The sequence below is a fragment of the Azospirillum sp. 11R-A genome (assembly GCF_049472615.1).
Lineage (GTDB): Bacteria > Pseudomonadota > Alphaproteobacteria > Azospirillales > Azospirillaceae > Azospirillum > Azospirillum palustre.
On sequence record NZ_JBCEBL010000003.1, the window covers coordinates 1 to 112,733 of the forward strand.

Annotated in this window: 103 protein-coding genes, 1 tRNA gene and 2 pseudogenes (1 of these 106 running past the window's edge); 58 read left to right on the top strand and 48 right to left on the bottom strand. The window is 66.8% G+C overall.

Annotation, left to right across the window (positions count from 1 at the left end; all coding sequences use genetic code 11):
* Positions 1 to 136: pseudogene (locus VH569_RS05690) on the top strand (erythrose-4-phosphate dehydrogenase); the annotation flags it as partial.
* 69 nt (positions 137 to 205) lie between these two features.
* Here the strand turns inward: VH569_RS05690 and VH569_RS05695 are convergent.
* Complete coding sequence (locus tag VH569_RS05695) at positions 206 to 1,894, bottom strand: methyl-accepting chemotaxis protein (RefSeq protein WP_423314516.1); 1,689 nt, start codon at positions 1,892 to 1,894, stop codon at positions 206 to 208.
* Positions 1,895 to 2,056: 162 nt separating this feature from the next.
* Positions 2,057 to 2,401, bottom strand: coding sequence for a type II toxin-antitoxin system HicB family antitoxin (locus VH569_RS05700; RefSeq protein WP_376958670.1), 345 nt, complete (start codon positions 2,399 to 2,401; stop codon positions 2,057 to 2,059).
* A gap of 219 nt (positions 2,402 to 2,620) precedes the next feature.
* On the opposite strand from VH569_RS05700, the gene VH569_RS05705 reads away from it, so the two are divergent.
* From VH569_RS05705 to VH569_RS05730, 6 genes are all read left to right on the top strand, one after another.
* Positions 2,621 to 3,070 carry a hypothetical protein gene (locus VH569_RS05705; RefSeq protein ID WP_423314517.1) on the top strand — a complete coding sequence of 150 codons (450 nt, stop codon included), beginning with the start codon at positions 2,621 to 2,623 and terminating at the stop codon, positions 3,068 to 3,070.
* Positions 3,071 to 3,180: 110 nt separating this feature from the next.
* Positions 3,181 to 3,417: a hypothetical protein gene (locus VH569_RS05710; protein WP_376958666.1), complete on the top strand. Its 237-nt coding sequence runs from the start codon at positions 3,181 to 3,183 to the stop codon at positions 3,415 to 3,417.
* Positions 3,418 to 3,584: 167 nt separating this feature from the next.
* On the top strand, positions 3,585 to 4,514 hold the full coding sequence (locus VH569_RS05715; protein ID WP_098740259.1) for a class I fructose-bisphosphate aldolase: 930 nt from the start codon (positions 3,585 to 3,587) through the stop codon (positions 4,512 to 4,514).
* 3 nt (positions 4,515 to 4,517) lie between these two features.
* Positions 4,518 to 5,189: a thiamine phosphate synthase gene (gene thiE / locus VH569_RS05720; protein ID WP_423314518.1), complete on the top strand. Its 672-nt coding sequence runs from the start codon at positions 4,518 to 4,520 to the stop codon at positions 5,187 to 5,189.
* Between the two features lie 145 nt (positions 5,190 to 5,334).
* A complete protein-coding gene (locus tag VH569_RS05725; protein WP_423314519.1) occupies positions 5,335 to 6,141 on the top strand; it encodes a TSUP family transporter in 807 nt (268 codons plus the stop codon).
* 257 nt (positions 6,142 to 6,398) lie between these two features.
* Entirely contained in the window at positions 6,399 to 7,727 is a 1,329-nt protein-coding gene (locus VH569_RS05730) for an OmpP1/FadL family transporter (RefSeq protein ID WP_423314520.1), read from the top strand.
* A 65-nt stretch (positions 7,728 to 7,792) separates the two neighbouring features.
* On the opposite strand, the gene epmA is transcribed toward VH569_RS05730, so the two are convergent.
* Positions 7,793 to 8,860 (bottom strand): EF-P lysine aminoacylase EpmA, encoded by a 1,068-nt coding sequence (gene epmA, locus VH569_RS05735; protein WP_423314521.1) that lies wholly within the window; start codon positions 8,858 to 8,860, stop codon positions 7,793 to 7,795.
* 369 nt (positions 8,861 to 9,229) lie between these two features.
* Here epmA and efp point away from each other — a divergent pair, with 369 nt between their 5' ends.
* The 6 genes from efp to VH569_RS05765 all read left to right on the top strand — a co-directional run bounded on the left by efp (position 9,230) and on the right by VH569_RS05765 (position 14,616).
* Positions 9,230 to 9,796 carry an elongation factor P gene (gene efp / locus VH569_RS05740; protein ID WP_109048864.1) on the top strand — a complete coding sequence of 189 codons (567 nt, stop codon included), beginning with the start codon at positions 9,230 to 9,232 and terminating at the stop codon, positions 9,794 to 9,796.
* A 101-nt stretch (positions 9,797 to 9,897) separates the two neighbouring features.
* On the top strand, positions 9,898 to 10,695 hold the full coding sequence (locus tag VH569_RS05745) for an inositol monophosphatase family protein (RefSeq protein ID WP_109048865.1): 798 nt from the start codon (positions 9,898 to 9,900) through the stop codon (positions 10,693 to 10,695).
* A gap of 115 nt (positions 10,696 to 10,810) precedes the next feature.
* Positions 10,811 to 11,602: an OmpA family protein gene (locus VH569_RS05750; protein ID WP_423314522.1), complete on the top strand. Its 792-nt coding sequence runs from the start codon at positions 10,811 to 10,813 to the stop codon at positions 11,600 to 11,602.
* 51 nt (positions 11,603 to 11,653) lie between these two features.
* Positions 11,654 to 12,847, top strand: coding sequence for a flagellar motor protein MotA (locus VH569_RS05755; RefSeq protein WP_376958650.1), 1,194 nt, complete (start codon positions 11,654 to 11,656; stop codon positions 12,845 to 12,847).
* 36 nt (positions 12,848 to 12,883) lie between these two features.
* Entirely contained in the window at positions 12,884 to 14,278 is a 1,395-nt protein-coding gene (locus tag VH569_RS05760; RefSeq protein WP_423314523.1) for a peptidoglycan -binding protein, read from the top strand.
* Positions 14,279 to 14,346: 68 nt separating this feature from the next.
* Positions 14,347 to 14,616 carry a hypothetical protein gene (locus VH569_RS05765; RefSeq protein WP_423314524.1) on the top strand — a complete coding sequence of 90 codons (270 nt, stop codon included), beginning with the start codon at positions 14,347 to 14,349 and terminating at the stop codon, positions 14,614 to 14,616.
* Between the two features lie 37 nt (positions 14,617 to 14,653).
* Here the strand turns inward: VH569_RS05765 and VH569_RS05770 are convergent, their stop codons facing one another.
* The 8 genes and pseudogenes from VH569_RS05770 to recJ all read right to left on the bottom strand — a co-directional run bounded on the left by VH569_RS05770 (position 14,654) and on the right by recJ (position 22,048).
* Positions 14,654 to 15,244 carry a GNAT family N-acetyltransferase gene (locus VH569_RS05770; protein WP_423314525.1) on the bottom strand — a complete coding sequence of 197 codons (591 nt, stop codon included), beginning with the start codon at positions 15,242 to 15,244 and terminating at the stop codon, positions 14,654 to 14,656.
* 178 nt (positions 15,245 to 15,422) lie between these two features.
* On the bottom strand, positions 15,423 to 16,682 hold the full coding sequence (locus tag VH569_RS05775; RefSeq protein ID WP_423314526.1) for a M16 family metallopeptidase: 1,260 nt from the start codon (positions 16,680 to 16,682) through the stop codon (positions 15,423 to 15,425).
* Positions 16,679 to 18,100 carry a threonine synthase gene (thrC, locus tag VH569_RS05780; protein WP_423314527.1) on the bottom strand — a complete coding sequence of 474 codons (1,422 nt, stop codon included), beginning with the start codon at positions 18,098 to 18,100 and terminating at the stop codon, positions 16,679 to 16,681. Before thrC ends, VH569_RS05775 begins: the two co-directional genes overlap by 4 nt.
* Positions 18,101 to 18,285: 185 nt before the next feature.
* On the bottom strand, positions 18,286 to 19,311 hold the full coding sequence (gene dusA, locus VH569_RS05785) for a tRNA dihydrouridine(20/20a) synthase DusA (protein ID WP_423314528.1): 1,026 nt from the start codon (positions 19,309 to 19,311) through the stop codon (positions 18,286 to 18,288).
* Positions 19,312 to 19,365: 54 nt separating this feature from the next.
* Positions 19,366 to 19,650 carry an addiction module antidote protein gene (locus tag VH569_RS05790; protein ID WP_423314529.1) on the bottom strand — a complete coding sequence of 95 codons (285 nt, stop codon included), beginning with the start codon at positions 19,648 to 19,650 and terminating at the stop codon, positions 19,366 to 19,368.
* A 27-nt stretch (positions 19,651 to 19,677) separates the two neighbouring features.
* Positions 19,678 to 19,970: pseudogene (locus VH569_RS05795) on the bottom strand (type II toxin-antitoxin system RelE/ParE family toxin).
* Positions 19,971 to 20,067: 97 nt separating this feature from the next.
* Positions 20,068 to 20,143, bottom strand: a tRNA-Glu gene (locus tag VH569_RS05800).
* A 108-nt stretch (positions 20,144 to 20,251) separates the two neighbouring features.
* On the bottom strand, positions 20,252 to 22,048 hold the full coding sequence (gene recJ / locus VH569_RS05805) for a single-stranded-DNA-specific exonuclease RecJ (RefSeq protein WP_423314530.1): 1,797 nt from the start codon (positions 22,046 to 22,048) through the stop codon (positions 20,252 to 20,254).
* 264 nt (positions 22,049 to 22,312) lie between these two features.
* On the opposite strand from recJ, the gene VH569_RS05810 reads away from it, so the two are divergent.
* The 4 genes from VH569_RS05810 (at position 22,313) to VH569_RS05825 (ending at position 25,231) form a co-directional block, all read left to right on the top strand.
* On the top strand, positions 22,313 to 22,783 hold the full coding sequence (locus tag VH569_RS05810) for a hypothetical protein (protein WP_423314531.1): 471 nt from the start codon (positions 22,313 to 22,315) through the stop codon (positions 22,781 to 22,783).
* A gap of 10 nt (positions 22,784 to 22,793) precedes the next feature.
* Complete coding sequence (locus tag VH569_RS05815) at positions 22,794 to 23,228, top strand: hypothetical protein (protein WP_423314532.1); 435 nt, start codon at positions 22,794 to 22,796, stop codon at positions 23,226 to 23,228.
* A gap of 1,100 nt (positions 23,229 to 24,328) precedes the next feature.
* Positions 24,329 to 24,757 carry a hypothetical protein gene (locus VH569_RS05820; RefSeq protein WP_423314533.1) on the top strand — a complete coding sequence of 143 codons (429 nt, stop codon included), beginning with the start codon at positions 24,329 to 24,331 and terminating at the stop codon, positions 24,755 to 24,757.
* Between the two features lie 33 nt (positions 24,758 to 24,790).
* Entirely contained in the window at positions 24,791 to 25,231 is a 441-nt protein-coding gene (locus VH569_RS05825) for a hypothetical protein (protein ID WP_423314534.1), read from the top strand.
* A gap of 106 nt (positions 25,232 to 25,337) precedes the next feature.
* On the opposite strand, the gene VH569_RS05830 is transcribed toward VH569_RS05825, so the two are convergent.
* The 4 genes from VH569_RS05830 to VH569_RS05845 all read right to left on the bottom strand — a co-directional run bounded on the left by VH569_RS05830 (position 25,338) and on the right by VH569_RS05845 (position 30,685).
* Positions 25,338 to 27,389 carry a molybdopterin oxidoreductase family protein gene (locus tag VH569_RS05830; RefSeq protein WP_423314535.1) on the bottom strand — a complete coding sequence of 684 codons (2,052 nt, stop codon included), beginning with the start codon at positions 27,387 to 27,389 and terminating at the stop codon, positions 25,338 to 25,340.
* 173 nt (positions 27,390 to 27,562) lie between these two features.
* Complete coding sequence (locus VH569_RS05835; RefSeq protein WP_423314536.1) at positions 27,563 to 28,861, bottom strand: TRAP transporter large permease; 1,299 nt, start codon at positions 28,859 to 28,861, stop codon at positions 27,563 to 27,565.
* Entirely contained in the window at positions 28,858 to 29,427 is a 570-nt protein-coding gene (locus tag VH569_RS05840) for a TRAP transporter small permease (protein WP_423314537.1), read from the bottom strand. The genes VH569_RS05835 and VH569_RS05840 overlap by 4 nt, the downstream gene beginning before the upstream one ends.
* 235 nt (positions 29,428 to 29,662) lie before the next feature.
* Entirely contained in the window at positions 29,663 to 30,685 is a 1,023-nt protein-coding gene (locus tag VH569_RS05845; RefSeq protein WP_423314538.1) for a TRAP transporter substrate-binding protein, read from the bottom strand.
* 176 nt (positions 30,686 to 30,861) lie between these two features.
* On the opposite strand from VH569_RS05845, the gene VH569_RS05850 reads away from it, so the two are divergent.
* The 3 genes from VH569_RS05850 to VH569_RS05860 all read left to right on the top strand — a co-directional run bounded on the left by VH569_RS05850 (position 30,862) and on the right by VH569_RS05860 (position 35,473).
* Positions 30,862 to 33,039, top strand: coding sequence for a sensor histidine kinase (locus VH569_RS05850; protein ID WP_423314539.1), 2,178 nt, complete (start codon positions 30,862 to 30,864; stop codon positions 33,037 to 33,039).
* The gene (locus VH569_RS05855) at positions 33,036 to 33,632 is read left to right on the top strand and encodes a response regulator transcription factor (protein WP_423314540.1); all 597 of its coding nucleotides are present in this window, start codon (positions 33,036 to 33,038) and stop codon (positions 33,630 to 33,632) included. The genes VH569_RS05850 and VH569_RS05855 overlap by 4 nt, the downstream gene beginning before the upstream one ends.
* Positions 33,633 to 33,754: 122 nt before the next feature.
* Complete coding sequence (locus tag VH569_RS05860; RefSeq protein ID WP_423314541.1) at positions 33,755 to 35,473, top strand: ATP-binding protein; 1,719 nt, start codon at positions 33,755 to 33,757, stop codon at positions 35,471 to 35,473.
* 39 nt (positions 35,474 to 35,512) lie between these two features.
* Here VH569_RS05860 and VH569_RS05865 read toward each other — a convergent pair whose 3' ends face one another.
* Positions 35,513 to 36,820, bottom strand: coding sequence for a pentapeptide repeat-containing protein (locus tag VH569_RS05865; RefSeq protein ID WP_395458354.1), 1,308 nt, complete (start codon positions 36,818 to 36,820; stop codon positions 35,513 to 35,515).
* 559 nt (positions 36,821 to 37,379) lie between these two features.
* Here VH569_RS05865 and VH569_RS05870 point away from each other — a divergent pair.
* A complete protein-coding gene (locus VH569_RS05870; protein WP_423314542.1) occupies positions 37,380 to 38,030 on the top strand; it encodes a DUF882 domain-containing protein in 651 nt (216 codons plus the stop codon).
* 102 nt (positions 38,031 to 38,132) lie between these two features.
* On the opposite strand, the gene VH569_RS05875 is transcribed toward VH569_RS05870, so the two are convergent.
* The 4 genes from VH569_RS05875 to VH569_RS05890 form a co-directional block, all read right to left on the bottom strand.
* A complete protein-coding gene (locus VH569_RS05875) occupies positions 38,133 to 38,633 on the bottom strand; it encodes a DUF934 domain-containing protein (protein WP_423314543.1) in 501 nt (166 codons plus the stop codon).
* Positions 38,620 to 40,311, bottom strand: a complete 1,692-nt coding sequence (locus VH569_RS05880; RefSeq protein ID WP_423314544.1) for a nitrite/sulfite reductase — start codon at positions 40,309 to 40,311, stop codon at positions 38,620 to 38,622. Before VH569_RS05880 ends, VH569_RS05875 begins: the two co-directional genes overlap by 14 nt.
* A 57-nt stretch (positions 40,312 to 40,368) precedes the next feature.
* On the bottom strand, positions 40,369 to 40,656 hold the full coding sequence (locus VH569_RS05885; RefSeq protein ID WP_109491023.1) for a DUF2849 domain-containing protein: 288 nt from the start codon (positions 40,654 to 40,656) through the stop codon (positions 40,369 to 40,371).
* A 140-nt stretch (positions 40,657 to 40,796) separates the two neighbouring features.
* Positions 40,797 to 41,354 (bottom strand): precorrin-2 dehydrogenase/sirohydrochlorin ferrochelatase family protein, encoded by a 558-nt coding sequence (locus VH569_RS05890; RefSeq protein WP_423314545.1) that lies wholly within the window; start codon positions 41,352 to 41,354, stop codon positions 40,797 to 40,799.
* A 262-nt stretch (positions 41,355 to 41,616) separates the two neighbouring features.
* Here VH569_RS05890 and VH569_RS05895 point away from each other — a divergent pair, with 262 nt between their 5' ends.
* The 3 genes from VH569_RS05895 to cysC are packed head-to-tail and all read left to right on the top strand — an operon-like array spanning position 41,617 to position 44,985.
* Positions 41,617 to 42,321 (top strand): phosphoadenylyl-sulfate reductase, encoded by a 705-nt coding sequence (locus tag VH569_RS05895; protein ID WP_423314546.1) that lies wholly within the window; start codon positions 41,617 to 41,619, stop codon positions 42,319 to 42,321.
* On the top strand, positions 42,318 to 43,115 hold the full coding sequence (cysD, locus tag VH569_RS05900; RefSeq protein WP_098740286.1) for a sulfate adenylyltransferase subunit CysD: 798 nt from the start codon (positions 42,318 to 42,320) through the stop codon (positions 43,113 to 43,115). Before VH569_RS05895 ends, cysD begins: the two co-directional genes overlap by 4 nt.
* Before the next feature lies 1 nt (position 43,116).
* Entirely contained in the window at positions 43,117 to 44,985 is a 1,869-nt protein-coding gene (gene cysC, locus VH569_RS05905; RefSeq protein ID WP_423314547.1) for an adenylyl-sulfate kinase, read from the top strand.
* Positions 44,986 to 45,043: 58 nt separating this feature from the next.
* Here cysC and VH569_RS05910 read toward each other — a convergent pair whose 3' ends face one another.
* Positions 45,044 to 46,273, bottom strand: coding sequence for an MFS transporter (locus tag VH569_RS05910; RefSeq protein WP_423314548.1), 1,230 nt, complete (start codon positions 46,271 to 46,273; stop codon positions 45,044 to 45,046).
* Between the two features lie 107 nt (positions 46,274 to 46,380).
* Here VH569_RS05910 and VH569_RS05915 point away from each other — a divergent pair, with 107 nt between their 5' ends.
* The 3 genes from VH569_RS05915 to VH569_RS05925 all read left to right on the top strand — a co-directional run bounded on the left by VH569_RS05915 (position 46,381) and on the right by VH569_RS05925 (position 50,185).
* Complete coding sequence (locus tag VH569_RS05915; protein ID WP_423314549.1) at positions 46,381 to 47,268, top strand: LysR family transcriptional regulator; 888 nt, start codon at positions 46,381 to 46,383, stop codon at positions 47,266 to 47,268.
* A 102-nt stretch (positions 47,269 to 47,370) separates the two neighbouring features.
* Positions 47,371 to 48,993: an ABC-F family ATP-binding cassette domain-containing protein gene (locus VH569_RS05920; RefSeq protein WP_098740288.1), complete on the top strand. Its 1,623-nt coding sequence runs from the start codon at positions 47,371 to 47,373 to the stop codon at positions 48,991 to 48,993.
* A 112-nt stretch (positions 48,994 to 49,105) separates the two neighbouring features.
* On the top strand, positions 49,106 to 50,185 hold the full coding sequence (locus VH569_RS05925; RefSeq protein WP_423314550.1) for an NAD(P)H-dependent flavin oxidoreductase: 1,080 nt from the start codon (positions 49,106 to 49,108) through the stop codon (positions 50,183 to 50,185).
* A 22-nt stretch (positions 50,186 to 50,207) separates the two neighbouring features.
* Here VH569_RS05925 and VH569_RS05930 read toward each other — a convergent pair whose 3' ends face one another.
* From VH569_RS05930 to VH569_RS05970, 9 genes are all read right to left on the bottom strand, one after another.
* Complete coding sequence (locus VH569_RS05930; RefSeq protein ID WP_423314551.1) at positions 50,208 to 51,236, bottom strand: GGDEF domain-containing protein; 1,029 nt, start codon at positions 51,234 to 51,236, stop codon at positions 50,208 to 50,210.
* Positions 51,237 to 51,356: 120 nt separating this feature from the next.
* Positions 51,357 to 51,893, bottom strand: coding sequence for a pentapeptide repeat-containing protein (locus VH569_RS05935; RefSeq protein WP_423314552.1), 537 nt, complete (start codon positions 51,891 to 51,893; stop codon positions 51,357 to 51,359).
* 65 nt (positions 51,894 to 51,958) lie between these two features.
* Positions 51,959 to 52,462 carry a thioesterase family protein gene (locus VH569_RS05940; RefSeq protein WP_423314553.1) on the bottom strand — a complete coding sequence of 168 codons (504 nt, stop codon included), beginning with the start codon at positions 52,460 to 52,462 and terminating at the stop codon, positions 51,959 to 51,961.
* The gene (locus tag VH569_RS05945) at positions 52,459 to 52,827 is read right to left on the bottom strand and encodes a HEPN domain-containing protein (RefSeq protein ID WP_423314554.1); all 369 of its coding nucleotides are present in this window, start codon (positions 52,825 to 52,827) and stop codon (positions 52,459 to 52,461) included. The genes VH569_RS05940 and VH569_RS05945 overlap by 4 nt, the downstream gene beginning before the upstream one ends.
* Before the next feature lie 25 nt (positions 52,828 to 52,852).
* On the bottom strand, positions 52,853 to 53,185 hold the full coding sequence (locus tag VH569_RS05950) for a nucleotidyltransferase domain-containing protein (RefSeq protein WP_423314555.1): 333 nt from the start codon (positions 53,183 to 53,185) through the stop codon (positions 52,853 to 52,855).
* Between the two features lie 67 nt (positions 53,186 to 53,252).
* The gene (gene metH / locus VH569_RS05955; RefSeq protein ID WP_423314556.1) at positions 53,253 to 56,744 is read right to left on the bottom strand and encodes a methionine synthase; all 3,492 of its coding nucleotides are present in this window, start codon (positions 56,742 to 56,744) and stop codon (positions 53,253 to 53,255) included.
* A 58-nt stretch (positions 56,745 to 56,802) separates the two neighbouring features.
* A complete protein-coding gene (locus VH569_RS05960) occupies positions 56,803 to 57,276 on the bottom strand; it encodes a DUF29 domain-containing protein (RefSeq protein ID WP_423314557.1) in 474 nt (157 codons plus the stop codon).
* Positions 57,277 to 57,339: 63 nt separating this feature from the next.
* A complete protein-coding gene (gene metF, locus VH569_RS05965) occupies positions 57,340 to 58,239 on the bottom strand; it encodes a methylenetetrahydrofolate reductase [NAD(P)H] (RefSeq protein WP_423314558.1) in 900 nt (299 codons plus the stop codon).
* Positions 58,236 to 59,222, bottom strand: coding sequence for an ArsR/SmtB family transcription factor (locus tag VH569_RS05970; protein WP_109050586.1), 987 nt, complete (start codon positions 59,220 to 59,222; stop codon positions 58,236 to 58,238). Before VH569_RS05970 ends, metF begins: the two co-directional genes overlap by 4 nt.
* 455 nt (positions 59,223 to 59,677) lie before the next feature.
* Between VH569_RS05970 and VH569_RS05975 the strand changes: the two genes are divergently transcribed.
* Together VH569_RS05975 and VH569_RS05980 are read left to right on the top strand one after the other, a co-directional pair.
* Entirely contained in the window at positions 59,678 to 60,463 is a 786-nt protein-coding gene (locus tag VH569_RS05975; protein WP_423314559.1) for an MlaA family lipoprotein, read from the top strand.
* Between the two features lie 151 nt (positions 60,464 to 60,614).
* A complete protein-coding gene (locus tag VH569_RS05980; RefSeq protein ID WP_423314560.1) occupies positions 60,615 to 61,289 on the top strand; it encodes an MlaC/ttg2D family ABC transporter substrate-binding protein in 675 nt (224 codons plus the stop codon).
* 66 nt (positions 61,290 to 61,355) lie between these two features.
* On the opposite strand, the gene VH569_RS05985 is transcribed toward VH569_RS05980, so the two are convergent.
* Positions 61,356 to 62,627: an MFS transporter gene (locus tag VH569_RS05985; RefSeq protein ID WP_423314561.1), complete on the bottom strand. Its 1,272-nt coding sequence runs from the start codon at positions 62,625 to 62,627 to the stop codon at positions 61,356 to 61,358.
* Positions 62,628 to 62,789: 162 nt separating this feature from the next.
* Here VH569_RS05985 and VH569_RS05990 point away from each other — a divergent pair, with 162 nt between their 5' ends.
* The 4 genes from VH569_RS05990 (at position 62,790) to VH569_RS06005 (ending at position 66,251) form a co-directional block, all read left to right on the top strand.
* Entirely contained in the window at positions 62,790 to 64,289 is a 1,500-nt protein-coding gene (locus VH569_RS05990; RefSeq protein WP_423314562.1) for a pentapeptide repeat-containing protein, read from the top strand.
* A gap of 156 nt (positions 64,290 to 64,445) precedes the next feature.
* Positions 64,446 to 64,586, top strand: a complete 141-nt coding sequence (locus tag VH569_RS05995; RefSeq protein ID WP_376958576.1) for a hypothetical protein — start codon at positions 64,446 to 64,448, stop codon at positions 64,584 to 64,586.
* 19 nt (positions 64,587 to 64,605) lie between these two features.
* The gene (locus tag VH569_RS06000; RefSeq protein WP_423314563.1) at positions 64,606 to 65,058 is read left to right on the top strand and encodes a YsnF/AvaK domain-containing protein; all 453 of its coding nucleotides are present in this window, start codon (positions 64,606 to 64,608) and stop codon (positions 65,056 to 65,058) included.
* A gap of 5 nt (positions 65,059 to 65,063) precedes the next feature.
* A complete protein-coding gene (locus tag VH569_RS06005; RefSeq protein ID WP_423314564.1) occupies positions 65,064 to 66,251 on the top strand; it encodes a YsnF/AvaK domain-containing protein in 1,188 nt (395 codons plus the stop codon).
* Positions 66,252 to 66,345: 94 nt separating this feature from the next.
* On the opposite strand, the gene ettA is transcribed toward VH569_RS06005, so the two are convergent.
* Positions 66,346 to 68,022, bottom strand: coding sequence for an energy-dependent translational throttle protein EttA (gene ettA / locus VH569_RS06010; protein WP_109050580.1), 1,677 nt, complete (start codon positions 68,020 to 68,022; stop codon positions 66,346 to 66,348).
* 162 nt (positions 68,023 to 68,184) lie between these two features.
* On the opposite strand from ettA, the gene VH569_RS06015 reads away from it, so the two are divergent.
* Positions 68,185 to 68,664, top strand: a complete 480-nt coding sequence (locus VH569_RS06015; RefSeq protein WP_423314565.1) for a YaiI/YqxD family protein — start codon at positions 68,185 to 68,187, stop codon at positions 68,662 to 68,664.
* Between the two features lie 25 nt (positions 68,665 to 68,689).
* On the opposite strand, the gene VH569_RS06020 is transcribed toward VH569_RS06015, so the two are convergent.
* On the bottom strand, positions 68,690 to 70,093 hold the full coding sequence (locus VH569_RS06020) for an FAD-linked oxidase C-terminal domain-containing protein (protein ID WP_423314566.1): 1,404 nt from the start codon (positions 70,091 to 70,093) through the stop codon (positions 68,690 to 68,692).
* A 345-nt stretch (positions 70,094 to 70,438) separates the two neighbouring features.
* Between VH569_RS06020 and VH569_RS06025 the strand changes: the two genes are divergently transcribed.
* The 7 genes from VH569_RS06025 to lipA all read left to right on the top strand — a co-directional run bounded on the left by VH569_RS06025 (position 70,439) and on the right by lipA (position 77,847).
* The gene (locus VH569_RS06025; RefSeq protein ID WP_423314567.1) at positions 70,439 to 71,530 is read left to right on the top strand and encodes an ATP-NAD kinase family protein; all 1,092 of its coding nucleotides are present in this window, start codon (positions 70,439 to 70,441) and stop codon (positions 71,528 to 71,530) included.
* A 32-nt stretch (positions 71,531 to 71,562) separates the two neighbouring features.
* The gene (locus VH569_RS06030; protein WP_423314568.1) at positions 71,563 to 72,546 is read left to right on the top strand and encodes a thiamine pyrophosphate-dependent dehydrogenase E1 component subunit alpha; all 984 of its coding nucleotides are present in this window, start codon (positions 71,563 to 71,565) and stop codon (positions 72,544 to 72,546) included.
* 43 nt (positions 72,547 to 72,589) lie between these two features.
* Positions 72,590 to 73,624, top strand: a complete 1,035-nt coding sequence (locus VH569_RS06035; protein ID WP_423314569.1) for an alpha-ketoacid dehydrogenase subunit beta — start codon at positions 72,590 to 72,592, stop codon at positions 73,622 to 73,624.
* Positions 73,625 to 73,744: 120 nt separating this feature from the next.
* Entirely contained in the window at positions 73,745 to 74,869 is a 1,125-nt protein-coding gene (locus VH569_RS06040; protein ID WP_423314570.1) for an acetoin dehydrogenase dihydrolipoyllysine-residue acetyltransferase subunit, read from the top strand.
* Positions 74,870 to 74,964: 95 nt separating this feature from the next.
* Positions 74,965 to 75,750: an SDR family NAD(P)-dependent oxidoreductase gene (locus tag VH569_RS06045; RefSeq protein WP_423314571.1), complete on the top strand. Its 786-nt coding sequence runs from the start codon at positions 74,965 to 74,967 to the stop codon at positions 75,748 to 75,750.
* 46 nt (positions 75,751 to 75,796) lie between these two features.
* On the top strand, positions 75,797 to 76,927 hold the full coding sequence (locus tag VH569_RS06050; protein WP_423314572.1) for a 2,3-butanediol dehydrogenase: 1,131 nt from the start codon (positions 75,797 to 75,799) through the stop codon (positions 76,925 to 76,927).
* On the top strand, positions 76,927 to 77,847 hold the full coding sequence (gene lipA, locus VH569_RS06055; RefSeq protein ID WP_423314573.1) for a lipoyl synthase: 921 nt from the start codon (positions 76,927 to 76,929) through the stop codon (positions 77,845 to 77,847). The genes VH569_RS06050 and lipA overlap by 1 nt, the downstream gene beginning before the upstream one ends.
* On the opposite strand, the gene VH569_RS06060 is transcribed toward lipA, so the two are convergent.
* From VH569_RS06060 to zapE, 3 genes are all read right to left on the bottom strand, one after another.
* Complete coding sequence (locus VH569_RS06060) at positions 77,831 to 78,292, bottom strand: hypothetical protein (RefSeq protein ID WP_377809806.1); 462 nt, start codon at positions 78,290 to 78,292, stop codon at positions 77,831 to 77,833. The genes lipA and VH569_RS06060 overlap by 17 nt on opposite strands.
* 221 nt (positions 78,293 to 78,513) lie before the next feature.
* On the bottom strand, positions 78,514 to 80,211 hold the full coding sequence (locus VH569_RS06065) for a methyl-accepting chemotaxis protein (RefSeq protein ID WP_423314574.1): 1,698 nt from the start codon (positions 80,209 to 80,211) through the stop codon (positions 78,514 to 78,516).
* A 351-nt stretch (positions 80,212 to 80,562) separates the two neighbouring features.
* Positions 80,563 to 81,735 (bottom strand): cell division protein ZapE, encoded by a 1,173-nt coding sequence (gene zapE, locus VH569_RS06070; protein ID WP_423314575.1) that lies wholly within the window; start codon positions 81,733 to 81,735, stop codon positions 80,563 to 80,565.
* Between the two features lie 358 nt (positions 81,736 to 82,093).
* Here zapE and VH569_RS06075 point away from each other — a divergent pair, with 358 nt between their 5' ends.
* Positions 82,094 to 84,268, top strand: a complete 2,175-nt coding sequence (locus tag VH569_RS06075) for an ATP-binding protein (RefSeq protein ID WP_423314576.1) — start codon at positions 82,094 to 82,096, stop codon at positions 84,266 to 84,268.
* A 31-nt stretch (positions 84,269 to 84,299) separates the two neighbouring features.
* On the opposite strand, the gene pdxY is transcribed toward VH569_RS06075, so the two are convergent.
* On the bottom strand, positions 84,300 to 85,160 hold the full coding sequence (pdxY, locus tag VH569_RS06080; RefSeq protein WP_423314577.1) for a pyridoxal kinase PdxY: 861 nt from the start codon (positions 85,158 to 85,160) through the stop codon (positions 84,300 to 84,302).
* A gap of 219 nt (positions 85,161 to 85,379) precedes the next feature.
* Between pdxY and VH569_RS06085 the strand changes: the two genes are divergently transcribed.
* Positions 85,380 to 86,249, top strand: a complete 870-nt coding sequence (locus tag VH569_RS06085) for an HpcH/HpaI aldolase/citrate lyase family protein (protein ID WP_423314578.1) — start codon at positions 85,380 to 85,382, stop codon at positions 86,247 to 86,249.
* A 28-nt stretch (positions 86,250 to 86,277) separates the two neighbouring features.
* On the opposite strand, the gene VH569_RS06090 is transcribed toward VH569_RS06085, so the two are convergent.
* Positions 86,278 to 87,699, bottom strand: coding sequence for a hypothetical protein (locus VH569_RS06090; protein ID WP_423314800.1), 1,422 nt, complete (start codon positions 87,697 to 87,699; stop codon positions 86,278 to 86,280).
* A 36-nt stretch (positions 87,700 to 87,735) separates the two neighbouring features.
* Complete coding sequence (locus tag VH569_RS06095) at positions 87,736 to 88,131, bottom strand: response regulator (RefSeq protein ID WP_423314579.1); 396 nt, start codon at positions 88,129 to 88,131, stop codon at positions 87,736 to 87,738.
* A gap of 526 nt (positions 88,132 to 88,657) precedes the next feature.
* Between VH569_RS06095 and VH569_RS06100 the strand changes: the two genes are divergently transcribed.
* Entirely contained in the window at positions 88,658 to 88,948 is a 291-nt protein-coding gene (locus VH569_RS06100; RefSeq protein ID WP_098740323.1) for a general stress protein, read from the top strand.
* Positions 88,949 to 89,053: 105 nt separating this feature from the next.
* Here VH569_RS06100 and leuB read toward each other — a convergent pair whose 3' ends face one another.
* Both leuB and leuD read right to left on the bottom strand, forming a co-directional pair.
* A complete protein-coding gene (gene leuB / locus VH569_RS06105; RefSeq protein WP_423314580.1) occupies positions 89,054 to 90,169 on the bottom strand; it encodes a 3-isopropylmalate dehydrogenase in 1,116 nt (371 codons plus the stop codon).
* A gap of 71 nt (positions 90,170 to 90,240) precedes the next feature.
* Positions 90,241 to 90,852: a 3-isopropylmalate dehydratase small subunit gene (gene leuD, locus VH569_RS06110; protein WP_423314581.1), complete on the bottom strand. Its 612-nt coding sequence runs from the start codon at positions 90,850 to 90,852 to the stop codon at positions 90,241 to 90,243.
* A 403-nt stretch (positions 90,853 to 91,255) separates the two neighbouring features.
* On the opposite strand from leuD, the gene VH569_RS06115 reads away from it, so the two are divergent.
* The 9 genes from VH569_RS06115 (at position 91,256) to VH569_RS06155 (ending at position 100,213) form a co-directional block, all read left to right on the top strand.
* Complete coding sequence (locus VH569_RS06115) at positions 91,256 to 92,896, top strand: hypothetical protein (RefSeq protein WP_423314582.1); 1,641 nt, start codon at positions 91,256 to 91,258, stop codon at positions 92,894 to 92,896.
* Between the two features lie 86 nt (positions 92,897 to 92,982).
* Complete coding sequence (locus tag VH569_RS06120) at positions 92,983 to 94,056, top strand: glycosyltransferase family 2 protein (RefSeq protein WP_423314583.1); 1,074 nt, start codon at positions 92,983 to 92,985, stop codon at positions 94,054 to 94,056.
* The gene (locus tag VH569_RS06125) at positions 94,056 to 94,484 is read left to right on the top strand and encodes a GtrA family protein (RefSeq protein ID WP_423314801.1); all 429 of its coding nucleotides are present in this window, start codon (positions 94,056 to 94,058) and stop codon (positions 94,482 to 94,484) included. The genes VH569_RS06120 and VH569_RS06125 overlap by 1 nt, the downstream gene beginning before the upstream one ends.
* 91 nt (positions 94,485 to 94,575) lie before the next feature.
* Positions 94,576 to 95,427, top strand: a complete 852-nt coding sequence (gene dapF / locus VH569_RS06130; protein WP_423314584.1) for a diaminopimelate epimerase — start codon at positions 94,576 to 94,578, stop codon at positions 95,425 to 95,427.
* On the top strand, positions 95,420 to 95,680 hold the full coding sequence (locus tag VH569_RS06135) for a DUF4160 domain-containing protein (protein WP_174471694.1): 261 nt from the start codon (positions 95,420 to 95,422) through the stop codon (positions 95,678 to 95,680). Before dapF ends, VH569_RS06135 begins: the two co-directional genes overlap by 8 nt.
* Before the next feature lie 4 nt (positions 95,681 to 95,684).
* A complete protein-coding gene (locus VH569_RS06140) occupies positions 95,685 to 95,966 on the top strand; it encodes a DUF2442 domain-containing protein (RefSeq protein ID WP_423314585.1) in 282 nt (93 codons plus the stop codon).
* Complete coding sequence (gene mtaB, locus VH569_RS06145) at positions 95,956 to 97,224, top strand: tRNA (N(6)-L-threonylcarbamoyladenosine(37)-C(2))-methylthiotransferase MtaB (protein ID WP_423314586.1); 1,269 nt, start codon at positions 95,956 to 95,958, stop codon at positions 97,222 to 97,224. Before VH569_RS06140 ends, mtaB begins: the two co-directional genes overlap by 11 nt.
* Positions 97,225 to 97,246: 22 nt before the next feature.
* Positions 97,247 to 98,584, top strand: coding sequence for a signal recognition particle-docking protein FtsY (gene ftsY / locus VH569_RS06150; protein ID WP_423314587.1), 1,338 nt, complete (start codon positions 97,247 to 97,249; stop codon positions 98,582 to 98,584).
* 120 nt (positions 98,585 to 98,704) lie between these two features.
* Positions 98,705 to 100,213: an AMP nucleosidase gene (locus VH569_RS06155; protein WP_423314588.1), complete on the top strand. Its 1,509-nt coding sequence runs from the start codon at positions 98,705 to 98,707 to the stop codon at positions 100,211 to 100,213.
* A gap of 53 nt (positions 100,214 to 100,266) precedes the next feature.
* Here VH569_RS06155 and VH569_RS06160 read toward each other — a convergent pair whose 3' ends face one another.
* Positions 100,267 to 100,890: an FMN-dependent NADH-azoreductase gene (locus tag VH569_RS06160; RefSeq protein WP_109050556.1), complete on the bottom strand. Its 624-nt coding sequence runs from the start codon at positions 100,888 to 100,890 to the stop codon at positions 100,267 to 100,269.
* Positions 100,891 to 101,036: 146 nt separating this feature from the next.
* Positions 101,037 to 101,807, bottom strand: a complete 771-nt coding sequence (locus tag VH569_RS06165) for a class II glutamine amidotransferase (RefSeq protein ID WP_423314589.1) — start codon at positions 101,805 to 101,807, stop codon at positions 101,037 to 101,039.
* A 263-nt stretch (positions 101,808 to 102,070) separates the two neighbouring features.
* Between VH569_RS06165 and VH569_RS06170 the strand changes: the two genes are divergently transcribed.
* Positions 102,071 to 102,898 carry a hypothetical protein gene (locus VH569_RS06170; RefSeq protein WP_423314590.1) on the top strand — a complete coding sequence of 276 codons (828 nt, stop codon included), beginning with the start codon at positions 102,071 to 102,073 and terminating at the stop codon, positions 102,896 to 102,898.
* A 97-nt stretch (positions 102,899 to 102,995) separates the two neighbouring features.
* Here the strand turns inward: VH569_RS06170 and VH569_RS06175 are convergent, their stop codons facing one another.
* The 3 genes from VH569_RS06175 to VH569_RS06185 form a co-directional block, all read right to left on the bottom strand.
* Positions 102,996 to 103,427, bottom strand: a complete 432-nt coding sequence (locus VH569_RS06175) for an ArsC/Spx/MgsR family protein (RefSeq protein WP_423314591.1) — start codon at positions 103,425 to 103,427, stop codon at positions 102,996 to 102,998.
* 2 nt (positions 103,428 to 103,429) lie between these two features.
* Complete coding sequence (draG, locus tag VH569_RS06180) at positions 103,430 to 104,323, bottom strand: ADP-ribosyl-[dinitrogen reductase] hydrolase (protein ID WP_423314802.1); 894 nt, start codon at positions 104,321 to 104,323, stop codon at positions 103,430 to 103,432.
* 106 nt (positions 104,324 to 104,429) lie between these two features.
* The gene (locus VH569_RS06185) at positions 104,430 to 105,320 is read right to left on the bottom strand and encodes an NAD(+)--dinitrogen-reductase ADP-D-ribosyltransferase (protein WP_423314592.1); all 891 of its coding nucleotides are present in this window, start codon (positions 105,318 to 105,320) and stop codon (positions 104,430 to 104,432) included.
* 185 nt (positions 105,321 to 105,505) lie between these two features.
* Between VH569_RS06185 and VH569_RS06190 the strand changes: the two genes are divergently transcribed.
* Positions 105,506 to 106,804 carry a hypothetical protein gene (locus tag VH569_RS06190; RefSeq protein ID WP_423314593.1) on the top strand — a complete coding sequence of 433 codons (1,299 nt, stop codon included), beginning with the start codon at positions 105,506 to 105,508 and terminating at the stop codon, positions 106,802 to 106,804.
* 118 nt (positions 106,805 to 106,922) lie between these two features.
* Here the strand turns inward: VH569_RS06190 and VH569_RS06195 are convergent, their stop codons facing one another.
* Positions 106,923 to 107,789 carry a hypothetical protein gene (locus VH569_RS06195; protein WP_423314594.1) on the bottom strand — a complete coding sequence of 289 codons (867 nt, stop codon included), beginning with the start codon at positions 107,787 to 107,789 and terminating at the stop codon, positions 106,923 to 106,925.
* A gap of 482 nt (positions 107,790 to 108,271) precedes the next feature.
* Here VH569_RS06195 and nifH point away from each other — a divergent pair, with 482 nt between their 5' ends.
* The 3 genes from nifH (at position 108,272) to nifK (ending at position 112,383) form a co-directional block, all read left to right on the top strand.
* Complete coding sequence (gene nifH, locus VH569_RS06200) at positions 108,272 to 109,168, top strand: nitrogenase iron protein (protein WP_098740339.1); 897 nt, start codon at positions 108,272 to 108,274, stop codon at positions 109,166 to 109,168.
* 184 nt (positions 109,169 to 109,352) lie between these two features.
* Positions 109,353 to 110,792 carry a nitrogenase molybdenum-iron protein alpha chain gene (nifD, locus tag VH569_RS06205; RefSeq protein WP_098740340.1) on the top strand — a complete coding sequence of 480 codons (1,440 nt, stop codon included), beginning with the start codon at positions 109,353 to 109,355 and terminating at the stop codon, positions 110,790 to 110,792.
* Between the two features lie 31 nt (positions 110,793 to 110,823).
* The gene (gene nifK / locus VH569_RS06210) at positions 110,824 to 112,383 is read left to right on the top strand and encodes a nitrogenase molybdenum-iron protein subunit beta (protein ID WP_423314595.1); all 1,560 of its coding nucleotides are present in this window, start codon (positions 110,824 to 110,826) and stop codon (positions 112,381 to 112,383) included.
* Positions 112,384 to 112,551: 168 nt separating this feature from the next.
* Here the strand turns inward: nifK and VH569_RS06215 are convergent, their stop codons facing one another.
* Positions 112,552 to 112,733 carry the end of a hypothetical protein gene (locus VH569_RS06215; RefSeq protein WP_423314596.1) on the bottom strand. It continues 346 nt past the right edge of the window, so only the last 182 of its 528 coding nucleotides appear in the window; its start codon lies off the right edge, out of view; the stop codon is at positions 112,552 to 112,554.

A 112,733-nucleotide genomic window follows, 5' to 3' on the forward strand; every position in this document is an offset into this window, starting at 1 on the left:
CAGCTCGATCTTCGCGCTGAACGAGACCAAGGTCATCGACGGCAACTTCGTCCGCATCATGACCTGGTACGACAACGAGTGGGGCTTCTCCAACCGCATGAGCGACACCGCCGTCGCCATGGCGAACGCCAAGTAAGCCTCGCTTCGGCAAGAGAAAGGCGCCTTCCTCGCGGAAGGCGCCTTTTTTCTTTGAGGCAACCAGCCCTCAGGCCGCCCGCACCGTCGCCAGGAAGTCGCCGACCTGCGCGTTCAGCCCGGCGGCCTCGCTGGTCAGCTTGCCGAGCGCGTCGACCAGTTCGCGGGCGGTGCGGCCACTCTCGTCGGACGCGGCGGTGACGCCGGAGATGCTGCTCGACACCTCCCCGGTGCCGGCGGCGGCCTGCTGGACCGAACGGGTGATCTCCGCGGTTGCGGCGTTCTGCTGCTCGACCGCGGCGGAAATCGCCGTGGCGATGCCGCTCAGCCGCTCGATCACCGCCGCCACCTTCTGGATCTCCGTCACCGCCTGACCGGTCACCGTCTGGATGCCGCTCATCTGGCCGCCGATCTCGTCGGTGGCCTTGGCCGTCTGGTTGGCCAACGCCTTCACCTCGCTGGCGACGACGGCGAAGCCCTTGCCGGCCTCCCCTGCCCGCGCCGCCTCGATGGTGGCGTTCAGCGCCAGCAGGTTGGTCTGTCCGGCGATGGAGTTGATCAGCCCGACCACGGTGCCGATCCGCTCGACCGCCTCGGCCAGACTGCTGATTCGCCCGGTGGCCTCCTGCGCCATGCCGACCGCCTCGCCGGCGACGCGGCTGGCTTCCGACACCTGCCGGCCGATCTCGACGATGGAGCCGGTCAGCTCCTCCGACGCGGCGGCGACGGTCTGCACATTGGCGGCGGTGTCGTCGCTGGCGCTGGCGACGATGCCGGCCAGCTGGCTGGTCTGCTCCGCCGCCTGCGACATCGCCCGCACCTTCTGCCCCAGCGCCTCGGTGGTGGTGGAGACGGAACGGATCATGCCGCCCACCGTCCCTTCGAAGCGCGCCGCCAGCCGGTCCATCGACTGCCGTTTTTCCGCTTCCGCCTGACGGTTGGCTTCGGCCTGCTCGGCCTCCAAGCGGCGGCTGTCCTCGGCATTGACCCGGAACACCTGCACCGCACGGCCCATGTCACCCAGCTCGTCGCCGCTGTCGGTCTCGGGGATGACGGTGGACAGGTTGCCGTCGGCGAGGCTGCGCATGCTGTCGGACAGACGGCGGATGCGCCGGCTGATCGAGTTGCCGACCAGCGCGATCAGCGCCACCACCGGCAGGGCCAGCCCGCCGACGACGACGGCCATGGTCCACAGGCTGCTGGTGAAACGTGCATCCAGATCGTCGATGTAGACACCGGTGCCGATCAGCAGCTGCCAGGGCTCGAACATCTTGACATAGCTGAGCTTGGGCAGCGGCACCTCGGTGTTCGGCTTGGGATACATGTATTCCACGAAGCCGTCGCCCTTGGTGCGCGCGGTGTCGACCAGCGCCCGGACGAAGAACACACCGTTCGAGTCCTTGTTGTCGCGCTGGTCCTTGCCGATGACGTCGGGCCGAACCGGATGGATGACGGTCTGGTAGTTCAGGTTCTGGACAAAGATGTAGTCTTTGCCATTGTAGAACATGGTGTTGAGATTGGCCTTGAACCGCTCGAACGCCTGTTCGCGCGTCAGGCGCCCGGCTTTGACTTCAGCTTCATATCCGGTGGCCAGTCCATGGGCGGTATGCACGACGGAGCGCAAGGTCTCCTTCCGCTCCTCCAGCATGTTGCGCTGGTCGAGCCAAAGGGCGGCGGCGGCAATCGCGATGGACACGGCGCCGGCCAGCGCCACCAGTGCCCACAGCTTCGCGCGCAAAGTCATCTTCGGTCCGCTCATAAGGCATCCCCCCTAAATCGTTCGAGGGACGTCGAGCAAATACGATGCCAGTTAAGGGTGTGTCGGCACCGAGCGCAGCAAACCGTTCATAAAGCGATCCATCCGTCATTCTGCCAATCAGCCCATGCAGCATGCGCAATCGGCATCGCATTTTGCGAATTCTCACCCGGCCTTGACGTCGGTGACCCCGGCGGCACGGCCCAGGCACTCGGCGATCCAGGCGGACAGGCTCTTGCCCTCCCGCGCGGCGCAGTCGGCGACGGCGCGGTGCAGGATCGGGTTGATGCGGATGGCGAGACGGCCGGAGAAGGGCTGTTCGCCGTCACCGCCCATATCGCAGGACAGGTCGAGATAATCGTCCACCGCCCGCCGGAAAGACTCCCGCAGCTCGTCCACAGACCGGCCGGAAAAGGTGATGCCGTCGTGGGTGTTGATGACTTCGCCGACGAAGACGCCCGCTTCGTTGTCGAAGTCGATCTGGGCCTTGTAACCCTTGTATTCCATCATCGCGGCATTCCCGGGAGAGGTATTCCAATGAAACGGGCGCCGGCGCTCCGGCCCCCACCCTCTGTGACTGACCATACTCCGGGAGGGCGACCGCAGGGTTTGACCTGCCTCAATTCTCTCAACCGGCCGGGAGACGGCTGCGGGCCGGCTGCGGAGTTTGAGCCGTCCGGCAGGCCCGGCTACAGTGGCCGCTTGGCCCTTCCCCCGCTGGCGCGCACCATGACCGCATCGCTATCCGTCCGTCCGGTTCCGGCCCGGCCCATCCTGATCCGCAGCTTCGGCGACGCGCTGGCCGCGGCGCGGGCGGCCGAGTCGGCCGGCACCGGCCTGACCCTGATGGCGCCGCCGGCAGCGGGAGCGCTCTGGCTGCTCGGCGTGCTGGAGCGGGTGCGCCGCTCCCACCCCGGAGTGGCATCGACCGGCCTGCTCGATTGCGGCGACCGCGCCGGCGAGGCGCAGGGAGCACTGGCGGCCGGCGTGCCCGGCCTGCTGTTCACCGGCCATCCGCAGGCGGCGGACCGCCTCGCGGCAATCGCCGCAGCCCGTGGCGCCGTCCTGCTGACCCGATGCCCGCCGTTGCTCGACCTCGCCGCCGAAGGTCGGGGGAGCGACCGCGCCGAAAGGCTGGAGGCCCTATGCCGCGACTGGCTGGCGCGGGCCGAAGGATAGGGCCCGACTACCGCTTTTTCGCACAGCCTCTCCGCGCAAAGGTGGTGTAACGTCACCTTAGGATATTTTTGTGACACGCCGCCCTCCCTCCGATGCCGGATGACCCGCCCATGAGCATCACCTCCCTCACCACGCCGGATCAGACGATTGCGCAACCTCACCGTCCGGGGCAGGCCGCTGGCGGCCGCCACTCCGAACGGATGGGACACAGACCGGCACCCGGGCCGGAGAAGATGCGCGGCCTCAAGCTGGTCGCCGTCTGGGTCGGGCTGACCGTCGGGTCCTGGGCGGTGCTCGGCGGGGCCGGATACGGGCTCTACACGCTGGCAGGATCCCTTCTGCCCTAACCCCTTCGGATGGGTTCCACCCCCTCGCAAGGGCCCTCCCCGACCGCAGGCCCTAGGCCGTTCAGGCGTGGCAAATGGCCGCTTTATGCCCCTCCCGCCGTTGCAAAGCGGCCCAATACGGGCTAAGACGGCGCCATTTCCAAGAATGCCCCAGGGGAAGAGCCACAATGAAGCTCACGCGCCGCGTCAAAGACATTCTCGCCAACTACGAGAGCGACAATCCCGGCACCAAGGCGAACCTCGCCCGCATCCTGATGGAAGGCAAGCTCGGCGGTACGGGCAAGCTGGTGATCCTGCCGGTCGACCAGGGCTTCGAGCACGGGCCCGCCCGCAGCTTCGGCCCGAACGATGCCGGCTATGACCCGCACTACCATTACCAGCTGGCCATCGACGCGGGCTGCAACGCCTACGCCGCCCCCCTGGGCTCGCTGGAAGCCGGCGCCGGCACCTTTGCCGGTTCGATCCCGCTGATCCTGAAGATGAACAGCGCCAACTCGCTGTCCACCCAGAAGGAAGCCGCCGACCAGGCCGTGACCGCCTCGGTCCAGGATGCGCTGCGCATCGGCGCGTCGGCCATCGGCTTCACCATCTATCCCGGCTCCGACTGCATGTACGACCAGTACGAGGAGTTCCGCGAGCTGTCGAAGGAGGCCAAGTCCTACGGCCTCGCCACCGTGCTGTGGTCCTACCCGCGCGGCGGCGCCGTCACCAAGGACGGCGAGCTGGCCATCGACGTGATCGGCTACGCCGCCCACATGGCCGCTCTGCTTGGCGCCCACATCATCAAGGTCAAGCTGCCGTCGGCCACGCTGGAGCAGCCGGAAGCCAAGAAGATCTACGAGTCGAAGAACATCCCCATCGCCACCCAGGCGGAGCGGGTGAAGCACATCATGCAGTGCGCCTTCAACGGCCGCCGCATCGTGGTCTTCTCCGGCGGCGCCACCAAGGGCGAGGATGCGGTGTTCGAGGACGCCCGCGCCATCCGTGATGGCGGCGGCAACGGCTCGATCATCGGCCGCAACGCCTTCCAGCGCCCGCGCGAGGACGCCCTCAAGCTGCTCGACCGGATCATGAAGATCTACCAGGGCCGGGAGTAACACTTGGCCAAGGGAAAGCCGACGCAGGCGGAACCTGCCTGCCGACTGTACCTCGTGACGCCGCCGGCCCTGGAGCCGGCGGCGTTCGCGCCGATTCTGGCGGAAGCGCTGGATGCGGGCGACGTCGCCTGCGTGCAGCTTCGCCTGAAGGACTGCTCCGAGGACGACATCCGCCGCGCCTGCGACGTGCTGCGCCCCATCGTGCAGGAGCGTGACGTCGCCTTCATCCTGAACGACCATCCGCGCCTGGCGCGGGAAGCTGGCTGCGACGGCGTGCATGTCGGCCAGACCGACACGCCCTATCGCGACGCCCGCAAGATCATGGGCAACGACGCCATCGTCGGCGTCACCTGCCACGACAGCCGCCATCTCGCCATGATCGCCGGCGAGGAAGGGGCGGATTACGTCGCCTTCGGTGCCTTCTTCCCCACCGCCACCAAGACGGCCGAATACAAGGCCGAGCCGGAACTGCTGAACTGGTGGTCGGAGCTGATGGAGGTTCCCTGCGTCGCCATCGGCGGCATCACCGCCGAAAACTGCGCGCCGCTGGTCACCGCGGGCGCCGATTTCCTGGCCGTGGTCAACGCCGTCTGGGGCCATCCCCAGGGTCCCGGCGCCGGGGTCCGGGCGCTGAACGCCGCCATCGAGGCCGCCCTCGCCGGTCCGGCCGGCTGACATCGAGAGGCCGGCAGGGTGTGTGTGTACCGGCCATGCTGAAACACAGCATGCAGGCTCTGCCGAATCATAGTATGCCGGCTCCGCCGATTTACGGACAGGCCGGCTCCGCCGGCGGTGCATCTACGCGGGTTTCCACACAATCATGGACCTTTTGACGCCCGAGTCGCTGGGCATCCTGTTCGCCGTCGGCCTGCTGGCCGGCTTCGTCGATTCCATTGCCGGCGGCGGCGGCCTGCTGACCATTCCGGCCCTGCTGGCCGCCGGCCTGTCCCCGGCGGAGGCGCTGGCGACCGGCAAACTGCAATCCAGCTTCGGATCGCTGTCCGCCACCATCAAGTTCGTCCGCCGCGGCGAGGTCCATCCGGCGTCGATGCGGACGATGATCCTCTGCACCTTCGTCGGCGCAGGCGCCGGCGCGACGCTGGTGCAGCTGCTCGATCCCAGCTTCCTGCGCGACGTCATCCCGATCCTGCTGATCGGCATCGCCCTCTATCTGCTGCTGTCGCCCAAGGCCGGCGACGTGGATGCCCACCAGCGCATCGGCGAGCATGCCTTCGCGCTCAGCATCGGCACCGGCATCGGCTTCTACGACGGCTTCTTCGGGCCGGGTACCGGCACCTTCTTCGCCATCGCCTTCGTCTCCCTGCTCGGCTACAACCTGCGCAAGGCGACCGCCCACACCAAGGTGCTGAACCTGACCAGCAACCTCGCGTCGCTGCTGTTCTTCATCGCCGGCGGGCATGTGCTGTGGACGGTCGGGCTGGTGATGGGCGTCGCGCAATATATCGGCGCCCAGGCCGGCGCTCATATGGTGATCCGCAACGGCGCCCGAGTCGTGCGCCCGATGCTGGTCGTCGCCTCCATCGTCATCACCGCCAAGCTGGTCTGGACCGACGAGCACAACATCCTGCGCGAGCTGTTCAGCGCCGCAGCCGCCTGGGTCGCTTGACCGTCGCCTGATGGGCGACCTCCGCCGGCCTTAAGTCTGCGTATCTCCACCGATATTCGACCGTCTTGCGAACGCCGCCGTAGGGGTTAACCCCCATCCGGCGGCGTTCGCGTATGCGCGTTCGTCTTTTCCCCTTCCGATTTCCATCGGGCTCCGCAAATCTGTTCGTAGGGCCAACAAAAAGTGGTGGGAGACCCTTTACGTAAGCGTCAGTTCGTGTATCATTGCGTCAATAACACAATTGGGGGAAGGAACGAATGTCTCCGACGACGCTCAAGACACGCCTGCTGACCGCCGCCGCCGCCATTACGGTCACCGCGGCGACCGCCTCCACGGCCTTCGCCGCTGGCTTTGCGTTGAAGGAGCAGAGCGTATCGGGTCAGGGCACCGCCTATGCCGGCGTGACCGCCGGCGGCAACGGCGACGCCAGCTCGATGTTCTACAATCCGGCCACCATGGGGCTGGTGACCGGGATCGAGGCGGTGCAGACCGCCACCGGCGTCATCGTGAAGTCAAAGGTCGACAGCGCCAGCGCCAACCGCGCCCGGCGGCTGGGCGGCACCTCGATCGGCGGCAACGCCTCGCCCGGCGACATCGCCCAGGACGCGTTGGTTCCCGCCGGCTACTTCGTCTATTCGATCGATGACGATCTGAAGGTCGGCATCTCGGCCAACGGCCCGTGGGGTCTGGTCACCGATTACGGCGACAGCTGGATCGGCCGCTATCACGGCATCCGTTCCGACCTGCGCACCTACAATTTCGCGCCGTCGGTGTCCTACCGCATCAACCCGATGATCACGCTGGGCGGCGGCGTCCAGATCCAGTACGCGAAGGCCAAGCTGTCGCAGTCGTCCGACTTCGGCGCCAGCCGCCTCGGCCGTCCCGGCTCGCTCGACGTGAAGAGCGACGTGACCGGCGACGACTGGGGCTGGGGCTTCACGCTCGGCGCCCTGATCGAGCCGGTGAAGGGCACCCGCGTCGGCCTCGCCTACCGCTCGGCGGTGAAGCACACGCTGACCGGCAGCATCTCCTTCACCGGCCTGCCGGCGCCGCTTGCCGGTGCCCTGCCCGCCCAGAGCGCCAGCGCCGACCTGACCACGCCGGACATCGCCTCCATCGGCCTGTACCACGAGGTCAACGACCGCTGGGCGGTGATGGCCGACGTGCAGTGGACCAACTGGTCGCGCTTCCGCGAGTTGCGCGTGAACATCGCCAACCCGGCGCTCAACTCCGTGACGGAGGAGCACTGGAAGGACACCTGGTATTACGCGCTCGGCACCTCCTACAAGGTGACCGACAAGCTGACGCTGCGCGCCGGCGTCGCCTTCGACCAGGGGTCGGTCGACGTCGAATACCGCACGCCGCGCATTCCGGAACAGAACCGCTACTGGCTGTCGGCCGGTGCCGGCTATCAGGTCACCGACAATCTGCGCGTCGATGCCGCCTATTCGCACGTCTTCATCCCGAAGACGTCGGTCGCCCTCACCGACGACCTGACCGGCCCCGAGGCCGGCCGCGGCAACCTGAATGTGGACTACAAGAGCAGCATCGACCTGATCGGCCTGCAGGCGAAGTTCACGTTCTAAACGGCCCAGACGTCCCGCTTGCTCGCAAAGCCCCTCTCCTGTCACCGGAGAGGGGTTTTGTCATTTTACACTCCTGCGACCGGCAGCCACAGCACCTGCTCGATGCTCTCGGCGCCGCTGCACAGCATCGCCAGCCGGTCGAAGCCCATGGCGATCCCGCTGCTCTGCGGCATGCCATGCTCCAGCGCCGCCAGGAAATCCTCGTCCACCGGGAAGCGCTCGCCATAGAGCCGTTCCTTCAGCGCCATGTCCGCCTCGAAGCGGGCGCGCTGCACCGCCGGATCGGTCAGTTCCCCGAAGGCGTTCGCCAGTTCCAGCCCGCAGGCATACAGCTCGAAGCGCTCCGCCAGCCGCGGGTCCTCCGGCTTCGGCCGCGACAGCGCCGCCATGCACAGCGGATAGTCGGTCAGCACGCAGGGGACGCCCTCGCCCAGATGCGGCTCGATCCGGTCGAACATGATGCGGAAGACGATGTCCTCCCAGCGGTCGCCATGATGCGGCGCGATGCCGATGCGCTCCGCCTCCGCCGCCAGGGCGGCCGGGTCGGGATCGTGGCTGCCGTCATAGGTCGCCATCAGGTCGATGCAGGCATACTCGTGAAACGCCTCGGGCACGGTCAGAACACGCCACGGCGCGAAGGGATCGCAGGTCATGCCGCGGAAGTCGAAGCTCCGCCGCCCGCCGGCCTCGGCCCCGGCGCACAGCAGGTCCCGGCAATCGTCGATCAGCGTGCGATAGCCCTCGCCTGCGCGATACCATTCCAGCATCGAGAATTCAGGTGCGTGCGTCACCGACCGTTCGCCGTTGCGGTAGACATGCGCCAGCTGCCACAGCCGCGGCAGGCCCGCGACCAGCAGCTTCTTCATGGCGAATTCCGGGCTGGTGTGCAGGTAGAGCGGCCGGCTGTCGTCAGGGTGCGGTCCCCGCAGTTCGGTGGCGAAGGCCTGGAGATGCGGCTCCATCCCCGGCGACACCTGAAGGGCCGGCGTGTCGACCTCGATGAAGGCCAGCTCCTCGAACACGCGGCGGACGGCGTTCAGCACCCGGCCGCGCGCCGCCAGATAGGGCCGGCGGCGGGCCAGCGCCTCGGGATGCCAGGGGGGGAGTTCGGCGGATCGGATGGAGGCGGACATGTCGGCGCGCTCTTGATGGACGGTCGAAAAGGGTGCGGCCGCATCAGAGCACCCACGGCCGGCGTACTCAAGCCGGCTTGGGATTGGTCACAGCCGCTGCCTGTGATAAACTCCGCCCATCCTCGTCGAACCGCAGGGCCGGGCCGCCGGGTCGCGACGGATGGAACACTGAACAGGGTCGGCAAAAGCGTTTCAAACGTTCCAAACGTCCCATTGCTGGAGCCGTTCTAAACCCGGCGGGCCGGTTTGGCGAAGAATCGCCCATCAACCGGCCGGATTGCGTGCCGTTATCGTTCCGCGCCGTTGCCTACCGGCGGTCAAGCTGGTAGGGTCCGCGCCGCCCATATTTCCGGAAGTCATGAGTAAGCCATGAAGGTCAATGCCAACACGATGCGCCCCGGCCATGTGCTGGAGCACAACGGTAAGCTCTGGGTCATCACCAAAACCGCCATCGTGCAGCCTGGCAAGGGCGGCGCCTTCATCCAGCTGGAAATGAAGGACGTTCGCACCGGCAACAAGTCGATCGAGCGGTTCCGCACCCAGGAGACCGTTGAGCGCGCTCGCCTGGACGAGCATGAGATGACCTTCCTCTTCGCCGAAGGTGACAGCTTCACCTTCATGGACAAGGAAAGCTTCGAGCAGGTCGCCATCCCGCGCGACATCATCGGCGAACCGGCCGTCTTCCTCCAGGACGGCATGGAAGTCACCGTGCAGAGCCACGAAGGCTCGCCGCTGGGCGTCGAGATCCCCGGCAAGGTCACTCTGCTGATCACCGAGTCCGACCCGGTGGTGAAGGGCCAGACGGCCTCTTCGTCCTACAAGCCGGCCAAGCTGGAGAACGGCGTGTCGATCCTGGTTCCGCCGCACATCGAGGCCGGGACCCGCGTCGTCGTCGATACCGCCAGCGGCGAATACGTCGAGCGCGCCAAGGACTGATCCTTTCCAAGGTCCGTCCTGCCATCACCGGTCTTCGCCATGCGCGGAGGCCGGTGTATTGTTTTCTGGTTCCTGCTGCACGAAACGGTACACCAACACCCATGGCCACCCGCTCCGCTCTCATCAACGTCATGGTCCGCGCCGCCGAAAAGGCCGCGCGCGGTCTCGTCCGCGACTTCGGCGAGGTCGAACACCTCCAGGTGTCGCGCAAGGGGCCCGCGGACTTCGTGTCCGCCGCCGACCTGAAGGCCGAACGCACCCTGCGCGAGGAATTGCAGAAGGCGCGGCCCGAATTCGGCTTCCTGATGGAGGAGAGCGGCGCGTCCAAGGGCAGCGATGCCGAGGCGCGCTGGATCGTCGATCCGCTCGACGGCACCACCAACTTCCTGCACGGCCTGCCGCACTGGGCGATCTCCATCGGCGCCGAGCGCAACGGCGAGATCGTCGCCGGGGTGATCTACGCCCCCATCGGCGACCAGCTGTTCTGGGCCGAAAAGGGCGTCGGCGCATACGTCAACCACACCCGCCTGCGCGTGTCCGAACGCCGCCGGCTGGAGGATTGCGTGATTGCCACCGGCATCCCGTTCAAGGGCCGCGGCGACCACGCCACCTTCCTGAAGGAACAGGAAGCGGTGATGAAGGAGGTCGCGGGCATCCGCCGCTTCGGCGCCGCCTCGCTCGACCTAGCCTACACCGCCGCCGGCCGATTCGACGCCTATTGGGAACGCGGCCTGGCTCCCTGGGACTGCGCGGCCGGCGTGCTGATGGTCACCGAGGCCGGAGGTTTCGTCGGCGAGATCGAGGGCGGCCGCAACCCGGTCTTCACCGGCAACGTGCTCGCCGCCAACAGCCACCTCCAGGTCCCGGTCGCCCGCCTGCTGAAGGGCGCCAAGGGCTGACCTCCGGCCCGCTCGTCCGCCGCCTTCCCGAACGGAGACGGCGGATGAGCGGTTGTGGCTGGAGCGATCGATAGGCTATGGTTTGCGGGACAAAGGTTTAACGGGACATATCGTTTTGCGCCGCTGGGGACACGCCGACCGCAAGCACCTTGCCGCCGCCGCTCTGTGCGCGGTCTGGACGCTCTCTCCGGCTGCCCTGTCGGCGGCTGCTCCGGCCACCGCCCCGGCCACCAACGCCGCCGCGACGCCTGCCGGCCTGACGCTGGAGAATGCGGTTCCCCTGTCGGTTCCGCCGCGCCCCAGCCTGCGCACGCCGCCGCCGGTCAAGGCGCCGCCGCGCCTCACCCTGCCGCAGCCGCTCGAAGCCCCGCCGCCGCCGGCATTGACCGAAGGCCCGGCCCAGCCGACTCCGCGGACCACCACCGCCAAGACCCAGCCTCCGGCCACGGCTCCCGCCCAGCCGCAGCAGCCCGCTGCACAAGGGATGCCCGCCGCTCCGACGCCCGCCGCTCCGGTTCCGGTCACGCCGCGGACCGACACGGCGGCACTACCCCCTCCCCCGGAGGCGGCACCTCCTGCGGCTAGCCTGCCACCTTCGAGCGTTTTGAGCCTTGTGTTCCCGGCCGATGCCACCAATCTGCCGGATGCGGCGGACGCCGTGGTCGACCGGATCGTCGAGCGGTTGCGCGCCAGCGGCACCGCAAGGCTCCAGCTTCGCTCCTACGCCAGCGGCACGCCGGATACGGCGCGCGAGGCGCGGCAGCGGGCGTTGGCCCGGGCGCTGGCATTGCGCGAGCGGCTGACCGCCTTCGGGATCCGCAGCACCCGCGTCGATGTCCGTGCGTTGGGCATGGACGAGGGCGGTGGGGTTGCCGACCGCATCGACGCCGTCTTTCTGAACGAGTAGCAGCGCCCACACCGTGCGCGAGGTCTGATCGGAACACCCCTTCGGAGCATCATGACCGCCATAATCCCGACGACCCGACCGCAGGAGGTATCCGCCCTCATGACACGCCCGGAGCGGTTCCTGACCCGGATGATCCTGTTCCTGGTCGTGGTCTGCGCGGTGACCGGCCTGCTGTTCCCCGCCTTGCGCTCGGCCTTCCTCAACAACGCACCGCTGAACGGCGTGATCCTGGCGACCTTGCTGGCCGGCATCGCCTTCATCTTCCGGCAGGTCCTGATGCTCCGCCCCGAAGTGGCGTGGCTGGAGCAGTACCAGAGCGGCGTCGCCCCGGCCACCCTGCAGGAGCCGGTGCTGCTGGCGCCGATGGCGCGCATGCTGGGCGAGCGGCGCGGCCGGCTGACCCTGTCGGCCCTGTCGATGCGCTCGATGCTGGACGGCATCGCCTCCCGCCTCGACGAATCGCGGGAGCTGTCGCGCTATCTGATCGGCCTGCTGATCTTCCTCGGCCTGCTCGGCACCTTCTGGGGTCTGCTGCACACCGTGCAATCGGTCGGCGGCGTCATCGGCAGCCTGTCGGTGCAGGGCGGCGACGTCGGCAGCATGTTCTCGCGGCTGCAACAGGGGCTGGAAGCGCCGCTGGTCGGCATGGGCACCGCCTTCTCCTCCTCGCTGTTCGGTCTGGCCGGATCGCTGGTGCTGGGCTTCCTCGAACTCCAGGCCAGCCAGGCCCACAACCGCTTCTTCCAGGATCTTGAGGACTGGCTGTCCAGCGCCACCCGCCTGTCGAGCGGGGCCGCCGGCGGGCTCGAGTCGGGCGACCATGCCGCGTCGGCCTATCTGACCGCCCTGCTGGAGCAGACCGCCGAGAACCTCGATTCGCTCCAGCGCACCGTCGCCACCGCCGAAGAGGGCCGGCGCGCCGCCAACGCCAATTTGATGGCGCTGACCGAGCGTCTGTCGAGCCTGACCGACCATATGCGGGCCGAACAGCAGCTTCTCCTGCGCCTTGGCGAGAACCAACTGGAGGTGAAGGGGCTGCTCGACCGGCTGGCGGAGAATTCCGGCGCCGGCTTTGACGACGCCTCGCGCCAGCATCTGCGCAACATGGACATCTACCTCGCCCGCATCGTCGAGGAATCCTCTAACGGCCGGGTCCAGGCGGTGCAGGAGATCCGCAGCGAAATCAAGCTGCTGGCCCGCACCATCGCCGCGCTTGCCGAAGAAGCCGACCAGCAGCCGCGCTGATACCCAGATCACCACAGGCCAACGCCGGGAGCACCCATGGCCAGCATCAGCCGCCGCAACGGCCACCGCGACGCCAGCGCATGGCCCGGCTGGGTCGACGCCCTGTCGTCGCTGGTGATGGTCGTCATCTTCCTGCTGATGGTCTTCGTGGTGGCGCAGTTCTACCTCGCCACCGCCCTGACCGGCCGCGACGAGCAGCTGACCGCCCTCAACCACAAGATCGCGGAGATGAACGACCTGCTGGCGATGGAGCGCGACGCCAACGCCGACCTGCGCGTAAACATCACCCAGCTGTCGACTGAGTTGCAGACCTCGGTCACCACCCGCGACGACATGACCCTGAAGCTGAGCCAGGTTCAGGAGGACCGCGACCGCACGACCCGCACGCTGGAGGAACTCCAGCGCAACGTCCGCGTCGACCGGGAGACGCTGGACCTCAAGCTGAAGGAGATCCTCAGCCTCCAGGCCGACATCAAGGCCCTGCGCGATGCCCGGCAGAAGCTGGAAGGCGAACTGGCCGCCGCCATGGCCGCCACCAAGCTGACCGAACAGCAGCGCCAAGCCCTGCTGGCCGAACTCGGCACCACCCGCGACCGGGCCAAGGCCCTGGAATCGGAGCTGGCATCGGCCACAGAGAAGACGATGCTGGCGCAGAAGGAGATCGACCAGCGCGACATCCGCCTGAAGGGGCTGGAGTCGCAACTGGCCGGCAGCCGCACCCAGGCGCAAAAGGACCTGGAACAGCGCGATCTGCGCATCCGCGACCTGATGGCTTCCCTGACTGGGGAGCAGGCCGAAGGCACCAAGAGCAAGCAGCAGATCGACCTGCTGAACCAGCAGCTGCTGGCGCTCCGCGACCAGCTCGGCCGCATCGGTGCGGCATTGGAGACGTCGGAGAAGGCGTCGGCGGAGCAGAAGGTGCAGATCGCCGAGCTGGGCGCCCGGCTCAATCAGGCACTCGCCGCCAAGGTCCAGGACCTCGCCCGCTACAAGTCGGAGTTCTTTGGCCGCGTCCGCGAGGCGCTGGGCAGCCGGCCGGATGTGCGGATCGTCGGCGACCGCTTCGTCTTCCAGTCCGAACTGCTGTTCCCGTCCGGGTCCGCCACGCTGGAGGAGGCCGGCAAGCAGCGCTTGGCCGACCTCGCCCGCACCCTGATCGAGATCGGCAAGGCGATCCCCTCCGACATCAACTGGGTGCTGCGGGTGGACGGCCATACCGACATCAAGCCGGTGCGCTTCCAGTTCGCTTCCAACTGGGAACTCTCTTCGGCCCGTGCGCTGTCGGTGGTCAAGTTCCTGATCGACCAGGGCATTCCGGCGGAGCGGCTGGCTGCCGCCGCCTTCGGCGAGTTCCAGCCCATCGACCCCGGCACCTCGGACGAGGCGCTGGCGAAGAATCGCCGCATCGAGATCAAGCTGGACCAGCGCTGAGCGGAACCCCGCCGCGCGGATGGCTGTTTTCCTTCCATCGACGCTCGTGTCGACATGAGGAACCAGCCATGATGAAGACTGTCTTTGCCGCCTTGTCGGTCGCGGTCCTGGCCGGCGGCATCGCCGCCCTGCCCCACCCGGCCGAGGCGAAGGGATGCGTGAAAGGTGCGGCCGTCGGCGGCGTCGCCGGCCATATGGTCGGATCGGGCCACGGGGTGGCCGGCGCCGCACTCGGCTGCGCGGTCGGCCATCACGAAGCCAAGAAGAAGGATGAGGCGGCCAAGAAGCAGGCCGAGCAGCAGCAGGACCAGCACGGCAACAACCAGCCGTCGAAGTGAGCGCTGCCGAGCGGGATGGAGCGGCTACGGGCCTGATCTAGGCCTGCCACTCCTCCCGCAGGATGGCGTAGAGGACATGGTCGCGCCATGCGCCGTCGATGCGCAGGTAACCGCGGGCATAACCTTCGTGGGAAAAACCGACCTTTTCCAACAGGCCGCGGCTCGGCAGGTTGGTCGGCAGGCAGGCGGCCTCCACCCGGTGCAGGCCGAGCTGGCCGAAGGCGAATTCCAGGGCCAGCCGGGTGCCGCCGGAGACATAGCCGTTGCGGGCATAGGGCTGCCCGGCCCAATAGCCGAGCGTCCCCATCTGCGCCACGCCGCGTCGGATGTTGGTGAGGCCGAGCCCGCCGACCAGCGCGTCGGTCCCCCGGTCGAAGATCAGGAAGCTGTAGCCGAGGTCGTCCCGCCATTCCTGCGCCTGCCGCCGCAGCCGCCGGGCGAAGGCGGTGCGCGTCAGGGCATCGGCCGGCCATGTGGGCTCCCACGGCGTCAGGAATCCGCGCGAGGTCGCACGAAGATCGGCCCATTCCCGCCAGTCGCGGGGCAGCGGCGGCCGGATGTAGCAACGCGGCCCGTCGAGCCGGATCGCGGGAGGGCCGATGAGGCCGCTGCCGAGAAGGCGGATCATGAGCGCGGCGCCCTCCCCACCTTTCCATCCCCTCTCCCCCCCAGGGAGAGGGTTAGCGCGAGGGGGATTCGCCAGCCGGACGATCCACGCAGTGCATCCCCCTCACCCCTACCCTCTCCCCGGGAGGGAGAGGGGGAAAACTGCGGGGGGAGAGGTTTGGCCGCCGCCGTCTTCATCGTCAGGCGAGACGCTCCGCGATGCGGTCGTAGCTTTCCAGCTTGGCGATGGGGCCGAGGGCGGCCACGGTCGGACGGCTGGCACGCAGGCGGGACGCCGCCTTGACCACGGACTCGCGGTCGACGCCGTCGATCTTCGCCACGATCTCGTCCACCGGAACCGGACGGTCATAGATCAGGATCTGCTGACCCAGCTGCTCGCAACGCGACATGGTGCTTTCCAGCGCCATCAGCGTCCCGGCCTTCAACTGGGCGCGGGCACGGGCAACCTCGTCCTCGGTGACGTCGGCGCCGACCTTGGCGATCTCGTCGCAGACGACGGGGACCAGCTCCGCCACCTCGTCCTCGCCGGTGCCGGCATAGACGCCGAACAGGCCGCCGTCATGGTAGCCGCCGGTGAAGGTGTAGATGGAATAGACCAGCCCGCGCTTCTCCCGCACCTCCTGGAACAGGCGGGACGACATGCCGCCGCCGAGCAGGGTGGAGAGCACAGAGTGGGCGTAGAAGTCGGGGTCGTGCACCCCCACCCCGTCGAAGCCGAGCACCAGGTGCATCTGCTCCAGATCGCGGTCCTCGCGGAAGTCGCCGCCGATGTAGCGGGCGGTCTCCGGCTTGGGCGGAGCGCCGCTCGGCAGGTCGCCAAACGCCTTGAACGCAAGGTCGACCATCCGGTCATGCTCGATCCGGCCGGCGGCGCTCAGCACCATGCCGGGGGCGCCGTAATGGCCGGCGATGTAGTCGACCAGCGCCTCGCGCGGCAGGGATCCTACGATCTCCGCCGAGCCCAGCACCGGACGGCCGATGGCCTGACCCGGATAGGCGGTGGACTGGAAATGGTCGAAGATGATGTCGTCGGGCGTGTCGGCGCTCTGGCCGATCTCCTGCAACACCACCGTGCGCTCGCGCACCAGCTCCTCGGCGTCCAGCGTGGAGTGCTGGATCATGTCGGACAGGATGTCGAGCGCCAGCGGCGCATCCTCGTGCAGGACCTTGGCGTAATAGGCGGTCTGCTCGCGGGTGGTGTAGGCGTTCAGCTGGCCGCCGACATTCTCGATCTCCTCGGAGATGCGGAAGGCCGAACGGCGGCTGGTGCCCTTGAACAGCATATGCTCGACGAGGTGGGCGACGCCGTTGACGCTCGCCGCCTCGTTGCGGGTACCAACCCCGACCCAGCAGCCGAGCGAAACGGACTGCACGTCGGGCATTGTGTCGGTCGCGACGCGAAGCCCGTTGGGCAACGTCGTCACACGAATGGAACTCATGCGGCCTCCTGGGCGGCGCGGGCGCGCTTGGTGACGAAGTCCTGGACCGCCGCCAGATCGTTCGGCAGGTCGGACAGGCGCTCCTCGCGCACATAAAGATCGGACAGGCGCGGCGGCAGGTCCGGCCGGCGGCCGGTCGCCTTTTCCACCGCGTCGGGGAACTTGGCGGGATGGGCGGTGGCGAGAACCACCATAGGAACGGTCGGATCGACCCGGCCGGCGGCAACCGCCGCCTTCGCCGCCCCGATGCCGACCGCCGTGTGCGGATCGAGCAGATAGAGGCTGTCCTTCCACACCTCGGCGATGGTCGCCATGGTGGCGGCCTCGTCCACCCGATGGCCGGAGAAGATGGCCAGCGCGCGGGCGAGCTGCGCGTCGGTCACCGCGAACTTGCCCTCGGTGCGGAAGCGGTTCAGCGCCTCCGTCACCGCGGTGCCGTCGCGGTCGAGCAGGTCGAACAGCAGCCGTTCGAAGTTGGAAGAGATCTGGATGTCCATGCTGGGAGACAAGGTAGGCACGACGGGCGCCGCGACCATGCTCCCACTGGCGAAAAAGCGCGCGAGGATGTCGTTGCTGTTGGATCCCACCACCAGCGTCTCCATCGGCAGCCCCATGGAGCGGGCGCCGTAGGCGGCATAGACATTGCCGAAATTGCCGGTCGGCACGGTGAAGGCGAGCTTGCGGTCCGGCGCGCCCAGCGCCACCGCAGCGGTGAAATAATAGACGATCTGGGCCATGATGCGGGCCCAGTTGATCGAGTTCACCGCCGACAGCCCCATCCGGTCGCGGAAGGCGCCGTCGTTGAACATCGCCTTCACGAGGTCCTGGCAATCGTCGAAGGTGCCGTCCAGCGCGATGTTGTGGACATTGGACGACAGCACGCTGGTCATCTGCCGGCGCTGCACCTCGGACGTGCGGCCCTTGGGGTGCAGAATGAAGATGTCGACGTTCTGGCGGTCGCGGCAGGCCTCGATGGCGGCCGAGCCGGTGTCGCCGGAGGTGGCGCCGACGATGGTCACCCGCTGCCCGCGCTTGGTCAGCACATGGTCGAACAGGCGGCCGAGCAGTTGCAGCGCCACGTCCTTGAAGGCGAGCGTGGGCCCGTGGAACAGCTCCAGCACCCAGGTGGTCGGATCGACCTGCACCAGCGGGGTCACCGCGGCATGGTCGAAGCTGGCATAGGCGTCACGGACGATGGCGCGGAACTCGTCCTCGGCGATGGAGCCGCCCAGGAAGGGCAGCATCACCCGGACGGCGATCTCGCTATAGGGCAGCCCGCGCATGGCGCGGATGTCGTCGGCCGTGAACTGCGGCCAGGTCTCCGGCACATAGAGGCCGCCGTCGCGCGCCAACCCGGCCAAAAGGACGTCTTCGAAACCCAAGACCGGGGCCGCGCCCCGCGTGCTGACGTACCGCACCGCTTACACTCCGTCCGATGAAGTGGGCATAGTTAGCGAGGACCCCGCCCGCACGCAAGCGGTGCGGGACGCACGGCGCATATTCCATCCGGTTGGGGCGGCTCCGCGGCCTTGGGTGGAACGCCTGAAACACCATGAAACGGTTTTTCGGGGTGTGTTCACTGTTCAATCCGGGCCGGAGCCAATCACGCGGCCTCCCCCACCGCCTCGTCGGCGCTCTCGTCGGCGCCCTCGTCCGCACCCCGGCGGCGAACCAGCGAGGCGGCACGCTGCAGCACCTCCGGACCGGCACCGGGGCGGTGGGCGTTCTCGGCGATGTGGCGACGGTAGGCACGGGCGCCGGGCAGCCCCTGGAACAGGCCCAGCATGTGGCGGGTGATGGAGGACAGCGGGGTGCCGCGTGTCATCCGCGCCTCGATGTAGGGCAGCATCGCCTCGATCACCGCATGGCGGTCGGGTCCGGGCTCGCCCCCCATCAGGCGGCGGTCGGCGTCGGCCAGCAGATAGGGCGTTTCGTAGGCGGCGCGGCCGATCATCACGCTGTCGAGCGTGCCGAGATGCCCCGAAGCCTCGTCCAGCGTCCTGATGCCGCCATTGATGGCGATGGTGAGATGCGGGTATTCCGCCTTCAGCCGGTGGACGAGGTCGTAGCGCAGCGGCGGGATGTCCCGGTTCTCCTTGGGACTGAGGCCCTTCAGCCAAGCCTTGCGGGCATGGACGATGAAATGGGTGCAGCCGGTGGCGGAGACGGTGCGGATGAAATGGTCGAGCGTCGGCCATTCCTCCATCTCGTCGATGGCGATGCGCGACTTGACGGTGACGGGGATCGATACCGCCTCGCGCATGGCGCCGACCAGCCGGGCCACCAGATCGGGCTCCGCCATCAGGCAGGCGCCGAAGCGGCCGGACTGCACCCGGTCGCTCGGGCAGCCGACGTTCAGGTTGACCTCGTCATAGCCCCACTCTTCCGCGATGCGGGCACAGGCGGCAAGGTCCGCCGGGTCCGATCCGCCGAGCTGGAGCGCCACCGGATGTTCCGCCGCATCGAAGCCCAGCAGCCGCTCGCGGTCGCCATGCAGCACGGCGCCCGTGGTCACCATCTCGGTGTAGAGCAGGGTCGAGCGCGACAGCAGACGGTGGAAGTACCGGCAATGCCGGTCGGTCCAGTCCATCATCGGCGCGACGCTGAGGGGGATGGTGGAGGTGGTCATGTCGAGTGGAGCCGGTACAGTGGAACAGGAAAGCGGTAAGCAGCGGGCAAGGCGCTATGGGCTGACGGTCAGGCGGAGGCCGAAAGACTTGATGACCTTCAAAACCGTCGCAAATTCCGGATTTCCGTCCGGCGACAATGCCTTGTAGAGGCTCTGGCGGCCAAGGCCGGCATTACGGGCGACCTCCGTCATTCCCTTGGCGCGGGCGATGTCGCCGAGTGCCGCGACGATCAATTGTGGATCGCCGTCTTCCAACACCGCATCCAGGTAAGCGGCGATGCGCTCGTCGCTGTCCAGGCTGTCGACGATATCCCAGGGACGGGTTTCGGTTCGGTCCATGCTCCCCTCCTTTGTCGGGCTGCACGTCTAAAGATCCCGTGCCATCGCAATGGCGGTGGCGATGTCGCGGTCCTGGGACCGCTTGTCTCCACCGGCCAGCAGCACGATCAGTGTGTCGCCACGCTGGATGAAATAGACGCGGTAGCCCCGGGGCCGTGGTCGATGCGCAGTTCACTGACACCTTCCCCCACCGGCTTGGTATCGCCAGGATTGCCAAGCTGAAGGCGGCGGATACGCACCTCGATCCGCATGCGAGCCCGAACGTCCCGCAAGCTCTCTATCCAAGCGGCGAAACGGTCGGTCTGACGGATCTCGATCATCCAACAATGTCTTCCGCAGGAGACAACTTGTCAAGCCATCGGCCCAAAAACGACTAAGCCCCGCACAAGGCGGGGCTTAAGTCATGAACCGAGAAGATGGCGTCCCCGACGGGAGTCGAACCCGTGTCGCCGCCGTGAAAGGGCGGTGTCCTAGGCCTCTAGACGACGGGGACGTCGTTCGCGGTGACGCGCTTTCTAAAGATCGGAGCCGCGCAGCGCAAGCGCTTTTTTGCATCCTCCGATACTTTTTGCGCCCCGCCCGTACGACGCCACGCCAACGCTCAGGCCGAGCGCGCCGGTGCCGCGTCGTCGATCAGCAGCTGGACCCCTTCCGAACCGTTCCAGCGGTCGATGCGCAGCACGCCGGCAAGGTGGAACGGCGTGCCGCGGCCGGTCAGCAGGGCCTGGCCCATGTCGCTGTCGAGCGCGCGGAAGGCGATGGCCTTCAGCCGGGCACCGTCGTTGCCTTGCAGGATGCAGCGCACATGGTTGGCGCCCACCACGTCGGCGCGCACGACACGGGCGTCGGCGATGGCGAAGCGCGGTTCGGCGTTGCCGGTGCCGTAGGGGCCGAGCTTGTCGAGCGTCGTCACCAGTCCGACGCTGGCGCCACCGACCGACAGGGCGCCGTCCAGTTCCAGCGTCGGCACCAGCGGGGCGGATGCCACCTGTTCGGAGATGCGGCTGTGCAGGAAGTCGCGCAGCGCGTCGATCCTGTCGCCGGCCACGGTGAAGCCCGCCGCCATGCGGTGGCCGCCGCCGGCCAGCAGCAGCCCTTCCTGCCGGGCGGCGATCACCGCCGCACCGAGATCGACGCCGCGCACCGAACGGCCCGACGCCTTGCCGATGACGGTGCCGTCGGCGGTTTCCTCCAGAGCGACGACGCAGGCCGGGCGACTGTAGCGCTCCTTCAGCCGGGCGGCGACGATGCCGATGACGCCGGGGTGCCAGCCGAGACCGGTGACGAAAACCAGATCGGTCGTGCGCCCGGCCTCGGCGGCGACGCGCTCCAGCGCCTCGTCGAGGACCGCCTGCTCGATGGTCCGGCGCTCGGCGTTGTGGCCCTCCAGCCGCTGGGCCAGTTCCATCGCCTCGATGGGATCGTCGGTGGAGAGCAGCCGGGCGCCGAGGTCGGACGCGCCCACCCGGCCGCCGGCATTCACGCGCGGCCCGAGGACGTAGCCGGCATGGTAGGCATCCGGCTTCTCCTTCACCCCCGCCACGTCGGACAGGGCGGCGAGGCCGGGGTTGGCACGCCGCGCCATCACCTTCAGCCCCTGCGCCACCAGCGCGCGGTTCAGCCCGGTCAGCGGCACCACGTCGCACACCGTGCCGAGCGCCACGATGTCAAGCCATTCCATCAGGTTGGGTTCCGCCCGGTCGCGGTAGAAGCCGGCTGTCCGCAGCACGCGGTTGATCGCGACGATGGTGATGAAGGTGACGCCGGCGGCGCAAAGCGTGCGGTAGGCGCCATCCTCGTCCAGCCGGTTGGGGTTGACCAGCGCGACGGCGGGGGGCAGGCGCGGTTCGGCGGCATGGTGGTCGAGCACGACGACATCCAGCCCGGCCTCGGCGGCGGCCTCCAGGGCGGCGAAGGCGGAAATGCCGCAATCGACCGTCACCACCAGCCGCACCCCCTCCCCTTTCAGGCGAAGCAGCGCCGGAGCGTTGGGGCCGTAGCCCTCGGTGATGCGGTCGGGGACATAGACGCGGATGTCGGCGCCGAGCGAACGGAAGAAGCGGCGCAGCAGCGCGGCGGAGGTGGCGCCATCGACGTCGTAGTCGCCGAAGACGGCCACCGGCTCGCCGTCGCGGATGGCCCGCGCGATGCGCTCGGCCGCCGGGTCCATGTCGCGGAAGCGCGAGGGATCGGGCAGCAGGGCCTTCAGCGTCGGGTTGAGGAAGGTTTCGCAGCTGTCCTCGGTGACGCCACGGGCGGCCAGCACCCGGCCGACGATCTCCGGCAGCCCGCGCCCCTGGGTGAGGGCCTGCGCCTGCCGCTCGTCGCAGGGCCGCGCCTGCCAGCGCTTGCCGGACAGGGAGTTGGCGACGTTGAGGAAGGCGGCGGGCTCGGTCATGGCGGTGCTGCTGTCCGGTGAGGGGAACGGGTGCACAGCCATAGCAGACATGAGCGCGCGACGCACGATGGACAGGGTTGGCGGGTTCAAACGGGTGGTGTTCGAGCAACCCAATGCTCTCGCGCTCTTCGGACCGCTCACGCCGGATCCCGATACAAAGCGGATCTCCAGATCTTTCGACCGAAGACGCGAAATTCAAGCATTGCTGATAAGACAGATTATATACTCATGTAATTAGAATTCAACCGTATGGATTTATAATCGTTGATTATCTCTCGTTTGATCTGTGATATTTTCAAAGGGATTACCTCTGGAGATTTAGAGATGCATAAAAGATCGTTTCAAGTCTATATTGTTTCCGCCGGGGCCATGCTGCTCTCGGCTTGCGCCGGCCCCGCCTCTACCTATGAACGCTCAGCGAGTCATTTCGCCTATCCGAACAGCAATGTGGTGCCAATCGCACTGGCCGAAGGAAAAGCGACGTCAACTTCGTTTCTTCTTCCTGATCTAGCCAATCCCGATCTTGAGCAGGAAGCCGTCCGCAACGCCCTTGCGGAAAGCAAAGGCGATCTTCTCGTAAACGGCGTCTACAACTGGACAACGACGCAGTTTCCGCTTTTGCCAATTTATAACACCACCCTGAATGTGAAGGGTGTTTCTGCAAAAATGGTTTCTGGAAACCAAGTCAGAAACGACAAGAGCACGAATGAATTTATCAAGAACTACAAGAAATAAGGATAATATTATGAAAATTTCACACGCCCTACTCCTCCCGTTTATTTTGTCTTGTACCGCCTGCAGTGTCACGAGCGGCAGCATCGAGACACAGGATCTTTTCACATTCCCAAACAGTGACGTCACCAACTACGAAGATGGCACAATCACGCTAAGCGAATCAAAGACGGTTTTTGCCTGGGACGACTCTGCAATCTATGACCTTCGGAAATTGCTTGTCGATAAAGCCAAGGAGGCAGCGAAGTCCAGGCAGTTAGCTGAAAATTCGCGAAAGGCAAACATCAACACCAAAATCAAGGATATGGATATTCCAGATGTAATCCTTATAAACAGCAAATGGAAAACGACAACCAACATAACGCCGATCATTCCTATCGTAACTTATAAGCTTGAACTCACAACGACACTGGCCCATGCAGACGTATACATAAAACGGATTGATTGACGCCGTCAGGATGTCGCCAAATACTACGAGGATATGCATAGTGAGAAAACATAATCTTGTTTGGCGGCATCCTGCCCTCCTGTTGGCGACACTGGTTGCTTCGTGCGCTACAGATGGGATCGGCGATAAAATGAAAATTCTTGATAAAAGGTCCTACAAGATATTTCTGTCCTCAGACAGAGACGACGTTATCTATAAGATCGACAACGTCGAGATCGGACGGGGACGAAAATTTTTCTTCACTCCGGAAAACACCTCCTCTTTCCAAATCGTGGCGATAGCCTCCAGATGCACCGACCCGGTGAAGAACAGACACCACCAGACGGTCGCCATGCCTCTTGTGTCCGACCAGGAGTATCGCTTCGTCTTCCCAGAGTCGAAATGCAGAAATGAAGAAAAATCAAGAAACTTATACTAAAACGTAAAATTCTTAAATCGCAGCGCATAAGAAAATTGGCCAAAATGAATCACAGTAGTTATATCAGCCGGAGAGTGTTTTTCTCTGCCTTAAGTCCCATTATATTAAATTCTAACAAGTCATCTCGCAACATAAATATTTTATTCCCCAATGAGGAAAATGGAGAAGAAATCATTAAATCGATAAATAAATCAGTTAACAGATATTTTAATATCAATTCGCTAATTAAAATTGAAAGAGGCGAACATTCAGATACCGCCTTTACCGAAATGAGGAGTGGCGTCGGAATAATACACTTTGGTATCGACTGCTACATTGATATAGTTAGATCGTTTTCCAGTAGCATTCAAATACTATTCGGGATAATGGCTCACGAATGCTGGCATGTTTATCAGTTTTCGGAAAACCACAAAAGGGTCCCTCCATTTTTTGAATTGGAAGCCTATCTCGCTTGCGGATATTACCTTGGAATCTTAAAAAGAGAAGAAGACTTCCCCATAGGCGGGATCATAGAGTATTTAGCAGAACGCAACATCGAGGCAATATCAAAGAGTGACCACGGAACGCCCCAAGACGTCGAGAGATGCATAATTTCCGGGTTCAGATACGCAATCGTCAACGGCCCGACATCAAAAAAAGATCTTAACGCATATTTCAAATCAGAATCGAGGAGAAGCTAGCCGTGAACTCTTTTGATATCAATACCAGCCAAAGCACGGGAACGGTCGTCGCATTTGAAACATCCATCACTCAATTCTTTACGTCACGGGAATGGGCCGCCCAAGTTTTCGCATTACTGAGCTTCGCTCTCGTCGCAATCATCGTTATAAAATACTACAAATCTCTCGCCGCCGGCGACGTGATCAAGCTGTTTGGTCTTCTGATGATCATCAACGCAAGCTTGCTGATTGTCGTATTCGGATACAGCGATAAACAGATCGTCGGCCCGATCAGCCTGCTAAGCACCATTTCAGGCTATCTTCTTGGGCAAGCGACATCAAAGAACACCTCAAACAACTCCGGACCGGCAACTGGCACTGGCACTGGCACTGGCACTGGCACTGGCACTGGCACTGGCACTGGCACTGGCACTGGCACTGGCAACAATTGATCAGAAATTTTTGGTGAAGGGAGAAATTCAGTGATGTCCGACAGATTTTTCCACCGGAAGAGAACCGTTATTGCAGCAGCACTCCTCTCGCTTTTCGCTCCCGTGCTTTACGATCCCCCTTTGTCGGAATCACAGGCGGCACCCATCGATATATCTCCCACGTCGCCAGGAATAGCGCCCATCAATCCGGATGCAATACCGGTCAATGTTTTCAACTGTGCAGAAAAAAGCATTGAGGTCGAGTTTAAAAGAACCAGCGGAACATACGGAACGAAAAGAATAGTCGGCTCCCACGTCTCCATCGAATACAAGGGATGCACTGAATATTGTGAAATTGAAATTCAGACATCAGGAGCAAGCCCATTCACGATGGATGTAAGCGGCGGTGATAAAATCATAATTGTTAGAGACAACGACAGAAGACAGTTTGTCGCAAGAAAGATCAACCCGCTGTCTCAAGCCGTTTGCAGATAGTCCGCCTCCTCTTTCCACTATGAAACTCCACCTCCCGCCCTTTCCAGCCGAACGATATGGCCAAGCCGATCGGCACGAGGCCGGAAAGGATGGGAGGTGGAGTTTCCTACGCCGCCCGCATCCACACCGCCGTGTCGTGGAACGCCGCACCGCCGGCCGGCGGCACCGGTTCCGGCGAGGTCAGGCTGTTGATGCCCATGCCCTCGACGAAGGCGCTATTGGGCCAGATGCCCTCGACGATCACCACGCCGCGCGGCACACCGGCGAAGGACTTCGCATGGACCACCACGCTGCCCTGCGGGTTGCCCAGCCGCACCGCGTCGCCGTCGGCCAGAGCCAGCCCGGCGGCATCCTCCGGGTGGATCAGTGCGGTGGGTCGGCCTTCGCGCTTCTGGGCGGTCAGCGTCTCGGTGAAGGAGGTGTTGAGGAACTGGCGCGCCGGGGCGGTGACGAGTCGGAACGGATGCTCCGCATCGGCATCGCGGGCGGGGGGCATGTGGTCGGGCAGCTCCGGCATGCCGCCATAGGGGCCGAGCGCCGCCCAGTCGGGGGCGAAGCGGAACTTGGCATCGGGGTGCGCGAAGCCGTTGAGGAAATGCGAGGTCTCGAAATCGGGCTGGGCGTCGATCCAGCGGTCGGCGGTCAGGGTCGCCGCGTCGCCGAGGTCGGACGCCTTCAGCATGGCGTCGATGATCTCCAGCGCAGTCATGCCGAATCCCGGATGCTCTGCGCCGACGCGGCGGGCGAGTTCGCTGATGACCCAATGATTCTCGCGCGCCTCGAACTGCGGCTCGATCACCTTGCGGCCGATCAGGATGTGCATCTGGCCGCCGCCGCGGTAGATGTCGTCATGCTCCAGGAAGGTGGTGGCGGGGATCACCAGATCGGCCAGCCTGGCCGTGTCGGTCATGAACTGCTCGTGCACCGCCACGAACAGGTCCTCGCGCAGGAAGCCCTGGCGGACGCGGTTGGAATCCGGGCAGATCGTCACCGGGTTGGTGTTCTGGATCAGCATCGCCGTCACCGGCGGGCCGCTGGTCAGGTCGCGCGGGTCGCCGGTCAGCACCGCGCCGATGCGCGACTGGTCGAAGCTGCGCACCGACTTGTCGAGGCGGTCCAGCCCCTCCGACAAGGTCTTGTCCAGCTTGTAGATGCCGGACGAGCAGTAGAGCGCGCCGCCGCCCTTGTGCTGCCAGGCGCCGGTGACCACCGGCAGGCAGGACACGGCATGGACCTGCGCCGCCCCGTTGTGGGCGCGCGACAGGCCGTAGCCGACACGCAGGTAGGACCGCTTGGTGGTGCCGTAGAGGCGGGCGAATTCCTCGATCTCCGCCACGGTCAGGCCGGTGATGGATGCTGCCCATTCAGGGGTGCGGGTGGCGAGATGCGCCTCCAGCGCCGCGGTGTCGCCGGCCAGCCGGGCCAGATAGGCGCGGTCGGCGTGGCCGTCGCGGAACAGCACATGCATCACCGCGCAGGCCAGCGCCCCGTCGGTGCCCGGCCGCAGCATCAGGTGCAGGTCGGAGACCTCCGCCGTGCCGGTGCGGTAGGGGTCGATGGTGACCAGCTTGGCGCCGCGGCCTTTGCGGGCGCGGCTGACATGGGTCATCACGTTGACCTGGGTCGCCACCGGGTTGCCGCCCCAGTTGACGATCAGGTCGCTGTCCGCCATCTCGCGCGGGTCGGCGCCGCGGATGTCGCCATAGCCGGCGAGCCAGCCCATGTTGGCCGGCGTGTCGCACACCGTGCTGGTCTGGCGCGAATAGCCCTTGGCGTGGCGCAGGCGCTGGATGCCGCCGCGCTGCACCAGACCCATGGTGCCGGCGTAGAAATAGGGCCAGACCGCTTCCGGGCCGTGAGCGCGTTCGGCGGTCAGGAAGGCATCGGCGATGCGGTCCAGCGCCTCGTCCCAGCCGATTTCCCTCCACTGGCCGGAGCCCTTGGGGCCGCTGCGCAGCAGCGGGGTCTTCAGCCGGTCCGGCGCATGCACGCGCTCGGCATAGCGGCTGACCTTCGCGCAGATGACGCCGGCGGTGTAGCTGTTCTCCGCCGCACCGCGCACCTTGCCGATGCGGTCGGGGGCGAGGCGTTCCACCTCCAGCGCGCAGGTGCTGGGGCAATCGTGCGGACAGGCGGTGGGCAGGAACTGGGCCGACAAGGCTAACCTCTGGTCTGGCTGGCGGCGGGGAAGGCCAAAGTTTAGGCCCTGCCCCGCGCCCGCTTCAATGCGCAACAATGTATGGGTACAAAAAAGCGGGGCCGCGAAATCCCTTGTTCGGACTTCGCGGCCCCTGCCGATTCAGCGGGAGAGTCCCCTGACGACTTGCGGCTTTACATGAAGCCGAGCAGGCGCGGGAACCACAGCGTGATCGCCGGGACATAGGTGATGAGGCCGAGGAAGATCAGCATCGTCAGCAGCCACGGCCACACCGCCACCGTCAGCTCGGTAATGCCCATCTTGGTGATGCCCGAGGCGACGTAGAGGTTCAGGCCGACCGGCGGATGGCACATGCCGACTTCCATGTTCACGATGATCAGGATGCCGAAATGCACCGGGTCGATGCCCAGCTTCATGGCGACCGGGAACAGGATCGGCGCCATGATCAGGACGATGGACGACGGCTCCATGAAGTTGCCGGCGGCCAGCAGGATGATGTTCACCACCAGCAGGAAGACCCACACGCCCATGTTCTGGTCGAGGATCCAGGCCGCCATGTTCTGCGGAATCTGCTCCGACGTCATCAGGAAGGAGAAGAGCACCGCGTTGGTGATGATGTAGAGCAGCATCGCCGACATGCTGGCGCTGTCCAGCAGCACCTTCGGCACGCGGCGCAGCGGCATGTCCTTGTAGACGAAGACCGCGACGACGAAGGCATAGACCGCGGCCATCGCCGCCGCCTCGGTCGGGGTGAAGATGCCGCTGTAGATGCCGCCCATGACGACGATGATCAGCAGCAGGCCCCAGAAGCTCTCGCGCAGGGCATGCATGCGCTGGGCAAAGCTGGCCTTGGGCAGGCGCGGATAGCCGAACTTGCGGGCGCGGAACCAGGTGGTGAAGCCGAGGAAGCAGGCCAGCAGGATGCCCGGCACCACGCCGGCGATGAACATCTGGCCGATGGAGGCGGCCTGCGGGTGGCCGGTGGTGGCGACGCAATACATCACCATCACGATGGATGGCGGGATCAGGATGCCGAGCGCGCCCGAGGTGGTGACGATGCCGGCGCCGAAATTCTTCGGGAAGCCCTGCGCCACCATGGCCGGCAGGATGATCGAGCCGATGGCGACCACGGTGGCCGGGCTGGAGCCCGACACCGCCGCGAACAGCGCGCAGGCCATCACGCCGGCAAGGCCGAGGCCGCCATGCCAATGGCCGACCATCGAGGTGGCGAAGTTGATCATGCGGCGGGCAACACCGCCATGGGTCAGGAAGTTGCCGGCCAGGATGAAGAACGGGATCGCCATGATCTCGAACTTCTCGATGCCGGTGAACAGCTTCAGGGCCACGGCGTCGATCGGCACGTCGGTCATGAAGAACAGGAAGGACAGAACCGTCAGGCCGAGCGAGATGGAGATCGGCATGCCGGTGAGCATGAGGGCCAGCAGAAGCCCGAAGATAATGGCGGCGTTCATGCCGGGCCTCCTTCCTTGGCGGCTTCGACCGGGTCGATGCCGTCGACCTGGGCATGGTCGTGGTGGGGCAGTTCACCGGTGCGGATGAAGGTCCAGGCGACCTGGAGGAAGCGGAAGCACATCAGGTAGGAGCCGAGCGGCACCGCCAGATAGATGATCCACATCGGCCATTCCAGATCGGCCGACACCTGCTCGGTCTCGGAGATGTGGTAGACGAAGCGCGCGCCGAGCGACCCGACGATGAGGGTGAACAGTGCACCGGCACCCAGCCCGAAAAGCACGAACTTGGCACGCAGGTGCGGCTCCATCCGGTTGATGATGACGTCGACGCCCACATGGATGCCGGTGCGCACGCCATAGGCGGCACCGAACTTCGCCATCCACACGAACATGTAGATGCACAGTTCCTGCGCCCAGGCGAGGTTCCAGTGCAGCACATAGTCCTGGATGTAGGGAACGCCGGAGAAATAGCGGTGGACGACGGACGCGAAGATGACGAGCGTCGCCCCGGCCATGAGCGACGCGATCAGCGTCTCCTCAAGCCGGTCGAGAATTTTCATAAGCATGTCGGGGGGATCTCCCGGTCGGCGGAGACGGTCTTAAAGGCTGGATAGCCGCAGCACGACCCTTAGCGCTTCAATCGACCGTCATCCCCGCGTAGGCGGGGATCCAGGCGGCTGCCGGAGCGAATGGATCATCGAAGCTGGATTCCCGCCTTCGCGGGAATGACGGCCGAACAGTGTGGATGCCGGTTTGGAGTGGACGACGCCTTCCAGTGGAGTGGCGTCGCCCGCCCTCAAATCACATCTTGAAGCCAGCCGCGGCCGATTCCTTGTAGATCGCTTCGATCAGGTCCTTGCCAACGCGGGCTTCGGCGTCCTTGTGGACCGGCTTCAGGGCCTTGACCCAGGCCTCGCGCTCTTCCTTGGTCTGGGTGTGGAACTCGGTCTTGCCGGAGGCCTTCATCTGGGCCAGCGCCACGTCGTTCTCGTTCTGGGCGATGTCGTTGGCGTAGTCGGTCGCCTCCTTCATCGCCTCTTCCAGCTTGCCGCGGACGTCTGCGGGCAGGCCTTCCCAGAACTTCTTGTTCACGATGACCGCGTAGCCGAGATAGCCGTGGTCGGTCAGGGTCGCGTTCTTCTGAACCTCGTGCATCTTCTGGGTGTACATGTTGGACGGCGGGTTCTCCGTGCCGTCGACGACGCCGGTTTGCAGCGCCTGGTACACTTCGGAGAAGGCCATCACCTGCGGCAGGGCGCCGAGCGCCCGCATCTGGGCGTCCAGAACCTTGGACGACTGGATGCGCATCTTCAGGCCCTTCACGTCCTCCGGCTTGATGAGCGGCTTGTTGGCGCTCATGATCTTGAAGCCGTTGTCCCAATAGGCCAGCCCGATGATGCCCTTGGACTCCAGCTTCTGGAACAGCTTCTTGCCGATCTCGCCCTTGGTGACGCGCTGGAGAACTTCCTTGCTCGGGAAGATGTAGGGCAGGTCGAAGACCTCGAATTCCTTGGCGCCCAGCGGGCCGAACTTGGCCAGCGACGGGGCCAGCATCTGCACGGCGCCCAGCTGAAGCGCCTCAAGCTCTTCCTTGTCCTTGTAGAGCTGGCTGTTCGGGTAGACCTCGATCTTCACCTTGCCGGCGGTCAGCTTCTCGGCCAGTTCCTTGAACTTCTCGGCACCCTTGCCCTTCGGCGTCTCCGGCGCGACGACGTGGCTGAACTTGATCACGATCTGGTCCTGGGCCCAGGCCGTCGAGATCGCCATCGGCGCCGACATCATGCAGCCGACCGCCGCCGCGCACAGGAGCTTCACGAGTTTCATAGGTGCGTCCCCCTCTGGTATTCATTGTAGACGAGACTGACTGTTCGGCCCCGTACTTGTTGCGCATTGTTCATGATCGGACGAATTGCGGCTATTGTGGATATCCGCAGAGTCGGCCTATTCCACTTTCGTACGGTCCCGCGATCCCCTGTCCCCACACTTTCGTGTCCACCCCGATGCCGAAGCCATCCCATAAATCCAGTCCTGCCGTCCGCATCGGGCGGGCGGTGCCGCATGCCATGCCGGTGGTGGCGATGGCGCTGGTCGTGGTGCTGCTGGGCGCCTTCCTGTGGCTGTTGCAGCGCAACGAGCGGGAGGAGGAGGCGCTGGCGCTGATCAAGGACGCGCTGTGGGTGGAGCAGAACCTGCACTTCCAGCTCGCATCCGACGAGGACAAGCTGGAGAGGCTGGCGGAAACGCTGGGCCGGGTTGAGGTGGACCTGCGGCAGTTCGCCGCAATGGCCCGGCTGGTGGTGAACACCAATCCGGCGATCGAGCGGGTGCTGTGGCTCGACGCCCAGGGCCGCACCCTGCTGGCCGAGCCGCCGCTGCCGGGGAACGGCGGAACGGATGCACCTTCGGAACCGGCCGGCGCGGAGGGGATGGCCCGCGACGACGCGGTGCGGATCGCCCGGTCCTCCGGCCTGCGGGCCTATGGCGCACCCTACCGGATCGACGCCACCGACCGCGGCTTCGACGCCGCCTTCCCGCTGTTCCGCGACGGCGCCTTCGCCGGCACGCTGGTCGGCGTCTTCTCCTTCGAAGCGATGCTGACCCACCATGTCCCCTGGTGGTTCGCCCAGCGCTACCAGCTGGAGGTGGTCGACGCCACCGGCACGGTGCTGGGATCGAAGTCGCGCATGTCGGTGCCGGGATCCATGGCAGGACCGGCGCCCGACCCCGCGCGCAGCCACCTCATCCCGTTCGATCCGCCCGGCCATGGGATGGCCCTGGTCGCCACCGCCTACCCCAGCGACTCCAACGTCACCCGCACCGTTCTGGTCGCGGCGATCTTCGCGCTGACCGGGTCGGCATTGTGGAGCCTGTGGTCGCTGCGCCGGCACATCGCCGGCCGCCTGCGCGCCGAGGAGGCGCTGCGCGAGGAACATGCCTTCCGCAAGGCGATGGAGGACAGCCTGACCGTGGGCATGCGCGCCCGCGACCTGGAGGGGCGCATCACCTACGTCAACCCGGCCTTCTGCCGGATGGTCGGGCTGGACGCGGACGATCTGATCGGGCGCGGCCCGCCGGCGCCCTATTGGCTGCCGGAGGAGATCGACCGGGCCGAGGCCGCCTTCCAGGACGTGCTGGCCGGCCGGGCGCCGGAAAGCGGGCTGGAGATGCGCTTCCAGCGTCCCGACGGCGAGCGGTTCGAGGCGCTGATCTACGAGGCGCCGCTGATCGACGCCAACGGGCGGCAGACCGGCTGGATGGGCTCCGTCCTCGACATCACCGAACGCAAGCGCGCCGAGGAGCTGGCGCGCCAGCAGCAGGAGCGGCTGCAACAGACCTCCCGCCTGATCACCATGGGCGAAATGGCCTCCACCCTGGCGCATGAGCTGAACCAGCCGCTGTCGGCCATCGCCAGCTACTGCACCGGCTGCCTGAATCGGCTGCGCTCCGACCGCTGCGACACGCAGGAGGTGGCGGCGGCGCTGGAGAAGCTGGCCGCCCAGGCCAAGCGCGCCGGGCTGGTGGTGCGCCGCATCCACGACTTCGTGCGCAAGCGCGACCCCAGGGTCGCCCCCTGTTCGCTGGCCGAGGTGCTGGAGGACTGCGTCGGGCTGGCCGGCAGCGACGCCGCAAGGCTGGGCGTGCGGGTGGAGCTGGATGCCCCGGCCGATCTGCCGCCGGTCACCGGCGACCGCATCCTGCTGCAACAGGTGGTGCTGAACCTGATGCGCAACGGGATCGAGGCGATGGCCCGCACCCCGCGCGCCGACCGCCGCCTGACCGTCACCGTCCGCCAGACCGATTGCGATGGCGGCGAGGAGGCCGGCAAGGACGGGGGCAAGGATGGCGCCCGCCTGCTGCTGACCGAGATCCGCGACCATGGCTGCGGCGTCGCTCCCGACGTGGCCGACCGGCTGTTTTCCCCTTTCTTCACCACCAAGCGCGAAGGTATGGGCATGGGCCTGAACATCTGCCGGTCCATCGTCGAACACCACCGCGGCCGGCTGTGGTTCGAGACGGTGACGCCGGAGGGAGATGGCAACGGGGACGCAACGGGAGCCGACGCCGCCGGCACGCGCTTCCTGTTCACCCTGCCCGTCCATGCCCGCACGCCGGACCGGACAACCGGCCCATATCCCGCCGGCCCGTTTCCCGATCACACCGCCGAGGCTGCCGAATGACCACGCTCCACATCGTCGACGACGACGAGGCCATCCGCGACGCGCTCGGCTGGCTGTTCCAGTCGCGCAACGTCCCGGTTGCGGGCTGGCCGTCGGCCGAATCCTTCCTGGAGTCGTGGCGGCCGGACACCGCCGGTTGCCTCCTGCTGGACATCCGCATGGAGGGGATGAGCGGGCTGGAGCTGTTCGACCGGCTGCTGTCCAAGGGTTGCCGCATGCCGGTAATCTTCCTGACCGGCCATGGCGACGTGCCCATCGCCGTCGGCGCCCTGAAGAAGGGGGCCCGCGATTTCGTGGAGAAGCCCTTCAACGACAACGAGCTGGTCGACCGGGTGATCGACGCGCTGGCCTTCGACGCCGAACAGCGCGAGCGCGAAGCCGGTCAGGCCGGGCTGACAGCCCGTCTCGCCACCCTGACCCAGCGCGAACGGCAGGTGATGGAGCTGGTCGTCGCTGGCCGCCTGAACAAGGTGATCGCCGACGAGCTGGGCATCAGCATGCGCACGGTGGAGGTCCACCGCAGCCATGTGTTCGAGAAGATGCGGGTGAAGACGGCGGTGGAGCTGACGCGGCTGCTGACGGGTGCCGCATGATTGCCCCTTCCGATACGGGAAAACCCAGGGTACGACGGAGGCGCCTGGAGTCCCCACCGGTCCCGTACTAGTCTGTTCGCACCACTCCGGTGGTCGTCCCCGACGGTCTGGAGCATCAACGGTTGAGGTTTCGCTTACCCAGCTCCATCCTCGCCATCGGTCTGGCCGTGACAGCACCGCTGCTGCTGTTCGGCGCCGTGATGGTCTGGCAGCTCGACGCCCGCGACCGGGCGGAGACGGAGGACGCGCTGCAATCGGTGGCGCAGTCGCTGTCGCTGGCGGTCGACCGTGAACTGGCGAGCCAGCTGCGGCCGCTGGAACTGCTGGCATCGCTGCTCCAGCCCAATGCCGACGATCTGCGCACCCTGTACCAGGAGACCACCACCGCCACCCACAGCCAGCCCGGCTGGCTGGCGATGGGGATGGTCGACGCCGACACCGGCCGCTTCGTCTTCCACACCCACTACCCGCTGGGCGTCCAGCCGCTGCCGCCGCCCCGGCTGGACGAAATCACCCGCCATGTCATCGAAAGCCGCCGCGCGACCATCGGCGGCGTGCTGCCGCCCGGCGGACCGCCGGGCCGGCCGTCGCTGATCCTGCGGGCACCGATCCTCCAGTTCGACCCGGACCGCCAGAACGACCGGGTGCGCTACATCCTGTCGCTGGCGCTTGGGCTGGAAGGGCTGTCCAGCGCCCTGCGGACGCGCGACACCCCGCCGGAATGGACGGTCACCGTCATCGATCCGACCATGCTGATCGCCGCCCGCTCGCGCGATGCGGCGGCCTATCTGGGCCAGAAGGTCTACGCGTCGCTGGAGGCGCGGATCCGCACCGGCAGCAACCGCATGTTCGTCGCCCAGACCCGGGACGGGATCGAGGTCCACTCCGTCATTCACCGCTCATCCGAAACCGGTTGGGCAGTGGTGCTGGGCGTGCCGTCGGCCCTCGTGCAGGAAAAGCTGAACGCCACCCGCATGACGGTGGTCGGCGGTGCCGCGGTGGCCTGTGCGGCGACGCTGATGCTGGCGCTGCTGGTGTCGCGCGCCTACCGCCGCCGCCGCAGCGCCGAGGAGGAGGTGCGGCGCGCCCGCGAGGCGGTGCTGATCGAGCAGCGCCGCCGGCTGCAATCGGAAAAGGACCATGCCGAGGCGGCGAACCGGGCCAAGAGCGATTTCCTGGCGAACATGAGCCACGAGCTGCGCACCCCGCTGAATGCGATCATCGGCTTCGCCGAGGCCTTGATGTCCGGCATCTTCGGCCCTTCCCCGCCCAAGCATGTCGAATATCTGACCGCCATCCACCAGTCCGGCCGTCATCTGCTGGATCTGGTGAACGAGCTTCTGGACATGGCGAAGATCGAGGCCGGACGGCTGGAGCTGTTCCCCGCCTGCGTCGCGCTGGGCGAGCTGCTGGAGGATTGCCTGTCGCTGATGGAGGCGCTGGCCCTGCGCAAGGGGGTGGCACTGACCAGCGGCGCCATCGCGTCCGATCTTCAGGTCACCGTGGATGGGGTCCGCATGCGGCAGGCGGTGCTGAACGTCCTGTCCAATGCCATCAAATTCACTCCGTCGGGCGGTGCCGTGCGGGTGGAGGCCAAGCCCGGGCCCGGCGGGACCGGTGCCGTCATCGTGATCGCCGACACCGGCGTCGGCATGAGCGCGGACGAGCTGGTGATCGCGATGGAGCCGTTCCGTCAGGTCCACAATTATCTGACCAAGGCGGAGGCCGGCACCGGCCTGGGCCTGCCGCTGGCCCGCCGCTTCGTCGAGGCCCATGGCGGCACCCTGACCCTGGACAGCACGCCGGGCACCGGCACCACGGTGACGATCATCCTGCCGTAAGGAAGGCAGAGGGACGTTGAGTTGGGATGTGGAGTCGCCTCAACCCCGGCGGGGCGGACGGCCGGGGAGCGTGGCGCGCTGAAGCTTGGCGCCGGCCATGTCGGCACCGTCCATGTCGGCGCTGTCGAGATTGGCGTCGGACAGGTTCGCCTGCACCAGACAGGTGCCGACCAGCAGGGCGCCGCGCATGTCGGCTCCCATCAGGTTGGCGGCCCAGGAGCGGCCGGTGGGGCGGCCAGACGGATCCTTGATCGCCGCCGGGCCAAGCCGCACCCGCGTCAGGTCGGCGCCGGTCAGCACGGCGTAGCTGAGGTTGGCGCCCGACAGGTCGGCGCCCATCAGGTTGGCGCCCTCCAGATTGGCGCCCGACAGATCGGTCATCATCAGCCGCGCGCCGGTCAGCGCCGCCGCCGACAGGTTGGCCCCCCGCAAGCTTGCGGCGCTGAGGTTGACGTTGCGCAAATCGGCACGGCTGAGGTCGGCGCCGTCCAGATCGGCCCGCTGGCCGCGCTGGCCGAAGCTGTCGATCCAGCGCTCGTGATCGAAGATGGCGCGCTGGATTTCCGACCCCATGCTGTCGATGGGGCGGGTCATCTGCGCCGTGGCGATGCGGGTGGAGGACAGGTCGCAGTCGGCCATGCGCGTGCCGACCATGTCGGCCTTGTCGAAGCGGGTGCCGTCCAGCGCCGCCCCCGACAGGTTGGCGCCGTTCAGCCGGGCGCCGGTCAGGTCCGCCCCGGTGAGCACCGCCCCCGACAGATCGGCGTTCTGCAACATGGCGCCGCTGAGGTCGGCGTCGGACAGGTTGGCGCCGCGCAGCACCGCGCCGGTGAGGTCGGTGGGAATGCCGCCCTCCGCCGTCATGCCGTTCTGGAGGCGGGCAAGTGCCGCCTTGTGGATCTGGCGGGCGCTTTCGGCGTCCTGCGCATCGGGGCCGGTGCCGCGGCGGGCGGTGCCGCCCGGTTCCAGCGTGCCGGCGCGCAGGTCGGCGCCCTTCAAATTGGCGTTCGAGAAGTCGGCCGCGCGCAGCCGGGCGCCGCGCAGGTCGGTCTGCATCAGGTTGGCGCGGCTGATGTCGGCATCGCGCAGATCGACGCCGAACAGGTCGGCGCCGGCCAGATTGGTGCCGTTCAGCCGCCCGCGCGCCAGCCGCGCCCCGACCAGGCGGGCGCCGCGCAGGTCGCGCTGCGACAGGTCCACCCCTTCCAGATCGGCCATGGCGAGGTTGGCGCGGGCGCCGCCCGGCTGGCCCTTGATCCAGCGGGCGTGCCGCTCCAGCACTTCGGCCAGCTGGTCGGGCCGAAAGAAGGAGACGGACTGAGCGGTCGGGGTGGTGGCGGTTGGCACGGACAACTCGACGCCGTGAAATGGTTACATCGCGACAATCATGCGGTTCATTCCTTACCGAAGGCTGAATGAATCCCCCTTTTGCGCACCCTCTTTCGGAGGATGCGGTTCGGCGACCCGCCGGCATGGCGCATCGGCGGGAAAACGGGGATTCCAGCCGGGATGGATAGGAAAAACGGAAGCTTGGCCATAGCAACGGCCATAGGCCCCGGCACCTCCATCGCCGTGACATTACCGCGGCAGTCCCGAGTCGCGCACGTTACGGTTCTGTAATCGAACCGCTTGCGAACGGGTCGCGAACAGCCGCGACTCGGCTTCCCGCCCCTGTTCCGGGCGAGGCCGCGGAATCCCTCGACTCCCCCAAAAAACAGCATCGGTTAAGCAATGGTTTCTTGACAGAAAAGGCCACGGGCATCCTAAAAGTGTCCCACCTTTCGGATAAACGCACCGCAGCACGCCTTGACCTTAGCCAGGGTGTGACTTTGGCCGTAACCGGGACGGCGGGGTCCAGACGATGGATTCCGGCTGCCGGAGCGGAAAAACGGGATATGAAGGAAGAATGATGAAGGATGCGGACGCCCGGTCGATCACGACCGCACGCCCGAGCGTCGGCGAGAGCCACGCCACCGAACGCCATCATCTTGATCGCTGCCATCTCGATCGCCGCCATCTTCTGCGCGCCGGCCTCGGCCTGGCGGCGGTCGCCTCAGCCGGCGGGACCCTGCTCACCAGCGAAGAGGCGGAAGCTGCGGCGCTCCGCGCTCCGCCGCGGGTGCTGTCCCTGGTGAACCTGCACACCGGCGAGCGCATCAGCGCCGAATACTGGTCGCGGGGCAAATATGTCCGCGACGCGATGCGGGCGCTGAACCGCGTTCTGCGCGACCACCACAACAATTCGGTCCATGCGATGGATCCGAAGCTGATCGATCTGGTCCACTCGCTGAGCCGCAAGATCAACCGCCGCGGCCCTATCGAGATCGTCTCGGGCTACCGCTCGCCGGAGACCAACGCAATGCTGCGGGAAGCCGACGGCAGCGGCGTGGCGCAGAATAGCTATCACATGCGCGGCATGGCAATCGACCTGCGGGTCCAGGGCCTGTCGACCCGCCAGCTCCAGCGCGCGGCGCTCAGCCTGCGCGGCGGCGGGGTCGGCTATTACCCGGACAGCAACTTCGTCCATGTCGACGTCGGCCCGCTCCGCCACTGGTGAGCGGCCGGCAACGGACCACGAAAAAGGCGCCACCCCAAGCCGGGACGGCGCCTTTTTCGTATCTGACGTGAGAGGGCGGCGACCGCCATCCCCCGCTTCCGTTCAGCCCACCTTCAGCTTGCGGCGCAGCAGCGACAGCGGTGCGGTGTCGTCCAGGCTGGGCTGGAAGGCGATGGTGACCTCCGTCAGCGCGTTCGCCCAGCTGTCCTGGTTGGTGCCTTCCGGCGCCTCGACCGAGGTGAAGCCGGTGCGGACCAGGAACAGGTACTGGTCGGGGATGACATGGCCGACCGCGCGGATCTCGCCGGTGTAGCCATAACGCTCCCGCAGCTCGCGCGCGGTGGAGAAGCCGCGGCCGTCGCGGAACTTCGGAAACTCCAGCGCCACCAGGGAGAAACGGTCGAGGTCGGCGGCGATGGATCCTGCCAGCGTGCCGCTCTTCAACCGCACGCCCAGCCGGGCGTTGCGGCCTTCGAAGCTGTCACGCTCCGCCTGCCAGCGCTCGAAGCTGATGATGACCGGGCGGTCGTTGGGGACCGGCTCGCCATCGGGGATGAAGCTCCAGGCATCCTCGCCGATGCGCCCATTCTCAATCAGCGGCATAGATTCTCTCCTTGAACGGGGCATGGCCAACGCGCTTGAGCGTGTCGATGAAGCGCTCGCCCTCGCCCGTGCGGTTGGCGAGATAGACGTCGACGATGGCCTCGATGGCGTCCACCGCCTCGGTCTCGGTCACCGCCGGGCCGAGGATGTCGCCGATCTCCGTGGTCAGCGTCGGGTCGCCGCCGACGGTGATCTGGTAATATTCGGTGCCCTTCTTGTCGACGCCGAGGATGCCGATGGCGCCGACATGGTGATGGCCGCAGGCGTTGATGCAGCCGCTGATCTTGATCCCCAGCTCACCGATGGTGCGCTGGCGGACCGGATCGGCGAAGCGGGCGGAGATCGCCTGGGCCAGCGGGATCGCGCGGGCATTTGCCAGCGCGCAATAGTCAAGACCCGGGCAGGCGATGATGTCGCCGATCAGCCCGGCATTGGCGCTGCCGAGGCCGGCGGCGTCGAGCTGCTTCCACAGGTCGTACAGCTCGTCCTTCTTCACATGGGCAAGGACGAGGTTCTGGACGTGGGTGACGCGCAGCTCGCCGAAGCTGTGCCGCTCGGCCAGATCGGCGACGAGGTCCATCTGGTCGCAGGTGGCGTCGCCGGGGATGCCGCCGGCCGGCTTCAGCGAGATGGTGGCGATGGCATAGCCCGGCGCCTTGTGCTCCGCGACATTCACCTCAAGCCAGTTGGCGAAGGCCGGATCGGACGCCTTGGCGCGCTCCAGCGCTTCGGAATGGTCGGGCAGCTCCTCGAAGGGCGGCGGGGCGAAATGCTGGCGGACGCCCTCGACGATCTCCGGATCCAGGCGGTACTTCGGCCCGCGCAGCCGCGCGAACTCCTCCTCGACCTCCTGGGTGAACTTCTCCAGACCCAGCTCATGCACCAGGATCTTGATGCGCGCCTTGTAGATGTTGTCGCGGCGGCCGTACTGGTTGTAGACGCGCAGGATGGCTTCGAGATAGGCGACGAAGTCCTCCTCGGCCACCCACTCGCGCACCAGCTTGCCGACGAAGGGCGAACGGCCGAGACCGCCGCCGACATAGAAGGAGAAGCCGGCCTCGCCCTTGTCGTTGCGCCGCGCCAGCAGGCCGACGTCGTGGATGCGCACCGCGGCGCGGTCGCTCTCGGCGCCGGAGATGGCGATCTTGAACTTGCGCGGCAGATAGGTGAACTCGGGGTGCATCGTCGTCCACTGCCGCAGGATCTCGGCATAGACGCGGCCGTCCACCACCTCGTCCCTGGCGGCGCCGACAAAGGGGTCGGTGGTGACGTTGCGCACGCAGTTGCCGCTGGTCTGCAGCGCGTGCATGTCGACCTCGGCCAGCTCATGCAGGATGGCCGGGGTGTCCTCCAGCTTGATCCAGTTGTATTGCAGGTTCTGGCGGGTGGTGAAATGGCCGTAGCCGCGGTCGTACCTGCGCCCGATCTCCGCCAGCTTGCGCAGCTGGGTGGCCGACATCACGCCATAGGGCACGGCGATGCGCAGCATGTAGGCGTGAAGCTGGAGATAGAGGCCGTTCATCAGCCGGACCGGCTTGAACTCCTCCTCCGTCAGCTCGCCGGACAGCCGGCGCTCGACCTGTTTGCGGAACTGCTCGACGCGCTCGGCGACGAACTGCCGGTCGATCTCGTCATAGTGATAGATGCCGGCACGGGCGCCGGGCGCGATGTGGTTCATGTCGATCAACCCTCAGGGCCGCCGGAACGGCCGACGTTCATTCACTCGAACAGCCACTCAGGCGGCCTGCTTGCCCAGATCCAGACGGACGGTCGGGCCGGCGGTGCGGATACGCTCGCGCATCGTCGCCGGGACCGGGACGCCATCCTCCTCCACCACCTCGAAGGCGTAGATGTCGACGCCGAACTGCTCCCGCTCCGCCGTCGCCTTGGCGTCGGCCAGCACGGCATCCGCCTCGGAGCGCTGGAACAGCGCAGCCTCGGCGAAGGACTCGACCCACCGGCCGCCCTCGCCCAGGAACACGACTTCCCCGTCGCGCAGGCGGTTGGCGGTGATGGCTTTCATCGATCCTTCCTTCGATCGATCCTTGGCCGACATCTGGCTCTCCTGGCTGGTCGTTCTCGAACGCGTTTGGTGTCTTAACCCGAACCGTCGGCGGTCCGGCAGTGAATTCGCCACAGATTGGTTTCGCGGAAGGCGGGCCGTTACGGCAGCCATTTCTCCCGGTCGATCAGGTCGCGGCTTTCGCGGGCGACCTCGGACATCGACGCGCCCTCCGCCCGGCGGCGGTTACGAAGCTCGGCGATGGTGCGCAGCCGCTCCGCCCAGTCGTCCGGGAACAGGGCCTCAAGCCGCTGGCGCAGCAGGCTGGCGAGCGTCGGGCTGCGGCCGCCGGTGGAGACCGTCATCACCAGATCGCCACGCCGCACCACGGAGGGCGAGTGGAAATCGCACAAGGGAATGACGTCCTCGACATTCACCAACACCCGGCGCTGCCGCGCCAGTTCCGCCAGCGCCGTCTCGATCGAAGGCCCCAGCCCCATGACATACAGCACGCCGACCTTGTCGAGATCGGATGCCTCCGGCAGAGCCCGCACCAGACGGTCGCCGGCAAGAGCCGCCAATTCCCCATCCGGTTCCGGTGAAAAGACCTGCGGATCCGCCCCGCCCTCGCGCAGCTGAGTCAGACGGCGCACCGCGAGCGGGCCGTTGCCGGCGAGCGCAATCGTCACCCGCGCCGGGTCGAGCGCCAGCGGAATCATGCCTGCCTCACCGAAACGGGCGAAATCGGGCTGGCGACTGCGGCGCCTATGACCGGGATGCTGTGCATGGCGGTATTTAGCCCGGCTGCCGCACGACAATCAACATATTTCACACAACGATTTGCAGCGCAGCACAAACCTATTAAACAAGTAGAGAATGTATTTACGTTGCACGGGTTTTCCGCCGGTGTTAATGTGCAAACACAGTCATTAAACCTACTTGTTTAGTATACTTAAAGGCCACCGCGAAAGGCAGCCGACGATGGACGCGGAAACACGGGTGAAGCATCTGACCGACAGCCACGGCAGGCTGGAAGGCGCGCCGCTGCTGGCCGCCATGCACGAGCTGTTCGGCGGGCGAATCGCGCTGATGTCGTCCTTCGGGGCCGAATCCGCGGTGCTGCTGGCGCTCGCCGCCGAAGCGACGCCGGATTTCCCGGTTCTGTTTGTGAATACCGGCAAGCTGTTCGGCGAGACCCTGCGTTACCGCGACGAGTTGGTGAAGCGGCTGGGCCTCAGGGATGTGCGGGAGATCGGGCCGACCGCCGACGACCTCGCCGCCGGCGACAAGGACGGCATGCTGTTCACCCGCGATTACGACGCCTGCTGCCATCTGCGCAAGACGGTGCCGCTGGACCGCGCGCTGGCCACCGCCGGGCTGGAGGCCTGGGTGACGGGACGCAAGCGCTTCCAGTCCTCGACCCGCGCCGCCCTGCCCCTGTTCGAGGCGGAGGGCGGCCGCGTGAAGGTCAACCCACTGGCCAACTGGGACAAGGACCGGCTGGAGGAAGAGTTCACCCGGCGCAACCTGCCGCGCCACCCGCTCGAAGCCGACGGGTACCTGTCGATCGGCTGTTACACCTGCACCGAGCGAGTGGCGCCCGGTGCCGACCCGCGTTCCGGCCGCTGGGCCGGCAGCGCCAAGACCGAATGCGGCATACACACCATGATTGGAACCGCCCGATGAGCGCCGATCTCGACCAGCTCGAAAACCAGAGCATCTATATTCTGCGCGAAGCCTACAACCGCATCGACAAGCTGGCGATGCTCTGGTCGATCGGCAAGGACAGCAACGCGCTGCTGTGGCTCTGCCGCAAGGCGTTCTTCGGCCGCATTCCCTTCCCCGTCGTGCAGCTCGACACCGCCATGGAGCTGCCGGAAGTCTACGAGTTCCGCGACCGCATCACCAAGGAATGGGATCTCGACCTCAAGGTGGAGCAGTGCCCGCCCGAGGAGGAGATGGACCAGACCCTGCCGCCGCTGACCCGTGCCGCCGCGCGCAAGACGGAAGGTCTGAAGAACCTGCTGCGCGACCATGCGTACCAGGGCGTGATGGTCGGCATCCGCCGCGACGAGCAGGCGACCCGCGCCAAGGAGCGCGTGTTCTCGCCGCGCTCGCTGGAAGGCGACTGGGACGTGAAGGACCAGCCGGCGGAATTCTGGGACCATTACAAGACGCGCTTCCCCGAAGGCGTCCATGTCCGCATCCACCCGCTGCTGGCCTGGACCGAACTGGACATCTGGCGCTATTCGCAGCGCGAGGGAATTCCTATCGTCCCGCTGTACTTCGCCCGCGACGGCAAGCGTTACCGCTCGCTGGGCGAGAAGAACATCACCTTCCCGGTCGACAGCACCGCGTCCACCATCGACGAGATCATCGCCGAACTTCAGGTGACCCGCGTGCCGGAACGCGCCGGCCGCGCGATGGACAACGAATCCGAAGACAGCTTCGAACGCCTGCGCAGCGTGGGGTACATGTAAGATGCCGCATTCTCAACTCCGCATCGTCATCGTCGGCCATGTCGACCATGGCAAGTCCACGCTGATCGGCCGCCTGCTGAACGACACCGGCAGCCTGCCCGACGGCAAGGTCGAGCAGGTCCGCGAGATGAGCCGCAAGCGCGGCATGCCGTTCGAGTGGGCCTTCGTGATGGACGCGCTCCAGGCCGAGCGCGACCAGGGCATCACCATCGACACCACGCAGATCCACTTCAAGACGAAGCAGCGCCCCTACGTCATCATCGACGCGCCGGGCCACACCGAGTTCCTGAAGAACATGGTGACCGGCGCCTCCCAGGCCGACGCCGCGCTGCTGGTGATCGACGCCGACGAGGGCGCGCTGGAACAGTCGCGCCGCCACGCCTTCCTGCTGCATCTGCTGGGCGTGCGTCAGGTCGCGGTGGTCGTCAACAAGATGGACAAGGTCGAGTTCTCCAGCCACCGCTATGAGGTGGTGGCACAGGAGATCAAGGACTATCTGGCCGAGCTGGGCCTCCAGCCCAAGGCGGTGATCCCGGTCTCCGCCCGCAACGGTGACAACATCGTCAGCCGCAGCGAGCAGTCGGACTGGTATCTGGGGCCGACGGTGATCGAGCAGCTCGACGCCTTCCGTCCGCAGCAGACCTCGCCCGACCAGCCGCTGCGCCTGCCCCTGCAGGACGTCTACAAGCCGGACGACCGCCGCATCCTGGCCGGCCGCATCGAGAGCGGGCGCCTGCGCGTCGGCGACACCCTGCACTTCTCGCCCACCGGCGCCAGCGCCAAGGTGGTCAGCATCGAGGCGTGGAACCATCCGGAGACGGTGCTGTCGGCCCAGGCCGGGCAGAGCATCGGCATCACGCTGGACAAGCGCATCTTCGCCGAGCGCGGCCACATCGCCCACCACCAGTCCGACGCCCCGACCCTGGCCCACCGGCTGAGCGTGCGGCTGTTCTGGCTGGTGTCGGATCCGCTGGTGGTCGGCAAGACCTACACGCTGAAGATCGCCACCGGAGAGCACCGGGTGACGGTGGAGCAGGTGACGGCGGTCATCAATGTCGAGGATCTGTCCAGCACCCCCGGCAAGGCAGTCCGCCGCAACGAGGTGGCGGAGGTCGTCCTGCGCTCCCGCTCGCCCATTGCGCTCGATCTGGCGTCGGACCTGCCGCGCACCGGCCGCGGCGCGCTGATCGACGGCAACGACGTGGTCGGCGGCTGTCTGGTGGTGGAGATCGAGGACGCTGCCGCGGCCAACATCACCGAGGTGTCGCACACCGTCTCGCTGGAGGAGCGCGCCCAGTCCAACGGCCACAAGGGCGGCGTCATCTGGCTGACCGGCCTGTCGGGTGCCGGCAAGTCGACGCTGGCGATGGCGCTGGAACGCGCGCTGTTCGACCGCGGCTGGCAGACCTTCGTGCTAGACGGCGACAATGTCCGCAACGGGCTGAACGCCGGGCTGGGCTTCTCGTCGGATGACCGGGCGGAGAACATCCGCCGGGTGGCCGAGACGGCGAAGCTGTTCGCCGACGCCGGCATGGTGGTGATCGCCTCGCTGATCTCGCCACTGAAGGCCGACCGGGCGCGGGCACGGGTGATCGGCGGCGAGCGCTTCCACGAGGTGCATGTCGCCGCCAACCTCGCCACCTGCGAGGAGCGCGATCCGAAGGGTCTCTACAAGAAGGCACGGGCCGGCGAGATCGCCGAGTTTACCGGCATCTCGGCCCCCTACGAAGCGCCGGACCAGCCCGAACTGGTGATCGACACCGACGCGCTGAGCCGCAGCGAGGCGCTGGCCCAGCTGCTGGACTATGTCGACGAGACCTTGGGCAAAAACAGCCTGAAGTCGGAGAAAGAGCTGACCTATGTGATCTGAGGGTTGGCGTTTTAGGGTGAGCGTCGGGCGCGGGGGAAAGACCGCGCCCGACGTGTTTTCAGGCTGCCGTCCTGTCGCTGCGATACAGCGCCGTCACGATCAGCGCCGCAGTCGCCAGCGCCAGCGGGACAAAGGAGATGCTCAGCACGGCATCCCAGCCGTAGCTGGTCAGCAGGCTGCCCGAGGCGAAGGAGCCGCAGGCCATGGTGCCGAAGACGATGAAGTCGTTCAGCGACTGCACCCGCGTCTTCTCCTCCGGCCGATGGCAATCGAGCACCAGGGCGGAGGCGCCGAGGAAGCCGAAGTTCCACCCCACCCCCAGCAGGATCAGGCCGATCCAGAAATGCGCGATGTCCTGCCCGGCCAGCCCGACCGCGGAGGATGCGGCGATCAGGGCCAGACCGGCGGCGACGATCCGCGGCGCGCCGAAGCGGCCGATCAGCCGCCCGGTGAAGAAGCTGGGGGCGTACATGGCGATGACGTGCCATTGCAGGCCCAGATTGGACGATTCCTGCGGCAGTCCGCACAGCCGCATCGCCAGCGGGGCGGCGGTCATGACGAAGTTCATCAGCAGATAGGACACCACCCCGCAGATGACCGCGGTGATGAAGCGGGGCTGGCGCAGGATGACGGCCAGCGGGCGTCCGCCGCCAAGCTCCGACACTGTCGGCTTGGGCAGGCGGACGCCGAGCAGGACCAGCGCCGACAGCGCGGCGACGGCGGCCTGCGCCAGATAGGTCGCGGCGAACAGGTGCGGCGGCCACAAATTCATGGTGTGGGTGACCAGCTGCGGCCCGACGATGCCGGCGACCACGCCCCCCGCCATCACGGCGGACATGGCGCGCGGCCGGCGCTCCGGACCGGTGCAGTCGGCAGCGGCGAAGCGGAAGGACAGCACCACCGCGGCATAGGCTCCGCCGGGGATCATCGCCGCGCAGAACAGCCAGAACGAGCCGAGCAGGAGAGCCAGCGAGGACAGCAGACCCACGAGGACGCCGCATGCGGTCCCGCCCAGGAACGCCGCGCGCCGGCCGAAACGCCGGGCGATGCTGCCGGCCGGCAGGGTGCAGATCGCCATGCCGACCACGAAGATGGAGATCGGCAGGGTCGCCAGCGCCGGGCTGGGGGCCAGCGTGTTGCCGACGATGGCGCCGGTGGCATAGACGACCACCGCATTGGCGCCGGCCAGCGCCTGCGCGATGACCAGCCGGGCGACGTTGCTCAGCTCATGCGCATGGGAGGCCGCGGACGCCGGTTCGGTCCTGGCAGTGGCTTCGGCTTGCGGCATGGGACTCCCCGGGGCGATTTGAAGGCGAATGGTTGAGCAAGGCTTAGCGACCCGGCACTATGAGCGGAAATGGTTTGTTCTCATGGTTCGATGAACAGGAGTCATGGATGCTCGATCGCCAGATCCTCGCGATCCTGCGCGAGGTCGACCGGACGGGCAGCGTCACCGCCGCCGCTGGCCGGCTGAACCTGAGCCAGTCGGCGCTGAGCCACACCATCGCCAGGTTCGAGGAGCGCCACGGCATCGAGATCTGGATGAAGAAGGGGCGCAGCCTCCGCTTCACCCAGGCGGGGAACCATCTGCTAGCGCTGGCCCAGCGGGTGCTGCCGCAGTTCGAGCATGCGGAGCGGGTGCTGGCCGACTTCGCGTCGGGCCGGCGCGGCACCTTGCGGGTCGGGATGGAATGCCACCCCTGCGAACGCTGGCTGATGCGGATGACGGGGGTGTATCTGACGCGCTGGCCCGAGGTGGATTTCGACCTGCGCACCGACTTCCGCTTCGACGGCGTCGCGGCGCTGGCGGACAACGAGATCGATCTTCTGATCACCCCCGACCCGGTCGACCGGCCGGACATCCTGTTCACCCCGGTCTTCGATTACGACCTCGTGCTGGTGGTGCATGAGGCTCATCCGCTGGCCGCGCGCGGGATCGTGCAGCCGCAGAACCTGCTGGACGAGGAACTGATCGCCGTTCCGGTCAGCCTGGACCGGCTGGACATCTACACCCGCTTCCTGGTGCCCGCCCAGTGCCGGCCGCGCAGCCACCGGACGGCGGAGACCACCGACCTGATGCTGCAACTGGTCGCCGCCGGGCGCGGGGTCGCCGTCCTGCCCGACTGGCTGGTGCGGGAGGACGGGGCCGGCCTGCCCGTCCGCACCCTGCGGCTCGGCGACGACGGGATCGGCAAGAGCATCCATCTCGGCGTCCGCCACGGCGAGGAGACGGTCGATTACATCGCCGGCTTCCTGGATCTCGCGCGGGAGAGCGGACGGTAGGAGAGGTTGGATCGATCAGGACTCTGCTGCGGCGCACATCCTGTGGCATAAGGGGCCGCCATCACGCTTTCGCGCATCACGCCCTAAGGACCCCTGCCGCCCATGATCCGCTTCGATAACGTCAGCAAGCAGAACGGCCACCGCATCCTGTTCCTGGAGGCCTCCGCGGCGCTCAACCGGGGCGAAAAGATCGGGCTGGTCGGTCCGAATGGTGCCGGCAAGACCACCCTGTTCCGCATGATCACCGGCGAGGAGCAGCCGGACGGCGGTCAGGTGGCGATCGAGAAGCAGGTCAGCATCGGCTATTTCAACCAGGATGTCGGCGAGATGTCCGGCCGCAGCGCGGTGGCGGAGGTGATGGACGGCGCCGGGCCGGTCAGCGTCGTCGCCGCCGAACTGGCGGAACTGGAAGCCGCCATGGCCGACCCCGACCGCGCCGACGAGATGGACGCCATCATCGAACGCTACGGCGAGGTGCAGGCCCGTTTCGACGAGCTGGGCGGCTATGAGCTGGAGGGCAAGGCGCGCGAGGTGCTGGCCGGCCTCAGCTTCAGCCAGGAGATGATGGACGGCGACGTCGGCGGCCTGTCGGGCGGCTGGAAGATGCGCGTGGCGCTGGCCCGCATCCTGCTGATGCGCCCCGACGCCATGCTGCTCGACGAGCCGAGCAACCATCTGGACATCGAAAGCCTGATCTGGCTGGAAGGCTTCCTGAAGGGCTATGAGGGCGCCCTGCTGATGACCTCGCACGACCGCGAGTTCATGAACCGCATCGTCACCAAGATCATCGAGATCGATGGCGGAACGCTGACCAGCTACTCCGGCGACTACGGCTTCTACGAGAAGCAGCGGGCGCTGAAGGAGAAGCAGCAGGAGGCGCAGTTCGAGCGCCAGCAGGCGATGCTGGCGAAGGAAATTAAGTTCATCGAGCGCTTCAAGGCCCGCGCCTCGCACGCCTCGCAGGTGCAGAGCCGGGTGAAGAAGCTGGACAAGATCGAACGCTTCGAGCCGCCCAAGCGCCGCCAGGTCGTGACCTTCGATTTCCCGCCGGCCCCGCGCTCCGGCGACGACGTGGCGGTGCTGAAGAACGTCCACAAGGGCTATGGCAGCCGGTCCATCTATGAGGGGCTGGACCTGACCATCCGCCGCAAGGAGCGCTGGTGCGTGATGGGCGTCAACGGCGCCGGCAAATCGACCCTGCTGAAGCTGATCGCCGGCACGACCGACCCCGACAGTGGCACCGTCACCGTCGGCGGCAGCGTCAAGATGGGCTATTTCTCCCAGCATGCGATGGAGCTGCTGGACGGCGACCAGACCATCTTCGAAGCGCTGGAGGCGCATTTCCCGCAGGCCAGCCAGGGCTCGCTGCGGGCGCTGGCCGGCTGCTTCGGCTTCTCCGGCGACGATGTGGAGAAGCGGTGCCGCGTGCTGTCGGGCGGCGAGAAGGCGCGGCTGGTGATGGCGATCATGCTGTTCAACCCGCCCAACTTCCTGGTGCTCGACGAGCCGACCAACCACCTGGACCTCGACACCAAGCAGATGCTGATCCAGGCGCTGGCGGCCTATGAAGGCACCATGCTGTTCGTGTCGCACGACCGGCATTTCCTGGCAGCATTGTCCAACCGCGTGCTGGAGTTGACGCCGGAGGGGATCCACCAGTATGGCGGCGGCTACACCGAGTATGTCGAGCGCACCGGCCAGGAGGCGCCGGGGCTGCACAGCTGATCCCCTGCCCCTCCCATCACCCAGAGTGAACGGACCCTTCGGAACAAGTCATTGGTCGTGAAGTCCGCCGGGGCGTAGCATCGCCTGCGTTGTCGAGACAGCGGAGGCGGACATGCCCTCTCTCACGGATTCCCTTGAATTGTTGGGGCTGCGGTCGCCGGTGATCCAGGCGCCGATGGCGGGGGGCGGCGACACGCCGGCCCTGGTCGCCGCGGTCAACGAGGCCGGCGGGCTCGGCTTCGTCGGCGCCGCCTACCTGACCGGGGAGCAGATCGCCGAGCGAGCGCTCGCCATCCGTCAGCGCACCGCCCTGCCCTTCGGAATCAACCTGTTCGCGCCGACGCCGGCCCCCGGACCGGCGCCGATGATGGCCGAGGCGATGGCCCGCCTGAGGCCCTTCCATGCCGAGCTTGGCCTGCCGGAAGCGGAGGAGCCCGCCTATGGCGGCGACGCGTTCGACCGGCAGGTCGCCGCCCTGCTGGACAGCGGAGCCGCCTTCTACAGCGTCACCTTCGGACTGCCGCCGGCCGACAGCGTGGCGGCGGCCAAGGCACGCGGCATGCGGGTGCTGGGCACCGCGACCACGGTGGCGGAGGCGGTGGCCCTGGAGCGGGCCGGCGTCGATGCGGTGATCGCCCAGGGCAGCGAGGCCGGCGGGCATCGCGGCAGCTTCATCGGCGATCCGGCAGCCAATCTGGTCGGCACGATGGCGCTGGTGCCGCAGGTGGCCGATGCGGTGGGCGTGCCGGTGATCGCGTCGGGCGGCATCATGGACGGGCGCGGCATCGCCGCGGCGCTGGCCCTGGGCGCGACCGCGGTGCAGATGGGCACGGTGTTCCTGACCACCGGCGAGGCCGGCATCCCCGAGGCGCACAAGGCCGCCATCCTGGCGGCGCGCGAGGACCAGACCCGCATCACCCGCGCCTTCTCCGGCCGGCCGGCACGCGGGATCGTCAACCGCTTCATGGAAACGGTGGAGAACCCGCAGGCGCCCGAGGCGGTGCTGCCCTTCCCCTTGCAGAATACACTGACCCGCCCGCTGCGCACCGCCGCCGGCAAGGCCGGCCGGGCGGAGTTCCTGTCGCTGTGGGCCGGACAGGGGCTGACACTGGCGCAGCGGCGCCCGGCGGGGGAACTGGTGGCGGAGCTGCTGCGCGGGACGGAGGAGGTCCGGCGCAGGCTTGCCGTCTGACCGGATAAGCGGGCCGACCTGCTCAGACGGCCTCGGCCGTCACCCGGTTGCGGCCGCTGCGCTTGGCGGCGTAGAGCGCCTGGTCGGCACGGCGGACCAGCGTCAGGGCCGGTTCGCCGGGGCGGAACTGGGCGACGCCGACCGACAGCGCGACGGTGCCGTAATTGGCATTGCGCGCCTTGTTCACGATCTGGCGGCCACCGACGAAGACCCGCACCTGCTCCGCCAGCTTGGTGGCGTTCTCCAGGCTGGTGCGCGGCAGGATGATCGCGAACTCTTCCCCGCCATAGCGGGTAGCGGTGTCGCGGCCCTTGATGCATTCGGTCAGCATGCGGGCGACCAGCTTCAGCACATGGTCGCCGACCAGATGGCCGTGGGTGTCGTTGAAGCTCTTGAAATGGTCGATGTCGACCATCAGCAGCGACAGCGGCTGCTCGTCGCGCACCGACGCCTCCATCGCCTCCTCCAGCATCAGGTCGAAGGCCTTGCGGTTGCCGATGCCGGTCAGCCCGTCGGTCAGCGCCTCGCGCCGCGCGCTGTCCAGGCTGACCCGCATCTCCGCCAGTTGCTGGCTCGATTCCTGTAGTTGCAGCTGGAGCGCCGTCTGGCGGTCGACGATCTCCTTGGTCTCCGCGGCGATGGCGGCGACCATGGCGCGCAGTTCCAACAGGCTGAGCGGCTGGTCCAGTTCCTCCCGGAAGCCGGACAGGGCATTGCCGTAGCGCTCCGTCTCCGACCCGACATTGCCCAGCTGCTCCAATATGCGCCCCAGGGCATAACGAGCCTTGTCGGAGGTCTCACGGATCGCCTGGGCTTCGGCGTCCATGGTGAAGAAGCGCTTGTACAGCTCGTCGCACAGAGTCTGCGAGGCGGCCAGCCCATCGCGGCGCGCCAGATCGATGGCGCGGGTCAGGTCCGGGTTGTTGCCGCTGTAATAGACGTACCAAAGCGTGAAGTTTTCCGGGGTGGCCGGCAGCCGGTCGGACAGCATCCGCTCCATGGCCTTCGCGGCAAGGCCGCTGGAACGCTCGAAATCCTCCGCAGTTGCCACGACCGCCGTCCGTCCAAAAATCATTCGGTTTCGAACGGTACGCGGCGCAAGCCCTTACGGCAAGAAGGTTTTTGGGAACAGGACGAGATGTTACAACCGCTCTGGTTGTGCCCTATCCGATTAATTGCATTGTCCGACGGAACTCTCGGCGCAGATATGCTTGCCGTCGGTCCAGCGTGCCCCCGACAGGTCGGCATGGCGCAGGTCGGTGCCGGACAGCTTCGCTCCCGTCAGGTCGGCACGCGCCAGCGACGCCCCCACCATCTTGGCATTGCGCAGGTCGGCCTCGCGGAAACTGGCGCCGGTCAGGTCGGCGCGGGTGAAGTCCGCCTCGATCAGGCGGGCCTTGTCGAAGACCGCGCCGGGGGCGGTGGCGCTGATGAACTTGGCACGGTAGCCGTCGGCATCGGTCAGCTTCGCCTCGCCCAGGCTGGCGCGCTGAAAGGTCGCATCGCGCAGCATGGCGCCGCTGAGATCGACACCGGTCAGCGTCTGCCCCTCCAGCGAGCAGCGCCGCCAATTGACCTTCGGCTGCGCCGCCTCGGTGCAATCGGCCAGCGCCGGGCCCACGGAAAGGACGGTCAGCACGGCCGCGGCGGCGGCGAGACTGCTGGAACGGATGCGCAAGCGAAGCGGCGGGACGGGTGCGGTTCTCATCCCTCGATAGATGGGGGCACCGCCGCTCAACTCAACCACCGAGCCGCCGCAAGCAGCGCTTGCGGTTATCCGGCGGTTCGGGAACCGTCCAACCGGGCAACCGCACGCCCCGCCTGCGGCGGTCGGGGAAGGACGGCATGGGCAGCAGCCTGCCCGGCCAGCGCCGCCGCGACGGCCGGTGGGAATGGGCCGGTCTTCCGCGTGCCGAGATCGACGTGCAGCAGCATGACCTCGGCCGTCGCCGCCAGCCAGCCCTCTTCGGCATGCCGCATCTCGTGGAACAGGTGCAGCCGCTTGGCGTCGGCGCCGAGCAGCAGCGAGTCGAAGCGCAGCGGCGTCCCCTCCGTCACCTCGCGGGCGTAGGTCAGGTGAGCATCGACGACGAAGACCGACCGGTTCTCCGCCGCGACATACGCCTTGCCGATCCCGAAGCGGTCCAGCACCGCGTCCGTCGCGTGGTCGAAGGCCAGCAGGTAATAGGCGACGTTCATGTGCCCGTTGTAGTCGATCCACTCCGGACGCACGGTTTCGCGGTGGAGGGTCAGGGGGGCGGGGGCATCGGCGGTCATGGCATTCCAAGAAAGTGGATGATGTCGGTTCGCAGCGCCTCGATCTCCGCCAGCCAACCGGCGACCTCCGAAACCGGCAGGTCAGGGAGAGGGTCGTCGAAGATACCGGCTCCCGGATAACGCGGCGCACTGACGAAAGCGGTGAGATGAGCCAACGCGGCGATGCGCAGCGCCATCGGATGCCCGGTTGGAAGCCGGGCAACCAGACTGTCGATGTCGTGGGACTTGGGTGGCATCGTGCCGGCTGCCACGAGCAGGGTCTTGGCGAGCTTCTCGACCGCCTGCTGGCAGTGATAGGCCGCCATATTTGGCTCCGGTTCGGGACCATAGAGGTTGTTGCGGACCGCCTTCACGTCGCGCTCCACAACAACCAGCCATCCCTGGATCTCCCTACGTTCCATAGACCCTGAGCCCCCGGCGCTTGACCTCATAGCTCAAGGTGCCCACGACGTCCTTGGACGCTTCGTAATTGGTGCGTGTGCAAGGAATGATGTCGGCGGGAATGCCGGTGCCGATCTTGGACGCATAGGCATAATGGATCGACCGCCGTTCCTTCGGCGCATCGTCCGGGACGATCACCAGCAGGTCGTAATCGCTGTCCTCGTGGAAGTCACCGCGCGCCCGGCTGCCGAACAGATAGACGGCTTCCGGCTCCAGGGCCGGGACGATCCGGTCGAGCAGGATTTGCAGCTTCTCGTCGTTCCGCGTGTCGACCGCAGCCATGGGATGCCTCCGCCGCCCATCCTAACATGGAACGGGCGACGGAGAATCATCCCATGGACCGGGGGCCTTACACCGAAAAGTACTTGGCCCGCGGGTGGTGCAGGACGATGGCCGAGGTGCTCTGCTCCGGATGGAGCTGGTCCTCGTCCGACATCTCGATGCCGATGCGACCGGCGTCCAGCAGCTTCAGCAGCTGTTCCTGGTCCTTCAGGTTCGGGCAGGCCGGATAGCCGAAGCTGTAGCGGCTGCCGCGGTAGGACTGCTGCAACAGCTTCTCCTTGTCGCGGCTGTCCTCGGCGCCATAGCCCAGCTCCGCACGGATGCGGGCATGGACATATTCCGCCATCGCCTCGGTCATCTCCACCGACAGGCCGTGCAGGTAGAGATAGTCCTGATAGCGGTTCTCGGCGAACCACTCTCGCGCCACCTCGGCGCAATGCTGGCCCATGGTGACGACCTGGAGGCCGAGCACGTCACGCTCCGGATCGGTCACGTCACGCAGGAAGTCAGCGATGCACTCGCCGTCTTGCCTGCCCTGGCGCGGCAGCGAGAAACGCGCGGCCTCGGTGGTGCCGTCCTCCTCGAACAGGATGACGTCGTTGCCGTCGGCCGCGGCCTTCCAATAGCCGTAGACGGCGGTCGGGCGCAGGATTTCCTCCTTCGCCGCAATCTGGAGAATGCGGTCGAGTACCGGCCGCAACTCCTTCTTCGCCCACTCCTTGAACTCCTCGAAGGACTTGCCGTCCTTCCGGTAGCCCCATTGCAGCTGATAGAGCATCCGCTCGTTCAGGTAGGTGACCAGAGTCTTCAGCGGCACATGGTCGATCAGCTTCGGCCCCCAGAAGGGCGGGGTCGGCACCGGAACGCCCTCGGCCAGCCGGTGGCGGCGGGCGCGGACGGCGTCCTTGTCGACCGGGCCGGTGGCGGCGCTGGTCGCCTGCCCCAGCACGCGGCGGCGGTTGGTCGCCTTGCCGGCGCGCTTGGCCTGCTGGATGGCGAGCTGCTGGTCGAAGCTGCCCTCCACCACCTTGTCCATCAGGGTCAGCCCGTCGAAGGCGTCGCCGGCGTAAGCCACTCGGCCGGAACCGTAGGACGCCACGCAGTCGCCCTCGACATAGGCGCGGGTCAGCGCCGCACCGCCGAGCAGGACCGGAACCTCCAGCCCCTCGCGGGTCATCTCCTCAAGGTTCTCGCGCATCACCACGGTGGACTTCACCAGCAGGCCTGACATGCCGATGGCGGTGGCCTTGTGCTCCTTGGCGGCCTGGATGATGGCGGTCACCGGCTGCTTGATGCCGAGATTGACCACCTTGTAGCCGTTGTTGGTCAGGATGATGTCGACGAGGTTCTTGCCGATGTCGTGGACGTCGCCCTTGACGGTGGCGAGAACCAGCGTGCCCTTCTGCTGGCCCTCGATCTTCTCCATGTGCGGCTCCAGCCACGCCACGGCGGCCTTCATCGTCTCGGCCGACTGGAGAACGAAGGGCAACTGCATCTTGCCGGCGCCGAACAGCTCGCCCACCACCTTCATGCCGTCGAGCAGGTAGGTGTTGATGATCTCCAGCGGCGGATGGCTCTTCATCGCCTCGGCGAGGTCGTCCTCCAGCCCGGTGCGGTCGCCGTCGACGATGCGCTCCTTCAGCCGCTCCTCGACCGTCTCGGCACGGGCCTTCTTCTTGGCGTCCGCCGCCTTGCGCCCCTCGAACAGGGCGATGAAGGCCTGGAGCGGGTCGTACCCTTCCGCACGGCGGTCGAAGATCAGATCCTCGGCGGTCTTGACCTCCGTCTCGGGGATCTGGTGCAGCGGCAGGATCTTGGAGACATGGACGATGGCGCCCGTCATCCCCCTCTTCACCGCATGGTCGAGGAAGACCGAGTTCAGCACATGGCGCGCCGCGGCGTTCAGGCCGAAGGAGACGTTGGACAGGCCGAGGATGATCTGGCAGCCGGGCATCTCGCGGGCGATGGCCTCGATGCCTTCCAGCGTCCAGATGGCGAGCTTGCGGTCGTCCTCGTTGCCGGTGGCGATGGTGAAGGTGAGCGGGTCGAACAGCAGGTCCGACGGGGCGAGGCCGTACTCGTTCACCGCCAGATCGTAGAGCCGCTTGGCGATCTCCAGCTTGCGGTCCGGCGTCTTCGCCATGCCCTCTTCATCGATGGTCAGCGCGATGACGGCGGCGCCGAACTTCTTGGCCAGCGCCAGACGCAGCCTTGCCGGCTCCTCGCCGTCCTCGAAGTTGATCGAGTTGAGGATCGCCTTGCCGCCATAGAGCGCCAGCGCCTGTTCCAGCACCTTGTACTCGGTGGAATCGATGACCAGCGGCGCCGTCACCGAGCCGGAGAAGCGGGAGATCACCGCGTTCATCTCCGCCACCTCGTCACGGCCGACGAAGGCGGTGCAGACGTCCAGCGAGTGGCTGCCTTCCTTGACCTGCTCGCGCGCCATCTCGACGCAGCCGTCCCAGTCGTTCTTCTCCTGCAACTCGCGCCACTTCTTGGAGCCGTTGGCGTTGCAGCGCTCGCCGATGGCGAAGAAGGCGTTCTCCTGGCGCAGCGTCACCTGGGAGTAGAGCGAGGCCACCGCCGGCACCCAATGGACGGTGCGGCCCTTCGGCGCCGGGCGGTGCGAGCCGGCCGGGGCCAGCTTGCGCAGCATCTGGTTCGCCGCCGCGATGTGCGGGACGTTGGTGCCGCAGCAGCCACCGACGAGGTTGACCCCGTCCTCGCCGACGAAGCGCTCCAGCCAATGGGCGAAGTCGTCGGCGCGCAGCGGGTAGTGGGTCTTGCCGTCGACCAGTTCGGGCAGGCCGGCGTTCGGCTGGACCGAGATCAGGCCCGGCCAGTTCTGCGACAGCCAGCGGACATGCTCGCTCATCTCCAGCGGGCCGGTGGCGCAGTTCAGCCCCATCAGCGGCACGTCCAGCGCCTGGATGACGGTGGCCGCCGCGGCGATGTCGGTGCCGACCAGCAGCGTGCCGGTGGTCTCCACCGTCACCTGGACGAAGACGGGGGTGTCGGACTTCGCTTCCAGCCGGGCCCGCTTGATGCCGTTGACGGCGGCCTTGATCTGCAAGGGGTCCTGGCAGGTCTCGACCAGGATGGCGTCGGCCCCGCCGGCGATCAGCCCGGCGGCCTGGACATAGAAGCTGTCCTCCGCCGGCTGATAGGCGATGTGGCCCAGGCTGGGCAGCTTGGTGCCCGGCCCGATCGAGCCGATGACGAAGCGCGGCTGGCCGTCCTTGAAGCTTTCCGCCGCCTCGCGCGCCAGTTCGACCGCGCGCTGGTTGATCTCGAAGGCCTTCTCCGAGATGCCGAACTCGCCCAGCGTCACCGGCGAGGCGCCGAAGGTGTCGGTCTCCACCATGTCCGCCCCGGCTTCGAAATAGCCGCGGTGGATGTCGCGGACGATGTCCGGGCGCGACAGGGGCAGGATGTCGGTGCAGTTCTCGTGCCCCCAGTAATCCTTCTCGACGTCGAGGTCGAGCGCCTGGATGCGGCTGCCGAACCCGCCGTCGCAAAGCAGAACACGGTCACGCAGGGTGTCGAGGATGTGGGCCATGGGAATGCGTCTTGTCCGTTATTTGGCGGGTTCGGGGCAGAAAAGGCGGGGTCAGGTCTCAGGTCAGGCCGTGGCGGTTCAACGGCCACCAGTCCTCGTCGAGAATCTGGTCCAGGGAATAGGGGCAATCGGGCGGCAAGTCGCTTAGACGAAGGCCGTCGCGCTCCAGACCGAGAGCGGCGATCTTGCGACCGGACTTGTAGATGTCGGCGGTGTCGATCCGTCCGCGAAGGCTGGGACTGGCCGACAAGTCGCGGGCAACGCGGTCACGGTGTTCGAGGACGGAAACCTTCCAATCGCCGCGCGGATCGGCGGCAGGCGAGTATTCCAGCTTCAGGAGATGCTCGATCACACGGACCAGCGCGCTTTCGACCGCGCGCAATTCGGACCGGCCCATGCTTTCGATCTCCTCCGCGACATTCTCCCAGTCGATGGGCGTGTTGATGCGCTCACGCGACGCCTCGCGAAGCAGGCGTGCCTGCTCCTCGGTCCAGGCGAGGAAGTCGGTGTCGTATCCGATCCGGCTGTCCATAACGCGATGCCCCCTTCCGCGGATGTGCGGCCAGTCTAGCATGAAACCGTGGCTGCCGGCGCCCTACCCCGCCACCGCCGCCGGAGCGGCCTTCGCCTTCACGCCCAGCATGCGGCAGATGGCGATGGTCAAATCCGACCGGTTGAGCGTGTAGAAGTGGAAGTCGTTCACGCCCTGCGCCTGCAAGGCCTGGCACTGCTCCGCCGCCACCGTCGCGGCGACGAGCTGGCGGGTTTCCGGATCGTCGTCCAACCCCTCGAAGGTCTCGGCCAGCTTCGCCGGCATGGAGGCACCGCACTTGCCGGCGAATTCCACCGCGCGGGCGAAATTGGTGATCGGCAGGATGCCGGGGACGATCGGCACATGGATGCCGGCCGCCGCGCAGCGGTCGAGGAAGCGGAAATAGGCGTCGTTGTCGAAGAAGAACTGGGTGATGGCCCGGGTGGCGCCGGCATCGACCTTGCGCTTCAGGTTGTCCAGGTCGAACTGGGCGTTGGGCGCCTCCGGATGGCTTTCCGGATAGGCCGCCACCGAGATCTCGAAGTCGGCGATGCGCTTCATCCCCGCCACCAGATCGGCGGCATAGGCGTAGCCGCCGGGGAACGGCTCGTACCGTCCGCCGACACCGCCCGCGGTCTCCGGCGGGTCGCCGCGCAGCGCCACCAGATGGCGGATGCCGGCATCCCAATAGGTGCGGGCGATGGCGTCGATCTCGTCGCGGGTGGCGCCGACGCAGGTGAAGTGGGCGGCGGCCGGGATGCCGGTCTCGTCCTGGATGCGGCAGACGGTGGCGTGGGTGCGCTCGCGCGTCGATCCGCCGGCACCGTAGGTCACCGACACGAAGCTGGGCGACAGCGGGGCCAGCCGCCGGATCGACTGCCACAGGCTCTGCTCCATCTTCTCCGACTTGGGCGGGAAGAACTCGAAGCTGATGGACGGCAGCGCAGAGGTGGGCGCGGTCATGACGGAACTCCGCTGAGCGAGTGGGCGGTCTTCGGGAAGGAAATGGCGGCGCCGGCCGCGAGGCGGGTGGCCGGCCAGACGGAAACGGTCAGCGGGTCGCCCGGCAGCTGCACCACCGGGCCGCAGTCGAGGCCGGACTGGCGGCACCAGCCGGCGACCTCGGCATCGGAAAAGCCCAGGCGGCGGTGCGCATGCTCCTCGCGCAGGGCTTCCAGATGGTGCGGGGCGAAATCGACGATCAGCAGCAGCCCGCCGGGGCGCAGGACCCGCGCCGCCTCGGCCAGCACGCCTGCCGGCGATTCGGTGTAGTGCAGCACCTGATGGATCACCGCGGCGTCGAAGGAGCCGGACGGGAACGGCAGCTGGTACATGTCGGCCTGACGGACATGGCAGTGGCGCAGGCCAGCCTCCTCCAGCCGGTTGCGGGCGACGGCCAGCATCTCGCGCGACTGGTCTACCCCGATCGCGCGATGGACGCGCCCGGCGAGCACCTCCAGCATCCGTCCGGTGCCGGTGCCGATATCCAGCAGCTCCTCCACCCCCTCTTCCGGGAACAGGCGCAGCAGAGCGGCCTCGACCTCGCCTTCCGCAACGTGAAGGGAGCGGATTTCGTGCCAGCGCGCGGCATTCTCACGGAAATAGGCGGCGGCGCTTTCCGAGCGGGACCGCTTGATGGCGTCCAACCGCTCCAGATCGAGGATGAGGGTGGCGTCGTCCGCGGGGATGGCGTCGACCAGGACGCGCGCCAGCTCGGCCGACTGCCCTTTCTCGGCCAGCCGGTAGAAGGCGAAGGTCCCCTCGCGGAAACGGTCGAGCAGGCCGGCGTCGCACAGAAGCTTCAGGTGGCGCGAGACGCGCGGCTGGCTCTGGCCCAGGATCTGGGTCAGTTCGGTCACCGTCAGCTCGCCATGCGCGCAGAGTGCCAGCAGCCGCAGTCGCGTCGTTTCGGCCGCCGCCTTCAGCGTCGCAAGCAGATCGTCCATCGCCTCACGTCCGATTCGGGCCAGGAAAGGGGCCGGCCGGCCGGGACACCCCGCCCCGCCTGCCTGGATACAGATATAAAGATATCTTTATGCGTCGTAAACCGCTTTTCGCAGCCGGCTGTGCGGACACGCCCGACAGCCCCACCCCGGCCCGGATCGACGCCGTCAGTCCGAGGCGGAAAGCGGCAGGATGCAAGCTCTCCCGCCGCATTGCGGCAAAGCCGACACAGTCGCCGCGGCCTCTCCGGCGCCATGCAGGCGCATGCTGGTCAAAAGGCAAAGCCTGTGTTAGGTCAGGAAACGGTGGAAATTCTGCGATATCTCGCCCAATCTTCCTCCCGACCGCGTAGCCACCTTGCCAGGGTTGAGGACTCCAGTCATCGGGGTCTTCGGTTGTGGACAGGAGATGCGGCGACCCGCACCGAGTCGAGCCCACAGATAAAGAGCCGTCGCACATGAAGCTGGCCAGCCTTTCCCGCTCCCTCCTCCGTACGGCCACCGTGGTGGCCTTCGCCCTGACGGCCACAGCCTGCGCGACCAACCCGGGCGACTCGGGCGCGAAGGACGGGGCCTATCAGGTCAACGATCCGCTGGAAGGTGCGAACCGCGTCGTCTTCGCGGTGAACGACGCCGTAGACACCGTGGCCCTGCGCCCGGCTGCCGAAGTGTATGTTGCCGTGGTGCCCGACCCGATCCGCGACGCCATCCACAACTTCATCGACAACCTGATGTCGCCGCTCTACATCGCCAACAACCTGCTTCAGGGCAATTTCGAAGGCGCCACCGACGCCACCGGCCGCTTCCTGACCAACACCATCCTGGGCGCCGGCGGCATCGCCGACGTCGCGTCGCAGGCTGGCATCCCGCACGCGCCGGAGGATTTCGGCCAGACGCTGGCGGTGTGGGGCGTGGACGACGGGCCGTATCTGGTCCTGCCGCTGCTGGGTCCGTCGAACCTGCGCGACACGGTCGGCTACGGCGTCGACACCGTCGGCGACCCGGTCCGCATCTGGGCCTATGCCCACAACGGCCAGGGCCTGATGTACACCCGCGCCGGCGTCAGCGCCGTCGACCGCCGATCCGAGGTGCTGAAGTCGGTGGACGATCTGCGCCGCAACTCGCTGGACTTCTACGCCACCGTGCGCAGCCTTTACCAGCAGCAGCGCCAGGCGGCGATCAGCAACAACAAGGCCGGTACGACTCCGGAATTCCCGGACTTCACCACCGCGCCGAAGCCCTGATCCGTCTCTGACGCCTTTGCGGCCCTGCCTATCGTGTCCTCCGCCCGCCGCCCTCCGGGTCCGCGGGCGGCGGGCCGATGGGCGGTGAGGGATGCCTTGGGCAGGACCGAAAGTCTCCTCCAAAAGCATCCGGCGGCAACCCAAAGGCCAGATGACCGTTGACAAAGCCCCAGCAACAGCCACCTTTCGCCCCATCATGCTGACACGCCGCCAGTTTGTCGCGTCCGCTGCCCTGCTCGCGGTGAGCGGTTGGGCCGGGCACTCTCTCATCTCTCCCGCAGCCGCGCAAACCGCGGACCAGGGGGCAAGCGCGTTCATCCAGAAGCTGGGGAACGACGCCATCGCAACCTTCTCGGACAAGAGCCTGTCGCGCGATCAGGCGATCCAGCGCTTCCGCACGCTGCTGTACGCCGGCTTCGACGTGCCGTACATCGGCCGCTGGGTGCTGGGCCGCTACTGGAACAGCGCCAACGAGGCGCAGCGGGCCGAATACCAGAAGCTGTTCGAACAGCTGATCGTCAACACCTATGCCGAGCGTTTCGTCGAGTATTCCGGCGAGACGTTCAAGATCGCCGGCGTCGGCCCGGCCGGCGAGGCGGACAGCATGGTGACGACGCAGATCGTCCGGCCCAACGGCCCGCCGGTGAATGTCAGCTGGCGTGTCCGCAAGGCCGGCGCCGACTACAAGATCATCGACGTGGTGGTGGAGAATGTCAGCATGGGCGTGACCCAGCGGCAGGAATTCGCCTCCGTCATCGAACAGAATGGCGGCCGCGTCGACGGGTTGATCCAGGCGCTGCGCCAGAAGGTCGGCCGCACCGGCTGACCGGTCCACAGCAGTCTCTTCCCTACCGCGAAGCCCGGCCCCGTCATGGAGCCGGGCTTCGTCGTTTCAGGCTTCCGACGCGGCTTTTGCGGCGTCGCCCGGTGCCATGTCGTCCTCCCCGGTCTCCGCAGCGCCGACATTGCGGGTTTCCGGCAGGAGCAGCGCCGCGAGCAGCAGGGCCACGCCCGCAGCCGCGGCCAGCATCAGGAAGGCGGCGCTGTACCCCTCCCGCACCACCATCTGTCCGGCGGCGGCGGTGCTGAGCGCGGCGCCGATGCCCTGGAGGGTGGCGATGGCGCCCTGGCTGACATTGAAGCGCCCGGTCCCTTCGGTCAGGTCGGCGACCACCAGCGGGAACAGCGCGCCGAACAGCCCGGCGCCGACCCCGTCCAACAGTTGGACGCCGACCAGCCAGGCGGAGTTGTCCGACAGGGTGTAGAGGACACCGCGCACGGGCAGGACCAGGAAGGCGGCCAGCAGCAGCGGCTTGCGCCCCCAGCGGTCGGCCCTGGCGCCCACCAGCATCGCCATCGGCACCATGACCAGCTGTGCGGCGACGATGCAGAACGACATCAGGCTGGTGCCCAGCGCCGGATCCTTCATCGCCAGCTTCTGGCCGACCAGCGGCAGCATCGCCGCATTGGCGAAATGGAAGAGGGCGGCGCATCCGCCGAAGATCAGCAGCGGACGGCAGCCCAGGATGACGCGCAGACCGGACGGCGTCTCGCGGTCCCCGCCATGGTTGCCGCCATGCAGCCCGCGGGCGACCGCATGGTCGATGGCGTTGGCGGGGATGCCGGCCGTCGCGGCGATGCTGCACAGCGCCATCGCGGTCATCAGCCAGAACACCGCGACGGGTCCGAAGGCATAGGCCGCCAGACCGGCCAGCAGAGCCGCCACCGCGTTTCCGGCATGGTTGAAGGACTCGTTGCGCCCGACCCGGCGGACGAAGGCGCGCGGCCCCAGCATCCCCAACGTGATCGCCGCGATGGCCGGCGGGAAGACCGCCCCGGCGGCCCCCACCGCCGATTGCAGAACGGCGACGACGGTGAAGCTGTTCAGCCAGGGCAGGGTCAGCGACCCCACCGTCACCAGAAGCGCTGCGACGACGATTACCGCGCGCTTGTAGCGGGTGCCGTCGACCAGCGCCCCGGCCGGCACCTGTGCGGCGATCCCCGCCAGCCCGGCGAGCGTCATCACCAGCCCGATGTCCGCCTCGTTCCAATGCTGGACGGTCAGCAGATAGATTGCCAGATACGGGCCGAGCCCATCCCGCACGTCGGCGAGGAAAAAGTTCAGCAGATCGAGAGAACGGTTCGGTCCGGCCACGTAGGTCATCCTGCAGGGATTTCGCCCCGGATGGAGCTGCGGCAACAGAACGTCCATTGGAGCGATTTGGTCCAGAGCATTCAGAACCCGTGACGCGCCTGTCCGAACGGGCTATCGTTGCAACGACAGTGCTGTCTTTCGTCATACGGTTGGACCCGGGAACCCGACGCCATGGCCGAACGCGATCCGAAAGAGATCGACGAACTCCGGACGATCATCCAGGCGCATCAGGCATGGCTGAAGCGGCCGTCCAGCGGTCGGCGCGCCGATCTCAGCTTCCGCGACCTCTCGCGGCTGAATCTGGAGCGCGTGTCGCTGGCCGGCGCCAAGCTGGCCGGGGCCAACCTCAGCAACACCCGCATGGTGAAGGCAAACCTGTCGCAGGCCGACCTGTTCGGCGCCGACATGGAGGCGGTGAACCTGACCGGCGCCGTCGTCACCGGCGCCGACCTGCGCGGCGCCAACCTGCACCGCGCCCTGCTGACCGATGCCAACCTGCGCGGCGCCGATTTCCGCGCGGGCGAGCTGGTGGACAGCGGCGGCCAGGACGGCGGCCAGACCTCCACCCGCGGCACCGGCACCACCCGGCTGACCGAAGCAAAGATGGAGCGGTCGATCCTGGCCGGCGCCAACTTCTCCGGCTGCGACCTGACCGGTGCCGATCTGAACGACGCCGACCTGACGGGCGCGGAGTTGACCTCCGCCGTGCTGATGGGCACCGATTTCTGCGGCGCCAACCTGGACGGGGCGGTGTTCGGCAACACGGTGATGGACCACGCCACCCTGACCCGCACCTTCATCCCCTTCGCCCTGCCGCCCGACGCCATCGTCCGCCCCAGCTACAGCGCGATGTCGGTCGCCGAGTTCCTGGAGCTGGTGGACCGGCACGAGCGCTGGGTCGACAGCGGCGGGGCGGAGGGGGCCCGGCTCGACCTCGACCTCGTGTCGGTGGCGGGGGCGGATCTGCATGGACGGACGCTGGCGGCGGCCCGCCTGCGCCGCTGCCGCCTGCCAGGCGCCCGCCTGACCAAGGCAAGCCTGGAGATGGCGGAGCTGTCCTACATCGACCTCGACGAGGCCGACCTGCGCGACGCCGTGCTGCGCGGGGCCACCCTGCGCCGCGCCTATCTGGCCCACACGCTGATGAGCGGGGTCGATGCCCGGCCGGTGCCGCTGGCCGGCGGCCGCGACTGGCCGGCCAATTTCGAGGGCGCCGACTTCTCCGACGCCGACCTGCGCGATTCCACCATGGGACCGGCAATCGTGCGCGGTGCCGTGTTCACCAAGGCGCTGACCGACCGCTCCGGCATCGACATCGCCGGCGCCTCCAGCCCCTTCCCCCCGCCCCCGCCGGAAGAGCGGCGGCGGCAGAAGCGCTTCGTTCGCCCCGGCATGGTCGTCCACACCGACCATGGCAGCTTCCCCGCCCGCAACTGGTCGGTCGGCGGATTGTGCCTGCTGGCGGTCAACCAGCCCTATCAGCGCGGCCAGACCTTCCAGGCCCGCGTCGTGCTGGCCGACCGGCAGGAGGTGGCGGCCGTCGCCAACCTCGTCGTCCTGCACCGCGACGAGGAGCGCGGACAGCTGTCCGTCCGCTTCCACCAGTATGGCGACGATCTGAAGGCGCTGCTGAAGACCGCCTTCCTGGAACACCAGAAGATGGCGGGCTGACCCCGGAAGCCTTTCGACTTTCTGCAAAACCGTTTGATTGCAGAGGATCGTTGAATCCTCGAAACGTTCGCGGAACGATCCAACGGACCTCCTGTTTGAAGGGAGCACACCGGACGGGGACGCAACCCTCCGGTCCATCCCCGGAAGGAGGCTCCCATGGCCGACGAGCAGAAGCCCAGGAAAGTTGGCGTGTATGACGGCGCCGACGGCGGGGCCGGCAGTTCCGGCATGAACTGGATGTGGATCATCATCGGACTGATCGTGGTCGCGATCGTCCTCTATCTCCTGTTCCGCTGACCCGGCGGCACCCGCCGCCATGACGGCCGACAACGGACCGCCTCCCGCCCGGAGCAGCGACGGCGGCGATGCGGTCATTCCCCTGCACGACGAGTCGGTGACCGTCGAAACGCAGCGGGTGGAGCGAAGCCGCGTCCGCGTCACCACCCGCGTGTCCGAACGCGAGCAGATCGTCCGCGAAGCGCTGGAGCATGAGGAGGCCACCGTCACCCGCGTCCCCATCGACCGCGAGATCGACGCCCATCCCGGCATCCGCCAGGAGGGAGACGTCACGGTGATCCCGCTGGTGGAGGAGGTGCTGGTGGTGGAGCGGCGCCTGGTGCTCCGCGAGGAGCTGCACATCCGCAAGAGCCGGCGGACCGTCGAGGTCGAGCAGCCCGTCACCCTGCGTTCCGAAGACGCGGTGGTGGAGCGTGTGACCACCCCGCCCGCCCCCGTCCGATCCCCCAATCAGACTTCGCCCGAGGAGTGAGACCGATGACCAAGACCATCGTTGCCCTCTACGACCACCGATCCGACGCGGAAACGGCGTCCCGCGATCTGCAGGCTGCCGGGTTCGAATCCAGCGTCATCGAAATCCTGTCGCACAGCGACCTGTCCAGCGGCGGCTGGGGTGACAGGGATCTGAGCGGTTCCCCTACCGGGACCGCCGCCGGCTCCCTGACCGGCGACAGCTCCATCGGCGCGGCGAGCGGCATGGCCCGCACCGACCTGTCCACCGGCTATGTCGCCTCGCCCAATACGGTGCCCGGTACCGGGCTCGGCATGGAAAGCGGCCTGGGCGCCGGAGCGGGCATGGGCACGATGGGGTCAGGCGGCCTCATGACCGGCGGCGGCACCGGCGGCATGCTGACCCGGCTGACCGGCTGGGGCATCCCGAACCAGGATGCGCAGGTCTATGCCGAAGGCGTCCGCCGCGGCGGATCGCTGCTGAAGCTGCGGCTGGAAGAGGAGGATGTCGACCGCGCCATGGACGTGCTGGAGCGCGGCAATGTGGTGGATGTCGAGGAACGCGGCAGCGCCTACCGCGACTCCGGCTGGGCCGGCTACGACGAGACCGCCGCTTACTATGACGAGCAGTCGGCGGAGGAGGAGCGCGTGCGCTACTCGCCGGGCCGCGCCGCCATCGACACCAGCGGCAGCACGACGGCCGGACTGACCGGCGCCGCCGCCGCCATGCGCGACGTCAACACCGATAGCACCCGGACCACCCGGACCGGCACCGCCGAGCGGGAAGAGCAGATCCCGATCGTCGAGGAGCAGGTCAACATCGGCAAGCGCAGCGTCGAGCGCGGCGGCATCCGCGTCCGCAGCTATGTCGTCGAGACGCCGGTCGAGGAACAGGTCCGCCTGCGCGACGAGACCGTCACCGTCGAACGCCGCCCCGGCGGCATGGTCGGGGGCAGCAGCGAGGTTCCGGCCGACGCCTTCCGCGAGCGCACCATCGAGGTGACGGAGACCGACGAGGAAGCGGTGGTCAGCAAGACCGCCCATGTCCGCGAAACCGTCGTGGTCCGCAAGGATGTCGAGGAACGCGCCCAGAGCGTCCGCGACACCGTCCGCCGCACCGAGGTGGAGATCGAGGACACGCGGGACAAGAACGCCCGCAATCCGCTGTCGGACCGGCCGCTCTCCGACCGGACGGATGACGACGTCACCCGCTGACCGGCCCGGCTGAAGGGCCCTGCCCGTTCGCAGGCATGAAAAAGGCCGCCCCCTCCGGCTGGAAGGGGCGGCCTTTTCCGTTCAGCCTACAGGATCAGCTGCGCACCAGCGGCTTGTACTTGATGCGGTGCGGCTGGTCGGCGTCGGCGCCCAGGCGGCGCTTCTTGTCGACCTCGTAATCCTGGAAGTTGCCTTCGAACCATTCGACGTGGCTTTCGCCTTCGAAGGCCAGGATGTGGGTGGCGATGCGGTCGAGGAACCAGCGGTCGTGGCTGATGACCACGGCGCAGCCGGCGAAGCTCTGCAACGCGTCTTCCAGCGCCCGCAGCGTATCGACGTCCAGATCGTTGGTCGGTTCGTCGAGCAGCAGGACGTTGGCGCCGGACTTCAGCATCTTGGCGAGGTGGACGCGGTTGCGCTCACCGCCCGACAACTGGCCGACCTTCTTCTGCTGGTCGGGACCGCGGAAGTTGAAGCTGGAGACATAGGCGCGGCTGGGCATGGTCTTCTTGCCCAGCTCGACCAGATCCAGCCCGTCGGAGATCTCCTCCCACACCGTCTTCTTGGCGTCGAGGCTGTCGCGGCTCTGGTCGACATAGCCGAGCTTCACCGTGTCGCCGACGCGGAAGGTGCCGGCATCCGGCCCGTCCTGCCCGGTGATCATGCGGAACAGCGTGGTCTTGCCGGCGCCGTTCGGGCCGATGACGCCGACGATGCCGCCCGGCGGCAGCCGGAAGGACAGGCCGTCGATCAGCAGCCGGTCGCCGAAGCCCTTGGCGATGCTCTCCGCCTCGATGACGACGTTGCCGAGACGCGGCGGCACCGGGATGACGATCCGGGTCTCGCCGGACTGTTCCTTGCCGCTTTCGGCCAGCAAGGTCTCGTAGGCGGTGATACGGGCCTTGCTCTTGGCCTGACGGGCGCGCGGGGACTGCCGGATCCACTCCAGTTCGGTGGCCAGCTGCTTCTGGCGCGACTCTTCCTGGCGGCCTTCCTGCTCCAGACGCTTCTGCTTCTGCTCCAGCCAGGACGAGTAGTTGCCTTCCCACGGAATCCCCGACCCGCGGTCGAGTTCGAGGATCCAGCCGGTGACGCTGTCGAGGAAGTAGCGGTCGTGGGTGACCAGCACGACGGTGCCCTTGTAGTCCTCCAGATGCTTCTGGAGCCAGGCGACCGATTCGGCGTCGAGATGGTTGGTCGGCTCGTCGAGCAGCAGCAGGTCGGGCTTTTCCAGCAGCAGCTTGCACAGCGCGATGCGGCGCTTCTCGCCGCCCGACAGCTTGGTCACGTCGGCGTCGCCCGGCGGGCAGCGCAGCGCGTCCATGGCGATCTCGACCGTGCGGTCGATGTCCCAGGCGTCGGCGGCGTCGATCTTCTCCTGCAACTCGCCCTGTTCGGCCAGCAGCGCGTCGAAGTCGGCGTCCGGATCGGCCATCAGGTTCGACACTTCGTTGAAGCGGTCGAGCAGCGCCTTGGTCTCGCCCAGCGCTTCCATGACGTTCTCATGGACGCTCTTGGTCGGGTCGAGCTGCGGCTCCTGCGGCAGGTAGCCGACCTTGGCGCCCTCGGCCACCCAGGCCTCGCCGGAGTAGTCCTTGTCCAGCCCGGCCATGATCTTCATCAGGGTCGACTTACCGGAACCGTTGACGCCGAGCACGCCGATCTTCACACCCGGCAGGAACGAGAGCCAGACGTTGTCGAGAACCTTCTTGCCGCCAGGATAGACCTTGGTCAGGCCCTTCATGACATAGACATACTGGTAGGACGCCATGCGCCGCTCCGACCTTCCGAAAAAATGTGAGAATTGGCGCCGCCCCATCCCGATGGTTCTACGGCACCCTGTCGCTAGGGACTGGTTTTAGCGCATAAGGGCCTTGCATGAAACCTTGTTGAGCCACCCGGCGGGGGTCGGGCGGCGACAGGAGGAACAGGATTGGTCAGTCCCAAGGTCGAAATCTACGTCGATGCCGACGCCTGCCCGGTCAAGGCCGAGGTCTACAAGGTCGCCGGCCGCACCGGCTCCAAGGTCTGGCTGGTCGCCAACGCGCCGCTGCGCCTGCCGACGGAGTGCATGGCGGAACTGGTGGTGGTCAGCGACGGCTTCGACGCCGCCGACAACTGGATCGCCGACCATGCCGGCCCGACCGACGTCGTGGTGACGGCGGACATCCAGCTGGCCGACCGCTGCGTGAAGCGCGACGCGGTGGTGATCGGCCCGACCGGACGCCCCTTCACGCCCGACAGCGTCGGTTCGGCGCTGGCGACCCGTGCGCTGATGCAGGATTTGCGCGACATGGGCGTGGTCGGCGGCGGCAACGCTCCGATGAGCCAGCGCGACAAGTCCCAGTTCCTCCAGACGCTGGACCAGGCGGTCCAGGCGCTGAAGGCGGGGCGGCGGCCGAAGTTCCGGTGAGGGGAAGGAGGGGGCCGAAGCCCCCTTACACCCGAACCACCTTGCCCGGATTCAGCAGATTGTCCGGGTCGAAGGCGCGTTTCAGGTCGCCCATGACGTTGAAGGCTTCGCCGGTCTCCTGCTCCAGGAAGGCCATCTTGCCATAGCCGATGCCGTGCTCGCCGGTGCAGGTGCCGCCCATCTCCAGCGCACGGGTCACCATCTTGTCGGCAAGGCGCTGCGCCTCGGCCAGTTCGGCCGGGTTCTCCGGGTCGAGGACATAGACGAGGTGGAAGTTGCCGTCGCCGACATGGCCGACCATCGGTGCCAGCATGTTGGACTCCGCCAGATCCTGCTTGGTCTCCAGGATGCAGTCGGCAAGCCGCGAGATCGGCACGCAGACGTCGGTCGGCCAGCCCTTCGACCCCGGACGCAGGGCCAGCGCCGCGTAATAGGCGTCGTGCCGGGCCTGCCACAGCTTCGAGCGGTCCTCCGGCCGGGTGGCCCAGGCGAACTCCATCCCGCCATGCTCGGCAGCGATGGCGGCCACCATCTCCGCCTGCTCCTTCACCCCGGCCTCGGTGCCGTGGAACTCGAAGAACAGGGTCGGGGCGACGGCGTAGTCGAGCTTGGAGTATTTGTTGACGGCGTCGATCTGCACCTCGTCCAGCAGTTCGATGCGGGCGACCGGAACGCCGACCTGGATGGTCTGGATCACCGTGTCGACGGCGCCCTTGATGGTCGAAAAGGCGCAGACGGCGGACGAGATCGCTTCCGGGATGCCGTAGAGCTTCAGCGTCACCTCGGTGATGATGCCGAGCGTGCCTTCGGAGCCGACGAACAGCCGGGTCAGGTCATAGCCGGCCGCCGACTTGCGCGCCCGCCCGCCGGTCTTGATGACGCGGCCGTCGGCCAGCACCACGGTCAGGCCCAGGACGTTCTCGCGCATGGTGCCGTAGCGCACGGCGTTGGTGCCGCTGGCCCTGGTCGCCGACATGCCGCCCAGCGAGGCGTTGGCGCCGGGATCGATGGGGAAGAACAGGCCGGTGTCGCGCAGATGCTCGTTCAACTGCTTGCGGGTCACGCCGGCCTGGACGGTCACGTCCAGATCCTCCGGGCTGACGCGCAGGATCTGCTGCATGCCCGACAGGTCGATGGTGATGCCGCCGGCCAGCGCCGCGATGCCGCCCTCAAGCGAGGTGCCGGTGCCGAAGGGGATGATCGGCAGCTTGTGCTTGGCGCAGATCTTTACAATCGCGCTGACCTCTTCGGTCGAATTGGCGAAGGCGACGCCGTCCGGCGGGAAGGGCGTGTGATAGGACTCGTCCTTGCCGTGATGCTCGCGCACCGGCAGGGAGGTGGTGAACCGGTCGCCCAGCAGAGCCGACAGCTCGGCCCGGGCCTCCTCGGTCAGGGCCGCGCGCGGCTGGGTGGTGGCGATGACGGTCATGGGTGTTGTCCTCCCCGGTCGAAGAATCATTCGGATGGTTCATTGGTATGACCAAGGGAGGCTAAAGCGGCAGGCAAGCCCTTGGCAAGACGGGCGCCGCGCAGGGGTGGAATGCCGGGGCGCCACAGGTTGGCCCCGACCCGATACATGAGGCGCCACACCTGTTGCACCGGCGGCGCAACAGTCCGTGCAACAGGTGTTGCAACGCCTCACCCCGCCGCACCACCCCGAACCGTTGAAAATCAAGAAAATCCGCCAAGCTGACCATCTGGCACGGCGGTTGCTCTTACCCCCTCGAACCGCGCGTCGATCAACGGCGCGCATCAGCGAGGGGGAGGCGCCATCTTGGCTCCGGTCGTCGGCATCGTCGCCAATCCGGTTTCAGCCCGCGATATCCGCCGGGTCGTCGCCAACGCCACCAGCCTGCAGATCGCCGACCGGGCGAACATCCTGCTGCGGGTGCTGGCGGCGCTGCATGCCTGCGGCGTCCGCGACGTGCTGATGATGCCGGAGAATGGCGGCATCCGCGCCCATGTCGAGCGCGGCCTGATGCGGGCCAGAGGGAATGGCGCCTCGCGCGGCGAGGACATCTACCCTGCCCTCCACACCGTCTCCATGCCGGTCACCGGCACCGTCGCCGACACCCACCGCGCCACCGCGGAGATGCGGCGGGCCGGCGTGTCGGCCCTGGTGGTGCTGGGCGGCGACGGCACCCACCGGGCGGTGGCGGCGGAATGCGGGACGGTGCCCATCGCCGGCATCTCGACCGGCACCAACAACGCCTTCCCCGAACACCGCGAGCCGACGATCACCGGGCTCGCCACCGGGCTGGCGGTCACCGGCCGGGTGCCGCCGCACATCGCCTTCGCTGCCAACAAGCGCATCGACGTGTCCCTCGCCAGCGGGGCGACTGGCGCCACCGTCACCGAGATGGCGCTGGTCGATGTCGCCCTGGTGACGGAGCGCTACATCGGCGCCCGCGCCCTGTGGCGGACCGAGAATTTCCGCGAACTCTACGTCACCTTCGCCGACCCGGAGGTGATCGGCATGTCGGCCATCGCCGGCCTGCTGGAACCCGTCGGCCGCGACGAGAGCGGCGGCCTGATGGTGCGGCTGTCGCCCAATGGAGACGGCACCGGCGATTGCCGCAAGGGCGTCACCACCCTCAACGCCCCCATCGCGCCGGGAATGATGGCCCGGGTCGGCGTCACCGACTGGCGCCGCATGCCGGCCGGCGTGGCCTTCGTGCCGGAGGTCACCGCCGGCTCGGTCGCGCTGGATGGCGAGCGCGAGCTGTCCTTCACCGAACGCGACCGTCTGTCCCTGACGCTCCGGGACGACGCCTTCCGCACGGTCAACGTCGCCGCAGTGATGCGGCACGCCGGCCAGAACCGGCTGCTGACCGGCACCCCGGTGCCCGTCGCCGCCGTCTTTTAAACATCAAACACACTCCAGGGAGAAAACACCTCATGGCCCAGAATCCCTTCCCCCTCGGCAAGGACGAGCTGCTGAAGGCCTACCGCACCATGCGGACGATCCGCGAGTTCGAGGAGCGGCTGCACGTCGATTTCGCCAAGGGCGACATCCCCGGCTTCGTCCACCTCTATGCCGGCGAGGAGGCCTGCGCCACCGGCATCATGATGCACCTGAACGACAACGACCGCATCGCCTCCACCCACCGCGGCCACGGCCACTGCATCGCCAAGGGCGTCGATGTCCACGCGATGATGGCGGAGATCTACGGCCGCAGCACCGGCGCCTGCCGGGGCAAGGGCGGGTCGATGCACATCGCCGACCTGTCCAAGGGCATGATGGGCGCCAACGGCATCCTCGGCGCCGGGGCACCGCTGATCTGCGGCGCGGCGCTGGCGGCCAAGGTGCGTGGCGACCGCGGCGTCGGCATCACCTTCGTCGGCGACGGCGCGTCGAACCAGGGCACCTTCCTGGAAAGCCTGAATCTCGCCGCGGTGTGGAACCTGCCGGTGGTCTTCGTGGTGGAGAACAACGGCTATGCCGAATCCACCGCGATGGAATGGGCGGTGTCCTGCGACAGCTATGTCGACCGCGCCACCGGCTTCGGCATGCCGGGCGTCACGGTGGACGGCACCGACTTCTTCGCGGTGTACGAGGCGGCCGGCGAGATCATCCGCCGCGCCCGCGACGGCGGCGGCCCGGCCCTGCTGGAATGCAACATGGTCCGCTTCTACGGCCATTTCGAAGGCGACGCCCAGACCTACCGCGCCAAGGGCGAGCTGGAAGCGATCCGCGCGTCCCGCGACTGCCTGACCATCCTGTCGGAACGGGTGGTCGAGGCCGGGGTGATCGGCCGCGACGAGCTGCAGGCCATCGACCGCGAGGTGAACGCGCTGATCGAGGACGCCACGCGCGCCGCCAAGGCCGCCCCGCTGCCGACGCCGGACGACCTGCTGCGCGACGTCTACGTCACCTACTGAGCCAACCCCAATCCAATAGACGCGAAACGCGCGGAGGAAACACATGTCCCGCAAGATCAGCATGAAGCAGGCGATCAACGAGGCCCTGGATCTGGAGATGCGCCGCGATCCCACCGTCATCGTCATGGGCGAGGACATCGTCGGCGGCACCGGCGCCCAGGGCGAGGACGACGCCTGGGGCGGCGTGCTGGGCGTCACCAAGGGGCTGTACGCCAAGCATGGCGACCGGCTGATGGACACGCCGCTGTCGGAATCCGCCTATATCGGTGCCGCCGTCGGCGCCGCCGCCTGCGGGCTGCGCCCGGTGGCCGAGCTGATGTTCCTCGACTTCATGGGCGTCTGCTTCGACCAGATCTTCAACCAGGCCGCCAAGTTCCGCTACATGTTCGGCGGCAAGGCCGAGACGCCGGTGGTGATCCGCGGCATGGTCGGCGCCGGCTTCCGTGCCGCCGCCCAGCATTCGCAGATGCTCACCCCGCTGTTCACCCACATTCCCGGCCTGAAGGTGGTCTGCCCCAGCAACGCCTATGACGCCAAGGGGCTGCTGATCCAGTCGATCCGCGACAACGATCCGGTCATCTTCTGCGAGCACAAGAACCTCTACGGCCTGGAATGCGAGGTTCCGGCCGAGAGCTACGCCATCCCCTTCGGCGAGGCGAACGTGCTGCGCGACGGCGACGACGTGACCATCGTCAGCTACGGCCTGACCGTCCACCGCGCGATGGAAGCCGCGGCGACGCTGGCGAAGGACGGCACCGAGGCCGAGGTGATCGACCTGCGCACCCTGTCGCCCATCGACTGGGACACCATCGTCGAGAGCGTCGAGCGCACCGGCCGGCTGGTGGTGGTGGACGAGGCGCACCCGCGCTGCAACCTCGCCACCGACATCGCCGCCTTCGTCGGGCAGAACGCCTTCGGCGCGCTGAAGGCCGGCATCCAGATGGTGACGGCGCCGCACACCCCGGTGCCCTTCGCACCCTCGCTGGAGGATCTGTACGTCCCCAGCGCCGACAGCATCGCCAGCGCCGTGAGGCGCACCCTGTCGCCTAAGGGCGCGTCGCCGCGCATCGCGGCGTAACAGACCGGCCTCACGCCACACAGCACGCACGAGCCGCCCCGCCCCCTCATTCCCGCCTGCGCGGGAGTGACGGGAGGGGTGCGCGCCAAGCAAAAAAGCATTCCCAGGAGACCGAGGTCCATGTTGAACGAGCGCATCAAGCCCATCGTCATGCCGAAATGGGGCCTGTCCATGTCGGAGGGCAAGGTCACCGGCTGGCTGAAGCAGCCGGGATCCACCATCTCCATCGGCGATGAGCTGCTGGAGGTCGAGACCGACAAGATCACCAACGTGGTCGAGGCGGGCGAGACCGGCGTGCTGCGCCGGGTGCTGGGCGAAGCCGGCACCGTCTATCCGGTCAAGGCGCTGATCGCCGTGCTGGCCGAACCCGATGTGCCCGACGACGACATCGACGCCTTCATCAGCGCCTATGCCGTCCCCGCCAGCGAAGACGACGGCGAGGCCGAGGCGGGTCCGCAATACCACATCGCGGAAACCCCGGCCGGCACCATCCGCTATGCCAAACGGGGCGAGGCCGGGCCGACCGTCCTGCTCGTCCACGGCTTCGGCGGCGATCTCGACAACTGGCTGTTCACCATCGACGCGCTGGCGGAGAAGGCCACCGTCTATGCGCTCGACCTGCCCGGCCACGGCCAGTCGAACAAGCAGATCGCCGACCCCAGCCTGTCCGGCCTGTCGAAGGCCGTGCTGGGCTTCCTCGATGCGGTCGGGGTGGAGCGCGCCCATTTCGTCGGCCACTCGATGGGCGGCGCGGTGTCGATGCGCACCGCGCTCGACGCGCCGGGCCGGGTGGCGTCGCTGTCGCTGATCGCGTCGGCCGGCCTGGGCGAGCAGATCGACCACGGCTACATCCAGGGTTTCGTCGGTGCGACATCGCGCCGCGACCTGAAACCGGTCCTGGAGACGCTGTTCGCCGACCGTGGCCTTGTCAGCCGCCAGATGGTTGACGACCTCCTGAAGTACAAGCGGCTGGACGGCGTGGACGAGGCGCTGCGGGCGCTGTCGGCCTCGCTGTTCGCCGAGGGCCGGCAGGCCAGCGTGCTCGCCGCCGGCATCGCGGATGCCAGGACTCCCACGCTGGTGGTGTGGGGCGAGGAGGACCGCGTCATTCCCGCCGACCACGCCCAGGCACTGGCGAACACGGCCCAGGTCGCCGTCCTCCCCGGCGCCGGCCACATGGTGCAGATGGAGGCGGCCGGCAAAGTGAACGCGCTGCTGAAGGACCACATCGCCAAGGCGGATTGAGGAGGCCAGCCCCCTTCCCGCCCCTTTCCCGGTTCCCGAACCCCTCGCCACCGGCGCGCAAGGCTGTCCGCCAGCGCGCCGGCAGGAGACCGTTCATGCCCGATCTCAAGGACAAGTGCATCATCGTCACCGGCGCCGGCCGCGGCATCGGCGCCACCATCGCCCGCGCGCTGGCCGCCGACGGTGCCAAGCTGACCATCGCCGACCGCAACGCGGCCGACGCCCAGCAGGTCGCCGAAGCCATCCGTGCGGCCGGCGGCAGCGCCATCGCCGTGACCGTCGATGTCCGCGACCGAACCGCCGTCCGCCGCATGATCGACGAGACGGTGAAGGCCCATGGCCGGCTCGACGTTCTCTTCAACAATGCCGGCATCGCCCAGACCAAGCCCTTCCTCGACATCACCGAGGACGACTGGCACACGGTCAACGACGTCAACGCGCTGGGCGTGCTGATCGGCATGCAGGAGGCGATCAAGACCTTCCGCAAACAGGGCGGCGGCGGCAAGATCGTCAACACCGCCTCCATCGCCGGCAAGCAGGGCTACGAGCCGCTGGCCCATTACTCCGCCAGCAAGTTCGCCGTCGTGGCCCTGACCCAGGCCGCCGCCCGCGGCTTCGGCAAGGACGGCATCACCGCCAACGCCATCTGCCCCGGCGTGGTGGCGACCGAGATGTGGAAGATCATCGACCAGGGCTTCCGCGACACCGGCATCACCAAGTCGGAGAACGAGGCCTTCGACATGTTCGCCGCCGGCGCCGTGCTGGGGCGGCCGTCGCGGCCCGACGATCTGGTCGGCGTCGCCCGCTTCCTCGCCTCGTCCGACAGCGACTTCATGACCGGCCAGTCCCTGCTGGTCGATGGCGGGATGGTGTTCGCCTGACCGCAGCAGACACTCGCCGACAACGATAAAACCGGAGGACAACACCATGAATGCCATAAACAAGGATTTGGCGACCACGATGAAGGCCGCCGTCTGGCATGGCCGCAAGGACATCCGGGTCGAGGACGTGCCGCTGCCGGGCGCGCCGCCCGCCGGCTGGGTGCAGATCAAGGTGCATTGGTGCGGCATCTGCGGGTCCGACCTGCATGAGTATGTCGCCGGCCCGGTCTTCATCCCGGTCGACACCCCCCACCCGCTGACCGGCCTGAAGGGCCAGTGCATCCTCGGCCACGAGTTCAGCGGCGAGATCGCGACGCTCGGCGAGGGCGTCACCGGCTTTGCCGTCGGCGACCGGGTGGCGGCTGACGCCTGCCAGCATTGCGGCGAGTGCTATTACTGCAAGCACGGCATGTACAACATCTGCGAGAAGCTGGCCTTCACCGGCCTGATGAACAACGGCGCCTTCGCCAGCCTCGTCAACGTCCCGGCCGAGCTGCTCTACAAGCTGCCCGACGGCTTCCCGACCGAGGCCGGCGCCCTGATCGAGCCGCTGGCGGTCGGCATGCATGCGGTGAAGAAGGCCGGCAGCATCGTCGGCGAGACGGTGGTGGTGGTCGGCGCCGGGACCATCGGCCTCTGCACCATCATGTGCGCGAAGGCGGCGGGGGCCGGACGGATCATCGTCCTGGAGATGTCGGCCGCCCGCAAGGCCAAGGCGCTGGAGGTCGGCGCCACCCTCGTGCTCGACCCCAAGGAATGCGACGCGGTGGCGGAGGTCAAGGCGCTGACCGGCGGCTACGGCGCCGACGTGTCGTTCGAGTGCATCGGCCACCGTGACACCGCGAAGCTCGCCATCGACGTGATCCGCAAGGCCGGCAAGACGGTTCTGGTCGGCATCTTCGAGGAACCCAGCGCCTTCAACTTCTTCGAGATCGTCGCCACCGAGAAGCAGATCATCGGCTCGCTGGCCTACAATGGCGAGTTCGCCGACGTCATCCGCTTCATCGCCGACGGCCGCATCGACGTGCAGCCGCTGATCACCGGCCGCATCACGCTGAGCGACATCGTCAGCGGCGGCTTCGAGGAGCTGGTCGCCCACAAGGACCGCAACGTGAAGATCATCGTGCAGCCGCAAGCCGTGACCGCGGCAGCCGACCAGCCGGAGCTTGTCCACTGATGGCCCTGCCCGCGCTGCATGCACCCCGCCCGGAACACCGGGCCGAAAAGCCGGTCTGGCTCCGTGCCCGCGCGCCCGCCGGTGCGGCGTTCGAGGACACCCGGTCGCTCGTCCGCCGCCACGGCCTGAACACGGTCTGCGAGGAGGCCGCCTGCCCCAACATCGGCGAGTGCTGGAGCAAGCGGCACGCCACGGTGATGATCCTGGGCAGCGTGTGCACGCGGGCCTGCGCCTTCTGCAACGTCGCCACCGGCCGGCCGGACGCGCTCGATCCCCACGAGCCGGACCGGCTGGCCGAGGCGGTGGGCGAACTGGGCCTCGCCCATGTCGTCATCACCTCGGTCGACCGCGACGATCTGCCGGACGGCGGGGCCGCGCATTTCGCCCGCTGCATCCGCCGCCTGCGCGAGACCGCCCCCGCCACGACGGTGGAGGTGCTGACCCCCGATTTCCGCAACAAGCCGGGGGCGGTGGAGGCGGTCGCCGATGCCCGCCCCGACGTCTACAACCACAATCTTGAGACCGTGCCGCGGCTCTATGCCGATGTGCGGCCGGGGGCCCGCTATTACGGCTCGCTCCGCCTGCTGGAGCGGGTGAAGGAGCGCGACCCGACCATCTTCACCAAGTCCGGCATCATGGTCGGGCTTGGCGAGGAGCCGACGGAGGTGTTGCAGGTGATGGACGATCTGCGGGCGGCGGGTGTCGATTTCCTGACCATCGGCCAGTATCTCCGCCCCACCCCCACCCACCACCCGGTCGCCCGCCACGTCACGCCCGACGAGTTCGAGCGCTACGCGACGGTGGCGCGGGCGAAGGGGTTCCTGATGGTGTCGGCGACGCCGCTGACCCGCTCCTCCCACCATGCCGGCCGCGACTTCGAAGAGCTGCGGCGGCGGGCGGCGACTACTGCACCACCCTGACCGGCCCCACCTTGGACCCATCCGACTGCGGCGGCTTCATCAGCTTGCAATTGCTGACACAATAGGTCTGCATTTCCATGCGGCCGCCGCAGCTCACAAAACACTCATCGTAATCCTGGGAACAGCTGCTCAATCGGTAGCAATGAATTTCACTTTCAAAGTCCCCAATTCGCCTTTCATGCTTCGCGCCTTTGGGAAGATGTTTCTTGTACTCGTAATATGCAGCATGCGCACGGGTCAGCCCTTCGGCCATGCAGGTCTGGTACCCCAATTCGACCGCGGCGTTGCACAGCTGTTTCGTCTGCTGGCACTGGGCGACGCAGCGTTTTCCGGCGTCGCTTGCCGGCATGAATGTGGTCGTCCTCGTCTGTAAATTCGGAGTTGGGGTGCAGCCAGCCATCGCGGCCGCCAGCAGGCAGCCGAGCACAACTAAACGCGTCTTCATCGTGGATGCCCCGCCCTGGAATGACGTTACCTGGCATGAACAGCCAAGCCAGAGGGAGTCATCCATCCCCAGCGCAGGATTCGCAAAAAAAGCCGCTGGGACGCAACGGCCACAATCCGGAGACGAAGAAAATCCGCCCGCCGGACCGGGCCGACAATGATGCCGGGCCGGTTCGACGGGAGGGTTGAGGACGACGAACGCGGGTGCGGATGCGGGTACGGTCAGGCGGCACGGACGGTGGCGATGAAGTTGCCGACCTCCGCCTTCAGCCGATCCGCCTCCTTCGCCAGCCCGTTGGCGGTGCTCAGAACCTGATCGGCGGCGGCACGGGTTTCGGTGGCGGCCCTGGTCACGCCGACGATGTTGGTGGACACCTGCTCGCTGCCGCGTGCCGCCTGGGCGACATTGTTGGAAATCTCGGCGGTCGCCGCATTCTGCTCTTCGATGGCGGCGGCGATGGCCGAAGAGATTTCGCTCATCCGGCCGATGATCCCGGCGATGCCGGCCACCGCTTCCCGCGCACCGGTGGTGGCGCCCTGGATCTGCTTCACCTTCGTCTGGATTTCGTCGGTGGCCTTCGCCGTCTGGCTGGCCAGAGCCTTCACCTCGCTGGCGACCACGGCAAAGCCCTTGCCGGCCTCCCCTGCCCGCGCCGCCTCGATGGTGGCGTTCAGTGCCAGCAGGTTGGTCTGTCCGGCGATGGAGTTGATGAGATCGACCACGGCACCGATCTGGTTGGCGGTTTCGACCAGAAGCTGCATGCTGGCGTTGGTGCGGTCGGCTTCCTGCACTGCGGTTGCCGAAATGGCGCTCTGGTTCGACACTTGGCGCCCGATCTCCAGGATCGAGGCGGCCAGTTCCTCGGTCGCCGCGGCGACCGTCTGCACGTTGGCGCTGGACTGCTCCGATGCCGCCGCGACGGCGGTCGCCTGCGCGGTCGACTGGGTCGCGGTCGAGGACAGGGTTCCGGCAGCCCCTTGCATCTGGGTGGCGGACGAAGACACATTCTGGACGATGGCGCTGACGCTGCCTTCGAACCGGTCGGCAAGCTGGCGCATCTCCGCCTTGCGTTCCGCGTCCGCGCGCGCCTTTTGGGCCTCCTGCTCGGCGGTCAGCCGCCGCACTTCGAGCGCGCCGCTCTTGAAGACGTCCAGGGTGCGGGCCAGCGTGCCGACCTCGTCGCGGCGTTCCGTCCCATCGATGGCGAAATCCAGTTCGCCCTGCGACACGCGGGTCATCGACGCGACGATGCGCGTCATCGGACGGGCGATCATCAGCACCACGATGGCCAAGGACAGCCCCAGCCCCAGCAGGATGCCGGCGACGGAAAGCACCAGGACGACGGTCCGGGTCTGCTCTGCGGCGGCACTGGCTTCCTGCATGGCCTTCTCGACACCCTTGCGGTTCGCTTCGACCCGCTCGTCGATCAGTTCGGATGCCGCGCGACGCGCCTTAGCACCTTCGCCGGAACTGAGGGCGAACGCCTCGTCATCCTTGCCCTGAAGGGTCAGGTCGATGACCTTGAGGGCATTCTGCCGATAGACGTCGACCACCGACTTGATCTTCACGCCGGTTTGGCGGCGGATGTCGCTGTCGGCGGTGAGGGCGAGGTCGGCGATGGCCTTGTCGGCCAGCGCCATCGCTTCGTTGAACATGACGGAGAAGCGCCGCATTTCATCGACGTTCTTTTCGATGATGGCGTTCTTTTCAGCCACGGTCGCCGCATTGAGATGACGGCCGACGTCGAGAATGGTCGCGCGCCGCGCCGCTTCGACGGTCAGCGCATATTCCGAGACCCGCTGGACCAAATCCATCCGCTGGAGCGCCGTCACCGCAATCGCCGTCATGAAGATCAGCAGCAGAGTCACCGGCGCGAGGATCTTGACGATCATCTTCTGGTTGCTGAACCACCCCAACATCCACCACCCCCAAAGGCCATAATTCCGGACATAAACAAGTTAAATGCTCCGGATTAACGGTAGGCCTTTGATCGCACCAATCAATAGGGGTTAGCCCAGATAATAGTTACAATAATGAAATTTTTATTATTAAGAGTTAACTTATCAATTTTGAGGCGGCCCTTACCCAACCCTCATCTCGCTTACAATAAGATTTCCTGCATCAATTTATTGAATGGCCGTGTTTATATTTTCCTTGATGGGGAATTCTTTCATTTTCTCCGGCAAGAAAGATATCGCCGCGTTATCCAGCCCTGGACAGCCCGGACAAGGCGGCGGAACCCGGCCGAGAGAACCGATCCGGTGTCGCAATCAGGTCAAATGCTGGCGCTGAAGGTAGTCCTCGCTCTGCATCTCCATCAGGCGGCTGACCGTGCGCTCGAATTCGAAGGCGTGGGTGCCTTCCGGGTAGAGGCGCTCGGGCGGTCCCTCCGCGGCGATGACGACGTTGACCTTGTGCTCGTACAGCGCGTCGATCAGCGTCATGAAGCGCTTGGCCTCGTTGCGCAGCTCGTCCTTCATCGTGGGCACATGGTCGATCAGCACCGTGTGGAAATGGGTGGCGATCGCCAGATAGTCGGCCGCCCCCAGCGGCTTGCCGCACAGGTCCCAGAAATCGACCCAAGCCACGCATTTGGCGGCACGCGCGACGTCCACCCGCCGTCCCTGAACCGTGAGGCTGCAAGGCTCGCCCGCCGCACCGCCGGTCAGGTCGGAGAAGGCTTTCGCAAGGGCGGCGTCCGAGGCCGGCCCCAGCGGGTGATGGTAGATCGGCACGCCCTTCAGCCGGTCCAGCCGGTAGTCGGTCGGGCCGTCCAGCGACAGGATGTCGAGCTTATCCTTCAGCAGGGCGATGAAGGGCAGGAACAGCTCGCGCTGGAGACCGTCCTTGTACAGCATGTCCGGCGGCCAGTTGGAGGTCGCCACCACCACCACGCCCAGGTCGAACAGGTTGGTGAACAACCGGCCCAGGATCATCGCGTCGACGATGTTGGTGACGTGGAACTCGTCGAAACAGAGCAGCCACGCCTCGTCTGCCAGCGCGCGGGCCAGTTCGGGCAGCGCCTCGTCCGGGCCGTCGCCCTTGCCTTTGCCGGATTGACGGTGATCGTGGATGCGCTGGTGAATCTCCAGCATGAATTCGTGGAAATGGACGCGCCGCTTCTTGTCGACCGGGGCGGTCTCGTAGAACAGGTCCATCAGCATCGACTTGCCGCGGCCGACGCTGCCGTAGATGTACAGCCCCTGCGGTGCGGTGGAGGCGATGTCCGGCGGCGGCGGCGCGGCGCGGCGGCGGCCCAGACCGAAGCGCTCCAGCCAGCCCCCCCCTGCCGGCTTGTCGTCGCCGACGGGCTGCGGCCGATAGCCCTTCAACGCCTGATACAGGCTTTGGAACTTCTCCGCCGCCAGTTCCTGGTCGGGATCGGGGCGAAGAGTGCCGCTGCCGCGGCGGGCGCGGTAGAGCGAAAGCGGTCCGTCGGTCATGGGGATATGCGCGATCCGGCTGCCAAGATGGCTCCTTACCTAACGGATGGCGCCGGTTACGGCAACCGCCGACGGGAGGGCGAGCGGGGCATGGCAGAGCGGCGTCCACGCTCAAAGCATGGGGCATGAACGGCGCGGCATCTGCGCGCAGTGGAAAGCCCCGCATTTCCGTCCGGTTACACTTTCTTTAAGGTGCCGGCGCGATTAGAGTGTGATCGTTTCGAGCGGCATCGCTTGAAGCGTGAATCACACGGAAAATCAAAAGCTTAGAGTCTGTCTGGTGCTTCAATGGACACCAGCCGGACTCTAAACGGGGCAGGCCGCCCGACCGCAACCGCCACAGGAAATCACGACGCCGATGCCTGTTCCCGGGCCCGCCTCCCCGCCGCTTCCCCGCTCCACCGCCGGTCTGGCGGGAGCGTTGCGTGGCCGGCTGGGATCGGTGCGCTTCCTGATGACCGCGTCCGGCCTCGCCTTCATCCTGGTGGTGAACACGCTGATCGGCTACGGCATCCTCCAGGGCCGGCGCGAGGCGCTGGACGCCGGAGAGCGGGCGACCCGCGATCTTGCCCGCATGCTGGAATCGCAGACACTGCGGACGGCCTTCGCGGTGGACCAGCTGCTGCGCGACCTGTCCTTTGCGCTCGACACGCTTCCCGACGGTCCCCGCCGCGGCAGCACGGCGATCCACAACCATTTGCGCCAGCGGCGCGATAATTTCGCCGAACTGGCCGATCTGGTGGTGGTCGACGGCGACGGCCTCGCCCTCCATCATTCGGCCGAACTACCGCTGCCGACGGTTCTGTTGTCCGACCGCGCCTATTTCACTGGGCCGCGTGACGGCGGCCAGGATCTGCATGTCAGCGCCGCCATCACCAGCCGGGTGCGGCCCGGCACGCAGATCATCCCGTTCAGCAGGCGCTGGCTGGATACCGACGGCGGCTTCCGCGGCGTGCTGGTCGCCATGGTCGATCCGACACGTCTGGCGGCGACGTTGGAATCGCGCGACATCGACCGCAAGGGCAGCGTAATCCTGGCGCTGGGGGATGGCACCATCCTGCTGGAGCGGCCGCAGGGGCATGGTGGAAATAACGGCGGACCGGGCCGGCTGACCGACTGGCCGGGGGTGTGGAATGCGCTTGCCACCCATGACGAGGCCACCATACGCGACGCGGCGCCCGGACCTGGGGGCAGCACCGACAGTCTGGTCAGCGTGCGGCGGGTGCAGGGCTATCCCTTCGTGATCGTCGCGACCCTGCCGGTGGCGGCGGCGCTGGCCGAATGGCGGCGCGACACGGCGGCCTGGACCTCCATCGGCACGGTGATGACCATCGCCATCGCCCTGCTGACCGCCTTCGTCATCCGCCAGCATGCCCGGCGGGACGAGGATCAGGCCCGGCTGGCCCGCGCCTCGCGCCGGATCCGCGGCATCCTCGATTCCATGCTGGATGCGGTGGTGACCTTCGACACCGCCGGGCGCATCGTCACCTTTAACCGCGCGGCGGAGATGATGTTCGGCGTGCCGGAGCGCGAGATGATCGGCCAGCCGATCGAGGCGCTGATCCCCGACGCGCGCGGCGGCGCCAACGACCGCGACCTGACCGCCCTGCGCCGTGACGGCCATGCCTTTCCGGTCGGCTTCACCGTCAGCGACCTGCGGCTGGGCGGCGGGACCGGCGCGGTGCGTCCAGACGAACCGCGCATCCATGTCGGCGTCATCCGCGACATGACGCGCCGCAAGCAGCAGGAGGCGGAGCTGATCGCCTCCAAGACCCAGGCGGACCTGGCTAACCGGGCGAAGAGCGAATTCCTGGCCAACATGAGCCACGAGCTGCGCACCCCGCTGAACGCCATCATCGGCTTCGCCGAGGTGCTGGACAGCGAATTCTTCGGCACCGTCAACGAGCGGCAGAAGTCCTGCATCACCGACATCCACGACAGCGGCCGGCACCTGCTGGACATCGTCAACGCCGTGCTGGACATGTCGAAGCTGGAAGCCGGCCAGTTCGAGCTGTGCGAGGAGGCGGTGGAGGTGCATGAGGCGGTCGGCCAATGCCTGATAATGGTGCGCGACCGCGCCGCCTCCGGCGGAGTCGCCATCCACAACGAGGTGACGGCCGCCATCGCCACCCTGTGGGTCGACCGCCGTGCCTTCAAGCAGGTGATCCTGAACCTGCTGTCCAACGCGGTGAAATTCACGCCCGGCGGCGGCAGCATCACCATAACGGCCGGGATGGAGCAGGATCGCGGCTTCGCGCTGGCGGTCGCCGACACCGGGATCGGCATCCCGCCCGACTTCATGGCCGACCTGTTCCAGCCCTTCCGTCAAGCGGAGAATGCCGCCAACCGCCGGTACGAGGGCACCGGGCTGGGCCTGTCGATCTCGAAGAATTTCGTCGACCTGCATGGCGGCACGCTGACCTGCCGCAGCACGCCGGACGCCGGCACCACGATGACGGTGCGGCTGCCGGCCGGACGGGTGATCGAACAGCCCAGCCGCATCGGCAGCCACGACCCGGTTCCGGCGGCCTGAGGCGTTTTCCCGCGGGCGGCCCGAGGCCGCTTCACCGCAAACGCGTTGCGGAGAAGCGCCGGGGCGGGTTGACGAAGTCGTCCTGCGCGGCGATCAGCTGAAGCTCGCGCGTGCCTATCCGCTGCGTCGTCTCGAAGATGGCGAAGATCGCCGCCGCCGCCTTTTCCAGCGCATCGGCCGGGTCGAAGGCGGTCAGGTAATGGGCAAGAAACAGGGCCGCCACCGCGTCGCCCGACCCGTTGGGCGGCGGGTCGAAGGTCAGCCGCGGCGTCGACACCAGCCAGGCGCCGTCGGCGCCGTCCACCAGCATCTCGATGCTGTCGGGATCGGCATCGCTGCGGGTCAGGCTGGTGACCAGGACCAGCCGCGGCCCGCGCGCCCGCAGCGCCGCAATGGCGGCCAGCGCATCGTCCAGCGTCGCCACCTTGCGGTCAGTCAGATATTCCAGCTCGAACTGGTTCGGCGTCATCAGGTCGGCGGCGGGAACTGCATGGTCGCGGATGAACTCCGGCAGGCCGGGACGCACGAAGAAACCGCGGCCGACATCGCCCATCACCGGATCGCAGCAGTAGATCGCCTTGGGATTGACGGCCTTCACCCGCGCCGCCGTCTCGACGATGACCTGCCCCAGCTCGACCGCGCCCATATAGCCGGACAGCACCGCATCCTGCGCCGGCAGCACACCGCGGGCGGCGATGCCGTCGACGATGTCGGCGATATGCTCGGCCGTGAAGACCTGCCCGGTCCAGGCGCCGTAGCCGGTGTGGTTGGAAAACTGGACGGTGTTCACCGCCGTGGCGTCGATCCCCAGCCGCTGCAGCGGAAACACCGCGGCGCGGTTGCCGACATAGCCATAGGCGACGTGCGATTGGATGGTGAGGACGCTTTTCATGGCCGCAAGCGTAAGCGACGCTCCGCCGGGCGTAAAGCCGCCGACTCCGCGGCGACGGGCGGGGAGCGCGGCATGGCTGCCATGCGCCAATCCCGGCGAACGCGGATGCTGCGGCCGTGTGGCACACGGGTGTCGCCCCATGGACAGGACTCATGGACAGGATCAGGGCGCGCGGCTAAAGCTGGCCCCTTCCATCATCCGCAGTTCCGGGACACCGCCATGGCCACCACAATCCGCCCCCGCCGCAGCGTGCTCTACATGCCGGGCTCGAACGCCCGCGCCCTGGAGAAGGGACGCAGCCTGCCGGCGGACGGGCTGATCCTGGATCTGGAGGATGCGGTCGCCCCGGATGCCAAGGCGGCGGCGCGCGACACCATCGCCGGCGCGCTGGCCGCCGGCGGCTATGGCGGGCGGGAACTGATCGTCCGGGTCAACGGGCTGAACACGCCCTGGGGCTATGACGATCTGCGCATGGCGGCGGCCAGCGGCGCCGATGCCGTGCTGCTGCCGAAGGTGGAGAGCGCCGACGCGGTGCGGCAGGCCGAGGCGGTGCTGCGTGCAGCCGGGGCGCCGGCCGGACAGACCATCTGGTGCATGATGGAAACGCCGCTCGGCATCCTGAACGCCAAGGAGATCGCCGGTGCCTCCCCCGCTGTCGGCGGGCTTGTGCTCGGCACCTCGGACCTCGCCAAGGACCTGCACGCCGCCCACACGGCGCAGCGGCTGCCGATGATCACCAGCCTGGGGCTGTGCCTGCTGGCGGCACGGGCCTATGGGCTGGCGGTGCTGGACGGCGTGCATCTGGACCTGAACGACGAAGACGGCTTCGCCGCCTCCTGCCGGCAGGGGCGCGAGCTGGGCTTCGACGGCAAGACGCTGATCCACCCCAAGACGATTGCCGCCTGCAACGCCGCCTTCGCTCCCGACGCCGATGAGATCGCCCAGGCCCACCGCATCATCGCCGCCCATGCGGAGGCGGCGGCCGCCGGCAAAGGTGTGGTGCTGGTCGACGGCAAGCTGGTGGAGAACCTGCATGTCGAGAACGCCCGCCGACTGGTGACGCTGGCCGAGGCGATCGACGCGCTCTGAGGTGGGCCAAACCGTCTGACGGACAGTTTCACCCTTCCTCCCCATCGCGGTACAGGTCGGGCCAGTCGAAGCGGATCATCGACCGCGGCCGGTCTTGCGGCGGGCCGATGCGGTTTCCGGCGACCAGCCTGACCCCCGATGCCCGCGCCGCCACCACCATGCTGGTGGTCGACAGCCCGGCGACGCAGATCATCAGGCCGGCGCGTTCCGCCGCGGTGACGATGCCGTTCATCTCCTCCATCAACCGGGCTTCGGCCGAGCGGTCTGCAGGCATCGCCATGGTGATCCCGCTCAGGCCGTTGCCGGAAAGTCCGGAAAGGCTCTGCGACTTGAACTCGATCCGCATGAAGGTCCAACGGCAATAGGGCCTGACCTCATGCAACAGTTCGTTGAGCCGCCCGGTCGGCACCCCAGGCGGGAAGCGCAGGAGCTCGAAGATGAGAAAGCGGCGCAGATAGTCGGGAATCGACTGGCAGATCTCCAGGAAGGGAAGCCGGGTGCGGCGGGCCGCCAGCGTCTCGAAGCAGACAGGCACCGACATCATCAGCCGCGACCTGTTGCGGAACAGCCCGTTCAGGATTTCCACGGATTCGACCAGCGCGTCCGCATCGAGCCGCAGGATTTCCATGGGATCCGTCAGGGAATTCAGCGCCGCCGTTCCTTCCAGGAAGGAACCGTCGGGAAAGATGCGTACCGGCGTGCCCATATAGGTCGAGATGACCAGTTTGCCGATGTCCCAGACCGGCCGGTAACGAATGCCGAACTGGCCGGCATCCTCGGGGGAGAGCTGCAACTGACGCAGGACAGGCCGAACCTTGCCGCCACCGTCGTCAGCGTGAATGCCTGGGCCGGACATCGCCGGAGAACCGTCGGCCGACCGAACGGCTGCAGAGTCCGGCCGCGCTTGCGCCAGCAGAACCTTGGCAAGAGCATGCTCGAACTGAATTTGCCCATCCGCCACACCAACGGCGGTCGAGATCCGCAGGTCGGCCGACCGGTCGTCACCGAGAAAAAGCTGCAACAGCTCCTGTGCGATCCTTGCGCAGACCAGATCGGCAGCGTGCCGGTCGAGCGTCGCGAATACCAGGATGAAATCGTCGCTTTCTGTTTTGAAGCGGATGTCGTTGCGGGTGAGACAACGGTCGATGATCGCATCCGCGGCAACCAGAACCCGCGGGCGCAGAGCAGGCCAGCCGGTTCCCAGGCGATCCCGCATCAAGCCGAGATTGAGCAGGTGAACCCGGCCAGTCGAGGCGACCGCCGGTTGCATCAGCAGCCGCCACAGCCGCTGTTCCAAGGCGCGCAGTTCCTCTCCGTTCTCCGGCGGCGATGCCGGTGGCGGTTTGCCGGCACCGCTGGGTAGGCCGGCAGCGTTCGGCGAAGAACCGGCTGCTCCGGTCTGGCTGAACCACCGGCGCAGCAGACGCCCCATGGAGGAGATCGTCCGCATCACGATACCGCAACTCCTCCCGCCACTCCCGGCGCGTCAGGGGGTGCGCGGCGCGGGACCACCGGATCCGCGGCCGCAGAAATCGACGATAAGATCGATGTGGCTGCGTTCAATCGGCTTCGCCAACACATGATCGGCGCCCATTTGCCGGGCGACCGCCAGCAGGTCCATTGCCTTGCTGCGTCCGCCATTGGAAATGGCGATGATCTTGACCGCAGGCGCCAACCGCCGCATGCGCATGATGGTCTGGAGACCATCGGCAAACGGCATCACCAGATCGCAGATCACCAGATCCGGCCGGTTTGCCCGGAACAGCCGCATGGCCTCCTGGCCATCCTCGGCTTCGACAACCTCCACCCCGGCTTTTTCAAGGAGGCGACGCAGCGTCAAACGCAGAGTGAGATCATCGTCAACCACAAGCACGGTTGGCATTTTCCCCTCCTGTCCACATGGAGCCGGCCCGGCATGGAATCCGTCGCATCCGCAATCAGGCTCCGGCATGCATTGCCACTTTCTTAATATAACCATCGATAATCCAAAAAATACTTTGGATTTTTAGATATCCCAAATAATTGCGGTGTAAGATATTGGAATTTCTTCACCAAACATACGCGTCATCCACGATAAAAAGCAATTCAATGCCACAGAGTTGCTTCTATAATTCAAAGTTATCTTTTTAAGACCAAGAAATAATTTCTCCCGTCTTTTCTTGGCGTCCGCATCATCTGTGCCCGCATTAATTCACTTCATATCACCTCAGGCGCGATAAATTCCTTGGACCACCCCCATAGGTGAAAATGAAATAGCTTAGCACAATTTTTCCGTAGATCGAAAAACAGGTTCCGGCAAACCGGCGCCTCACTCCACAGGCCATAAGGACAGTTTTTATAAGTCGAAGTGGGAACCACCCTCCGGCCGATTGGTTGTCGATTCAGCAAGGCACAGTCGGAGGTTGGTTATGGCCTCGAAAGAGAGCAATCGTACGTCGGGCCGCGGCTTCGCGTCGATGGACCCGGATCGGCAACGCCAGATCGCCAGCAAAGGCGGTGAAAGCGTACCCGCCGACAAACGCAGCTTTTCAAAGAATCCGGAACTCGCGGCAGAGGCGGGACGCAAGGGCGGGCGCAGCGTGCCCGCATCCTCGCGCAGCTTCTCCAAGAACCCGTCCCTGGCAGCCGAAGCCGGCCGCAAGGGCGGGCAGGCAAGCCATGGCGGCCGCACGGCCGACCGGCCGACCGGAGGCGATTGACCGGGGAGAGTGAAGAGTTGAGTATCGTGCAGACGAAAAAGCCCCCGTCCTTGCGGACGGGGGCTTTTTCTTTCAGCGCAATCGGCAGTGCTGCCGGGTGACCGGTCAGGAGGCCAGCTTGTCCAGCTCGCGCAGGATCGAGTCGCCCATCACGGTGGTGGAGCAGCGCGCCATGCCCGGAGCCATGATGTCGGACGTGCGCATGCCGCCGCCCAGCACGTTCTGGATGGCCCGCTCGATCAGCTTGGCGTCCTCGTCCAGGTTGAACGAGTAGCGCAGGCACATCGCGAAGGACAGCAGCGTGGCACACGGGTTGGCCAGATCGCGGCCGGCGATGTCCGGGGCGGACCCGTGCACCGGTTCGTAGAGCGCCTTGCGGTTGCCCTCGGCATCCGGAGCACCCAGCGAGGCCGACGGCAGCATGCCGAGCGAGCCGGTCATCATCGCCGCCTCGTCCGACAGGATGTCGCCGAACAGGTTGTCGGTGACGATCACGTCGAACTGCTTCGGGTTCTTCAGCAGCTGCATGGCGCCGTTGTCGGCGTACATGTGGCTCAGCTCGACGTCCTGGAACTCTTCCCCGTGCAGCCTGGTCACTTCCTGCCGCCACAGCAGGCCGGACTCCATGACGTTCGCCTTTTCCATCGAGCAGAGCTTGTTGCCGCGCTTGCGGGCCAGCTCGAACGCGACGCGGGCGACGCGGCGGATTTCCGAGGTGGTGTAGACCTGGGTGTTCACGCCGCGGCGCTCGCCGTCGCCGATGTCGGTGATGCCGCGCGGCTCACCGAAATAGACGCCGCCGGTCAGTTCGCGCACGATCAGGATGTCCAGCCCGCGGATGACGTCGGCCTTCAGGGTCGAGGCATCGACCAGCGCGTCGAACACCACCGCCGGGCGCAGGTTGGCGAACAGGCCCAGTTCCTTGCGCAGGGTCAGCAGGCCGGCTTCCGGACGCTTGGTGTAGTCGGTCGGGTTGTCCCACTTCGGGCCGCCGACGGCGCCCAGCATCACCGCGTCCACCGCCAGCGCCTCGGCCAGGGTGGCGTCGGACAGCGGAACGCCATGGGCGTCGATGGCCGCGCCGCCGACCAGCCCTTCGGACACGTCGAAGGTGATCTTGCGCTTGCGGTCCATCCAGTCGACGACCCGGCGAACCTGGCGCATCACCTCCGGGCCGATACCGTCGCCGGGGAGGAACAGAAGCTTCTTATTGGCGGCCATGGCGGGCGCACTCCCAAATGTCAGACGTCAAGAAGACAGAAGTTGAAGAGGATCGGGGGAGGATGGGGCGGTCAGCCCCACATCCACGGCTGGCCCGCGCGCTGCTTGCCCTCATACCCGTCGATATGGGACGCCTGCTGCAGGGTCAGGCCGATGTCGTCCAGGCCGTTCAGCAGGCAATGCTTGCGGAAGGGGTCCAGCTCGAAGGAGATGGTGCCGCCATCCGGGCCGGTGATGGTCTGCTTCTCAAGGTCGACCGTGATGACGGCGTTCGACCCGCGCGACGCGTCGTCGAGCAGCAGGTCGACCTGCTCCTTCGGCAACTTGATCGGCAGGATGCCGTTCTTGAAACAGTTGTTGTAGAAGATGTCGGCGAAGCTGGGGGCGATGATGCAGCGGATGCCGAAATCGGCCAACGCCCACGGCGCATGCTCGCGCGACGAGCCGCAGCCGAAATTGTCGCCCGCCACCATGATGCTGGACTTGCGGTAGGCCGGCTTGTTCAGGACGAAGTCCGGGATCTCCTGCCCGTCCGGGGTGTAACGCATCTCGTCGAACAGATGCTTGCCAAGCCCCGTCCGCTTGATGGTCTTCAGGAACTGCTTCGGGATGATCATGTCGGTATCGACGTTGATCATCGGCAGCGGCGCCGCAACGCCGGTGAGAACCGTGAACTTTTCCATCGCCAGAAATCCTGTCGCGCAAGAAAGCGCAAGCGTGCGCATGCAGAGCGTGGTGAATAGCAGACCGAACAAGCCATTGCCAGAGGAAGCTTGCCCTTTTCCCGGCACGCAATGAGCGAACAGGCATGCGCGAATGCACCGGCGCGCATTATTGTTGCGCATTGGGTTGCGGATCGTCGCAGTCAGGCCCGATTGCGAGTGCCGGAACGCAGCACCGGAACCGGCGTCCGGATCGCGGGGGAATCGCGGGGCGGGAATAGCGCCGAGGTTCCTGCTGTTCATCGGGCGGCGGACGGGCGACCACCCCTTGCGGCGGACGCCCCGCCCGCCTACCAAGTCGCCCAGCAAGCCGACATGCCCACGCGAACGGCCCACCCGAACCAAAGAAGGCCCGCCCGATCCGATGCCGACACATGACGACGACCGCAGCGCCCGCCTGATCGGCATCGCCTTCCTGCTGCTGGCGCCGCCGGCCTATGGGCTGCTGACGCTGGCCTTCGGGATGGATGCGAACTGGGACCTGCGGAATTACCACTGGTACAACGGCTACGCGATGCTGACCGGGCGGATCGGGCGCGATCTGCTGGCCGCCCAGATGCCGACCTTCTACAGCCCCTTCCTGGACGTGCCCTTCTATTGGCTGGCGACCCATCTGCCGGCGCGAGCGGCCGGATTCCTGTGGGGGACGCTTCAGGGCATCAACCTGTTGCTGCTGTATCTGCTGGTATCATTTTCCCTCCGGAACGTTCCGGCCCTGAAACGGACGCTGATCGCCATGGCGTTGGCCGTCGCAGGCGGGCTGGGTGGCGGAACGCTGGGTCTGATCGGCACCACCTTCCAGGACAATGTGGTCAGCCTGGGCGTGCTGGGCGCTGCGGCGGTCATTGCCGGCAGCCTTCCCGGCATCCTCGACGGCCGGCCGCTGCCCAGCTTCGCGCGGGTCGCGGCAGCCGGGCTGCTGGCCGGGGCGGCGATGGGGCTGAAGAACCCGACGGTGATCTATGCGGTCGGGCTGTGCCTGGGATTCCTGGCATTGCCAGCCCGGCCGTGGCGCCGGCTGTGGCTGGCCTTCTTCTTCGGCATCGGCGTGCTGGCCGGGCTGGGGCTGGGCGGCGGCATCTGGATGGCGCATCTGTGGCACGATTACGGGAACCCGGTCTTCCCGCACATGAACCACATCTTCAAGTCGCCCTTCGCCGCGCTGTCCGATTACGTCAATGTCAGCTTCTTCCCGCCCGGCCTGTGGCAGCGGCTGTTCTTCCCCTTCGTCTTCACCTTTTCCCCCCTGACGGTGGGCGAGGTGCCGTTCTTCGACCTGCGGGTGCTGGCTCTGTTCGTTCTGGTGCCGGTCGGAGTCGTCTGCGCGGCCGTCACGGGAATGTTGGGAAAGCGGAACGAGTGGCTGACCGCCGTGCCGGCGACGCGGTTCCTGCTGGCGGCGATGACCGTCACCTACGCGCTGTGGGTGGCGATGTTCTGCATCTACCGCTATCTGGTGCCGCTGGAGATGCTGGCGCCGCTGGCGCTGGTGATGGCGGTCGGGCTGCTGCCGCTGGCGCGCCGGCTGCGCATCGGGCTGGTGGTGGTGGTGCTGGCCGTGGTGCAGCTGACGGTGCAGCCGGCCGACTGGGGGCGGGTCGCCTGGCCAACGGGCGCCGATGATCGCTGGGTCGAGGCCGAGGTGCCGGCCATCGCGGATGCGGACGACACCATGGTGCTGATGGCCGGCTACTGGGCCATTTCGCACGTCATCCCGTCCTTCCCGGCGCGGGTCACCTTCGTGCGCATCCAGTCCAACTTCCTGCAACCGGATTCGGTCGGCAACGGCTATCTCGCCATCCTGAAGGACAAAGTGGCCTCCCACCGCGGCCCCTTCCTGATGCTGAGCACGATTCCCGACACGCCCGGAGCGGCGAAGGCCGCGGAGCTGCTCGGCCTGCGGCTCGACCCGCAGCGCTGCCGGCCGATCCCCAACAATCTGGGGGAGACCCTGAACCTATGCGCCGTTGACCGCGAGGGCGGCAAAAGGGAGACAGTGGAATAATCGCGGCGTTTGTGCTGTTTATCGCCGCAGACAGCCCGATCTGACGACAGCCCGATCTGTCCCGTCTCCAGCCAGAAGCCAGCGCCATGACCGTATCGACCCTCGGCCGCCCTGCCGACCACCCCGCCTTCACCCCGGATGCCGGCGCTTCCGGAACGCCTTCGGCGGCCGCGGCGGTCGGCCCGGCTCCCACCATTGCGGTGCTGATCCCCTGCTATAACGAGGAGGCGGCGATCGGCAAGGTGGTGCAGGACTTCCGCGCGGCCCTGCCCGACGCCATCGTCTATGTCTACGACAACAACTCGAAGGACAGGACGGTGGAGGTCGCGCGTGCCGCGGGCGCCGTGGTCCGGAGCGAGCCGTTGCAGGGCAAGGGCAACGTCATGCGCCGCATGTTCGCCGACATCGAGGCGGACGTGTATGTGCTGGTCGATGGCGACGACACCTATCACGCCGCCAGCGCGCCGGAACTGGTCAGTCGCCTGTGGGACGAGCAGCTGGACATGGTCAACGGCGCGCGGGTGACGGAGATCGTCGCCGCCTACCGCCCCGGCCACCGCTTCGGCAACCTCGTGCTGACCGGCATGGTCGCCAAGATCTTCGGCAGCCGCATCGGCGACATGCTGTCCGGCTACCGCGTCTTCTCCCGCCGCTTCGTGAAGTCCTTCCCGGCGCTGGCCAGCGGTTTCGAGACCGAAACGGAGCTGACCGTCCATGCGCTGGAGCTGCGCATGCCGATTGCCGAGGTGAAGACCCCCTACAAGGACCGTCCGCCGGGGTCGCACAGCAAGCTGAACACCATCCGCGACGGCATCCGCATCCTGCGCACCATCATCATCCTGGTGAAGGAGGAGCGGCCCCTGCCCTTCTTCTCCGCCGCCTTCGGGCTGCTGGCGCTGCTGTCGGTGATCCTGGGCGTGCCGGTGATCGCGACATATTTCCAGACCGGGCTGGTTCCACGCTTCCCCACCGCCCTGCTCGCCACCGGGCTGATGCTGCTGGCCTTCCTCAGCCTGACCTGCGGCCTGATCCTCGACACCGTCACCCATGGCCGCCGCGAGGCCAAGCGCATGAGCTACCTGTCGCTGCGCGCACCGGGCCACCACCGGCCGCTGGCGGCGGAGCGCGGGGCCGGCACCTGCGAGGACGGGCGCCGGTGATGGCATCGGTCGCGAGATTGCTGGACAGCCGGCTCGGCCGGCTGGGGGTGCAGTTCGCCAAGTTCGGCGCGGTCGGCATCGTCGGGCTGGTGGTGGACACGGTCGTGCTCTACGCCGGCCTGGCGCTGGGCCTCCAGTTCTTCGCCGCCCGCATCCCGTCCTTCTTCGCGGCGGCGACGGCGACCTGGGCGCTGAACCGCGCCTTCACCTTCCGTGGTGCTGTGAACGAACCGCTGCACCGCCAGTGGGCCAAGTTCATCGCCGCCAACGCCATCGGCGGCGTGGTGAATTACGGCGTGTCGGTCGGGCTGGAATCGAGCGTGCAGATGGTCGCCGATCACCCGTTCCTGGCGGTGGCCGCCGGCTCCATCGCCGGCATGTTCTTCAACTTCGCGGCGTCGAAGCATCTGGTGTTCAAGGGGGCGTAGCAAAGGGCCGCGCCCTGTGGCGGCGCCCGCGAATCTGCCTTGCGCGGCGCCTTATGGACTTATCCCCGCGGCTCGCCATATAACGGCGGCCATGACCCGCGAATTCCTGAAGATGCACGGCCTCGGCAACGACTTCGTCGTGATCGACGCCCGTTCCGAATCCTACCGCCCCTCGGGCGCGGAGGTGCGCGCCATCGCCGACCGCCGGATGGGCGTCGGGTGCGACCAGTTCATCGTGCTGGAGAAGACCGACGCGCCGGGCGCCGACGCCTTCATGCGCATCCGCAACGCCGACGGCAGCGAAGCCGCCGCCTGCGGCAACGCGTCGCGCTGCGTCGGCTGGCTGCTGATGGAGGAAAGCGGGCGCGACCGTGCCAGCTTCCAGACCGCCGCGGGTCTGCTGCATGCAAGCCGCGCCGACAATGGCCGCATCACCGTCGACATGGGCGCGCCCCGCCTCGATTGGGCGGCGATTCCGCTGGCCGCGCCCAGCGACACGCTGCGGGTCGAGACGGTCGAGCATGGCGGTTTCGCCGCCCCGGTCGCGGTGAACATGGGCAATCCGCACGCCGTCTTCTTCGTCGACGATGCCGAAGCGGTGCCGCTGGACGAAGTCGGTCCGGTTTTCGAGAACCACCCGGCCTTCCCCGAGCGGGCCAACATCGAATTCGCCCAGGTGCTGTCGCCCACCGCCATCCGCATGCGGGTGTGGGAGCGGGGCGCCGGCATCACCCAGGCCTGCGGGTCGGGCTCCTGCGCCACGCTGGTCGCCGCGGTGCGGCGCGGCCTGATCGACCGCAAGGCCGACATCATCCTGGACGGCGGCACCCTGACCATCGAATGGACCGAGGATGACCGCGTCCTGATGACCGGCCCGGTGGCGCTCGCCTTCAGCGGCCGCCTGTCGGCCGAACTGGTTTCCGGCGGACAGGTCGATGCCTGAAATCTGCCGATTTTTCGGCATCATCATAGCCATGTATTACAACGATCACGCGCCTCCGCATTTCCATGTGCGGTATGGCAACCAGAAAGCCGCGATCGACATCACAACGCTTGGGATCATGGAAGGCGAACTTTCCCCGAGAGCCTTGGGGCTTGTCATGGAGTGGGCTGCCCTACATAGGGAAGAGTTGAAGAACGACTGGGAACTGGCACGCCTGCATGCGCCTCTGACTCAGATTGCTCCGCTGGAATGAACCGATGCTGAAGGATATTGTCGCCGCCAAGCCGCTCGACGGCTACCGCCTGCACCTCCGATTCGAGGATGGTGTGGAGGGTAGCGTCGACGTGTCCGCCCTGGTTCCTTTCACCGGAGTGTTTGCCGTGCTGCGCGAACCCGAGACCTTCGCTGCGGTTCGCGTCGACCCGGAGCTTGGGACTGTGGTCTGGCCAAACGGGGCCGATCTCGATCCTGCCGTTCTATATTCGTCGGTTACCGGTGCGCCGCTGCCCGGTGTAGGAGGGGCTCAGCATGCCCGATGATGTCGTCCTGAAGACCGACGGCCCCGAGATCGTCACCTTCGGCTGCCGCCTGAACACCTACGAGTCCGAGGTGATGCGCAACCATGTGCGCAGCGCCGGGCTGGACGACGTCGTGATCGTCAACACCTGCGCCGTGACGTCGGAAGCCGAACGGCAGGCACGCCAGACCATCCGCAAGCTGCGCCGCGAGCGGCCGGACGCCCGCATCGTCGTCACCGGCTGCGCGGCGCAGATCGACCCGCAGCGCTTCGCGGCGATGCCGGAGGTCGATCAGGTCTTGGGCAACCAGGAAAAGCTCCAGCCGGAAAGCTGGGGCCTGCCGCCGGCCGAGAAGGTGCTGGTCAACGACATCATGTCGGTCAAGGAGACCGCCGGTCACCTGATCGGCGGGTTCGAGGACCGCGCCCGCGCCTTCGTGCAGGTCCAGCAGGGCTGCGACCACCGCTGCACCTTCTGCATCATCCCCTATGGCCGCGGTCCGTCGCGCTCGGTTCCCATCGGCGGCATCGTCGAGCAGGTCCAGGCTCTGGTGAAGGCCGGCTACAACGAGGTGGTGCTGTCCGGCGTCGACATCACCAGCTACGGCCCCGACCTGCCGGGCTCGCCGTCGCTGGGGCAGATGGTGCGCCGGCTGCTGGCGCTGGTGCCGGAACTGCCGCGGCTGCGCCTGTCCTCCATCGACTGCATCGAGATGGACGACGATCTCTGGCGCCTGATCGAGACCGAGCCGCGCCTGATGCCGCACCTGCACCTGTCGCTCCAGGCCGGTGACGACATGGTGCTGAAGCGGATGAAGCGCCGCCATGGCCGCGCCGATTCAATCGCCTTCTGCGAGCGGGTCCGTTCGGTCCGCCCCGACGTTGTGTTCGGCGCCGACTTCATCGCCGGTTTCCCGACGGAGACCGAGGAGATGTTCGAGAACACCATGCGGCTGGTGGAGGAGTGCGGCCTGACCTGGCTGCATGTCTTCCCCTACAGCCCGCGCCCCGGCACGCCGGCCGCCCGCATGCCGCAGGTCGACGGCGCCGTCCGCAAGGAGCGCGCCGCCCGGCTGCGCGCCGTCGGCGAAGCGGCGGAGGCCCGCACCCTGGCAGGCTTGGTCGGCCGCACCGCCACGGTGCTGGTGGAGAAGGACGATCTGGGCCGCACCGAGCATTTCGCCGCGATCCGCCTGGGCCGGATCTTCCCGCCCGGCTCGCTGGTGCCCGCCGCCATCACCGGCATCAAGGACGGCGTGCTGACCGGCACCCCGCTCTGACCCCTCTTATAGTGGACACTCCATGATTTTCCGCTGGTTCGGCCGCAAGAAGCCCGAAGAGACCGCGCCCAAGGACGAGGCGGCAAAGGACGAATCGGTCACCCTGGAGTCTTCCACCCCCGCGCCGGAACCGGAGCCGGAAAAAGCGCCGGAGCCGCCTGCTGCCGCACCTGCGCCCAAGCCGGAGACCGAACCGGTGCCGGAACTGGCGCCTGCCCCGCCGGCTGCCGAGCCGCCGTACGCATCGCCCGCCCCCGCCGTACAGGCTCCGGTCGCGCCGGTCACGGCTGCTGCGCCGGTCGAGCCGCCGCCCGCTCCCGTTCAGGTCCCTGCCCCGGTCACCGCTGCCCCGGCACCGGAGCCGGACCCCATTCCGGAACTGCCGCCGGCTCCTACCCCGACTGCGGTCGTGGCCGCCGAGGAAGCGCCGCCGACCAGGAAGGGCTGGTTCGCCAAGCTGAAGGAAGGGCTGTCCAAGTCCTCGTCCAAGCTGACCGACGGCATCACCAGCATCTTCACCAAGCGCAAGCTGGACGACGAGGCGCTGGAGGAGTTGGAGGAGTTGCTGATCACCGCCGACCTCGGCCCGGCCACCGCGGCGAAGGTGACGGCGGAGCTGGCGCGCACCCGCTTCGGCAAGGAGGTCTCGCCGGAGGAGGTCAAGACCACGCTCGCGGCCGAGGTGTCGAGGATCGTCACCCCCGTCGCCAAGCCGCTGGTGCTGGACCCGGCGCTGAAGCCGCATGTCATCCTGGTCGTCGGCGTCAACGGCACCGGCAAGACCACGACCATCGGCAAGCTGGCCCGGCAGTTCAAGGCGGAAGGCAAGAGCGTGATGCTGGCCGCCGGCGACACCTTCCGCGCCGCCGCGGTCAGCCAGCTGAAGATCTGGGGCGAGCGCACCGGCTGCCCGGTCGTCGCCCGCGACACCGGAGCGGATGCCGCCGGCCTTGCCTATGACGCGATGGAGCGGGCGAAGGCCGAGGGCGTCGACGTGCTGCTGGTCGACACCGCCGGCCGGCTGCAGAACAAGACCGGCCTGATGGAAGAGCTGCGCAAGATCGTCCGCGTCATCAAGAAGCTGGACGAGACGGCGCCACACACCACCCTGCTGACGCTGGACGCCACCACCGGCCAGAACGCGCACAGCCAAGTCGAGATCTTCCGCGACATGGTCAACGTCAACGGCCTGATCCTGACCAAGCTGGACGGCTCCGCCCGCGGCGGCGTGCTGGTTTCGCTGGCCGAGAAGTTCAAGATTCCGGTCCATGCCATCGGCGTCGGCGAGGGCGTCTACGACCTGCGGCCGTTCGATGCCGATGCCTTCGCCAAGTCGCTGATGGGCTTGAGCGCCGACTGACCGACGGGGGCCTCTCCGACGGGGCCTGAATGGCGCTGCATCGGCCTGAATGGGTAAGCACCGGGGGTTGGCCGAAATTCGGCCTTCCCAGCCGGTCGTTCGTACCCCATCTTTGTCGACATGACTGATAAAGCCCCGTTCCAGCCCGGTTCGGCCGGGCGCTTCACCGATGCCAAAGCAGCACTGGCCTGCGTGCGCGACATTTACGAGCGCAACACCGCCTACCTGCGCGACCGCTTCGCCGCCTATACACAGGGCGATGAGGAAGGCGGGCGGAACCGGGCCTACTACCCCTATGTGCGACTGACCGCCGTGTCGGGGGCCGCGGTCGATACCCGGCTGTCCTACGGCTTCGTCGAGGGGGTCGGCGTCCATTCCACCACGGTGACGCGGCCCGACCTGTTCGAGCGCTATCTGCTGGAACAGTTCACGCTTCTGCTGCGCAACCACAGCGTCCCGCTGGAGGTCGGCGTCAGCGAGGAGGCGATCCCGATCCACTTCGCCTTTCCCAACGGCATGTATGTGGAAGGCGACCTGCCGCCCGACCGGCTGACCAAGCTGCCCGACCTGTTCGACCTGCCCGATCTGGCCCGGATGGACGACACCATCGTCAACGGCACCTTCGACGGCGGGCCGGACGCGGTGAAGCCGCTGGCTCTGTTCACCGCTCCCCGGGTGGATTTCTCGCTGCACCGGCTGCGCCACTACACGGCGACCGCGCCGGAGCATTTCCAGAACTTCGTCCTGTTCACCAACTACCAGTTCTATGTGGACGAGTTCATCCGGCTGTCGCGCGAGATCATGGAGCCGACCGGCGACGCCGATCTGGCTGCCTACCGCGCGCAGTATGACAGCTTCGTCGAGCCGGGCGACATAGTCACCACCAACCAAAATCTGGGCGGCACGGTGGATGCCCCGGCGGCCAGGCTGATGCGGATGCCGCAGATGCCGGCCTACCACCTGAAACGGCCGGACGGCAACGGCATCACGCTGGTGAACATCGGCGTCGGTCCGTCGAACGCCAAGACGATCACCGACCACATCGCGGTGCTGCGCCCGCATGCCTGGCTGATGCTGGGCCACTGCGCCGGGCTGCGCCACACCCAGCGGCTGGGCGATTACGTGCTGGCGCACGGCTATGTCCGCGAGGACCATGTGCTGGACGCCGACCTGCCGCTGTGGGTGCCGGTTCCGGCCCTGGCGGAAGTTCAGCGGGCGCTGGAGACGGCGGTGGAGCGGGTGACCGGGCTGTCGGGGTTCGACCTGAAGAGCATCATGCGCACCGGCACGGTGGCGACCATCGATAACCGGAACTGGGAACTGCGCGACCACCGCGAGCCGCTGATGCGGTTCAGCCAGAGCCGCGCCATCGCGCTGGACATGGAAAGCGCGACGATCGCCGCCAACGGCTTCCGCTTCCGCGTGCCGTATGGGACGTTGCTGTGCGTGTCGGACAAGCCGATGCATGGGCAGTTGAAGCTGCCGGGCATGGCCGACCGCTTCTATCGGGAGCGGGTCGACCAGCATCTGAAGATCGGCGTGCTGGCGATGGAACTGCTGCGCGAGCACGGAATGGAAACGCTGCACTCCCGCAAGCTGCGCAGCCTGGCGGAAGTGGCGTTCCAGTAACGAATGGGGGCGGGTACGAGACCCGCCCCCCATCTCAGTCTTAGACTCAGGCCTCAGGCGGCGGCCAGCAGGCTCTCGATTTCCTTGGTCGCGGCGGCCAGCGCCTTGTCTTTGGCTTCCGGACCCATGCTGACGCCCTCGGCGCGGATGAAGGTCACGTCGGTGATGCCGAAGAAGCCGAACACCGAGCGCAGATAAGCCTCCTGATGGTCCAGACCGGCCAGCGCCGGGTTGGTGGAATAGACGCCGCCACGGCCCGAGGCCACGATCACGCGCTTGCCGCCGGCCAGACCCTCGGGACCCTTCTCGGTGTAGCGGAAGGTGCGGCCGGCCTGGGCAAGGCGGTCGATCCAGGCCTTCAGCTGGGTCGGGACGGAGAAGTTGTACATCGGCGCGCCGACCACGACGACGTCGGCGGCCAGGAACTCGTCGAGCAGGACATTGGTCAAGGCCAGCTCTTCGCGCTGACGCTCGCTCAGCCCATCGACAACACCGAGCTTGAGGACCGGCAGCAGTTCGCCGTCGAGATGGGCCGGCGGGTTGGCGGCGACGTCGCGGGTGACGACGGTGGCGGCCGGGTCGGCCTTCACCAGAGCCTCGACGATGGAGGCGGTCAGCTGGCGGGTGACGGAGAAGGTGCCGAGCGGGCTGGAGTCGACATGCAGGATCGTGGTCATGACGGAAGGAGCCTCTTGGTTGTTGCGGCCGTCTTCTCCGGCCGGGTTCTGACGCCCAAGATGCCCCTAACTTTTCCAGCGGTTAAGCCGGGTTCTGCGCGATAGATCGTCTCCGGAGAAGCAACAATCGACCGGCTCCAACCGGATCAGCGCGTCACCAGCGCCCCGCTGCGGAAGACCGCCATCTGGCCCGGCTGCATCACCGTCCAGGCCTCGTCCCTGGTCAGCGGCCGGGTGGCGATGACGGTGACGACGTCGTTGGGCGTCGTCTCCTGGGAGAAGTCGACGCTCATGTCGGCATCGAGCAGGGTCGCGGCACCGAAGGGAGCCTTGCGGGTCAGCCAGGCGAGGTTGGTGGCGCAGTGGCACCACAGATAGCGCCCGTCGCTGAGCAGCATGTTGAAGACGCCCAGCGTGCCCAGATCGGCTGCCAGATGGCGGATCAGCTTCATCAGCCCGGTGGTCGTCTTCGGCGGCTCCGGATACTGCATGCGGATCTGGTCGAGCAGCCAGCAGAAGGCATGCTCGCTGTCGGTGCTGCCGACCGGCTCGTAGAAGGTCAGGATGCGGTCCTTGATGCCCTTCAACTGACCGTTGTGGGCGAAGGTCCAAACCCGCCCCCACAGCTCGCGGGTGAAGGGGTGGGTGTTCTCCAGCGACACCCGGCCGCGGTTGGCGCGGCGGATGTGCGAGATCACCGTGCAGGACTTGATCGAATAGCGGCTGACCAGCCGGGCGATCTCCGACTCGGCACTGGGGGCCGGGTCGTGGAAGGTACGGCATCCCTTCCCCTCATAGAAGGCGATGCCCCAGCCGTCGCGGTGCGGCCCGGTCTGCCCGCCGCGGCGCATCAGGCCGGCGAAGCTGAAGCAGATGTCCGTGGGCACGTTGGCGCTCATGCCCAGGAGTTCGCACATGATGTCCTCGTCTGCCGCTTGTCGTCGCCCTAGGGAGCGACAAGCTACGACAGGCCGTGCGCAAGGTCACGCGTTGACGGCGGTAGGGCGACCGGATTGGAGAACCTCGTCGATGAACAAAGCCAAGCGATGTGTCGGCAAACGATAACATATTGGAAAAGCTAAATTTTCCAAATAATGCTTCAATGACTATCATCCTGCATATAGGTAAATAAACCTTGGTTCCGATCATCGGAAGCCGATGCCGCTTATGGAGAAGCAGGATGACGCAGACTTTCACCCTTATCGGCGACGCTTGGCAGAACGCCAACTGGCAGGTCGCCCAGCGCATGGCGGCTCCCTTCGCCCCCCATCCGCAAAGCCCCACGAACATGACGGTCACCATCGATCCCGGCGCCTTGCTGAAAAGCGGCGTGCTGGTGGAGACCGGCACCCAATCCACGCCCGCCTTCGTCCGTCCCGCCAGCGTCCGGGTGGACCGGATCGTGATTGATCGCGCCACCGGCCTGATCTCGGTGGTTTCCGGCGCCGACGGCAGCATGGCTCCGCCCGCCATTCCGGCCAACAGCTTCCCCTGCGCACGGATCTTCCTGACGTCGACCATGCCGGCGATCACGGCCGACGCGATCTTCGACGAGCGCGTGCTGGCGGATGCGGCCGCCACCGCCGCCACCCCGGTTGCCTGCCGAGCCGGCCGCACCACCGACCAGACCGGTATCGTCAACGGGTCGTTGCAGAAGGTGCTGTTCAACGACGCCCCGATCAATGTCGGCGGCGGCTTCGACACCACCAACAGCTGGTTCAAACCGACGGTCGCCGGCTATTACAGCCTCTTCCTCCAGTGCGCTTTCACCTTGTCCGCCGGCAATGTCCAACTCAACGCGGCGATCTACAAGAACGGTTCGGTGGTCAGCCGGGCCGAATATGGTCCCGGCGCCAACTCCATGCAGACAGTTGCCGTTTCCGATCTGATCTATCTGAACGGAACCAGCGATTATCTGGAATTCTATACCGCCCAGGCATCGGGCGGGACGCTCAGCCTGATGGGCGGCAGCACCTACACCTACATGACGGCCGCGAAGGTCGCCTGACGCGGAAGATTCCGACGCAGGCCGGCATGACGGGCCAGCCGCTGCCGCACGGTCACACCCAAGGCGCCGCAACCCGGCGCCTTGGAGCGGGGCGGGCTCAGTCGCCGCTGGTTTTCGGAGCGGGACAGGGCGGCATGTCCGGCCGCAGGCACCCTTCCATCTTCTGTGCCGGTGCGCCACCCAGCCCGATCCAGGCGTCGACCCGGTCGGTCTCGAACCCGCAGTCGCGGCGGTCGCCGACCTGCATCAGAGGGCGGCGGATCAGCAGCGGGCGTTCGACCATCGCGGTCAGCGCCGCGGCCTCGTCCAGTGTCTCGGGCACCACTTCGCCATTCTTCACCGCCGGGGCGGCGCGGTTGAACCAGTCGGCCACCGGACGGTCGCCAAAGAAGGGGCGGAGCGTCCCGGGCGTCCAGGGCTCGCTCAGCAGGTCGCGAGCGACGACGCGGTGGCCGGCCTGCTCCAGCAGGGCCTTCTGCCGGGCATTGCCGCCGCAGCCGGGCTTTTCGAAGAAGATCACGTCGGCCATGGTCATTTCCCTCCGAACAGCGGCGCGCGGGCCAGCAGCGCGTCGGTTTGCTGACAGATCTCGTCATGGACCTCGCGGTCCAGCTTGCGCAGCCAGCGCGGCGGGATCGACTCCACGCCATAGGTGGCCCCCGCCAGCATGCCGGCGATGGCGCCGGTGGTGTCGGCGTCGCCGCCCTGGTTGACCGTCTCCACCACGCAGGATTCGACCGAATCCGTCTGGAAGTAATAGTGGAAGACGGTCTGCACCGTATCGACGATGAAGGCGGTCGACAGGCCGCGGTAGGGTTCGAACTTGAACTGGCGATGCCTGGCGATCAGGGCGTTCGCCTCTTCGCGTGCAGCGACGATGCCGCCGCCCAGCACCAGCCGCCGCACCATCCGGCCCAGCGCGATCACCGCGGAATCGGACAGCTGGTTGCAGTGGGTGACGTGCGACTGCTCCACCGACCAGCGCTCGAAGGCCGCATCGTCGCCCAGCGTCGCCAGCGCCACCGGCAGGTTCCGCATCGCCGCCCCGTTGCCGGCATGGTATTCCGACTCCGGCTCCTCCAGCGTGCCATTCATGATGAAGCGGCGGATGCCGCGGCGTGTCGTGTCGCCGACATCGACCGGCACCGACTTCAGCCAGATGGCGAACTCCTCGGCGGCGCGGCGGGCCTCCCACTCCGGCCCGGACAGGATGGCGCGGCCGAGATGGAGCGACATCTCGGTGTCGTCTGTCACCTGCCCGGCCGCCAGCTTCAGCCAGCCGCCGCCCTTGATGTGCTTGTGGACGCCATACTGGTGGGCGATCTCGCCCTTGGTCAGGAACTCCACCGTCGCCCCCAGCGCATCGCCGCAGGCGAGGCCGAGATAGGCGCCGAGCGCCCTGGATCGAATCTGGGGGGAGCGGATGTCAGGCGTCAGACTCGTCGGATCGGTCATGCGGTCGGGCACAGGGTCCGTCCCTTCCTGGTGCATCCCGCGGACGGCCCGCAAGCCGCCGCCGGACGTGAGGTTGTCAGAGAAGCGACACACCCACGCGATAGTCCCCGCCGATCACCAGATATTCTCCTTCGCCCTGGAAAGGGTAGCGCGGCAGGATGTCGCGGAAGAAGACGACCTTGGGCAGCGGCACCCACGCATCGAGGATGTAGTCGCCGAACTGGCCGGCGATGTCGCGGTTGATGGAAAAGGAACACAGGTTGTTCAGCCGCAGCACCGCGGTGCGCTTGTCCGGCCGGGCAACGATGTGGTGTTCCTCGAAATCGTTGACGCCGCGGAAGAGCCGGATGTGCGAGGCCCAGTTGGGCATCGGCGCGTCGGGCCAGCCGCGGCGGATCGTCCACTGGCAGAACTCGTACAGAAGGTCGAGTTGCAGGTGGATGTTGTTGTTGTGGAAGCGGGTCGACTGCTTCTGCTCGCCATAGGCCGCCCAGGCCTCGGAGGCGAAGCGGCGGATCGGCTCGCCGTGGAAGGTCGGCAGCAGGCCGAAACGGCTCTCCACCCAGCCCTTCAGAACCGCCCCTTCCGCCCGGTTGCTGTCGAACATCCAGCCTTTCAGCAGGCGCAGATAGCTGGCGCGGAAACGCCGCCTGCCGTCCGGCCCATCGGCCCCGGAGAAGTCGGGGTTCACCCCGAACACCGCGGCCATATGGCGCTGGAAGATGTCGGAGGCCGTCGGTGCGTCGCGGCACTCGTCCAGTGCTTCGAACAAGGCGGCATGTTCGCTGCGGGTGGCGCCGATACGCAGGCGCCGCGGTTCGTCGTTGTAGGCTTCGCCGCACAGGGCGGCGGCCGGCACATTGACGAGGTTGGTGCGGTGGGCGCGCAACGCCAGCGGTGAATCGGGCGTTATGCCGGACTCCGGCGTCCGCCCCGCCGCATCGCTCGTCACCACCCCGTCCGCCACGCCGTCACGCTCCGCCGCAATGCCATTACTTCTTATATGGATATTGTATAAGCCGGCGCATGCCAAGCCTTCACCGCCGCAACCGGCCAAGGCGCGTCGCCGCATGTCGCAACATTGTCCATTTGAACCCGAACGATCCGTCCCCATACTCTGTACAGCGACGCTTACGATCCGGCGGCACCCGCATGGCCTTCTGGCCGACCAAGTACGACGACAGCCGGCGCCGGCGCACTCCGCCGCTGCCCACCCCAGTGCCTGCCCAGGTGCCTGCCCGCACGCCGGCCGAAACAACGACCATCAGCGGTCCGCCGCGCGGCGTGGCGGAGGCCCGGACCGCCCTGCGGCTGGCCCAGCTTCTGCGCGGCACGATCACCCCCCTGCGTGGCGACACGGTGCTGGAAATCCTGGAACCGCACCGGCCGCGTCTGGTGCCCAAGCCGGTCAACCCGCTGCCGGCATTGGTCGGCAAGCCGCAGGGGCAGATGGTCGACGCGCTGCTGCGGCCGATCGGGCAGATCGTCACCGACGTGCTGCTGCCGGGGGTGCGCGACCATCTGATCGACCGGCTGGTGGCCGGCCGCACCGATCATGAGGACAGCCTGCCGGGCGCCGTCGACCTTGCCGAAGCGATGCGGGCACTGGTCGGCCGGATGCGCGGCGCCGGCAAGGGCCATCTCCAGGCCGTCGTCGCCGCCATCGGGGCCGATGCCCGCGCCACCGCCGACGCACTGACCAGGGACAGCCGCCCCATCGACGTCGGCGGCATCGACCGGCTGGCCCGCGCCCTGCTGCGCTTCGAGGTGCGGCGGATGGCGCTGGAGGCGCTGGGAGGTGCCGGCGCCTTGCAGGACGTCATCTATCAATCGCGGCGGCTGGCCCGCTATTCCCTGCGCCGCGCCACCGAGGCTATCGAGGGCTTCGTCGCCGACCGCGGGCTGAAGACGCTGCATGCCAGCCTCGCCACCCTGGCCCAGGCCGACGGGCTGATCGTCATCGCACTGCGCAATCTGGACGACCAGGAGGAGACGAAGGAGGAGTCCGGCCCCTTCGTCGAGCCGGCCGACCGCAAGGCGATGAACGACTGGCTGTCGGCGGCGTGGCGCCTTTCCGACACGTTGTTCGACCTTGTCGGCAAGGCCGCGGCCGGCGGCGAGCTGGACGATCTGCTGTTCGCGGCATTGCTGCGGCAACTGCGCAGCCTGCATCACTTCTGCGCCGACCTGACCCACGTCGGCCGCCCGGCTGCCGTGGACACGCTGAAGCAGCGGCTGGTCGACCGCTGCGACGCTCTCGCCCGCCTGACCGGCGAGCGTCTGGTCGAGGCGCTGCTGGCGAAGCCCGCCGATCCTGCCCTCGCCCGCCGGCTGTTGGCGCGCGGCCGACTCCTGGCCCAGCTGCTCTACGACATGAACCGCGACGAGGCGGTGGAGGAACTGGCCATGCATCTGGTTATGGCCAGCGAGGCGCTGGCGCACAACGGCTGACACGCACGGTATCTGCAGCTGGCTTCCACCGCGGCATGTTGGCCGGTTCGCGAAAGGCACGGCGGGGAATGAGCGACCGCTCTTCAAGGCGCCATGGCCTTATGTTCGGCGATCGGATCTAAACGTACGCAAGTTCCAACCCCTCCACCACCCCCCGTATGGCCTCCACCGCGTCGCGTCGCCTCATGCACCGCCATCCCGCTTCCGCCAGGGCTTCCCGCCGCGCGTCATCGGCAATCAGCCCACAGGCCGCCTCGACGAGCCCTTCGTAAGGGGCGAAGGCCAGGCCGCCCAGCAGGTCGGGGTCTATCTCGGTGTCGGGATGACGTTCGGTCAGCACCGCCTTGCGGTTCGACAGCATGTGGGAAACGCGCACGATCTCGAAAATGCCGGCCTCGTAGTAATGCAGGTTCAGAATCAGCTTCGCGTCGGCGACGAATTGGTCGCGGAGCGCCCCGTAATAATGTTCAAGGCTGACCACGGTCAGGCCACGCCTGCCCAGCGCGTCGAGGATCGCGCTGCGGCGCTGGTTCACGGCACCATAGAACAGCACATCGATGCCGGGGGATGAGCTGTTCGGGATCCGGCTCATCTCGTCCATATGCCCGATGGGAACATGGCGCGCATGGATGCCCATCCCGGCCAGATCGGCAATGTTGCGGTGGCTGTAGTCCCAAACCGGGCATCGGCGCAGCAGATCCAAGTAATGGGCGTTGCGCGGATGCAGCGTGCGGATCTGTTCCAGATTGTAAAGGATGCACGTGTCCGGCAAGCGGCTGCCTTCCTCCGGCGTCAGGTCGATGGCGCCCAGAATGATGGCGCGTCGCTGACGCTTGAGTTTGTTGATGGCGATCTCCGCATCGGCCCCCAGACGGCGCAACGCGAAGCGCATCGTTTCCGCAACCTCCGCAAAAGCACTGGCGCCAACGTCGGCGGTGCCGTTCTTCTTGATGATGACAATGTCGATGCCGATTCCGTTCGCCATAACTGCCCCCTCCACCCCAGACGTGTCCATTCCCGTGCGCGGACAGATCGCCGCCCGAGAATGTTTTTTCACGTTTCGCGTGCACAGTCATGTGTGATTCAGTTGCAGGGGGGCGGCCTTCCACATAGCCTGGATATAGGCATTCGGAAGGATCGCTCCGTAATTCACGAGGTATTGCCGCCATCGCAACCGATGTCGCATCCGTCGCGAGGCCACCAGATCCGACAGCGATCGCCTCTTCACCCCATAGGCGTCCGGCCTTCGCGAGAGTCCCGACAAAATGTCGGGCTTTGTCGTGTGTGTCGGGACCACGACAAACCTCCGCACCCTTCGCGCTCTCAAATAATCTTATATTTATCAATCACTTATTGAATAACCACATTCTGGCACGGGTCGTGCAATCCATGAAATCCGAAGCGGCCACGAACCGGCCGCACCGGATCGAAGCAAACCTCCACGACCCAAGCACAGGAGCGACCCACATGGCCAAAGCGCCTCTGCGTCAGATCGCCTTTTACGGCAAGGGCGGTATCGGCAAGTCCACCACCTCTCAGAACACGCTGGCCGCGCTGGTCGAGCTGGATCAGAAGATCCTGATCGTCGGCTGCGATCCGAAAGCCGACTCGACCCGCCTGATCCTGCATGCAAAGGCCCAGGACACCGTCCTGCACCTGGCCGCCGAGGCCGGTTCGGTCGAGGATCTGGAGCTCGAGGACGTCCTCAAGATCGGCTACAAGAACATCAAGTGCGTCGAGTCCGGTGGTCCGGAGCCGGGGGTCGGCTGCGCCGGCCGCGGCGTCATCACCTCGATCAACTTCCTGGAAGAGAACGGCGCCTACGACGACGTGGACTATGTGTCCTACGACGTGCTGGGCGACGTGGTGTGTGGCGGCTTCGCCATGCCGATCCGCGAGAACAAGGCCCAGGAAATCTACATCGTCATGTCCGGCGAGATGATGGCGCTGTACGCCGCCAACAACATCGCCAAGGGCATCCTGAAGTACGCGCACAGCGGCGGCGTCCGTCTCGGCGGCCTGATCTGCAACGAGCGCCAGACCGACAAGGAATGGGATCTGGCCGACGCGCTGGCCAAGCGCCTGGGCTCCAAGCTGATCCACTTCGTGCCGCGCGACAACATCGTCCAGCACGCCGAGCTGCGCCGCATGACGGTCATCGAGTACGCCCCGGACAGCAAGCAGGCCGGCGAATACCGCGCGCTCGCCAACAAGATCCATGCGAATTCCGGCCAGGGTTGCATCCCCACCCCGATCACCATGGAAGAGCTGGAAGAGATGCTGATGGACTTCGGCATCATGAAGACCGAGGAGCAGCAGCTCGCCGAGCTGGCCGCCAAGGAAGCGGCGAAGGCCGGCGCCTGACCCCGGGCGTAGCGACGGTTGCCTACCGGCCCCCCTGCCGCCGCGCAGGGGGGACCGCCTGAACACTGGCCCCATCCCCAGCCCCGCACAACGCCGACCCAACCACCATAGGGGCGACGGCGTGGGAGGGAGGGGCTCGGTCACGCGCTGAAGTGGCGCGGAATATTCAAGCAGGAGGCCGGCTATGAGCCTGTCCGAGAACACCACGGTCGACGTCAAGAACCTCGTCAACGAAGTCCTCGAAGCCTATCCCGAAAAATCCCGCAAGCGCCGCGCCAAGCACCTGAACGTGCTGGAGGCCGAGGCCAAGGACTGCGGCGTCAAGTCGAACGTCAAGTCCATCCCCGGCGTCATGACCATCCGCGGCTGCGCCTATGCCGGTTCCAAGGGCGTGGTGTGGGGTCCGATCAAGGACATGATCCACATCTCCCACGGTCCGGTCGGCTGCGGCTATTACTCCTGGTCCGGCCGCCGCAACTACTACATCGGCGACACCGGTGTGGACAGCTGGGGCACGATGCACTTCACCTCCGACTTCCAGGAGAAGGACATCGTCTTCGGCGGCGACAAGAAGCTGCACAAGGTCATCGAGGAAATCAACGAGCTGTTCCCGCTGGTGAACGGCATCTCGATCCAGTCGGAATGCCCGATCGGCCTGATCGGCGACGACATCGAGGCTGTCGCCCGCGCCAAGTCGGCGGAAATCGGCAAGCCGGTCATCCCCGTGCGCTGCGAAGGCTTCCGCGGCGTGTCCCAGTCGCTGGGCCACCACATCGCCAACGACGCCATCCGCGACTGGGTGTTCGAGAAGACGGAACCCAAGGCCGGCTTCGTCTCCACCCCCTATGACGTCACCATCATCGGCGACTACAACATCGGCGGCGACGCCTGGTCGTCCCGCATCCTGCTGGAGGAGATCGGCCTGCGCGTGATCGCCCAGTGGTCGGGCGACGGCACGCTCGCCGAGCTGGAGAACACGCCGAAGGCCAAGGTCAACCTGATCCACTGCTACCGCTCGATGAACTACATCGCGCGCCACATGGAAGAGAAGTTCAATATTCCGTGGATGGAATACAACTTCTTCGGCCCGAGCCAGATCGCCGAATCCCTGCGCAAGATCGCCGCTCTCTTCGACGACAAGATCAAGGAGAACGCCGAGAAGGTCATCGCCCGCTACCAGCCGATGGTCGATGCGGTCATCGCCAAGTACAAGCCGCGGCTCGAAGGCAAGAAGGTCATGATCTACGTCGGCGGCCTGCGTCCCCGCCACGTCGTCGATGCCTACCATGACCTCGGCATGGAGATCACCGGCACCGGCTACGAGTTCGCCCACAACGACGATTATCAGCGCACGCAGCACTATGTGAAGGAAGGCACGCTGATCTACGACGACGTCACCGCGTTCGAACTGGAGAAGTTCGTCGAGGCGATGCGTCCCGACCTCGTCGCGTCGGGCATCAAGGAAAAGTATGTGTTCCAGAAGATGGGCCTGCCGTTCCGCCAGATGCACAGCTGGGATTATTCCGGCCCGTACCACGGCTATGACGGCTTCGCGATCTTCGCCCGCGACATGGACCTGGCCATCAACAACCCCGTCTGGGGCGTGATGAAGGCCCCGTTCTGACCATCGGCCTCTGGAACAGGAGAATTTGAGAATGACCGACAAGCTTTCGCAGAGCGCCGACAAGGTCCTCGACCATTACACCCTCTTCCGGCAGCCCGAATATGCGGCGATGTTCGAGAAGAAGAAGACCGAGTTCGAGTACGGCCATTCGGACGAGGAAGTCGCCCGCGTGTCGGAATGGACCAAGTCCGAAGAGTACAAGGCGAAGAACTTCGCCCGTGAAGCGGTCGTCATCAACCCGACCAAGGCCTGCCAGCCGATCGGCGCGATGTTCGCCGCCCAGGGCTTCGAAGGCACCCTGCCCTTCGTCCACGGCTCCCAGGGCTGCGTCGCCTATTACCGCACCCACCTGACCCGCCACTTCAAGGAGCCGAACAGCGCGGTCTCCTCGTCGATGACCGAAGACGCGGCGGTGTTCGGCGGCCTGAACAACATGATCGACGGTCTGGCGAACGCCTATGCGCTCTACAAGCCGAAGATGATCGCGGTGATGACGACCTGCATGGCCGAGGTGATCGGCGACGATCTCCAGGGTTTCATCGCCAACGCGAAGACCAAGGACAGCGTTCCGGCCGACTTCCCGGTGCCCTACGCCCACACCCCGGCCTTCGTCGGCAGCCACATCGTCGGCTACGACAACATGATCAAGGGCATCCTGACCAACTTCTGGGGCACGTCGGAGAATTTCGACACGCCCAAGACCGAGCAGATCAACCTGATCCCCGGCTTCGACGGCTTCGCCGTCGGCAACAACCGCGAACTGAAGCGCATCGCCGGCGAATTCGGCGTGAAGCTGCAAATCCTGTCCGACGTGTCCGACAATTTCGACACGCCGATGGATGGCGAGTACCGCATGTATGACGGCGGCACCACCATCGAGGAGACCAAGGAGGCCCTGCACGCCAAGGCCACCATCTCCATGCAGGAGTATAACACCAACCAGACCCTGCAATTCTGCAAGGAGAAGGGCCAGGAAGTCGCCAAGTTCAACTACCCGATGGGTGTCACCGGCACCGACGAGCTGCTGCTGAAGCTGGCGGAACTGTCGGGCAAGCCGGTCCCGGCCAGCCTGAAGCTGGAGCGCGGCCGTCTGGTCGACGCCATCGCCGACAGCCACACCCACATGCACGGCAAGCGCTTCGCCGTCTACGGCGACCCGGACTTCTGCCTGGGCATGTCCAAGTTCCTGCTGGAGCTGGGTGCGGAGCCGGTGCACATCCTGTCGACGTCGGGCTCCAAGAAGTGGGAGAAGCAGGTCCAGAAGGTGCTGGACGGCTCGCCCTTCGGCGCCTCGGGCAAGGCCCATGGCGGCAAGGATCTGTGGCACCTGCGCTCGCTGATCTTCACCGACAAGGTGGACTACATCATCGGCAACAGCTACGGCAAGTATCTGGAGCGCGACACCAAGGTTCCGCTGATCCGCCTGACCTACCCGATCTTCGACCGCCACCACCACCACCGCTATCCGACCTGGGGCTACCAGGGCGCGCTGAACGTGCTGGTGCGGATCCTGGACCGGATCTTCGAGGACATCGACGCCAACACCAACATCGTCGGCCAGACCGACTACTCGTTCGACCTGATCCGCTGACCGGCACGCCGCTGGCGCTTCAGGTTTCGTTCCAAAGGCATCGGTTCAGCCCAACCGCCGGGCCGGGATTTCCATCCCCCAGCCCGGCGGCAACCTCCCCAGCCCGGAGAGCGTCGGCAACGGCGCGCTCCGGGTTTCTTTTGTCGATATGTTTCTTTTGTTCATAGCTCAGCCATCGCGCAGCGCGAAGCCGACCACCCGCTCCAGTGCGCGGTCGGCCGCCGCCTGCCAGCCCTCGCCGCCCAGCTCGATCGAAGCCGGCGGCAATCCGACCGACGGGGCGGCCATGCCGTCGCGGACCGGACGGGCGCGCAGCAGCAGACGGGGGCGGGTGCCGCCGCTCCAGTCCT

Excerpts from the sequence above, each read along its gene's own strand:
- mtaB (WP_423314586.1), top strand. The coding sequence starts at position 95,956 with ATGCCCGATGATGTCGTCCTGAAGACCGACGGCCCCGAGATCGTCACC.
- VH569_RS06075 (WP_423314576.1), top strand. The coding sequence starts at position 82,094 with ATGCCTGTTCCCGGGCCCGCCTCCCCGCCGCTTCCCCGCTCCACCGCC.
- leuB (WP_423314580.1), bottom strand. The coding sequence starts at position 90,169 with ATGGCCGCCAATAAGAAGCTTCTGTTCCTCCCCGGCGACGGTATCGGC.
- VH569_RS05790 (WP_423314529.1), bottom strand. The coding sequence starts at position 19,650 with ATGGACCGAACCGAAACCCGTCCCTGGGATATCGTCGACAGCCTGGAC.
- VH569_RS05885 (WP_109491023.1), bottom strand. The coding sequence starts at position 40,656 with ATGAAAGCCATCACCGCCAACCGCCTGCGCGACGGGGAAGTCGTGTTC.
- ettA (WP_109050580.1), bottom strand. The coding sequence starts at position 68,022 with ATGGCGTCCTACCAGTATGTCTATGTCATGAAGGGCCTGACCAAGGTC.
- VH569_RS05695 (WP_423314516.1), bottom strand. The coding sequence starts at position 1,894 with ATGAGCGGACCGAAGATGACTTTGCGCGCGAAGCTGTGGGCACTGGTG.
- VH569_RS05755 (WP_376958650.1), top strand. The coding sequence starts at position 11,654 with ATGACCGCCATAATCCCGACGACCCGACCGCAGGAGGTATCCGCCCTC.
- VH569_RS05915 (WP_423314549.1), top strand. The coding sequence starts at position 46,381 with ATGCTCGATCGCCAGATCCTCGCGATCCTGCGCGAGGTCGACCGGACG.
- metH (WP_423314556.1), bottom strand. The coding sequence starts at position 56,744 with ATGGCCCACATCCTCGACACCCTGCGTGACCGTGTTCTGCTTTGCGAC.
- VH569_RS05700 (WP_376958670.1), bottom strand. The coding sequence starts at position 2,401 with ATGATGGAATACAAGGGTTACAAGGCCCAGATCGACTTCGACAACGAA.
- VH569_RS05950 (WP_423314555.1), bottom strand. The coding sequence starts at position 53,185 with ATGGCTGCGGTCGACACGCGGAACGACGAGAAGCTGCAAATCCTGCTC.
- VH569_RS06125 (WP_423314801.1), top strand. The coding sequence starts at position 94,056 with ATGGCATCGGTCGCGAGATTGCTGGACAGCCGGCTCGGCCGGCTGGGG.
- dapF (WP_423314584.1), top strand. The coding sequence starts at position 94,576 with ATGACCCGCGAATTCCTGAAGATGCACGGCCTCGGCAACGACTTCGTC.
- cysC (WP_423314547.1), top strand. The coding sequence starts at position 43,117 with ATGCCGCATTCTCAACTCCGCATCGTCATCGTCGGCCATGTCGACCAT.
- nifK (WP_423314595.1), top strand. The coding sequence starts at position 110,824 with ATGACCGACAAGCTTTCGCAGAGCGCCGACAAGGTCCTCGACCATTAC.
- VH569_RS05760 (WP_423314523.1), top strand. The coding sequence starts at position 12,884 with ATGGCCAGCATCAGCCGCCGCAACGGCCACCGCGACGCCAGCGCATGG.
- VH569_RS06090 (WP_423314800.1), bottom strand. The coding sequence starts at position 87,699 with ATGCGGACGATCTCCTCCATGGGGCGTCTGCTGCGCCGGTGGTTCAGC.
- VH569_RS05775 (WP_423314526.1), bottom strand. The coding sequence starts at position 16,682 with ATGAGTTCCATTCGTGTGACGACGTTGCCCAACGGGCTTCGCGTCGCG.
- VH569_RS06135 (WP_174471694.1), top strand. The coding sequence starts at position 95,420 with ATGCCTGAAATCTGCCGATTTTTCGGCATCATCATAGCCATGTATTAC.
- VH569_RS05940 (WP_423314553.1), bottom strand. The coding sequence starts at position 52,462 with ATGACCGCCGATGCCCCCGCCCCCCTGACCCTCCACCGCGAAACCGTG.
- VH569_RS05910 (WP_423314548.1), bottom strand. The coding sequence starts at position 46,273 with ATGCCGCAAGCCGAAGCCACTGCCAGGACCGAACCGGCGTCCGCGGCC.
- recJ (WP_423314530.1), bottom strand. The coding sequence starts at position 22,048 with ATGACCGAGCCCGCCGCCTTCCTCAACGTCGCCAACTCCCTGTCCGGC.
- VH569_RS06120 (WP_423314583.1), top strand. The coding sequence starts at position 92,983 with ATGACCGTATCGACCCTCGGCCGCCCTGCCGACCACCCCGCCTTCACC.
- efp (WP_109048864.1), top strand. The coding sequence starts at position 9,230 with ATGAAGGTCAATGCCAACACGATGCGCCCCGGCCATGTGCTGGAGCAC.
- VH569_RS05985 (WP_423314561.1), bottom strand. The coding sequence starts at position 62,627 with ATGACCTACGTGGCCGGACCGAACCGTTCTCTCGATCTGCTGAACTTT.
- VH569_RS06100 (WP_098740323.1), top strand. The coding sequence starts at position 88,658 with ATGGCCTCGAAAGAGAGCAATCGTACGTCGGGCCGCGGCTTCGCGTCG.
- leuD (WP_423314581.1), bottom strand. The coding sequence starts at position 90,852 with ATGGAAAAGTTCACGGTTCTCACCGGCGTTGCGGCGCCGCTGCCGATG.
- VH569_RS06000 (WP_423314563.1), top strand. The coding sequence starts at position 64,606 with ATGACGGCCGACAACGGACCGCCTCCCGCCCGGAGCAGCGACGGCGGC.
- VH569_RS06115 (WP_423314582.1), top strand. The coding sequence starts at position 91,256 with ATGCCGACACATGACGACGACCGCAGCGCCCGCCTGATCGGCATCGCC.
- dusA (WP_423314528.1), bottom strand. The coding sequence starts at position 19,311 with ATGACCACCTCCACCATCCCCCTCAGCGTCGCGCCGATGATGGACTGG.
- VH569_RS06085 (WP_423314578.1), top strand. The coding sequence starts at position 85,380 with ATGGCCACCACAATCCGCCCCCGCCGCAGCGTGCTCTACATGCCGGGC.
- VH569_RS05835 (WP_423314536.1), bottom strand. The coding sequence starts at position 28,861 with ATGAACGCCGCCATTATCTTCGGGCTTCTGCTGGCCCTCATGCTCACC.
- VH569_RS05975 (WP_423314559.1), top strand. The coding sequence starts at position 59,678 with ATGAAGCTGGCCAGCCTTTCCCGCTCCCTCCTCCGTACGGCCACCGTG.
- VH569_RS06195 (WP_423314594.1), bottom strand. The coding sequence starts at position 107,789 with ATGGCGAACGGAATCGGCATCGACATTGTCATCATCAAGAAGAACGGC.
- VH569_RS05980 (WP_423314560.1), top strand. The coding sequence starts at position 60,615 with ATGACCGTTGACAAAGCCCCAGCAACAGCCACCTTTCGCCCCATCATG.
- cysD (WP_098740286.1), top strand. The coding sequence starts at position 42,318 with ATGAGCGCCGATCTCGACCAGCTCGAAAACCAGAGCATCTATATTCTG.
- VH569_RS05925 (WP_423314550.1), top strand. The coding sequence starts at position 49,106 with ATGCCCTCTCTCACGGATTCCCTTGAATTGTTGGGGCTGCGGTCGCCG.
- VH569_RS05870 (WP_423314542.1), top strand. The coding sequence starts at position 37,380 with ATGATGAAGGATGCGGACGCCCGGTCGATCACGACCGCACGCCCGAGC.
- VH569_RS05715 (WP_098740259.1), top strand. The coding sequence starts at position 3,585 with ATGAAGCTCACGCGCCGCGTCAAAGACATTCTCGCCAACTACGAGAGC.
- pdxY (WP_423314577.1), bottom strand. The coding sequence starts at position 85,160 with ATGAAAAGCGTCCTCACCATCCAATCGCACGTCGCCTATGGCTATGTC.
- VH569_RS06170 (WP_423314590.1), top strand. The coding sequence starts at position 102,071 with ATGACGCAGACTTTCACCCTTATCGGCGACGCTTGGCAGAACGCCAAC.
- VH569_RS05855 (WP_423314540.1), top strand. The coding sequence starts at position 33,036 with ATGACCACGCTCCACATCGTCGACGACGACGAGGCCATCCGCGACGCG.
- VH569_RS05995 (WP_376958576.1), top strand. The coding sequence starts at position 64,446 with ATGGCCGACGAGCAGAAGCCCAGGAAAGTTGGCGTGTATGACGGCGCC.
- VH569_RS05725 (WP_423314519.1), top strand. The coding sequence starts at position 5,335 with ATGGACCTTTTGACGCCCGAGTCGCTGGGCATCCTGTTCGCCGTCGGC.
- VH569_RS06140 (WP_423314585.1), top strand. The coding sequence starts at position 95,685 with ATGCTGAAGGATATTGTCGCCGCCAAGCCGCTCGACGGCTACCGCCTG.
- VH569_RS06020 (WP_423314566.1), bottom strand. The coding sequence starts at position 70,093 with ATGACCGTCATCGCCACCACCCAGCCGCGCGCGGCCCTGACCGAGGAG.
- metF (WP_423314558.1), bottom strand. The coding sequence starts at position 58,239 with ATGACCGCGCCCACCTCTGCGCTGCCGTCCATCAGCTTCGAGTTCTTC.
- VH569_RS05990 (WP_423314562.1), top strand. The coding sequence starts at position 62,790 with ATGGCCGAACGCGATCCGAAAGAGATCGACGAACTCCGGACGATCATC.
- VH569_RS05970 (WP_109050586.1), bottom strand. The coding sequence starts at position 59,222 with ATGGACGATCTGCTTGCGACGCTGAAGGCGGCGGCCGAAACGACGCGA.
- VH569_RS05825 (WP_423314534.1), top strand. The coding sequence starts at position 24,791 with ATGTCCGACAGATTTTTCCACCGGAAGAGAACCGTTATTGCAGCAGCA.
- VH569_RS05765 (WP_423314524.1), top strand. The coding sequence starts at position 14,347 with ATGATGAAGACTGTCTTTGCCGCCTTGTCGGTCGCGGTCCTGGCCGGC.
- nifD (WP_098740340.1), top strand. The coding sequence starts at position 109,353 with ATGAGCCTGTCCGAGAACACCACGGTCGACGTCAAGAACCTCGTCAAC.
- VH569_RS05770 (WP_423314525.1), bottom strand. The coding sequence starts at position 15,244 with ATGATCCGCCTTCTCGGCAGCGGCCTCATCGGCCCTCCCGCGATCCGG.
- VH569_RS06165 (WP_423314589.1), bottom strand. The coding sequence starts at position 101,807 with ATGTGCGAACTCCTGGGCATGAGCGCCAACGTGCCCACGGACATCTGC.
- VH569_RS06005 (WP_423314564.1), top strand. The coding sequence starts at position 65,064 with ATGACCAAGACCATCGTTGCCCTCTACGACCACCGATCCGACGCGGAA.
- VH569_RS05710 (WP_376958666.1), top strand. The coding sequence starts at position 3,181 with ATGAGCATCACCTCCCTCACCACGCCGGATCAGACGATTGCGCAACCT.
- VH569_RS06030 (WP_423314568.1), top strand. The coding sequence starts at position 71,563 with ATGGCCCAGAATCCCTTCCCCCTCGGCAAGGACGAGCTGCTGAAGGCC.
- VH569_RS06175 (WP_423314591.1), bottom strand. The coding sequence starts at position 103,427 with ATGGCCGACGTGATCTTCTTCGAAAAGCCCGGCTGCGGCGGCAATGCC.
- VH569_RS05920 (WP_098740288.1), top strand. The coding sequence starts at position 47,371 with ATGATCCGCTTCGATAACGTCAGCAAGCAGAACGGCCACCGCATCCTG.
- VH569_RS05840 (WP_423314537.1), bottom strand. The coding sequence starts at position 29,427 with ATGCTTATGAAAATTCTCGACCGGCTTGAGGAGACGCTGATCGCGTCG.
- VH569_RS05895 (WP_423314546.1), top strand. The coding sequence starts at position 41,617 with ATGGACGCGGAAACACGGGTGAAGCATCTGACCGACAGCCACGGCAGG.
- VH569_RS06050 (WP_423314572.1), top strand. The coding sequence starts at position 75,797 with ATGAATGCCATAAACAAGGATTTGGCGACCACGATGAAGGCCGCCGTC.
- VH569_RS05745 (WP_109048865.1), top strand. The coding sequence starts at position 9,898 with ATGGCCACCCGCTCCGCTCTCATCAACGTCATGGTCCGCGCCGCCGAA.
- VH569_RS05875 (WP_423314543.1), bottom strand. The coding sequence starts at position 38,633 with ATGCCGCTGATTGAGAATGGGCGCATCGGCGAGGATGCCTGGAGCTTC.
- VH569_RS05850 (WP_423314539.1), top strand. The coding sequence starts at position 30,862 with ATGCCGAAGCCATCCCATAAATCCAGTCCTGCCGTCCGCATCGGGCGG.
- VH569_RS05890 (WP_423314545.1), bottom strand. The coding sequence starts at position 41,354 with ATGATTCCGCTGGCGCTCGACCCGGCGCGGGTGACGATTGCGCTCGCC.
- VH569_RS06160 (WP_109050556.1), bottom strand. The coding sequence starts at position 100,890 with ATGACCACGATCCTGCATGTCGACTCCAGCCCGCTCGGCACCTTCTCC.
- VH569_RS05705 (WP_423314517.1), top strand. The coding sequence starts at position 2,621 with ATGACCGCATCGCTATCCGTCCGTCCGGTTCCGGCCCGGCCCATCCTG.
- nifH (WP_098740339.1), top strand. The coding sequence starts at position 108,272 with ATGGCCAAAGCGCCTCTGCGTCAGATCGCCTTTTACGGCAAGGGCGGT.
- VH569_RS05815 (WP_423314532.1), top strand. The coding sequence starts at position 22,794 with ATGAAAATTTCACACGCCCTACTCCTCCCGTTTATTTTGTCTTGTACC.
- zapE (WP_423314575.1), bottom strand. The coding sequence starts at position 81,735 with ATGACCGACGGACCGCTTTCGCTCTACCGCGCCCGCCGCGGCAGCGGC.
- VH569_RS05845 (WP_423314538.1), bottom strand. The coding sequence starts at position 30,685 with ATGAAACTCGTGAAGCTCCTGTGCGCGGCGGCGGTCGGCTGCATGATG.
- VH569_RS06095 (WP_423314579.1), bottom strand. The coding sequence starts at position 88,131 with ATGCCAACCGTGCTTGTGGTTGACGATGATCTCACTCTGCGTTTGACG.
- VH569_RS05880 (WP_423314544.1), bottom strand. The coding sequence starts at position 40,311 with ATGAACCACATCGCGCCCGGCGCCCGTGCCGGCATCTATCACTATGAC.
- VH569_RS06035 (WP_423314569.1), top strand. The coding sequence starts at position 72,590 with ATGTCCCGCAAGATCAGCATGAAGCAGGCGATCAACGAGGCCCTGGAT.
- VH569_RS05730 (WP_423314520.1), top strand. The coding sequence starts at position 6,399 with ATGTCTCCGACGACGCTCAAGACACGCCTGCTGACCGCCGCCGCCGCC.
- VH569_RS06060 (WP_377809806.1), bottom strand. The coding sequence starts at position 78,292 with ATGAAGACGCGTTTAGTTGTGCTCGGCTGCCTGCTGGCGGCCGCGATG.
- VH569_RS05935 (WP_423314552.1), bottom strand. The coding sequence starts at position 51,893 with ATGAGAACCGCACCCGTCCCGCCGCTTCGCTTGCGCATCCGTTCCAGC.
- VH569_RS06065 (WP_423314574.1), bottom strand. The coding sequence starts at position 80,211 with ATGTTGGGGTGGTTCAGCAACCAGAAGATGATCGTCAAGATCCTCGCG.
- VH569_RS06155 (WP_423314588.1), top strand. The coding sequence starts at position 98,705 with ATGACTGATAAAGCCCCGTTCCAGCCCGGTTCGGCCGGGCGCTTCACC.
- VH569_RS05960 (WP_423314557.1), bottom strand. The coding sequence starts at position 57,276 with ATGGACAGCCGGATCGGATACGACACCGACTTCCTCGCCTGGACCGAG.
- VH569_RS06040 (WP_423314570.1), top strand. The coding sequence starts at position 73,745 with ATGTTGAACGAGCGCATCAAGCCCATCGTCATGCCGAAATGGGGCCTG.
- VH569_RS06190 (WP_423314593.1), top strand. The coding sequence starts at position 105,506 with ATGGCCTTCTGGCCGACCAAGTACGACGACAGCCGGCGCCGGCGCACT.
- epmA (WP_423314521.1), bottom strand. The coding sequence starts at position 8,860 with ATGTCCGCCTCCATCCGATCCGCCGAACTCCCCCCCTGGCATCCCGAG.
- VH569_RS06045 (WP_423314571.1), top strand. The coding sequence starts at position 74,965 with ATGCCCGATCTCAAGGACAAGTGCATCATCGTCACCGGCGCCGGCCGC.
- ftsY (WP_423314587.1), top strand. The coding sequence starts at position 97,247 with ATGATTTTCCGCTGGTTCGGCCGCAAGAAGCCCGAAGAGACCGCGCCC.
- lipA (WP_423314573.1), top strand. The coding sequence starts at position 76,927 with ATGGCCCTGCCCGCGCTGCATGCACCCCGCCCGGAACACCGGGCCGAA.